This window comes from Thermofilum sp. (assembly GCA_038741495.1).
Taxonomy (GTDB): Archaea; Thermoproteota; Thermoprotei; order Thermofilales; family Thermofilaceae; genus Thermofilum.
The window spans coordinates 198541-313341 of the sequence record JAVYKX010000002.1; the positions used below are offsets into that span (position 1 = coordinate 198541).

A 114801-nucleotide genomic window follows, 5' to 3' on the forward strand; every position below is an offset into this window, starting at 1 on the left:
AGCGCCGCGTAGGGTGCGTGCAGACCGAGCTCGTGCAAGCAGGGGGCACCAAGCCGCCTGGTGGATGGCTCGGCTCGGGCGCCGAGGAAGGCCGTGGCAAGCGGCGATACGCCCCGGGGAGCCGCACGCAGGCTTCGATCCGGGGATCGCCGAATGGGACCTCCTGCCGCGGGCGAATAGCTCGCGGCGCTCGGGAAACCCGAAAGGGGAGTACCGAGCGGGAACCCCCCCAACGGAAACATCTTAGTAGGGGGAGGAGAAGAAACCAAAACGGGATCCCCTGAGTAGGGGCGACCGAAAGGGGGAGAGCCCAAACCGAACCCCCAGGCGACGAGCTTGGGGGGATGTGGGGTTGCAGGGCCCCGCGCCCTCCCGACCCTGGGTAGCCGAAGTGGGCTGGAAAGCCCCGCCGCAGAGGGTGACAGCCCCGTAGGCGAAACCCAGGGGGGAGATGGCGGGTGTCCCTGAGTACCACGGCTTGGTTTTGCCGTGGGAAGCTGGGGGTCACCGACCTCCAAGGCTAAATACGTCCCGAGACCGATAGCGCACTAGTACCGTGAGGGAAAGCTGAAAAGAACCCCGGAAGGGGGGTGAAAAGAGCCTGAAACCAGGCGGCGACAGGTGGCGCGGCTCGAAAGGGGTGATTCTCCCCAAAGGAAATCCGGGCGACCGGAGAGTACGAGGGGAGAGGACCGGGGTCGCGCCTTACGTCTAGAAACACGGGCCGGGGAGTTCACGGGCGTGGCGAGCCTAAGGGGGTTAACCCCGGAGGCGTAGGGAAACCGACAAGCCCGTAGCCGACCTTTCCGGTCGGTGTGGGGCGGGGTCTCAAAGGGCCCGGAGTCACGCCCGTGAGACCAGAAACCGAGCGATCTAGGCCGGGGCAGGGCGAAGCCCGGCGAAAGCCGGGTGGAGGCCCGCAGGGGTTCTGACGTGCAATTCGTTCCCATGACCTCGGCCTAGGGGCAAAAGACCAATCAAGCTCGGTGATAGCTGGTTCCCCCCGAAGCGGGTCGCAGCCCGGCCCGCCCGGAGGAGGCCGATCGGGTAGGGCACCGATTGGGGGCCCCAGGGACCGGAAGGTCCCAGCTCCCCTTCGAACCCCGAACCGATCGGCTCCGTAGATGGGCGGAGACGGGTTCCGGCGGATAAGCCGCTGGGCCGAGAGGGGAACAACCCAGACCGGGGTTAAGGCCCCCAAGTGCCGGCTAAAGTGTCAAGCCGGAAGGGTGTCCCCCGCCTTAGACAGCGGGGCCGTAGGCTTAGAAGCAGCCATCGGCTAAGAAGTGCGTAACAGCTTACCCGCCGAGGCGGGGGGCCCCGAAGATTAGCGGGACTAAGCCGGCCGCCGAGACCCCGGGGCACCCCGCATTGCGGGGTGATCCGGTAGGGGGGCGTCCGGGTGGACTAGAAGCCGGGTCGTGAGATCCGGTGGATCCGCCCGGAACGAAAATCCCGGCGGTAGTAAGAGCGCAAGAGGGGTGAGAATCCCCTCCGCCGAAAGGGCCAGGGTTCCTCAGCAACGGTCGTCGGCTGAGGGTTAGCCGGTCCTAAGGCTGCCCTTAACCTGGTGCAGCCGAAAGGGAAACGGGTTAATATTCCCGTGCCGTGGGGGTACGCTTCGCGGCAACGCAAGGCCCGGCTCCTGACGCCTCGGGATAGGGGGAGCGGGGCTGCCGCCCCGTCCAACCGCTGAAGCCCGGGGAGTGCCGTCATGGCGAGAACCGGGTGAAGGCGGGATGGGCCCGCCATTAGGCGGGTTCCCCTGACTCCTGGGGCCAGTGAAAAGGGAGCCGGGAAGGATCCCCCACGACCGTACCGAGAACCGACACAGGTGCCCCTGGGTGAGAAGCCCAAGGCGTGGCGGGGTAACCCGGGCTAGGGAACTCGGCAAATTAGCCCCGTAACTTCGGGAGAAGGGGTGCCTGCGGTCTTGGGGTTTCCCTGGGACCGCAGGTCGCAGTGGCAAGGGGGACCCGACTGTTTAATAAAAACATAGGTCCCCGCGAGCCCGAAAGGGTGAGTACGGGGGCTGAATCCTGGCCACTGGCGGTACGTGAAACCCGGGTTCAACCGGGCGAAGCGCCGCTGAAGGCCGGGAGTAACTCTGACTCTCTTAAGGTAGCCAAATGCCTTGCCGGGTAAGTTCCGGCGTGCATGAATGGATCAACGAGGTCCCCACTGTCCCAGCCCGGGACCCGCTGAACCCGCAACCAGGTGCACAGTCCTGGGAGTCCCGGTGGGGCGAGAAGACCCCGTGGAGCTTCACAGCAGCCTGGCATTGGGATACGGCTGCGGGTGCATAGCGTAGGCGGGAGCTATGAAACCGGTCCTCCGGGGCCGGTGGATGCGGTCCTGAAACACCGCCCACTTGCGGCTGTATCCCTAACCCTGGGGAGCCTCCCGGGGGACAGTGCCAGGTGGGCTGTTTGGCTGGGGCGGCACACCCCTGAAAAGGTATCAGGGGTGCCCAAAGCTCGGCTCAGGCGGGTCAGAACTCCGCCGTAGAGGGCAAGGCCAAAAGCCGGGCTGACTGCGCCCTTAAACGCAGGGGGCGCAGCCGGGAAACCGGGGCCTAGCGAACGCTCGTGCCCCCTTCGGTGGGGGCCGGGCATGACAGAAAAGTTACCCCGGGAATAACCGGCTCGTCGCGGGCGAGAGTTCACATCGACCCCGCGGTTTGGTACCCAGACGTCGTCTCTTCCCAGCTTGGCCCTGCAGCAGGGGCCAAGAGTGGGGCTGCTCGCCCATTAAAGGGGAACGTGAGATGGGTTTAGACCGTCGCGAGACAGGTCGGACTCTACCTGCCGGGACCGCTGGCCGCCTGAGGGGATGGTCCGCTCAGTACGAGAGGAACGGCGGGCCGCGGCCTCTAGTGTACCGGTTGTCCGGCAGGGCACTGCCGGGCAGCCACGCCGCAAGGGATAACCGCTGAAAGCATCTAAGCGGGAAGCCCACCCCGAGACGAGGCGGCCACTCCCGGCCTTAGGGGCCTCGGCGACGGGGTCCTGGGCCGGGACGAGGGCACCCGTAGAAGACGGGGTTGATGGGGTGGCGGTGTAAGCACCGAGGGTTTATACCCGAGGTGCGAGCCGGCCACTCCCAATAGCCCGAGGCTTCCTGCAGGCACGAGCTCGGGCATTAAGCACCCTGCGCGGCGCATCTATTCTTCAACCCTTTCGCTCCCGTGCGCGTTTATGCTTCAGAGGGTAAGTGCAGAGTCTAAGTGGGTGCTCGTTTTCGACGTTAGACGTGATCTTCTTCAACAGATAACAAATTTTAACCCTCTGAGCACTTCCTTAACCGATGAGTATAGGTGAGCTTGGATTAGGCCGCTACCCACCTTTGCTTGTTCTCAACGAGAATGCTAGCGTTCTAGAGGTTCTAGCGGGGATGGCTGAGAAGCGTGTGCGGCACTGCCCCCTAGTCTCTGATGAGGGGGTTTTAGTGGGTATGGTTTCGGCCAGAGATCTCGTGGATTTTCTAGGTGGGCAGCGCTACAGGAGCATTGTTCAGAATCGCTTCAAAGGAGACATCTACGAGGCGCTTACCAAGGTGAGAGCATCGGAGCTAAGCAGGTACCCTGCTTGGGTGACAGAGGACACGCCCCTGACGGATGTTCTAGCGAGGTTTATAGAGCTGGGTGTGGGAGCGCTGGTTATCGTTGACAGGTCGAAGAGAGTGAGGGGGCTCTTATCGGAGAGGCACGTGATGAGCCTGTTCGCCAACGCGACGACCTACGTTCAGGTTAGAGAGATCATGTCGAGGGAGCTGGTAACCGCGCATCCGCACGAGCCGATCAGCAAGGCTCTCGAGCTGATGAGCAGGCACAGGGTTAGGAGGATTCCACTCCAATCGGGAGGCAAGCTGAGCGGCATCGTCACGGTCAAGGATGTGCTGGGTTTTCTGGGTTCAGAGAGTTCGCTAAAGCGCCTGTCTGCCGGCGAGGGGGAGAGCCTTCTCTCAACTCCTCTCCAATCCGTAGCGAGCTACCCTGTCCTCACGGTCGACGCTGGGGAGGATGTCGGGAAGGCTGTAAGCATTATGAAGAATCACGGTGTGGGGTGCCTCGTCGCTGTTGACGGGACCGGGGCTCCCGTCGGCATAGTTACTGAACGCGACGTTGTAACGCGGCTTCCAAGAGTAAGAGGAGTTGAGCTTTTCACGGACTTAGTCAAAGCTGCTGTCTTCGCATCGAGGGTAAGCTTCTAGGGCTTCTCCGCGAAAAAGCTAAAAGGATCTGGAGCAGTAATACTGCTGAGCCGGGGTCGCCTAGCCTGGTCTAGGGCGCCGGACTCATAATCCGGTTATCCCGGGTTCGAAGCCCGGTGCTCGGCACGCGGGCGAGAGTCCCGGCCCCGGCACCAGCTGCCGTGTTTTCCCCACCGGCTAGAAGAGCTCTCTGCTCGCTGAGAACTTAGCCTCGTGGTGGGGCCGCCGGGATTTGAACCCGGGATTCGGCGGGCGTGCAAGCACCACGCCCTCCACCTGGGCTCCCGTTAGGGATCCCGAGTCCTGCGCCTGCAGGCGTGCCAGGCATCCTACCAGGCTGGACGACGGCCCCTAGAAAGCTTCCTGAGAGAGAAGAATTAATCCTTTACGCTTCAGGGGCTTCGCCGGGGTTACGAGGCCCGGTAAGGTTTATAATGCGTCTAGTAGTGGAGTGCGAGATATGCCTACGTGGCGGTACTCGGTGGAGCTAGATCCTGAGCGCACGGCGAAAGCTTCGCTGAGAGATGTGAGCATGTCGTACAAAGCTACTGTAGAGACCTTGAAGCTTCTAAAGGGTAAGAGCCTCGAGGAAGCTAGAAAGATCCTGGAGAGTATTGCAGCGCTGCGGACGCCGGTACCTTTCCGTCGCTACAGCGGTAAGGTTGCCCATAAGAGAGGCGTGCCGGGTGCTGGAAGATACCCGGTGAAAGTCGCCAGGCACCTTCTGCGCCTACTCGATAACCTTGAAAACAACGCTGAGTTCAAGGGCCTTGATGTGACGAGGCTTCGGATAGTCCACGCGGCAGCCCACAAGGGTCCCAAGGTGAAGAGATACATGCCTAGAGCCTTCGGCCGGGCTACACCTTGGTACGATCAGTTGGTGCACGTGGAGATCTACGCCGAGGAGAGGGGTGAGTGAGGAGTATGTCTACTACGACCGCGAAGCGGGCGGTTTCGCAAGGCATCAAGTACATGATGCTCCATGAGTTTTTAGAGAGAAAGCTAGTTCGCGCTAACTACGTTTACGCTCAGTTCTTCAAAACTCCTATCGGCACTAAAGTCATCATATACGCGGGGATGCCGGGTATCATAATCGGCAGACGTGGGGCTAACATCAAAGCGCTCGCAGAGATCTTAGAGAAGGAATTCGGCCTTGAAAATCCACAGATAGATGTTATCGAGGTGCCGCAGCAGGATCTTAACGCCAAGATAATGGCTTACAGGATAGCTAGGGCTATTGCGAGAGGCGTGAAGTTCCGCCGAGCCGCGATGGCCGCGCTGAACAGGATAATGGCTGCCGGAGCGAGAGGAGCCGAGATAGTTATTAGCGGCAAGCTCACGAGCCAGAGACACAGGACAGAGCGATTTAGCCGAGGCTACCTTCCTAAATCCGGGGAGCCCGGCGAGGAGCTCGTCGACGAGGCCACGGTTCACGTCCTCCTAAAGCTTGGAATGTACGGAGTTAAAGTCAGGATAATGAAGCCAGCTAGGATGCCGGATCTCATCGAGGTGAAGCAAGCAGAGCTTTTAAGTGCTGAAGAGAAGCGGACTACCGCAGGTGGGTGAGCTTGGGGAAGAGCGTCTTAAGCGCTGAAGAAGTGAGGAAAATGACCCCAGAGGAGAGGCAGAAGAAGCTGATTGAGCTGCGAGCCGAGCTCGCTAGGCTCACAGCGCAAGTGGACAGAGGAGCTCTCGAGAAACCGTCGTCGATACGTAAGATCAAGCGCGCTATAGCGATCATACTGACGGTGGAGAGGGAGGAAGCGCTGAAGGGAAGGAGCCGTTGAGGATTACTCCTCGAAATCTTCTGAACCACGAACTTATAGGCCTAGAAGCGGAAGTTGTCGAATCTTCAGACAAAAACCTGGTAGGGGTCAAGGGGCTCATACTCGACGAGACGAAGTATACTCTTCTCATCGGTCAACCTGGGGGCAGGAAGCGGAGAGTCCTCAAGCATGTGGCTGTGTTCAGGATAACGCTCCCGGACGGCACGAAAGTGCGGGTCGACGGCAAGGTTTTGGTGGGCAGGCCTGAGGAGCGCTTAAAGAGAGAATACTATCGTTGGTAGGTGCGGCTACACGGGGAAAGGTTAAATAGGCACCTTTTCTTGGCGGTGCGGGTACTATGCAGAGGGCTAGGAACATCGGCATCCCTGGGGTCAGTCCACCGGACAGGACGTGTGACGACCAGCTCTGCCCGTGGCATGGCACCTTACCAGTAAGAGGACAAATAATGCGTGTAAGAGTGGTTAACGTCAAGATGAGTAGAGTAGCTACTGTTGTTCACGAGTACCTGCATTTCGTCGAGAAGTACAAGCGGTATGAGAGAAGGCGAAAAAAGAAGCATGTGAGAGTACCTCCATGCATCGATGTAAAGCCGGGGGACGAGGTCTTAATCGGCGAGACCAGACCTCTCGCTAAGTCTGTATCGTTCGTCGTTCTGGGGAAGGTTAAAGGGTGATCGATCATGGCGAAGAGAGGTCCAAAGGTAACAGGCGTCTCCTATAGGCTAGGCATAACACCCGGCCTCTTCATGGAGAGCTTAGTCAAGGTTGCCGATAATTCAGGCGCCACTCTGGCTAGGATAATCGGGGTAGTGCACTACAAGCCAGTCTGGAGGAGGATACCCGGAGCGGGCGTCGGCGATATGGTTGTCGTGTCGATAAGAGCGGGAAAGCATGAGCTGCGTAAGCAAGTCATGAGAGCGGTGATCGTAAGGCAGAGAAGACCCTACAGGAGGGCAGATGGTACGTGGATAGCTTTCGAGGACAACGCTGTAGTAATAATGACGCCCGAAGGTGAGCCTAAGGGCACCGAGATACGTGGCCCGGTTGCTAAGGAAGCGATCGAGCGTTGGCCCAGCCTCGCGCCTTTGGCCTCTATCATCGTTTAGGGAACCCTCGTGGGAGCCCGCTTCAGAGCGGAGTACTTGATACTTTCTATCGCCAGGACGCTGTCTGCCAGAGAGAAGATCACCTTGGATGAGTTATCCGAGATTGCTGAAACTCCTAGCGATTTTGCGGAAAGCGTTCTATCTTCGCTAGGCATCGAATCCAGGGAGTTGAAGCGTGAGGACCTACCGGTAATCATAGTCAGAGCTTGGAAAGCCGGTTTCCCCCTTCTCGACATGGCCCTTAGCGCTGGTTGGAGCTCTCTCGAAGAGCTCGTAGGGGTTCTTCTGGAGGAGCACGGGTTCACGTGCAGAAGAAACGTGCGCGTAAAGCTGGCCGGCAGGCGCTACGAGATTGACCTGCTCGCCCTGAAGGGGGATATTCTGCTCTGCGTAGACTGTAAGCGCTGGATAAAGGCTAGAGTCTCTGAGCTGAAACGCGCGGCAATAAACCAAAAGGACAGGTGCGGAGCGGTTGCTAGGCTCATAGAGAGCGGCGAAGTGCCGTGCCTAGGCATCGCAGCTGAGGTCAAAGTGTTCCCTGTAATCGTGCCGCTGCACTCAACCGCGATATCTTCGCACGAAGGTGTTTTGGTGGTTGGCATCTACGACTTGGCGGCCATACTACGCGATATCAGCTCAGTACTGCTAGCAGAGGCCGGCGCCCAGCATTTTAAAGCCAGGTGCGTTGGCTACAGGAAAAAGCAAATATAAGGGGTTAGTCACATTGCGAAGAACAGGGCCGGTAGCTCAGCTAGGTAGAGCGGCGGTCGAGGCGGCCGAGGCTCTTAGGTCCAAGTGATGGGGAAACCCGTAGGTCCCGGGTTCGAATCCCGGCCGGCCCGCCACTTTCTAGCAGGAGGCTAGAGTCCTCCCGAGCCGGTTTTCCGCAGGAGTGCTTAAAGTCGTCGGAAGTGTTTCTTCGGGGCCTGAAGAACTGGAAAAGCACCCTCATAAGCTCGGTGTTAAGTCAGATCTCCGCAAGCGCAGAAAATCTCGTGAAGGATGTCGTAAAGCTGCTCTAGACCTTCTTCTCTGAGTGCAGATACCGTCGGGATACGCATAGCTAGTTTGAAGTTTTCCAGTACGTCTAGTATCTGCTCCGAGAGGTCTCCCATAACGCCGGGCACCTGGTGGAGCCGATTCCGAAGCGTGTCGCTATCCAGGAAGATATCCACCCCCTCCAGTTTATTCTCCAGCAAGTCAGCTTTGTTAATCACCGGGACTACATCTATCCCGAATCGAAGCTGTACGACCAGCGAAAGCAGCTTGAGGACGACGATATCCTGCGGTCTTCGCCCTAGTGTAGGATCTATCACTAGTACTGCCACTACCGCTCCTAGCTTTTTCAGCTTCTCCGTGAAGCTTAAGCCGAACTCCCTGAAGAGGAACAGCTCCATCTGCCCCGGAGTATCCACTAAGATGTACGGTTTAGTGAGTCTCTCAAGTTCCTCCATAAGCTCATCCTCGTAATTCATGAGGAGCTCGATGCTTCTTATCAGCGCGCCGTTGGGACCTAACCCCTCTCGAAGCATCACTTCTTCTGATCTCACATACTTCCTGACGTTCACGTGTGCCTCGTAAGGAGTCACCTCGGCCCCGGGATCAAGGTTTACGATACCTGAAGGTATGAGCTGCTTTCTAAGCAGCCAGCGTGAAAGTGCACCTACGAGTGTCGACTTGCCGCATCCTGCCGGCCCTATAACTAGCAAAAGGTTCCGCATGGCTCCAGAAGAGTTAGTAGGCCTAGGTATTTTTGAGCGCTGCTTTGAAGAATCGAAGGTGCACTCGATCCGCACCAAGGGGCGCGAAACGCTTAAATCAGCAGAAGGAGCTATGTACTTGACCGCACCGGGCCTGAGAATCCACCCCCCGCTACCAGCTAAAGCCACCCCGAAGCGGGGTGGGGAAGCCAGGTATCCCGCCGGGCTCATAACCCGGAGGTCGGTGGTTCAAAAGGCCTGGTGCGGTCTTCCCACCCAGATCATCGAGAGGACTTCGTGCAAAGGCGCTTTACGCCGTTTCTCGCCGGAAGGAGGCGAGTTTCAAATTCCGAATGCTTGTTGGCGCCGGGGCCGGGATTTGAACCCGGGCGCCCAGAGATGGGCAGTGGCTTTCAGTTCTCTCTCCAGGCCACCGCCTTGGTCCGCTCGGCCACCCCGGCGCTCACGTCTGACTACCACCAGCTGCTTATTAACCTTAAGCGTGCTAGCGGCTTCGATCTTCTCCCGGGCCGATGGGGCTGGACAAAGCTCGGGGACCTGCTTTGGGGTATTTAATCTGTATGCCGTCCGTATTAGCTGCATCTGAGAGGTTATGCTTCATAGTTACTAGCATGTAAGCGCAAGTTCCAGTGGAACCGATGGAGTTCGATGTCTATCGAGGAGATTTTCGAGAAATACGTAGAGTCGAGGATCTTCAAAGAGAGGGAAAAGCTGCTGCCAGATTACGTTCCAGAGGAACTCCCCCACAGGGACGAGCAGATAGTCAAGCTCGCAAGCATCCTAGCCCCGGCGTTGAGAGGCTCAAGGCCTTCAAATGTCTTCATCTATGGCTTGACGGGTACTGGGAAAACCGCGGTGACTAAGCTTGTTCTCAGGAAGTTGAAGGAGAGAGCTTCTCAGTCTGTCGACTACGCTTACGTGAACTGCCGGCAGAATAACACAAGCTACCGAGTCCTAGCCGAGCTCGCGAAACATGTTGGGTTGAGAATTCCCTTCACGGGCTTAGCTTTAGGAGAAGTCATGAAGAGGCTTCTCCAGGGACTTGAACGCAGGAAAATGATGCTAATTGTTGTTCTAGACGAGATCGATAACCTCGTCAAGAGGCAGGGTGACGATGTTCTGTATTTCCTCACTAGGGTAAATGAAAACCTTAGCAGCAGCAGGGTCAGCGTGATTGGCATCACCAACGACTTGAAATTCACAGAGTTCCTGGACGCGCGGGTGAAGAGCAGCCTAGGTGAAGAGGAGCTCGTATTTCCGCCCTACACTGCCGTACAGTTAGAAGACATCCTGAGGAGAAGAGCCCAAGAGGCTCTCCACGACGGCGTGGTGAGCGACGAGGTTCTGCGCCGTGTAGCTGCGATCGCCGCGAGGCAGAATAGCGATTGTCGCCTAGCGCTCGACATCCTCTTGAAAGCAGCCGACCTCGCGGATCGCGAGGGGGCAGCTAGGATAACTTTAGAGCACGTTGAGAGAGCGAGGAACGAGATCGAGAAGAATCTTGCTGTCGATGTTATCAAAACCATGCCTCTCCATGTAAAGCTTGTGCTAGCCTCGATATACCTGCTTTCGCGCAGCGGTGGTTCCAAGTTCATAACTACCGGGCTTGTCTACGATAAGTACAGGGAGCTTTCAAGCAAGATCGGCATCGAGCCTGTCACGTCTAGGCGGGTAAGCGACATCTTAAACGAGCTCGATGTCGTGGGGATCATTAACGCGAAGGTGATCAGCCTCGGCAGGTATGGTCGCACTAAGGTAATTTCGCTGGGTGTACCTCCAAGGAACGTAGAAGAGGGGCTTGCCTCCGATGTCATCCTACACTCAGTGCTGGAGTTGCCCAGCGAGCATTGAAGAAACCGCTACTCAAGCTTAAACTCCCAGTTCCACATCTCCTGAGCCAGCTTACCATCGTAGAGGAATTTATCCCTCTTAGCTTCAGCTTCCTTGACCCTCTGCGCGTGCGTAACAAGAAATCTCTCAACTCTCTCGGCCAAGTGGGTTTTGCACTCCCCGCAGAGAAGCTCGCCTCTCTTGCATGCCCAGAAACGCTCCTCAAGCTTCTTGTCGTCGTTCTCGAACAACACGGAGAACCAGTGGAAGACTGGGCAGACTTCGGGGACTCCGCCGAGCCTGCGCTGTTCCTCGGCCGTGGCGCGTCCTCCAGTGTACGCGTTCATAATTTTCCTGCGTGCTTCCCTAGGCGCCTCATTAAGCATGATTGCAGTCTCCGGTTCGGACGCCGACATCTTAGTCTCCGGACCTGTTAAGCCCCACACCAGCTTAGAGAGAAGCTCTGCCGCCTTGTACCTGTTAAGTTTCGGCGCAATGTCTCTCTGTAGCCTAAAGTAGGGATCCTGGTCGATACCGCAGGGGATCAGCGGGCGCTTTTTCTCAAATAACGTGGGAACGATCTGTAGTGCAGGGTAGAATATCAGCCCTATCGACGTCTCTCCGTCGAAGCCGAAAACAGCACGCGCGGTAGAGAAATTTATGTGGCGGGCAATGAGGACTGCAGCCCTGTACATTCTCCCGATGTACTCGGTATCCTTAAAGATGAATGTCCTGTTCTCGTCGAAACCGAGTGCGATTATGTTCAAGATGTCCTTCTCAGCGTAGGGAGCCACTTCATCCAGCGAGTCCGCCTTTTTAGCGAGAAATTTCTCTTCGTCAGGTATCTCTATGTAAACGTTCACCTCAAACTTCTCCTGAAACCACCTGGTGATGATGAAGGGAATTATGTGCCCTATGTGCATCGGTGACTTGCTAGGCGCGCGCCCCGTGTAGAGGAAGAATCCCTTACCAGACTGGTAGTCAGCCAGAACGTGGTCTAGATCCCTGTGTGCGAAGAAGAACCTTCTTCTCAGCAGCGGATGAAGCTCTCCTGCAAGTTCCTGCAAAATCTCGAAATGCCTGTCCTCCAGGCGCTCTACTCCGAACTCTTCGATCAGCTTGTCGTAGTCTATCCTTCCCTTAGCCTCCCAGGGGGTTAGAGTGTAGCCCGATGCCATCGCTAAGCCCGTTCACGAATTTCTCCGGAAAATTATCTTTTTCCTCAAAGTTCTGCGTGTCTGCACAGAAGCCGACATCAAAAAGCTCAGGCGAAGTGGTGCCCCGGCCGGGATTTGAACCCGGGATGTCCGCGCCCCCTCCCGCAGGCTGGAGGCTCCTCGGCTCGAAAGGCCGATATCCTGACGGCCACCGCACGCCTACTTCGCGCAGGCTGACCGGGCTAGACGACCGGGGCTGAAACCCTCTCTACATCTTAAGCCTATAAGATTTTCTTAAATCCTAAGTCCGAGTAGGTGATAAGCACTGGCGCCGGGGCCGGGATTTGAACCCGGGCGCCCAGAGATGGGCAGTGGATCTCGAGTGTGGCGCTTTCTCAGGCGGGTCCACCGCCTTGGTCCGCTCGGCCACCCCGGCGCTCACGTCTGACTACCACCAGCTGCTTATTAACCTTGATCTAAGGAAGTCGTTCACATTCTACCCGGTTCAAAAGCAGGGAGCAGGATGGTTATAACGGCACGTTAAAAAGGTAAGCTTTATCAAAGCCGGGAACTTGCAAGCGCGAGGATAAAATGCCAGAGAGTAAGGCAGAGAGAGTCATTCTCTGGTTCGAAGAGCTCACGAAAGAGGACGTCCCGATCGTCGGTGGAAAGAACGCCAACCTAGGTGAGATGATCAGAGCCGGCATACCTGTGCCGCCGGGCTTCGCCGTGACAGCATACGCTTTCAGGCGCTTTATAGAGGAGATGGGGATAAAGGAGAAGATACAGCAGATCCTCAGGGAGCAGGTAAAGCCCGGTGCTTCTGAGCCCAGAGATTACGAGGAGGCTAGCAAGAGGATAAGGGAGCTCATTGAGAAAACCCCCATGCCCAAGGACATTGAGGAGGCGATAAGGGCTGCGTACAGGGAGCTCTCTAGGCGCGTAGGAAAGCGGGAGGAGTTCGTGGCCGTCAGGAGCAGCGCAACTGCTGAGGATCTTCCCGACGCTAGCTTCGCGGGACAGCAGGAGACTTATCTCAACGTGAAAGGAGAGGATGAAGTTGTAGAGAAGGTTAAGAAGTGCTGGTCTAGCCTTTTCACTCCCAGGGCTATCTTCTACAGGGAGAGTAAAGGTTTCGCTCACGAGAAGGTGCTGATCAGCGTTGCCGTGCAGAAGATGGTTAACTCCAGGTCTGCAGGCGTGATGTTCACTATTCACCCCGTCACCGGCGAGGAGGACAAGATAGTGATAGAGGGTTCCTGGGGCCTCGGCGAGGTTGTCGTGGGCGGTAAAGTGACGCCTGACGAGTGGGTGGTGGACAAGAAAACCCTTACCATTCTCGAAAGGAGGGTATCCGAGAAGAGCATAGAGATCGTGAGGGATCCCAAGACTGGTGGGAACCTTGAAAGGGAGGTGGATCCCGAGAGGAGGAAGGCGCCCTGCCTGTCTGATGAGGAGGTCCGCAGACTGGCTGAACTCGCGGTACTTATTGAGAAGCACTACGGGAGGCCCATGGATATTGAGTGGGCGATCGATAGAGACATGCCTTTCCCGGACAGCGTGTTCATCGTCCAGGCTAGGCCCGAGACCGTGTGGAGCTCTCGGAAAGCTGAGGCTAAACCGGCCGAGGTGAAGGCTGTGCGGCTAACGGAGGCAAAGCCTGTCGTAAAAGGTCTGGCGGCCAGCCCTGGTGTAGCCTTCGGGAAGGCTAAGGTGTGCTTAACGCTCGATGATGCAAAGAAGTTAATGCAGAAGGGCGACATTCTCGTAACCAAGATGACTGACCCAGACTGGGTCCCCTACATGAGGCTCGCATCAGCCATCGTGACTGACGAGGGCGGTATGACCGCTCACGCGGCAATTGTTAGCAGAGAGCTGGGCATTCCGTGCATCGTGGGCACGAGGGAAGCGACGAAAGTTATGCAGACGGGAGTAGAGTACACGGTTGATGCAAGGTCAGGAGTAGTCTACGAGGGGTACGTTGAAGAGCTTGTCGGAAAGAAGGAGGAGAAGCCCGCTGCAGCCGCTGCGGCGCCCATCGAGGTCATTCTGAAGCCGATAACGGCGACGAAGATCTACATGAACCTCGGCGTGCCTGATAAGATCTTCGAGTACAAGGACCTGCCCTTCGACGGCATTGGCCTCATGCGTGTGGAGTTCATAATGGCGAGCTGGGTTAAGGAGCACCCGCTCTACCTGCTGGAGACGGGCAGGGGCGATGTTCTCGTAGATAAGATGGCTGAAGGCATAGCGATGGTTGCCAGAGAGATATACCCGAGGCCAGTAGTCGTCAGGTTTAGCGACTTTAAGACAAACGAGTATAGGCAGCTAGCTGGAGGCGAGAAGTACGAGCCCCACGAGGATAACCCGATGCTTGGCTGGCGAGGTGTTAGCAGGTACATCAGCCCACAGTACGAGAAGGCTTTCCGCCTAGAGGTGCGCGCGATTAAGAAGGTAAGGGATGAAATGGGGCTGGGCAACGTATGGGTCATGGCACCTTTCGTAAGAACGCTTTGGGAGGCTGAGAAGTTCATCAAGCTCCTGGCCGAGGAAGGGTTGGAGAGCAGTAGAGATTTCAAGGTCTGGGCTATGGCGGAGGTACCCAGCATAGTCTTCCTGGCGGAAGAGTTCTCCAGGTACTTCGACGGCTTCAGCATAGGGAGCAACGACCTCACACAGCTGACTCTAGGTACTGACAGAGACTCTGCGATACTACCCAAGATAGACCCGCGGTATTTCGACGAGCGCGATCCCGCCGTCAAGACTGCTATTGCTATGCTCATAGAGAAGGCGCACAACTCACCTTACGGTTACAGGACAGTGTCGATCTGCGGCCAAGCCCCGAGCGTCTACCCAGAGTTCACTGAGTTCCTGGTGAGGTTAGGCATCGACAGTATAAGCGTTAACCCTGACGTCGTTGCCCGCACCAGAGAGTTAGTTGCCTCCATTGAACGCAGAGTACTTATCGAGAAGAGTATAGGCATTGAAAGGTACGATGAAGAGCTTGGCTGGCCGATGAGGAGGCAGCGTAGAGGACTTCCAAACATCTGGGCTCGCAGAGTAGACGATATACTTTAAGAGATACTGTACTTTACAGCTTTTCTGCAATTTATTGTATTTCCTTAAGTATTTTAGCAGAATTGCAAGTGCTGCTCCCGAGAGGGTGTTCAGCTATTCTAGCAGTAGTTTTACCAGAAGTAGGTCAGAGGTACTCCTGTTCATCACAGATCAGCTGCGAATACACATCACACCTTTTTTACTGAGTGTTGCAGGCTCTTAAAAGTAACTATCTAACTGAACTTGGTCCTCGCTCTGCAAACCCTCGCTAAGAGAGTCTTCGAGCAGGTCTCTCCTCTCAGGCTCTAGCTGCGCTTTTATCGATTTGGCCAAGGTGGGGCCTATACCCGGTACTCTGGCGAGATCATCTACGCTGGCATTCAGGAGATCCAGAATAGACCTGTAACCGTGGTTGTATAAGCTTCGGGCCCTGACCCTGCCTACGCCTTTCAGCGAGACAAGCTCAAGGAGCTCCTCTCTAACTCCGTGCTCTAGCCTTTTGCTGAGAACCCCTAGCTTAGCTGCGTGCTCAGCGTAACCGAGTATTTCGGCCACTTGCGACAGCGAGTAGGCTATCCACACAGCAGTTTGCGTTAGGAAGTACAGGTCCCCAGGCCCCACGTCGTACTTCTCAACCAATACCTCTTCTCGAACCTCGTTGATCCAGTCCTCAAGAAGCAACGCCGTCTTGAGGCGGGAAAGGTAGTCGTAGTATTCGAGCTCGTCGTCAGGTGGTCTGGGCAGCTCGTTGCCTCGCTGCTCAAGCACAGTTTCGAGGTAATCGTAGTCCTTCTTCCTAGCGCTGATCACCATCGCGTCTGGTGTAGACGAGAGGAGTAGCAAGTACGTTAGAGGCGTTGAAGCTCTGGTGCTGCTGAAGAAACGCTTACCCATATCGGCCGTTAACGGGTCTATATAGAGCTCAGCCACTCTCCGGCCCAGAGGGGTCGCCCTAATTTCACCGTCACTCTTCTCCACAAAGCCGGAATCGCGGAGCCACTTTAACGTCTTCGAGACGGCTGACTGTACAGCAAGAGGGCCGAACTGGTGTGCATGCAAGGTCTTTACGAACAATTTCTCCACTCCAGACTCGTCGCTTAATTCCTCGCTTGTCGCAACTACAGATAAAACCTGAGATCTCAGAACGGCTTCGGAGCCTAGCTGTGAGTATATTCTCTCTGGAGGTGCCTTCACGTACTCCTCAAGGAGCATTTCCGCTTCGTCAAAGCTGCGAGCAATGAGAACAGCATCACCTTCCTTGTCAAAGCCAGGTCTACCGGCCCGCCCCGCCATCTGCTTATACTCCATCACCGGGATTCTCTCATAGTAACCGAGTTCAACGTCGTAACGACGGTAGTCGACTATGATTACTCGTCTAGCTGGAAGGTTCACTCCCGCAGCTAGAGTGGGTGTCGCTACAACAACCTTGAGCACTCTTTCCCGAAAGAGAGTCTCCACCACATCTCTTGCGTCTAGGGAGAGACCCGCGTGGTGGAAAGCCACCCCTTCTCTTACGAGTTTAGCGAGGGTTTCGGAAATTTTATCGGAGTGATGCTGCACGATTCTACTGGCGCTTTCTTTTAATTTCCGAGAGCTTTCCCCCTCCAGGAATCTCCGGCTCACGCTCGCAAGTTTACGTGCGTCGCTTATAGCTGATTTACGCGTGGGAGAGAACACGAGAACTTGACCCCCCTCCTCCAGAGTATCGACTGCAAGGTCCAGGAGCGGGTCTGAGTGCTTCGCGATGGATCTCGAAGATCCATCCTGGTAGTAGATCACACCATCGTAGTAAACTCCTTCGCGGAGAGGAACAGGCCTCCAATCCACTCTTAGAGGCTTAGCGCCCAACCAATCTGCTAGCTCTTCTACGTTGCGGATGGTTGCACTCAACCCCAGAAACTGAGCTCTCGAAAGTACGGTTTTCGCCCGCGTGAGTAGAACCTCGAGCACAGCCCCCCTCTTCTCCATGCCCAGGGTATGTATCTCATCAGCAATAATCAGCGTCAATTCCTTAAACCAGGGGGCTTTATGCCTTAAAAGACTATCAGCTTTCTCGTTAGTGGCTATTATTACATGATACCTACCTAGATGCGGGTCCGCGGTGTCGTAGTCGCCTGTACTTACGGCTACACGATAGCCGAAAATTCCGAAGAACTCGCTGAACTCCCGGTACTTCTCCGAAGCAAGAGCTCTTAAAGGTGTCAAGTAGAGAACCTTACCCCCAGATAGCAGATGCTTTAAAGCTGCAAGTTCTGCAACCAGAGTTTTTCCCGAGGCTGTGGGTGCCGCGAGAACCAGGTTCTCACCATCCAGGAGGCCGCTCTTTATAGCAGCTTCCTGGGTCGGGTAGAGCGCCTTGATACCGTTTTTCTCTACTAGTAGCCTAGCGACTTGGGGACCGAAGTACCTGCTTAGCAATTCAAAGCATTCGGTCATAGGGAGCACTGCTGAGCTGGTTAAATGGTTGTCACTATATACCCTTGGCGCGGCATCATCAACTCGCCGCTGTCGTAGAGTTTCTCGAGAACTTTTTTCACAAAAGTCTCCTCGAGGCCATGCTTAGAGCACTCTGCAATTACATCTTCAATTTTAACAGGGTTTCCGTTATTTGCACGCACCATATCCTTGATTATATCAAGTACTAAAATTATCTTTTCACGCTGAGATTTAGGTTGACCAGTCATCACGGTGTCTATATCCAGCGTCTTGGTGGTCATATCGATACCCACTGTGCGCAGGAAGTACTCCATCAGCTGTATAGCTACCTCTGCATCTCGCTCTGTAACAACGTTCCTCAGGTGCATTCTAGCGTGTGCTTCTGAGAGCCGTATTAGCGCCTCTAGCTGCCTCGGCGTGATAGCAATTGGCGACTCTGGGCTTTCGCTCGCAGCTCTCATGCTCACGTAGAAGTCTACAATTTTGGCTTTAGCTTCCTCTGAGAGTCTTGGCCTGATGAAGCGTCTAGCATAGGCCACGTACTTCTTGAGGATATGCGGAGGAATTACATTTTCCATGATCTGGGGGTATGCTTCTCGATGGAAGTCTATGACGTACTGCGCAAGCTCACGATCCCTATCGCGGTTGGGAGTATCCCGGAGTACGAAGATCAAGTCGAACCTTGATAGGATGGTCACTGGCAAGTCTATGTTCTCCGAGATGTTTCTCGTCGGCAGATACCGCCCGAAGGCTGGATTAGCTGCTGCGAGTATGGATGCCCTGGCATTTAGCGTCGCCACTATACCTGCTTTCGCTATGCTGACAGTCTGCTGCTCCATAGCTTCGTGAATGCTTACCCTGTCTCTAGCCTCCATCTTGTCGAACTCGTCGATGCACGCTATCCCTCCATCGGCCAGCACGAGCGCCCCAGCCTCCAAGTAAAACTCACCACTATTCTTCTCCTTGACGACGGCCGCTGTGAGACCTGCGGCAGTAGCCCCTTTCCCACTAGTGTAGATACCGCGAGGCGCAATCACGCTGACGTACCGTAGCAGCTGGCTTTTCGCTGTGCCAGGATCACCTACCAGTAGGATGTGGATATCCCCCCTGACCCTTATCCCGTCGGGATAGATCTTGGGAACTCCACCGAAGAGGAGAAGCGCTATTGCGAGTTTAATCTCCCTGTAGCCGTAAATCGAAGGGGCGATCGAGTTAATAATGAGAGTCTCTATATCTTCGCGCCTAGCTAACTCCAGTATCTTTTTCTCGTCATCCGGGGTGATCTCTACATCAAGGCTCTCTTTAGTTGCGATCTCTATGTAGTTCGCCTCAAGATACGAGTGGAAAACTGGAGGTGAGCTCTTCAAGAGCCTCTTGTCCTCCTCAACTTTCAGGAAACCTACAACTGTTGCCCTGTCGCCGGGCCTCACTATGTCGACTAAGTCGTCTCTAACCACAACCTCGATGGATCGCGGAAGCTGACCGGGAGGCAGTTCCTCTGGTTTCTCCTGGAGAACGAACTTTTGAACATCTACAAACTTGCTCTTCTCTGCGATTAGGACAAAGCCTGCTGATTTCCTCTCTTCTTCAGCACACCTGGGGCACTGAGATGGCTTAGCTAGGCCCGCCCCCTCCTCTTGCTTTACAACTTCCTCGTAACCGCACGAGCGGCACTTGAAAACAGCTTCTACAAGTTCCTGCTTTACTGGCGATATTTTAGTCACTATGCCCTCGACGGCGATGAGGCGCCCTAGGTGGCGGGACCTTATGTCGCGAACTTTTACGTGAAGATTCTCGGGAAGCTTCCTAATCCTTACATGGAATGCTCTAGCTTTCTGAGCGTAGTTTGGGTCCTCAACTGCTACAACACGGTTTAAGGCGCGTGAAGCTTCCTCTAGGAAAAGGATGGGATCCTTTACAAGCTCATCCGCGAGTACTTTGTTGTAGTTCAGGAGATCATCGAAATCTACGACTAGAGAGACGCTGTTCTCAGAGATCATTCTTCTTACAGCTTCCCTGTACTTCTCCCTACCGCCCTCCCTGTAATCCTTTATGAAATTCTCAATAAGTTCTTCTAGATTCAAAGTTTCAACAACTGCATGCATAACTACTTCTCACCGAAAATCATCTCACTTAGATCGCTCATCCACGTAGCAATCTGCGAGCAAAGGCTCACGTAGAATATCTGCTCTTCTCGTGTCATGTTCTTCATCTTCTCTCTGAGGGGAGCCGGGTTCCTGAGAGCCAGCTGTGCTATTTTCAGCGTTCTGAGCCTTATCAGGTCTGTTGCTGCTATCCGTATCTTTCGGTAGTTCTCTTCTGCTGTGCCGTCGCCTCTCCTAGCTCTATCTTTCAGATCTCTAACGTAGAGCGCTAGTTTCAGGTAAAAGTCTTCTTCCAGAGGCTGCAGCTCATCGCTCTTCTCCTCAGCCCACGTGCACTTTTTTACAGTTGAGATCGCAGGAAGCTGTTCGCTATCCACTTCGGCCGCACCTTCCCGGATGAGCGTCAAGGCGTAAGAGTATGGAAGTTTTACACGCTGCCCAGCTTTAAATTTTAAAAATTGAAGAGCTGACTTTAACGAAGTATCGCGCTTTATTACCAGCGGGATGTCCGAGTCTGAGTATAGCACTGTGCGGAGGAGGTCCCTGAGCGCCATCATAACCTCTCTGCTCTTTACTCCTGTCAATCTACTTGATAATAGTGTCCGAGATAGTGTGCTGAAAGTGATAGTATTAGGAATTTATCATAGTCGTAGGACGAGGCGGGCACAAGCAGTAGCGCCGATCGGGTGCAGGAATATATTTCCGCTCGGCTAACTGGAGTGGACAGCTTATGGCGGAGTATAAGGTTAGGGATATCTCCCTAGCAGACAAGGGGAAGATTGCGGTAGAGTGGGCCGAGGTCCACATGCCGGTTGTATCTAGGCTTAGAAGGCTTCTATCCTTCAAGAAGCCTTTGCAGGGAGTCAGGATAGCGGCGTGTATGCACGTAACGAAGGAGACGGCCGTTCTGATGCTCACGCTCCGCGATGCGGGAGCTGAAGTTGCTCTGTCAGCATCTAACCCGCTTTCAACGCAGGATCATGTAGCTGCTTTCCTTGCTAGGGAGGGTGTGCACGTGTACGCGTGGCGGGGGATGAACGAGGAAGAGTACTTCAACGCGATAGCGTCTGCCGCGAGTATAGGGCCGCACATCACCATGGATGATGGAGGAGACCTTACGGTCATGCTGCACAAGATCGCTCACGACGTGCGCGAAGGAATCGATTACGCTGTGGGATCGAAGTTTCTCTCTCCGGATACCGCTAGGAGCGTTCGAGGAGGCACTGAAGAGACCACAACAGGTGTGATCAGGCTGAAAGCACTCGAAAGAGAGGGAAAGCTGCTGTACCCGGTGATAGCAGTCAACGACTCCAGGACGAAGTACCTTTTCGACAATCGATTTGGCACTGGACAGTCGACGATCGACGGCATACTTCGCGCGACGAACATCCTGCTCGCGGGCAAAGTTGTTGTCGTGGCCGGTTACGGGTGGGTGGGGCGTGGTATAGCTTGGAGAGCAAGGGGGATGGGTGCCCGCGTGGTGGTCGTGGAAGCTGACCCTATCAAAGCTCTCGAAGCTTACTACGAGGGGTTCGAGGTCACAGACATGTTAAAAGCCGCAAGCCTAGGCGATGTTTTCATCACGGCTACCGGTAACATCAATGTTATCAGGAGGGAGCATTTAGAGAGGATGAAGGATGGAGCGATTCTGGCCAACTCGGGACACTTCAACGTGGAAATTTCTCTGAAGGATCTCGGAGAGCTAGCTGTCTCCAGGAGAAGGATAAGCGACTATGTTGATGAGTTCACACTCCGCGACGGTAGAAGGCTGTACTTGCTAGCCGAGGGAAGGCTCGTGAACTTGGTTGCTGCCGAGGGACACCCGAGCGAGGTTATGGACTTGTCTTTCGGCAACCAAGTCTTAGCAGTGATGCTGCTTCACAGAAGAGGAGGTGCTATGCCGCGTAAGGTGCTCAAGCTACCCCGAAGCCTGGATCGGCGCGTTGCAAGATTAAAGCTAATGTCGCTGGGAGTGATGATTGAGAAGCTGACTCCAGAGCAGGTAAATTACCTATCGTCGTGGAGCATTTAGCTCGTTGCGGGGCTCTCGAAGCTTTCTCGCTGGCTAGAGCGCATGCGTGGAGTTCATACACTGGTGAACGATTTATAGCCTGTGAAGGACTCGCGTTTGGGTGATACCGCTGTCGGAGCGCAAGGAAAAGTGGCTCGTGCTGGCTGCCTGGCCGTACGTGCACGGGGTACCTCACCTAGGTAACTTGATAGGGTCTATTCTTTCCGCTGACGTCGCCGCCCGGTACCTGAGGATGAAGGGAGCTGACGTGGTCTTCGTAAGCGGGTCTGACATGCACGGGACACCTATAGAGGTGGAGGCTCTTAAAAGGGGTGTTAGCCCCAAGGACCTGGCTGAGAGCAATCACAAAACTATTCAAAGCCTGTTTGAAAGATGGAACATAAGTTTCGATAACTACTCTACGACGGAAAGCGACGTGCACAAGCAATTTGTGCACGAGTTTTATGATAAAGTGTACAAAAATGGCTACGTTTTTGAAGAAGTCGTACAGCTCTACTACTGCCCTAACGACGGGCTCTTCCTCCCCGATAGGTTCGTCACGGGCACGTGCCCCTACTGCGGCTACGAGAAAGCTTACGGTGATCAATGCGAGAACTGTGGCAGGCTTCTTGAGCCAACACTACTGCTAAACCCCCGCTGCTCTATTTGCGGAGGCACGCCGGTGCTGAGGACCACTAAGCACTGGTTCTTTGATCTGCCGAAACTGCAGAGCGCCTTAGAGGAGTACATTAAGGGCAACGAGAACCTTCCCTCTAACGCAAAGAACATGAGTCTTCAAATCTTGAAGGACGGGCTGAGGCCTCGGGCTCTTACCCGCGACAACAAGTGGGGGATTCCCGCACCGTTTCCAGGCGCTGAGGATAAAACAATCTACGTTTGGATGGAAGCTGTTCTTGGGTACATCTCGGCCACTATAGAGTACTTCAGGAGGAGAGGGGAGCCCGAACGCTGGAAGGATTTCTGGCTTGACCCCTCGACGAGAAGTGTGTACTTCATAGGTAAGGACAACATCCCGTTCCACACGCTGATACTACCTGCACTTCTCATGGCGAGCGGTGAAGGCTACGTTCTCCCGTGGACCGTCGCCTCAACTGAGTACCTGCTATTTAAGGGGTTAAAGTTCTCCAAGAGTAAGAGAGTAGGCGTGTGGATAGACGAGGCGCTTGAGGTATTCCCAGTAGACTACTGGCGCTTCGCCCTCATCGCCCTCCGTCCCGAAGCTAGGGACACGAACTTCACCTGGGAGGAGTTCCAGCGAGTTATAAACAACGAGCTTATCGACAATATCGGAAACTTTATTCACAGAGTCCTTGTGCTCGCGTACCGCCGGTACGACGGCAAAGTTCCAGCGCCGAGCAGTAGACGAGCGGAACGCTTAACTGAGGAGTTGAGAAAGCGCTTCGACCAGGTAACGCTCAGCATGGATGCTTTCAGATTTAAGGAGGCTTTGTCGAGGATACTGGCTCTCTCGAGCGCCGGTAACGCTTTCTTGAACGAAGAGAAACCCTGGGAGCTCGATCCGAAGGACGCTTCGGGTATCGTTTTCGATCTGCTACAGGTAGTTAAAGCTCTGGCTGTAATGCTTTACCCGATGATACCCTCCAGCGCTGATAGAATCTGGAACCTTCTCGGTTACAATGATAATCTAGCAAACCATCTGTGGATAGAAGCTCTCGAGCCCTTACCACCAGGGCAGGATCTGCTCGAGCCCAAGCCTCTGTTCTCGAAGATCACCGACGAGGACATTAAAGCGGCTGTGCAGAAGATCGAGAGCATCCGGGAGAGAATCTCTAGTCAACAACTTCTCCAATAAGGTGCAGCGCCGTCGCCCCCACTATGCGAGCTTTTACAAACTCTCCCGGCTGCACATGGTAACCTTTCATGATCACCAGCTTGTACTCCGGAGTTCTACCAGCTACATCCCCTCTGAAGGAAGTTCCGTTGATTAACACTTCGACGGTCCTCCCAACGTAGCTCCTATTAACCTCGGCAGCGATTCGCAAAGCTACTGAAGAGGCCTCGCGGCTTCGCGCCTTCTTCACGTGCTCTGGTATGTTGTCGTAGCTAACATACCCCAGCGTGAAGGGTCTAAGAGTGTATCTAGCAACATGCACTTTGTCGAACCTTAATCTCTCGATAAAGCTAAGAGTGTTCCTGAAACTTTCATCGCTTTCTCCCGGGAAACCGACTATGATGTCTGTCGCCAGGCTCAGCGTCCCCACGCTACTGCGTATTTTTGCTACTAATTCTTCGTAAGCGCTCACTGTATATCTTCGCCTCATAAGTCTCAGTACTTGGTCATCGCCAGATTGGGCTGGGAGGTGGAAGTAACGGTAGAGTCTTTCATCCTTAAACAGCGGTAGCAGCTTTTCAGCGATTTTCGCTGTCATAATTGGTTCCATCATGCCGAGCCTAATCCTGTACCTGCCCTGTACTTCTTCAAGCAGCGTCTCTACCAGCTCGGGTAAAGAGCTCCTGCTACCAATCCCATAGCTCGCTACATCCTGGCCTGTGAGATATATCTCCCTAGCCCCTCTCGCCACCGCCTCCTTCACTGCCTTTACGATGCTCTCAACCGGGTAGCTCTTCACCTGCCGCCCCCTAGCCACCCACTCAACGCAGAAACTGCAGGATCCTGTGCAACCGCTCTCTATGGGAACTACGTAGGTAGGCCCACCCCGGTACTCCGGGAGAATCGAAAGGTTCCTCTGGTACTTTCGCACTATGTAGACCGGGTCCCTGGATTCTAGGGCGTCGACAACGTGGTCAAGGGCATCGGGCTCAACTAATGCGGCTTCGGGCGTGATGCTGAGTATGCTCTTCGGTCTAACATTAACTAAACAGCCTGCGACTACGAAGCGTGCGTGAGGAGCTTTCTCGCGCAGCTCTCTCAGCCTCTTAAGCATAGCCACCTCTGTATCTCCGCGAACAGCACAGGTTACAACGACGATGGCATCGGCGTCTCTAGCGTCGCTAGAAACAGTGTAGCCTGCTTTCTCCAGCAGTGATCTGGCGATCTCCCCTTCCGCCTTGCTAAGCCAGCAGCCGTGGACTTCGAGGTAAACTTTCACTGCCGGCACCCGGTGGACATTCAGATCAGAAACTTAGGGAAGGGGGAGTAAAGGATCTCTCACAGTGGCAGCTGTCTGTACACTCTCCCTAAACTCTCAGCGAGCCTGAGCAGCTTCTCCTCCAACTCGTCAACCTTTTGCTTGTACTCGTGCTTTGTAATTCTTCCTCTACGGTACAGTCGCTCGACCTCCAGTAAGCTTTCCACACAGCTGTTAATTTCGCTCTCTATCGTAGCCAGAGTTCCGAGCGCTTTCTCTCCCCGTTGTCCGAGTGTTGTTAAGAAAGCTCGTAGCTCCGAGCTAAAGGCGGAGTCGCGCCTCATGTGACTATTTAGCAGGCTGATCATCTTGGTCGTTCCAGCGCCCCTCGCTCTGTACTCTCTAAGCTGCTTAACCAGCGTAATAATGTCATTTCTCCAGTCTTCAATAAGTTTCCTGACCTTCTCCGCAGAGCCCTCCTCGGCTGCCTTCTCGAGGACCGCCTGCTCCTTAGGTCTCTCCTTGCGGAGTACTAGGTAGCCGGCCGCTCCCACAACAGCTACTGTAATCACAACTCCTATGAGCGGTAGGAAGCCTCCCGAGGTTTGCGCGAAACTGGGCGTTACTCTGACGGGTGAGTACATACCAGGCTGCAGCAGTGGGCCTGCAGGTGGCAGTGAGTAGCATTGCATCGAAGAGCCCACTTTTTCAACTCTAGAAGCGCTTGGGCTAAGGGTAGCTGTTCCTTCGATGCACACGCGCACTGTGTAGTTCTGGATAAAGGGGCCTAAGCCCATGTACGCGTCTACGGTCCCGTTCAGAGGGGACGAGTAGCGTAAAGTGATTATGCTTCTTTGACCTGCACCTTGCAGAGCGGGTAGAAGGCTGATGACGATGAGTGTCTCGTTCTTTGCAGAATACTGACTAATGTACCTCGAAGGATACTTGAAGAGAGATGCCTCGACAGCGTCGAGCGTGAAAGCTGAAGGAAGTGTTAGCCTCAGGCTGGTGGTAGGCATTTCTCCCTCCGATACTAGGTGTAAAGAGTCCACATACTCTACCTTACCGGGTGATAGCAAGATCGTTCTATTGAGGAAAGTGACTCTCACCATCTGCACGCTGCTCAAAGGAGCCCATGCACGTACAACGTCGCAAGCGCTCGGCACAGCGGTTAAATTGTACTTCACCACTCCTTGTGAACTGCTTCCGAGGATGGTCTCTACGGTAAACGCTGTGCCGATGGTGAAGCTACCCGTGACGTTCGTTATCACTCCGAGAGGCGCTAGAGGCACAGGTAAAGCGACTGAAAGCGTGGTCGCGTTAGCAGATAACGCGCTGATAACTAGCGTAACATTTGCCTCAGTAAACTCTCTAGTAAACTCGAAAGTCAGAAGTTCACCTGAAACGCGTCCACTTACCTGTTGGCCATCAACCCTAGCAAACGCGAGAAGAATTCTGTCTCCAAAGTCGCTAATGTTTAGCGAAAAACTGTTCACAGGTCTCGGGAATTTAACGCTAGCAAATAGGAGCGCGTAACCATACTCTATTCGACCTTGAATACTCATGTGCGCTAATTCTGCGGTGCTCTGGCTCGCTTCTTGCGCACTCGCTGTGCGCGCTAACATAAGGACTACTAGGAGCAGGATAGCCAGCCTCTCGACGCGCATCGGAGGCGAAGCGATAGACAGGCTTAAAAAGTTAAGTGATCTGCTTTCCCGAGGTCTAGGGTCCTACGTAGTCCTCTACTCTGGGTAGCTTCTTCGGAAGTCCTTTCCTCTCCCTAATAGCGAGCACAAGTTGTTCAAGCTGGCCTGAAGGTACCGGCGCCCACTTCAGGAACTCGTAGGCAAAGAAGGCCCTACCCTGAGTCGCTTCCCTGAACTCATCCGCGATGTTGAAGCTCTCCGCTACTGGGAGCTCTGCTAGCACACGCATTACAAGGCCCTTCTCCTCCATCGATATTATCTTACCTCTGTGCCTGTTGAGGACGGTTAGTGCTCCGCTTAGCTGCGCTGACGGTACTTTGATGTCCACTTTCAGTATGGGCTCCAGCAAGGTGGGCTTCGCGGACAAGAACGATGCCATGATGCTGTTTTTAGTTGCCGGCATAATCTGCGCGGGACCGCGGTGCGCAGGGTCTTCGTGGAGCACCGCGTCGACAAGCACGACCTTTACTCCACGCACCGGCTCCTGGGCGAGAGGGCCTGCCTCCATCGACCATCTGAAACCTTGAACTATAGTGTCCCGCACTTCCCTGAGGTATTGAACGCCTGTGGTGCGGTTGACGATCACGTTGAAGTTCTCGTCGATATCCCAGATGTTTCGGGCCTCGTCCGTGTCCCAGCCAGCGTACTCGCGGAGGATATTTGCTCTCTCACGCCAGTCCTGGTCCGCGTAAACCTTGCCCTCCTGCATGAGCTTTATAGTCTCCTCGTTGAGAGGCTCGGTGTAGAGGTACAGCTTATTGTGCTTGTTCGGCGATTTACCCTCGAAGACTTCGCCTTTCTCCCTCACGGTCTCTCTGTACCGCACTATCGGCGGAGAGGTCACTATATCCAGCCCGGTCCTCTGCTTCAGATCCCATAGCGTGATCTCGAGGTGCAGAGTTCCCACACCGCTTATCAGGTACTCACCGGTCTCCTGGTTGATGTAAACCTTGAGTGTGGGGTCCTCGATCGCAAGCTTCCTTAGAGCGTCTACCAGCTTGGGTAGATCGCCGCTCCTCTTGGGCTCGATAGCTATAGTGACTACGGGCTCCGCGACGTAGGCAAGGTGCTCGAAAGGCGTCATCACATCCTTGAATCTCGAGTCAACTACGGTCTCCCCGGCACGCGCTTTATCAAGCCCTAGGATAGCGACGATGTTCCCTGCAGGTACCTGCTCTATCTTCTCCCTGTAGGGTCCCATGTAGAGGCCCACTTGCAGAACTTTCCCAGTGTCCTTCGCGTTAACAAGATAGACTTCTTGCCCCTCCACGACAGTACCGCTGAATACCCTACCGGTTGCTACCTGACCAGCGTGAGGGTCTACGGTGATCTTACTCACGGCAACGACTGTTGGCCCCTCCGGGTCGCACTCCAGCATGGCTTTCCCGATTTCGCTGCTTAACTCTCCACGCCATAGCCGAGGCACTCTATACTTCTGAGCTTCGCGAGGGTTGGGGATGTGCTCTACGACCATGTCGAGGAGAGCTACGTAGAGGGGAAAATCTCGTGCCAACTCCTCGTGGTTACCGTGCTCGTACGCGTCGATTATGTAGTCGAACTTCACTCCTTTCTCTACTGCTATGGGTACTGTGAGTCCCCACTTGTGGAGGGCGCTGCCGAAAGCAACCTGGCCCTTCGCGATGTCAACCTTCCACTTATCTCTAAACTCTTTGTCTGCATAAAGCTCTATCAACCCGTTAAACTCCTTCACGATTTCCACGAATCTTTGTTGAATCTCTCGGGGACCTAGCCGAAGCTCCTTGATAAGCCTATCCACCTTGTTTATGTAGAGGAGAGGTTTCACGTACTCTTGTAGTGCTTGGCGCACAACGGTCTCTGTCTGAGTCATCACGCCCTCCACAGCGTCTACGACAACTATGCCGCCATCCATCATTCTCAAACTGCGCGTGACATGGCCCGTAAAGTCAACGTGTCCGGGAGTGTCCACGAGATTTACCACGTAGGGCTTATTCTCCCACTCGTGGTACAGGGATACGTTCGCCGCTTTCACGGTCATCTGCCTTAGCTGCTCAATCTCGACGTAGTCCAGCGCCAAGGCCTGTCCAGCAACCTTAGGGCTAAGGATGCCGGCACCCATCAGGAGAGAATCCGAGGTCGTTGTCTTCCCGTGGTCTACGTGGGCTAAGGTGCCGATGTTCCTGACCTGCTCGACGTTTCTCATGATTTTTGCAATCTCCTCGACTTGCTTGTACCTGGGCACGCAAATTTCACCTCGTTCCCGCGAGGGCAGAATGGCTTTTATTCATTACCTAGCATCGAGCCTTTCCTGCGGCTCGGATACCCACGGAGCGTTCAATGGGGCTTCAAGCGCTTCGATGCCAAGCACGTCGGGGGGGCGAGTCAGGTGCCTGTAGGATCTGGGGCTAGGGAGGTAAACACCAGGCTCCAGCAGGCGCGGCTTCACTGCGGTATTCTTCCTATCGCTAGAGGACCGGTACCCGCACTTTGAGCACTTGAATCCCTTTCCACGACCCGCGGACTTCATCCTCGCTCCACAGCGCGGGCACAACGGGTTATAGATCACTTCGAGGGGTTGAACCTCGATAACCCGGAGTACCTCCGCGTTTACAGCGAGCCCCCGCTGCGGGATTACGCCCCCGCCAACTTCGATTAGGTCGCCTTCTCTAAGCAGTTTGGCAGCTTTCCTCAACCTGCCCGTTTCCCAGAAGAACATAGTGTCGATACAGCCTGTTGAATCGCAGACCGTCAGCTTTACGTGTCCTCCCTGGAGTACTCTCGGGCGTGAAGCAACTCTGCCCTTTACCAGCACAGAGTCGTAAGGGTGAATATCCGCTATACTCTTGAAGCGAAGATGAGCCTGAGTTGCCTGGTTAGTTTTGTAGATAATCCATTCTCGCAGGCCATGCTTCTTTTCGAGAAGAGAGGCCGCTTCTAGAAGCAAGTTCGGGTCTAACCCACGCAGCCCCAGCACAACTGGAGTTTCTCCCCCAGGCGCTGCGAGAAGGCGCCTTTCAGCGTAATCGTAAGTCGAGAAGAGAAGAGGTCTGTGCTTCTTGTCAAGCTCGAGGAGCGTTGGTAGCAGCTCCCGCTTATTCACACCGCTTTTCGTCCTGTAAACAAGGAGCTCGTAGGTGAAGCTTGCCATCTTGAACGCGCCTATAGCGGCGGCAGCGCCCACAATCCCTCTACCCTTATGTGCCGCTGAGAGAATCTTCCCCTCTGATACCAACTTATCGAGCACTCTTTCAGCGAAAGTCCTTGGAATGAACTCGTGCAGAGCACGCTCGTAGAAAGGCCTCAGCTCTGCTAGAGCGTCTCTGGTCGCTACAAGTAATCCGGGAGAAGTTTTCCCATGTTTCTCGGAAAGCGACATCACTGTGCTCTCGCACTCCTCTACAACCTTATCCACATCTCTAGCTTCCACATCGACATGAAGGGAAACCGCACCGTTGCCTCTCGTCTTAACAGGAACATTGGGGTTAAGCCTAACCAGGTAGGGGAGGTCGAGAAATCTCACTCCTCTGAGCTTCAGCTTGAGAGCAATCAAATAACCTAGGTAAGTTGTGCACCCGCTTCTCGGCGAGTCGGTGTCATCTAAGCCGATGTGGAGCTCCATCTCTCAGCGAATGCTCTCTACAGCGTATAAGTAGATGCCGTCCAGTATGCCGGGTCCACTGCCCTCTCTTCCATGCGGGCTTCGGGCTCTATCGCCGGTAAGGTGTGTTGATAGATGAATGTTGGCTGCTGTCTGGGCTACCGCGTCTTTGTCGACGCCCTCGACGATAATTTCTTCTTTCTCGACTTTCACCTTCACTCCGGGTAGTACGGTGGCGTAGCGCTTACCTCTCTCCCCTAAAAAGTTCTCGATTACGACGCGGTTGTTCTCAACTTTCACGTTCATCGGGAAGTGGGCATAAACGATTTTCAGCTTGTACCTGTACCCTTTGGTAACACCCTCAATCATGTTCTCTATGTGAGCAGCCAAAGTGTTTACTAACGCATAATCTTTCTTAGTAGCGTTGAAAGTCTCCACGACAACAGCACCGTCTTCGAGCTTCACTAGGATATTCTTAGCGTGCGAAAAGTCTTTCTCCACACTCCCAAGAGGTCCACTCACCACGACTCTCTTTCCCTCCACCTTCACCGACACGCCTTGAGGTACTTCGATTCTTCTTACCACCCGGTAGACCCTCATAAGGCTCGAAACAGAGGGAGTCGATCGGTATTTAACCTTATAGCAAGACCAGTAGTCCGTTTACCTGCCCTTCGCTCGAGCTGTAATGCCGGCAGAATCGCTAACGAGGGAAGCAAGGGCAGCGCAAAGGATATACCACTGAACCTTTGCTGTCTTCCTGGCGGGGGTGCCCGAGCTAGGTCAAAGGGGGCGGACCCCTCCGGGGCCCACACTCAGGATTGCATAATGGGAGCTCCGCTGGCGCTGGCCTGCCCGGGTTCGAATCCCGGCCCCCGCACCATCCTTTTCCTGAGTGCTTCCCGGAGCCGCGCTTACCTTAGCGCGATTACCGATATTTCTACTAGGGCGTTGCGGGGTATCTCTGCTTGGACGGTTACTCTAGCAGGCTTCGATTCAGAAAAATACTCGGAGTAAACTTCGTTGAATTGGCTGAATAGGCTGAGGTCCTTCAGGTATGCTATCACGTAAACGACTTTACTCAGATCAGAGCCGGCCGCCTCGAGAATTGCTTTCACGTTTTCGAGTACCCTCCGTGTCTGCTCCTTTATATCTCCGGAGACTAGCTGACCCGTAGAGGGGTCTATGGGGATTTGTCCGGAAACGAATACGAAAGGCCCCGCAGCTACTGCCTGGCTGTAGGGGCCAATAGGTTTAGGAGCTTTCTCCGTGAACACTACGCTCTTCTTCTCCATACCCTAGCTCACCAAGGTGAACTCCAAGCCTAGCTCTTTAAGCTTCAGCAGAAGGATCTCTACAGACTCACGCGAGGGTACCTCAAGCCCCAGCGTAACCTGCGCCATGCCGGGGTTAATGAGCGGATTAAGCCTCTCGTGATAGATCTCGATTATGTTGAAGCCGAGCTCCGCTATGGGGTCGACAACTCTCTTCAGCTGGCCGGGCTTATCGGGTAAAATCCCTTGGATTCGGACTTGCCGCCCCTCCAGGAAGAGTACCTGGTTTATGATTCTCGAGAGAAGCGAGGGGTCAATGTTCCCGCCGGAAATCACGCACGCCACTTTCTTTCCCCTCGCATCGTACGCGCCTGACGTTAGTGCAGCTACGGAGAGAGCACCTGCAGGCTCTGCTACCGTTTTAGCCCGCTCTAGAAGTAGAAACACAGCTTTAGCGATCTCTCTATCGTCTACGACAACGATGTCGTCTACAAATTCTTGTACGAGCTCAAAGGTGAGCTTTCCGGGCTTTTTCACGATGACTCCGTCCGCGATGCTGAAGACGCGGGGTGTTTCTACCGGTTGCCCGTGGCGGTAAGAGAGATACATTGAGGGGGCTCCTGTCGGCTGAACGCCGATCACTTTTACTCGGCTGTTGAGCCTCTTGAGAGCGATAGCTATCCCTGAGATTAGCCCCCCGCCTCCCACAGGCACCAGAACGGTCTCAACATTGGGTAGATCCTCGTAGATTTCTACCCCTATGGTGCCCTGCCCCGCGATTATCTCGGGATCGTCGAAGGGGTGCACGAGAGGGATTCTTTCCTTCTCAGCCAGCTCAACCGCGTAAGCGTAAGCTTCATCGTAGGTATCTCCATGGAGAACCACCTGCGCTCCGTAGCTTCTCGTCGCGTTAACCTTGTAGAAGGGTGTATGCTTCGGCATAACGACGATTGCTTTAACTCCGAGGACTGATGCCGAGTAGGCGACGCCCTGAGCGTGGTTTCCGGAACTTGCCGTGACCACTTTTTCTACTCTGCCGGCCTGCAGAAGCTTGGATAGCTTGTAGTAGGCACCTCTAACCTTGAAAGCCCCTGTTTTCTGCAGGTTTTCGAGCTTTAAACTAACCTCAGCCTTCGCGATATCTGATAGCGTTTTGCTGAAAACGATTGGTGTCCGGTGGACCGCCGGCTTGAGAATCTCCCGGGCTTCCTTTATTCTCAGCGTAATTTCCTCTGCTAGCTTTTCTCCAAGCACAAACAACTTACGGTCTTGCGTGATTAAAGTCTTTTACCGGATAAGAAAAACTTGAAGCGTTCTAAACCACCTCTTTAACGTTGGCGAGTACCTGCTCTGCCCTACCCCTAAGTTCCCACCTGTCTCTCAACCCGTTAAAGCCCGGCTTCTCTATGAGGAAGGATACGGCTGCTGCAGCATAGGCCGCAGCCTCCTTCACGTCACCGGAGTTCATGTATTCGATTGCGAACACAGTAGTGAAGACGTCTCCTGCGCCCGTCCTGTCAATAACCTCGGAGGACTTAGCTGCCGGTACGTAGTAAACCCTCTGGGAAGTCGCAACGTAGGCTCCCCCGCTGCCCATAGTGACTAGGGACATTCCCGCCCCATCTTTTACGAGCTTCTCAGCTAGCTTAGGAGGCTCAGCGTCGCCGTAGAGTACTCTAGCTTCGCTGACTTCAGCGTGAGTAATGTCGGATAAAGGTATGATAAGACGTGCTTCGGGTGTGGAGACGAGCTTAACTCTCCTCTTCTCGTCGATTCTCCTAACGTAGCCCTGTAAGTCACTAACTGTGAGGGCGGCTCTCTCCGCTATCTCTTGAACGGCATCTGGAGGGATCTCTCCGATTAGAGCACCGATTATAACAGCACTACCTCTGATCTTCTCTAGCGGGATATCGCCTAGAAGTATATCCTCGCACCTCGTAAGCAGGTAGGAGATCCTTTCATCGCGCTCGTACACGTGCTTAAACTTAGTCGTGGGCATGCTTCTCGAAACCTGTATATGAGAAATGTCCACACCGCTTCTCGAGAGGGACATGAGGTACTCGTCAGGGAAATCCAACCCTATCTTAGACACTATGTGAGGCCTGGCGCGATGCTTCATCGCGGCAAAAGAACCGTAGGCCACGGTTCCACCCATCTTTCTCCTCATGCTCCCCTCCGCCACTATTACGTCGACTACCAGGTGCCCTACCAGAAACACGTCCATCGGCGCCAACCCTACGCTAAGCTGAGCGTGTGCAAAATAACCTTAACTACAACTCTTCGGCTTCAGCCCCTCGTAGGAGAGCTTCTAAGGTCTCCTTCTTAATCCGGTACGAGAAGTATGAAGCTCAGCAGGTAGATGGTAACCAGCGCGATTGCTACGCCATCCAGAGCTGTGAAGCGCAAGCGAATGTAGGACGTAGGTTTCCTCGAAGAACCGAAACCACGTGCTTCTAGGGCTTCGGCAGCCATCAAGCTCCTTCTCACTTCGAATATTATCAGTGGCACCATGAGGTAGACGTAGTTGCGCACCCGCTGGGTAAGGCTGCCTTTCTCCAGCTCAAAACCTCTGCTCTGTAGAGCGTGCATTACTGACTCCACATCTAGTGCCAGGGTTGGAACGAACCTGAAGGACATAGTTATCAGCATGGCGTACTCTCTGGGGAGGTGGGCGCTCTCAAGCATTAATGATACTTCATCCGGGGATGTTGTCATGAAGAATAGCGATAATGAAGTCGAGAGGGTGAGAAATCTTAAAGCCATCAAAGCAGGCCCAACCCATCCGGGCTGAGGAGCTGTAATGTAGTTTAGCACGAATATCAGGAGCGCTAAGGGGGCTGTCGCTCTTAGTATGCTGACGAACCTAGCCCCCCGTCTTGCCACAATAGCTATACAAGCGGCGGTGGCCAGCAGGAGCGACTGCTTTAGGAGCGATTGGCTGTATAGGGATAGGAAGGCGAGCGTGAGCGAGATGAGCGCCCTAGAGCGCGGGTCAGTCTTGTCGATCGGTGTGTTCTCTTTCTTGAATTTGAGTGCTCTGAGCGCCTCGATTTCAACCACCCTGCTTAAGCTTTGAAAGCAGCTGCAAGCTCAGCTCGTCCGGTCTCCAGAGCACCTCTGACCCGTCCATAATCCCGTGCTTCTTCAGAACCGCGTATATGCGTACCATCTGCGGTGGGAGTAGCCTAGCTTCTCTTAGAACCGTCTGCTTGCCGAGTATCGCTTTTGGGGGTCCTTCAGCTATCACTCTACCCCTCGCCATGAGAACTACCCTATCGACATGCTCCGTGACAAACTCTACATCGTGTGTCACCATCACAATGGTCTTACCCATTAGGCGTAGTTGGTGTAGAAGCTCGGAAATTTTCTCTTTCTGCAAGTAGTCCTGCCCGGCAGTCGGCTCATCGAGCACTATGATTTCCGGGTCGTAGGCTAGGACGGAAGCTATCGTGAGGCGCTTTCTCTCACCGACGCTCAGGGAGAACGGGGATCTATCCCTATACTCCCACAAGTTAAGCAGGTTGAGAGCCCACTTTACCCTCTGCTCAACAACTTCCTCCGGGAACTTGAAGTTCCTGAGCGCGAACGCGACTTCGTCGTACACGCTTTCGGTGAAAAGCTGGTGGTCCGGGTTCTGGAAAACTAGCCCCACTACCCGCGAGATCTGCGCAACGCTGGCCGTTCTCGTATCCATACCTTCTACGAGCACTCTTCCCCTTGTCGGCTTCAGTATGCCGTTAAAGTGCTTAATCAGCGTAGTTTTACCGGCGCCGTTCTCACCCATGATAGCTAGAATCTCACCCTTTCTAACCTCAAGGCTTACTCCTCTCAGAGCCTCCACTCCACCCGGGTAGGTGTAGTAAACATCTTCCACCTTAATGGCTACTTCCCCGTCCCCCTCCATACCCCCTCCCTCGGAATAGCTCCACTATCGCTAGGGCGATTTTCTCAGGGGAGACACCGTTAGGCGATATTTCTACACCTCCCTCCTCGAGTAGCTCGAGCAGCTTAAGCGCTGGCGTGAAACCTACGATGTGCCCATACCTCTTTAGGGTGCTGTAAGGACTGCCATCTTCCACGATTTTTCCATCCTGCATCACGATTACTCTTGTGGCGAATGGTAAAGCGACCTCTAGCCTATGCTCTATAACTATAGCTAGGACGCCTTCCTCCGAGACCTTTCTTCTAACGAGCGCTAGCACGTGAAGTGCTGTTAAGGGGTCCAAGTTCGCTGTAGGCTCATCTAAAACAAGTATCCGGGGGTTCATCACCATGACAGATGCGATAGCTACCCTTTGCTGCTGCCCACCGCTGAGCTCGAAGGGGCTCCTGTCCCTCAGCTCCAGTAACTGGTACTCTCTCAGAGACTTCTCTACTCTGCGCACTATCTCGTCTCGCGGAAGCCCGAGGTTCTCGAGACCGAAAGCCAGCTCTCGTTCAACAGTGTTAAAGAAGAGCTGATTCTCAGGGTTCTGAAAAACAAAGCCTACGCACTCGGCAAACTCGTAAGTAGGGTGTTCTCGAGGGTCGAGACCGCAAACGTTGATGCTGCCGTGAATCTCTCCACCGTAGAAATTCGGTATCAAGCCGTTGAGCACGCGTGCTAGAGTGCTTTTCCCGCAGCCGCTGGGTCCCGCCAGGAGTATGAACTCTCCCTCCCTCGCGGAGAGGTTTATCCCTCTTAAAGTCCAGTCCGAAGCACCCGGGTATCTGTAACTGAGGTCTGAAATATCTACGAGCATGGTATTCAAACCTCCAACCCCGACTTACTTCGCGGTAACTATCTTCACCACCATCCGGTGAGTTAGCTTTTCCTGAGCGCTCAGCTTGCGGCCTGTGAGTGCATCCACCGCGAACGCGAATTTCTCCCCTAGCTCCGAGTGGATCTCGAAAGCTAGGTCTCTCGCCGTAGAGTCGCGGTGAATAAGGTACACGTCGGGGAGGACGTTACCCTTGCTGTCGGTTAGCTTTTTCTCGTTCTCGACAGGAAACACGGCTATCATTTCCAGCAGGTCAAATACCGCTCTGTCGAGAGCTTCCTGAACCCCCGTTGAGCCATAGGGCTTGAGGACGTTTTCGCGAATATACTCTAAGGCTTTCAGCTGGCTGGGGGTGGGCTGTCCAACGATATCGAAATCTGGGGAGCCGGGGATATAGTTTACGATTCCAGCCTTTGCAGCCCTCTTGAGGGCGAGCTCCGCCTCAGCTGATGTCGGGACTATAATGTACCTGTCTCCTAGCGCTTCTCTCATCCTCTTGATGTTATCAGCCGCTACAGGTATGTCGATTTTGTTGGCAGCTAGAAGAATCGGCCTAGCTGCGCGGCGTGCAGCCTTCACCAGCTCGTAAAGATCCTCTCGACTCCAGCTTGTCACCCTCTTTCCCTGTAGACCTAACTCTTCCATCACGCGCTGAGTAACTTGAGGCTTGACTCCTAGTCCTGCAAGCCGAGAGTATAATTCTTCGAAGTTCTTGGAATACTCGATGGTTTTCGCCAGCCTATCCCAGTCGCGGGATATCACCTGAAGCATCCACATCTCTATCTCCCTCTCGAGGAAAAGAACGTCTTCGATCGGGTCGCGGGTTCCAGGCTTCACTACTCTGCCCTCTTCATCTGTTGCGCCAGCTGCGTCCACCACGTGTATGAGAACTGGAGCCCTGCGCAGGTGATCAAGGAACATATTTCCGAGGCCGCGTCCTCTCCAAGCATCGGGGACGAGCCCCGCCACATCGATTAACTCTACTGGAACAAAACGCCACCCCTCCACGCAGACAGAGTTCTGAGGGTTATCGATAACGCCCAGCTCCTTGCACACGCACCTGACTTTAACGTACCCGATCCCTCTGTTAGGCTCGACCGTCGTGAAGGGGTACGGTGCCCTCTTTACCTCCAGGAGAGTTGCAGCGGCGAAGAATGTCGATTTCCCAGTATTCGGTTTACCTACTATGCCTACTTGCAGCACATCACCACCTGCGATGGAAAGATGCCCCGAATATTAACACCGGTGTTCAGGCCGTTAAATCTCCGCGCTTTAAAGCGAACCGGGAAGGTTTTAAGCTTTCTTTAATAACTACTCAACTCGTAGGAGCTTAACCTCTCCCCCGCCTCTAGTGCTTTCAGCCACTTTCTCGATCAACGCTGATTGCATTCCTGCAGGAATCTCGAGCTCGAGGTTCAGCGAGCCATCGCTCCCGTAACTCTCCTTTACTATCTTACCCATCTTCGAGGCAAGAGCGCGAACCTTGCTAGCGTACTGCGGGGGAGAGCTGACGAGAACGAGAGCTCTAGCGATCTTTAAAGGTAGTATCATCCGTAGTTTTTTCAGTATCTCAGCTACCTGTGTCTCTACAGGCTGGAAAGGATCGACACCGACTTTTGCTTCCTGGAGAGCTAGCTCGATTCTTTTCGGCGGTATCGGAGTGTTAGTTCTTGGGTCTACGGCGTTTCTCGCTATGAACTCGATTATCTGGCGCCTCTTAGCTTCTATCAGCTCTCTTCTTTGCTCTGAAGTTAGGAGGAGCTCTCCTTTCCTCAGGATCAGCTCTGCCACCTGATATGGGTCTGAAGTGCCGAAGAACTTTTTCAGCTCCCCCTCCGAGGCTTTCAGCCCCTGACGGGCATCGTAGTATATGAACTCGCCTTCGACTATGTCCCGGATGTTAATCTGCTCGCCGCTCTTAAAGAGCCAGGCCTTCTCTACATCAACAAATATCTCAAAACGCTTACCACCCTTCTCGAGCCTTGCTACTGTTAAGCGGCGCTTTGACATCACTAAGGCACCTACAGCTTTGCTAAAAGCTCCGCGACCTTATCGTATGTGAAAACTGTGAAGGACCGGTTTTTCGCATCGATCGTCGCGAGCTCGATGTTCTCCGGTGAAAAGCCTTCCTCCATGGCCTCCCGAAGACCCCGCAGGGCAAGGAGCACTGCCTCTTCCACCTTCATATCGTCCCGGTATTCTTTCACAAAGAGGTCCATAGCTTTCTGGGCGCCTGCGCCTATAGCCTTAGCCTTGCACTTAAGGTAGGTCCCGCCCGGATCCGTCTGAATCAGGTGAACTCCGCGCCTATCAATGCCGGCGAAGAGGAAGGCTACGCCGAAAGGTCTCACGCCTCCGTGCTGGGTGTAAACTTGCTTGATGTCGCAGATTCTCTTTACAAGCATCTCCACAGGTATGGGCTCCCCGTAGACCAGCCTGTGCGTTTGCGCGTAGATCCTAGCCTGGTCGATTAACACTCTCGCATCGCCGAAAAGCCCAGCGAATGCCACACCGATGTGATCGTCAATCTTCTTTATCTTCTCAGCGCTCTCCACGAGGGGCGAGGTGCTCCTCTTCTCTACAGCGAGCACGACACCGTCGACTGCCTTTACACCAAGTGCCGTCATTCCCCGTTTAACAGCTTCGTAAGCGTACTCCACCTGGTACAGTCTGCCTTCAGGGCTGAAGATCGTTATCGCTCTATCATACCCGGCCATAGGGGCAGCAGGGAACATGGACTCTCGAGCTAGTGAGACAATCACTCTTATATCCTTGTTCCTTTTCTCTTGACCGGGAAGAGGCCTCAAGGCTACTCAGGGTTTCTCGAGAAGGGTCACGAAGAAGCCTGGCGTGTCGTTAACCACAGGGTCGAAGAGCAGGCCTGGAATGCCGAGCAAGGGTTTTCTAACGTTGAGGTAATTGGCGGGCTTCACCCTAAAGCCCAGCTCCCTAGCGGCGTAGACGATGTTAAGCTCGTTTTCGAGAGGCGATATAGTGCACGTAGAGTAGAGTAGCAGACCCCCGTGCCTTAACACCTTGTAAGCCTCAGAGAGGAATTGTCTCTGGTAGTTAGCGAGCCTGATGACGTCCGAGTGGGTTCTCGAGTAGCGAAGCTTAGGTCTAACACCGAGGGCGCTGCAGGGAGGGTCGAGGATCACTGCATCGAAGCTGTTCGTACCGACAACCTCCGAGATGTACCTGGAGTCATAGATAAAGGTTTTCAGCGACCTTAACCCCAGCCTTCGCGCGTTCTCCTGTATGGCTTTGACCTTCTCCTCGCTTCTGTCCACAGCAACGATCTCTCCCTCATCGCCCATCATCTGCGCTGCATGGGTTGCTTTGCCGCCAGGGGAAGCGCACATATCGAGAACTGCCCAGCCCGGCTTAGGCGCGAGAACCTTTACGGCTATCATGGAAGGAAGCGACTGGTGATAGATCAACCCATCACTATAAGCGCGATGATCCCTAAGCGACTCAACCTTGAAGACAGACAAGGTTACTTCGACGGCTTTCCCCCTACGCTTCGAGAAAATCTCGTCCGGCTCCATAACAAGCACCCCCTCTGCTACCGGCCGGCTGTCCGGGCTGAGAACGGTCACTTGATCGCCGGGGAGAGCGTTTTCTACCTTTATGACGCCGGGGGCGTAAACGTTAGCACCCACGTAAGCGCTCTCTGCTGTCGGGTAGTCGACGAAGACCTTTCCTCTATGCACTCTAACGGTGTTGGGACCCTTGACCTTTAGGTATACCGCCTCGTGTACTTCCGGGTGGGTAAAAACTTCAAGCCCCTCTTCGCGCAGCGTGTATACGAGCTCCTCCCTTGTGATTTTAAGCGTGTTGACCCTTAAGAAGTAGCGAGATGCTGGAACTGCTATGCCCGCTAGGAGCCTTTCGAGGTACATTCTGCTGTAAAATCTACCCAAATACTCTCGCATGCTCTCGTGCAGGGTGAGGTTAAACGCGGTCACGCTCATCGCCGCTGCTGCTGTTCCTCAATCGCAAAAGTTTAAAAAACGGTTTTTATGCTGCAACTCTGCAGATGAGCGAGAGGTGAGCGAGATGTCCAAGAAGCCGTTTTACGTGAAGTTCGAAGTACCGCCAGAGTTAGCAGAGAAAGCTTACCAGGCTCTCTCAATTGCTCGTGAGAGAGGCGGCAGGATAAGGAAGGGAGTCAACGAAACCACTAAGGCTGTTGAGAGGGGCCAAGCGGTTCTTGTCCTCATAGCTGAGGATGTAGACCCACCCGAGGTCGTAGCGCATCTCCCTCTACTCTGTGAAGAGAAGAAGATCGCTTACGTGTACGTCCCCTCTAAGGAAAGGCTTGGCAAAGCTGCTGGGATAAACGTCGGCGCTTCTTCCGCTGCGATAGTCGAACCGGGCGAGGCGAAGTCCCTGGTGGATGAGATAATAAGGGAGGTCAGCAGTATAAAGATAAAGTCTTCAGCCTAACACTATACTCAAAAATGCTTAAACTACACTGAAGCAAGCTTTCTCTTAAAATGCTTAAACCTCTTTCTTCTTACATGACTTGCCCGCCACTCAAATGCTCACCTCACCTGCTTCTCTCTTTGGCGCCGTTAAAGCGGCTGACAGCCGGGAGAACTGAGGGGTGTTGAAAAGCAGTTTCCGCTCCATATCGTTCCATCGCTTTGCAGGGGTGAGCATCAAGGAAGAGGGTGAAGGGGGTGGCGGTGGAGCGGATCGCGTAGTAATGCTTTTAACCTGTTCGCAAGAAGCGCACAAGGCTAGCATGGCGGACAAGTGGAGTGATGCTGTTCCTGCTGAAGTAGTGCAGATAGTAGGGAGAACAGGGGTAACGGGTGAAGTGACTCAGGTGAGGGTGCGCATCCTAGAGGGCAGAGATAAGGGTAGAATCTTAACGCGTAACGTGCGCGGTCCCGTCAGGGTAGGGGACATAGTGCTACTCCGTGAAACCGAGAGAGAGGCGCGCAGAATAGCAACTCGGTGATAGCGTGAGCCTAGGATTAGAAGAAGAGAAAGTGTACCGGTGCCTGCGCTGCGGGTCTGTCTTCAGTAAGAAAGACCAGATACTTCCAGGTTCCCGCTGCCCTATCTGTGGTTTCAGGATCTATGAGAAGGTTCGCCCCAATGTTCCTAAGCGGCTGAAGGCTGCTTAGCAGTTATCATGGCTAGGAAACTTATTTAAACTCCTGCTGCGCTAGATGTGTCGCTGCCAGCCAGGTATGAGTGCTGAGCTGCTTGAGAGTATACTTAAAGGCGTTTTCAAAGAGCAGCAAGTTGTCAAGATCAGGGTTGAAAAGCGGAAAGGTAACAGAGACGTGACCGTAATCACAGGCCTCGACTTTAAGGATCCGGAGATGAAGAGAATGCTTTCCGAGCTCAAATCGCTCCTTGCCTGCGGAGGAACAATCAAAGATGACCACATGGAGCTCCAAGGTGATCACCGGCACAGGGTTAAAGAGTACTTGATTCAGAGAGGTTACGCGGAGGGCAACATCATAGTCGAGTGAGGGGGCTGCTATCCAGAGTTAGCGTCGCATTTACTTTTCGGAAGGTTTTTCTACCACCTTACCCTTTTCCTCTAGAAACTTCATGTCTGCTGAGAGTAAGATCGCAGAAGAGTCTATCGCGGTGATCGCGAGACTTCGACGAGAGCTAAACGCTGCTACCAAAGAGTTTCTGGTCAAGTTTCACAGCTTATACCCGGATGCGTTCCGCGTTTATGAGCCTCTGGTCGATATCGAGGAGCGTGACAACCACATTCTCGTATACATGGATGTTCCAGGCTTTAGGAAGAACGAAATTAAGATCATGGTCACCGAGGACTTCGTCGAGGTCAGGGCGGAGAAGAGCGAGGATAGGGTGCGGGAAGAGGATGGCCGGAGGTACCTTCAAAGAGAGAGATTCTACAGGAGAGTTCACAAGCGGGTAGAGCTCCCCGTCAAAGTTCGACCCGATAACGCTAGAGCGAGGTTTGAGGACGGTGTTCTCACGATAATACTCCAGAAGAGCGGGGAAAGGCGCGAGGTTGAGGTCAGCGTAGAGTAGACATCTTAGCGGGCCTTTAGGCAAAGTTTTTAAAAAAGCTTGAGTGAGGCTGCTGCGGTGAGAGCTGGGTGAGGGTATTCGAGATAGGGCGTGTCTGCGTTAAGACTATGGGACGTGAAGCCGGCAGAAAGTGCGTCGTAGTAGATATCATAGATGACAAGTTTGTTCTAGTCACGGGCCCGAGGAGTTTAACGGGCGTTAAGCGAAGGCGAGCTAACGTGAAGCATTTAGAGCCGCTGCCTCACAGGATACCAATCGGGAAAGGTGCGAGCGACGAGGCCGTGATGGCTGCTCTGGAGAAGGCCGGGCTCCTCGACTTTATGAGAGAGCCTCTCAGACCATCGCTTCAGACCCTATTTTAGCACGCTGAAGCCACTTCCCTAGACTTGGGAGTGCTTTAATGCTTGGAAATTATCTCCGACCTCCGGTGGAGCGCGAGGTTTTGATAAAGGCAGAGGAAGAAACTGACTACTCCTACGGTTGGCCCCCTCACCAGCGCCCCGCGGAGGTTCATCTCAAGTACTCTGTGGTGAACCTCGACAAGCCAATCGGGCCCTCCAGCCACGAGGTAGTCGCTTGGATACGACGCCTGCTGGGGATCGAGAGGGTCGCTCACGCGGGCACGCTAGACCCGAAAGTTTCAGGTATTCTGCCGATAGTGCTGAACAACTCGCTGCGGGTTCTCCCAATTCTCCTTAAGGAGGATAAGGAGTACGTTTGCGTTATGCGGCTCCACGGAGACGTCGACTATGCTAGGTTAAAGAGCGCAGTTGAGCTCTTCCGCGGACCCGTGTATCAGCGGCCCCCCCTCCGCTCTGCCGTAAAGCGCGTTCTAAGGGTTAGGAGAATATACGATATACGGTTACTCGAGGTGGATGGGAGGAGTGTCCTCCTTCACGTGTGGTGCGAGTCCGGCACTTACATGAGGAAGCTGTGCCACGATATAGGTGAAGTACTCGGGGTAGGTGCTCACATGCAGGAGCTTAGAAGGGTCAGGTCGGGGGACCTTACAGAAGAAACTCACCTTGCTTCTCTTCACGACGTTGTTGATTCCTACGAGATGTGGAAAGAAACGGGGAAGGAAGACTACCTCAGAAGGGTTTTCTTACCAGTAGAGGTAACGGTTCAGAGCCTCCCGAAGGTCTGGATACGCGACACAGCCGTGGATGCGGTTTGCCGCGGTGCCCCTTTAACAGTTCCTGGTGTTGTCAAGCTAGACAGTGGGATTAAGGTGGGATCGACTGTCGCCGTGTTGTCTCTTAAAGGTGAGTTGGTCGCGGTGGGAGAGGCCGTTATGACTAGTGATAAGATCCTGTCTTCATCCTCAGGCGTTGCGGTTAGGCCAAAGTGTGTGGTCATGGACCCCGGTACCTACCCGAAGGGGTGGAGCCGCAAGAAGAGCGTCTCCTGAGCTCTTAGCAGAGTAGCCAGGCAAACTTTTAAACCGCGAACACACGTTCAGGGGCGTGGTTTCCTTGCAGCGCAGGGTTGCGATGTTGAGAAGGTTCATGGGCGTGCTCACGCTTGCTGTAGTCATCGCGGGGGGTTACTTTTCCTACAAGATATACGCTTACATCGTGAACCTGGAGCCCGGGAGCTTAGAGTCGTACCAGAGCTGGATGAGCACACTCATTTACCTTCTCTTCATTCTCTCAGCTGCTTACGTCCTGATTTCAACCTACGAGAGAAGAGCTCGAGAGTCGTGAACGTGATAAGGGAGGATAAGCTCCTTCAAAGTATCCTTCCTCTCTTCGGCATCCCCAACGAGGACGCTGCGCTTCTCGAGCTTTCAGAGCCGGGAGTAGTCGTTAAGGTGGACTCTTTCGAAGCGGAGCTCCACATGTTTCCCTTCATGGATCACAGGCACGCCGGGATCAGAGCTGTTATCGCGCCGGTGAGTGATGTGCTCGTTAAGGGCGCGTACCCGAAAGCAGCCTTAATCTCATTGCGGGTACCGCGAGACATGAGTGAAGAGGCTGTCCAACGCCTTCACAGGGGTGTTCTAGAGGCAGCATCTAGGTACGGGCTACGGGTTCTGGGCGGTGATACCGACGTAGCTCCCGGGGGCTCTCTAAGGCTCGATGTGTTTGTTATTGGCACTCTCAAAGGGAAGTTTCTCAAGAGGGGTGGCGCTAAGGTGGGCGACCTCGTAGCCATAACGGGAAGGGTGGGCTTGTCAGCCGTGATGCACGCATGGGCTTTCTCACCACAGGATATCGAGTGCTCACTGCGACGAGAAGATGTCGAGGGGTTCGTGTGGGGAAATATCCCCGAGCCTGGCAGGTGGCTTTCCTACACGAGTTGCGTAAATTCGGCGATAGACAATAGCGACGGGCTTGCTCTAAGCCTTCACTATCTCGCCGAAGCCTCCGGTGCAAAGATAGTCTTGAGCAACGTTCCTTTACATGCTAGACTAGTCGAGTGCTTCGGCGAGGAGAAAGCAACTACACTAGCGCTCTACTACAGCGGTGAAGAGTATAATTTCATCTTCACAGTGCCTCCCGAGTGTGAAGACACCATCAAGATGCTTGGCGCCACGGTGATCGGGAGGGTCGAGGAAGGCCGGGGGGTGGTCCTCGAGGGAGGTGGTGAAGTGAGCCGCTTCGGCTGGGTGGGAGGAGTAGGCTACGCGGAGAGAGTATGAGGCTTGTCGTCATCGTTGACGGCTACACGGACGAGCCGGCGGGGCTCGGGGTACCGCCCTACATCGACATTTATCCGAGGTACATTGCCGGAGCTGTTTGGCATGCAGATAGAACAGCCAAAGTGCTGTACTTTACCATCGATAGCATTCGAGGCGACTACTTCTCGTTCCTGAAGGCCGCGTCCAAAGCCGACCTTGTAGTCTTCATAGCGGGGGTCGTCGTCCCTGGTCGCTACATAGGCGGAAGACCCGCGACGTATGAAGAACTGGCGAGGCTTCCCCGGTCGCTGAAAGGGCCCGTGAAGATACTCACCGGGCCTGTAGCGCGCTTCGGCTTGGGAACTAGAGGAGGAGTTCGGGCCATTCCCAGAGAGGAGTTTGAAACTCTGTACGACCTCGTTGTGCCGGGGGACGGGTGGCTGGCGGTATACGAGTACGTGAAGACGGGGAGCCTCGAGGGGGTCAACCCTTACTCTACTTCTAAGGATTACAGCCTCGTTGAGGAGTTCGCAGTTAGAGGCGCCAGGATCGTGAACCAGCATCCTAATGCCGGCCTTAACCTTGTTGCGGAGGTGGAGACATACAGAGGCTGTCCGCGGTGGGTTACCGGCGGTTGCTCTTTCTGCATCGAACCGAGGTACGGGCGCGTCATCACGAGGAACCCCAAGGACGTTGCGAGAGAGATAGAGGAGCTCTACCGTCACGGCGTTAGAGCGGTGCGTCTGGGAAGGCAGGCTGACTTCCTCACGTACATGGCTAAGGGCGTTAATGAGAGCGAATTCCCTGAGCCTTCGCCGGAGAAGCTTGAGGAGCTTCTAAGGATGGTTAGGCTGGCTGCTCCAAGCCTTGAGGCGCTTCACATAGACAATGTAAATCCTATGACTATAGCGGTTCACAGAGAGAAATCGGTGAGAGCGCTGAAGGTTCTGCTGAAGTACCATACACCAGGCGATGTGGCTGCCTTCGGTCTAGAGACAGCCGATCCCGTGGTCTCCAAGATGAATAATCTCGGTAACGACTCGGAAAGCGTTCTTGAAGCTATTAGAGTGGTTAATGAAGTTGGGAGGCGCAGAGGCTGGAACGGTCTCCCCGAGCTCTTGCCAGGGGTGAACTTCGTTCTCGGTTTGCCCGGCGAGACTAGGAGTACGTTTGCAAGGAATAAGGAGTTTCTAGAAAGGCTACTTCAAGAAAACCTGCTGGTGAGGCGGGTAAACGTCCGCGAAGTGCTACCACTGCCGGGAACGCCCGTGTGGAGAGTAGGAGATGAGATTGCTCGACGCCATAAAAGGTACATCCTCTCTTTTAAGAGGTGGGTTCGCGAGTATTTTGACGAGGTGATGATAAGGAGGGTTTTCCCGCACGGTACCCTACTCAGAAGGTGCTTCGTGGAGGGAGTTTCGGGGAGAGTGAGTGTAGCCCGGCAGGCGGGTAGCTACCCGGTAACTTGCTTCGTTCACGAGCCTCTCAGGCAAGGCGAAGTTATCAACGCTGTAGTCGTGGGCCACAAGTCCCGTTCGCTGGTTACCGTAAAACACCCAGTTTCCGGGGAGCGGTCTCTAAAGTATCTCTCCAGGTTTTTGAAGCGGGAGGAGCTGGAGGAGGTGCAACGAGGCGAAGTTACCAGCTCTAAGGTCCTCTTCTATCTCGGAGCGAGAGAGATTCACGGGAAAAGGGTTCTCTGAAGCTGTACGAGCTCGATGCCGGTAGTTTCCTCGCCCACCAGCGCTCCTCTATCGTTTGCGATCAGCCCTGCCCGCAAGAAGAACCTACCGCGATTTACTGTCACAACGTTTGCAGGCACCCTGAATAAGCTGCTAAGCTCCTTCATCTCTTCCTCGCTCACGAGCGGGGGAAGCGCGAGGCCATTGTTCGTCACCACCGCCAGTGACCCGACGAGCGGCGATCCGGCTATTAAGCCGCTCTCGCAGTCCAGCCCGAGCACATCTGCAATATCCTCAGCCGCATCTTCCAGAATGCTGCTAACCATACAACCTTTGTCGCTAGTCAGCACGAGGTTACCCAGCCCTGTTTCTCTCACTTCTTTCAAGACTGTGACGTTGAGCCCTGCCTGCCCAGCAATGCTCTTTAAGAGCTCGACCTCCTCATCTCTCGCGACGCGCGGCAGGATAATTCCGCTGTCGTTACCGGCGATGAAAACACCAAGCAGTCTAGAGCCGGCTACGGAGACTCGAAACGTCTCCACGCCGAGAACTTCACGTACCTGTTTTTCCAGCTTTTCCGGAGCATCGGGGGGTAGGAGCGCTATTTTATTGTTAGCGTAAATGTAGACACCGATGTTCGGACTTCCGAAAACTGCTGCAAGCTCAACGCTCATCTAGCTTCCTCTTCAGAGGCTGTTTCCACCGGCCGCAGTTCGACGCTTACTATCTCACCTTCCTCGACGTTCACCTTTACGCTGGCTTTAACACGCCTAGGCGGCTTCTCCACGCTCTTAGCCCAAATAATCTCGTTTAACTCTCTGCTTACTGCTACATCACCAGTGTACCGGAAATGCCGCCTCACGAAGTCCTTGAGCAGCCTAATAGCCACCTTTGCCCTCTTCTTCCTGGGCGCCCTGTAGGCATCCCTCAGGGGGATTGTATACGTGAACACGTGCTCGCCGTCAGGAAGCTTTCTCGGCATATCCACCACCCCTACAGCTGCATTCTGCTCCTCCTCCAGTTCCTCCTGAGCTTTCTGCGCACTCGTCTTCTAGTTTTCGCGATGACCCACAAAGGTACTTGCTCGTTGCTTCTGAGCGCTGCAGCCAGACGCAGCTTCTTGCCTAGAGGTTTGTTGTGTGCCATCCTGCCCCTCCCCCTGCCTTCCCTAAAGGAGCTTTTAAAGGCTTCGGCCCGTTTTCACCTATGTGAAGCTTACTCTTAATTTTATGTCACGCTTCGTCGCTAGCCTCTCTAGAATCTGCCTCAAAGTTTCATCGTCCACAGGCATCCGAATGCTGCCTGATGCCGCGAGCTGGATGAGCTGTGCTTCTAGGGCATCCACAAGCTCCGGCTTAACCAGCCTCAAGTTTGCGAGCCGGAGCCGTGCCTCCGGTGTTAGGATTTTCCTAAGTAACTCCTGCTTTCTAGCCTCCTCTGCTTCACGTAACGCTTCCTGCTTTTTTGCTTCTTCCAGCTTCCTCTGGTACTCTAGCAGCTTGCGGCGCCTAATCTCCTCTAATTCCTCATCCTCCGGAAAGCTCATACCTAGCCTCAGAAGCAGCGGCTTTTACCGGCTTAAATTTCTAGAGTGTAGGAGAGGAGGTTATGTATTTAGCCAGCTCGGGCCTCTCGCGAGCCAACCTCTTAAAGATTGTCAAGGCTAAGTTGTCGAGTAGTGATTTTCCCTTGTTTGTCAGAACTCGCCCCTTGGGTGTCCTCTGAACGAGCCCCGCGGCCTCGAGCTGCTGTAGGGCTTTTCTTATAGCCGAGCCGCCAGCCTTCTTGAAGTGTTTACGCTTCATCGTATTCCGCGTTCGCCCTCCGTAAGCTGTGCGCAAACGCTCTACTCCTACGGGGCCGTAGAGGTACAGTTTCCTCAGAAGCGAGGCGCAGCGCTTGTACCACCAATCGGGGTCGTCGGGCACTCTATCTTTAAAGCACCCTGTTTTCGCGTACAACGACCACTCGGGTGGCTGCACTTCTTTAACGTTCTCCTTTAGGTACTGAGCCAGCTCCTCAACCAGCATTCTAGGTGGGACGAACTTCACCCCTACCATGAGATTCTGCCTTTCACGCGTCTACAACTCTTTTTAAATCTTCACCTCAATACCCCTCGGAGAGCCTCCTCGGTTCTCGCCATGGAGGTATGAATTCTGCTACGTGCACGGGCGAGCCTTAAGCGTAGCGTGTTGAGCTCGACAAGTAAATAACGCAAGAGTTGGAAGAGAACCTGAAATGGAGCAGCTCCGTGAGGGATTGCTGGGCATAGTTAAGCGGATTAGAGGCGCGGCGTACATCGATGAAAGAGAGGTAGAGGCCATTGTACGCGATCTTCAGAGAACTCTCCTGAGAGCGGACGTAGACCCAAAACTTGTTCTCGACCTTTCGCAGAGGATAAGGGAGAGATTTCGAAGCGAGGAGCAGCCTCCAGGCTTCTCGAAAAGAGAGCTGTTGTTGAAGCTCCTTTACGACGAGCTCGTCAAGCTGCTTGGAGGACAGAGCTCGGAGCCCTTCAAACCGGCTAAGCAGCCTTCTATCATCATGCTTGTAGGCATAGAGGGGTCGGGTAAAACCACTACGGCCGCGAAGCTAGCGTACTACTTCCAGTCGAAAGGATACAAAGTGGGGCTTATTTCCGCTGATACCTACCGCCCCGCCGCTTTCGACCAGCTAAAACAGCTTGCGGATAAGGTGGGATGCCTATTCTACGGTGAACCGGAGGGGAAAGACCCTGTAGCGATCGTCGAGCGGGGAGTCAAGACTCTCGCCGCCAGCGGGGCTCAGATTATACTGGTAGACACGGCTGGTAGGCACAAAGACGAGCTCTCTCTAATGGGGGAGGTAAGGCTCCTCGCGGAAAGGGCTAAGCCGGATTCCGTAATCATGGTTGTGGACGCTACTCAGGGTAAATCTGTCGCGAAACAAGCTCAAGCATTCAGGGAGCACGTCCCCCTAGGCTGGGTTGTAGTTAGCAAGATGGATGGCAGCGCGAAGGGTGGAGGTGCGCTTTCGGCGGTAGCGGCAACCGGGGCCCGCATCGCCTTCATAGGGGTGGGGGAGAAAATAGAGGACCTAGAGGTATTCGAACCCAGATCCTTCGTTGCCCGCCTCCTCGGGGTCCCGGATCTCGACAACATAATCCGGAAGTTCGCAGCTTACGAAAAGCTGAAGCACGAGAGGCTCAAGGCCCTTTCCACTGGTAAGTTCACGCTACTTGACTTAAAAGAGCAGCTCATGGAGGCCAGGAAGCTGGGCCCCCTCTCTAAGCTGCTTGAGCTTGCAGGTCTTAATGTACCGTCGGGCGAGGCGCTAGAGCTGGGCGAGAGGAATATCGAGCGCTGGATCGCCATCTTGAACTCCATGACGCCGGAGGAGCTCTTGAAGCCGGAGGTGATAGATAAGTCTAGGATTGCTCGGATAGCGAGAGGGTCGGGCACTACGCCCAAGGATGTGCGCACGCTTCTGGACTCCTACGAGAAAGCTAGGAAGCTACTCAAGCAGGCTGCGAGGTCGCGAAGAGGATTGCCCGGCTTCAAGCTCTAGCTATGCGCGAGTTTATTCTCGTTACTGGAGAAGCAACGCTCGCTGACGAGCCTTTTCTCTCTCGTCTACTCAACGCTGCCTTCTTTCTCTCGCATGGTATTCGAAAGGACGTAATCTTGAGGGTCTTGATCCAGGACTGCGGGGTGCTCATTAGCTTCGTAGGTGACAAGCTAAAGCACCTGCATATCGACGAGCAATCGATGGCTGGAGTGCTGAGAAAAGTCGAGAGAACTGCCTTGCTGCCTCCTCGCAGGCCGGTTAGCGTCCACTACGGTGTAATAGTTGAACCCTCCGCTAGGCTAAACATATGCGGTGGAAGATACTACTTAGTGTCACGTCGGGGGCGGTGGCTACATGATGTTCTTAAGCGTTGTGAGAATCTGCGTTTCGTGATCGGTGAGGAAGCCAGGGTTCGCTGCGGAGGGAGCGCTCAGAACGTGAAGGTAACGGTTTTCCCGAAGCCTGTAGACACCACTCTAGCTATTCTCAACATAGAGCTAGATAGAATCTGCGGGATGCCCAGTGTTAGCTCGAATGCTTTATTCCCACGGCTCTAGTTTCCGCTCGCAGCTAGAAGCGACTTGCCGCTATGAAGCGTAAAGCCTCTGGAAACGCCGCGCTATAGCTTCTGTCCCTGAATGATGTAGCCCGTGTGCTGAACACCGATGGTCTCGGGCCTCAGCTCAGCTGGTTCTGTCTTGTACCTTCTCATCATAAGCTCGATGACCTCCAGCCTTCTGAAACCGGCCCTCCGAAGCGCGTGGAGGGAGCGCTCCACCTGGGGAACCGTGGGCACGAAGACCACTAGCGTGCCGCCGTGAGCTAGCGCCGCGTAAGCCTTGTCCGCGACTAACCACGGGTCGGGAAGATCCAGCACCACGGCGTCGAGCTCCTGCTCGTCGAAACCCTCTTTGATGTCCTTATTCTTTGCGACGATAAAAGGCAGCAGACCCAGCGCTTTAAAGTTCTCGAGAGCTTTCTCGTAGAAGTCTCTACGCACTTCGTAAGTGTAGACCTTACCGTCGGGCCTAACGTAATACGCTAGAGTTGCGGTTAAGAATCCTGTTCCAGTCCCCGCTTCCCCAACTCGAGAGCCCGGCCCGACGCCGGTGGAGAGCAGTATGTAGCCGAGGTCTTTCGGGTATATGACCTGAGTGAACCTCCTCAAGCTTGCTAGCTTATCGATGAAAGAAGCCCTAGAGACGATGAATCTCTCCCCCACGTTAGTCTCAATAACGGAGCCCGGCTCAGCGCCAACAAGATCCCTTAAGTTTACGTAGCCTCTAGTCGTGTGGAATACTTTTTCGGGATCTACGCGTACGGTGTATGTCTCCCCCTCGCTGTAGTACAAAGTTACCCATTCTCCTGCACTTATGCGGCGCATCGGCTGCCGCACGCACAGAGAGGTATATATCCATGCATTCTGACCGAAGCGAAGGTGGTAGCTATGGCGGAGGCGCCGATCCAGATACGCCACGCGCTAGAAATCCTCAAACAGATAGCTGACGATCGTGGCGTGCCGAGGAACATCAGGCGTGTTGCAACAGAGTCGATAGAAGTTCTCCTGGACCCGAAGATGACCCCAGGACTCAAGGCGGCTTCGGTGATTTCCAAGCTAGAGGAAGTCTCGATGGATCCTAACACCCCGCTCTTCGCTAGAACCAAGATATGGCAGGTCGTATCCCTGCTAGAGCAGGTTAGGGATTCGTGAAAATCCGAAAGCTGCCCTCTGGCAGTGCGGTTTACGGGAAGCTGCCCAGAGGGTGCGAGCTCTGCCAGCAAGGGTTAAAAACTGTTGTTTTTCTCACCGGGCTGTGCCCTCAACGCTGCTTTTACTGCCCGCTGAGCAGTGAGCGTAAAGACAAAGATGTGCTGTACGTTAACGAGGTGCTTTCATCACCTGAAAACCTCTTTGAAACAGTGCTGGCCGAGGTTTTGCGCTCCGCCTCTATGGGCGTAAGTATAACTGGCGGCGAACCCTTAGCTAAGCCTAACCTTGTCACCGGCCTCACCCGTTTCTTAAAGGATAAATTATCCAGGGATTTTCACGTGCACTTGTACACTTCTGGGATACCCCTCGGCGGTAAACTGGTAGGAGATCTCGTCGACTCCGGAGTCGACGAGATGAGAATTCACTCGCCGCTGCATCGTCTCGAAAAAGTGCTGGAGACTGTGAAGCAGGAGGGGGATGGTTTGTCTGTAGGTCTGGAGTATCCGGCTTTACCCGGCAAGCTGGATCAGCTGCTACTGTTACTCGACATAGCTGAGAAAAGAGAGCTGGATTTCATTGTGTTGAATGAGCTCGAGTTTACCGAGACGAACGCGCAATCGCTGCTGCTCCGAGGTTACTCGATGCTTCCAGATTACCGAGGAGCCCAGGGTAGCAGAGAAACGGCCCTCGCGCTGCTAGAGGAAGCTGAGAAGCGAGCAGCGACCGTAAACGTACACTTCTGCCCAGTATCCGTGAAGGATAGTGTGCAGACCTCCTTGAGGGTGTACAGGCACGCGAACCTTAACGCTTTGCCTTACCACGTGGTGACCGATGAGGGAACCGTTCTGGAGGTCAACTACACGCTCTTGAGTAAAGTGGAGCCCGTGGCCGCCCTCTACCCTAGGGGTAAATTACCCATGTTTTTCGCCGACTCGGTAACGGAGGGTTTGCTTTCCGAGAAAAGCCTCGTTCTAGGGGGGCTCGCTCTGGAAGAGGTTCCTCTCCGCGGGAGTAATTCCCGAGCCCTACGTGGAGTTGCGTTAAGAAAGGGGGGTGCGGAGCCTTGAGAACGCGGGTCTTATCCTGCTCGAGATGGCTTAGCAAGCGCTTCTTTCCTCTAATCGCGCAGCAACAGCAGGATAAGGTGAGTGCATATGTTTCACCGATTTCTCTAGTCTCGCTGGATAAATTCGTCCTGGTGCCGGGGCCGGGATTTGAACCCGGGACCCTCCGGTCTCCACCTTTCTGGTGGCTTCAGCCGGATGCTCTCTAGCGCTTGCTCTCCCGCTGAGCTACCCCGGCTACGTTGCTAGTAGGCTCCTGGGGCTTTTTAGCTTTTTCTCTAAAGCAGTAGTCGTAGAGTTACCGCGACCGCAACAGTTTTTATGAGAGCGGTCTCGTAGAGGGGGCTAGGTGCGTGATTGGTGAATGGTGATGTAGGCAGCATAGTGGGGTGGCTTGTGGCCATCATAGCTCTTTCTTTCGTCATGCAGGAGCTTCAAGTCTACAGGGCGATAACTGAGGTGGAGAACTACCTTGGGATACTCAGAGCGGCCAGGGATAGAGCTCTCTCTGCTTTGAGGGAGCAGTTCAGGAGGTACAGGGAGTCTGACAGCGAGGCTGATCTGGACAAGAGGATATACAGGCTGGTGGAGGTTAAGTTAATACCGCCGACGGATCTCGACCCCTACGGTATTGTGAAAAAGTTGAAGCATATTCTCATGGTTGGAGAGGAGAGCATAGAGCGTGAAGTTTCACTGGCGGCCCCCAAGGCGGCGGCACACGAAGTAAAGAACCTGGTGGTGATGGCAGAGATCGCGAGAGCGCTTAACGAGGTATACAAGCAGCTGAACCACTACTACCTAATCGCGAGGCGCTTCAAGAGTTTATGGCTCCTCATGCAGCTGAATGCTGTCATGCCGTTCATCATGGAGGAGGTGCGCGCCATCGAGGGGGCTGTTGAGGCCTTCAGAAAAGCGTTGCCTATAGGCGACTCCGCAGGGCCTCTGGTTGCCACCTTCCTTATGCGGAAGTACGGTGTCGAGCACTTTTTCGAGCCGGCAAAGGATACGGTCGTCGCAAAGGTCACCGCAAAGGGAAAGGACCTCTACGTTGTTAAAGCCAAGGGGCCAGGCGGGACTACGGGCCACTACGACGATGCTGTGGAGTGGGTGTTTCAGCGGGCTAAACCCTCTGTCATCGTGACGGTCGATGCTGCTCTGAAGTATGAAGGTGAGCCATCCGGGATAGTTGCCCACGGCTACGGAGTCGCTATAGGCGGAGTGGGTGTTGAGAAGTATGGAATAGAGGAGGTAGCCTCCAGGCACTCGGTTCCGCTGTACGCAGTTCTGATAAAAATGTCTGAGAGCGAAGCGCTCTCAATAATGACGGAGGAGATTTACAGAGGCGTGAGAGAAGCTGTCAGTATAGTTGAGGAAATCATAGAGAAGGCTCCGGAGGGATCCACCATCCTACTTATAGGCGTGGGGAACACAGTGGGTGTTCCGCAATGAGCTCCCTGGAGAGGCCTCAGCCGAGAAGGTGGGTTCCGACTTACGCTGTCCTGCTGCTGAGCCTCGTAGCTATTTCCGCAGCGCTGGTCATCCTTTACCTGCGTACAGGCTCGGAAACTTACCTGAGCGGAGCGCTCCTACTTGCTATAGTGGCTGTCTACACAGGTTGGTCGTTTGCGCGCCTCTTAACGGTGAAGGTCGTTCCTCGCTCCCTCTCCACATATCTCAGGTGCCCCTCCTGCGGTTACGAGAGCATGCGGGAGTACAGGGAGGGGGACAGGCTTTTCGGTGAGGCGGAGCAGTGCCTTAAGTGCGGAGGCAGAATGGTGGTTGAGGGGATTTTTCTGCGCTCAGCTTCGAAAAGCCAGCGAACAGTTTAAATAGAGAGAATCCACGCAGCGGGAGGGGTCTATGGCTTACGTGCCGAAGACGCTGGTGCTTGGAAGGTGCATCAGGTGCGGGAAAAAAATCTACCGTGGAGACGACTACTACTACTGCTCTCACTGCGACGTCCCGATCTGCCCGATATGCGCTAAGAAAACTTTTGGGAAGTGCCCAGCTTGCGGGCGCCCGCTCGCAAGGCGCCCATAGATTACCTAATGCCCCTTTCTCTAATTCGTTGAACGTACTCTGCTAGAGGGCATTTGGAGTTGCAGAGCCCGCATCCCGTGCACTGCCCGCCGACAATTATCCCTCCACGAGGGTCTGGGCTTATCGCCTTACTGGGGCACCAGTTAGCGCACTCCAAGCACTCAACGCAGTTGTACGCGCGAAGCAGCACTCTCTCGAGCTCCGCGAGCTCTTCGTTCCTCAGAGGCCTTGAGGTGATCACCGTTAAGCCGCTTTCTCCCAAGGACAAGCTCGTGACGATTTCCTTCAAGCGCGGGCTAGTTTTAAGCAGGTTTTGAAGCTTGAAAAGACTTACTTCTGTTTTCGCATTCTTCAAAATGATTCGCACCGTGGTGCCGGAAACCGATTCGATACGGCTTGCCGAGTCTCTAGATGCTGGCAGGTTTTTCTGCTCAACAAACCGCAGAATGTCTTTTGGCGGTGAAATCCATCGCCACAACCCGAAGTTGATCCACTCTTCCCCGCTTCCGCTCTTTTCCGCGTAGCTCTCGAGGTAGCGCTTCCACTTCTGGCTGAGCCCAGGCTTCCACCTCTCTAAGATGTCGAGTTCACCCAGCTCGATCGCGGGGCAAAGCCAGCAGCCGAGCCTGTCGAAGCCCATGAAGTAGAGCTTGTTGATTGGGAGCCTTTCGCGGTAAATGTAAAACCATACCGCCAGCGCGCTCCACTCGTGGATGGGGCTTGCCGCCACAACGTTCGGCAACCACACGTTTCTCCAGACTCTCGGCGAAAGCGCCCTTGCTGCTGATTCATATTTCCGCTGCCCGACCAAGCTTAGCACGCCTCCCGGAAACTTCTCTTTCAGCACTCTAGCGATAGGAGCTAGCTTGGTTACCTTGCAGCACCACCTGTAATCTCTCGCCGGCGGCCCAAAGACCTCAACCGCCCGCCAGAAAGAGTCTCCCGCGCTAGCTACTAGCAGCTCTACACCTAACGCGTCTGCCACGCGGTAAACGTACTCGATGGTTTCGGGGAACTCGATACCCGTATCGTTGAAGAGCACGGTAACTTTCTCAGGGCCGAGAGCTTTCACCGCGATGTTCAGCGTGGCTAGGCTGTCCTTTCCCCCTGAGAACGATACCACCACAGGTCTGCGGTACTTGGAGCTTAGCTCCTGCACGAATCTCACAGCTTCTTCCTCGAGATCTCTGAGTGCAGCTTCATTGCGCTCTACGGCTTCCCGAAGGCTCGGATTAGCGTCGTGGAAAGAGTACGGTCTCCTGACCCAGCTTTTAAGAACGAAGATCCTACCGCCCCTAAGCCGTACGCCTACGCCGAGGAACCTCCCGTTAACGGTGCCGAGCGCTATGTACTCGTCACTATCCTCTGGCAGTTTTCTGCTCACTATCACGCCTTCCTTCACTGTGTACCCCCTGCTGAGCTTCGGCAGGTCAACGACCGCGTAGTAACCAGATTTCTCCTCGAGCATCTTGTTTACGAGAGCGTAGAGCGGCCGGAATCGCCAGCGCTTCTCACCTCTTCTCAAGCTGAAAACCAGGTGTCCTACTACCTGGCCGTCGACTATGATCTCCTCAGCGTGGTCGGGGTACGGTACCTTGTTTGAAAGGATTACCTTTCTACGTGGGAGAGTTCTCCAAGCTTCACTCCTTGAGCCGAAGTACTCTTCGATAACACGGCTAAGAAGCTTGTAGTGGTATCCAATGCACGGTATCACGTCGCCGGGAGGGGTTACTCTAACCCTGAGAGCTAGGCTATCCAGGTCGCTTCGAAGGAGAGGTAAGTTCAGTGCTGCGCTCCAGAAAGTTTCAGCGCTCACATGCTTCATCACGTCCGCTTTGCTGCGGGAAGCTGCCTGGCCCACCACCCAGCAAGTCGGCTTGAACTTTTCAACCTCTGCGCTTAAACGTTACCTTAAATTCCACCCCTACCTTCGTATTGCAATGGTAGTATGAATGGTATCATGAGCACTATAGCTGTGAACGTACTGGCTATTGGGACGCTGCTATCGCTCGTCTCGCTGCTCCGGAGGAGGCCGAGGAAGAAAGTTATTATAAACTTGAAGGTTGAGCGGGTAGTAGTTTAAAGTAAATTGCTTGTTCAGCTTGTTATCCTGTAACGTTCTTTACAACAGTTTTATCTAACAAGCGTCCCCGGGAGGTAGAAGGTGTCTCACGCGTGGAGAGGTTCCGTGGGCTATCACCAGCAGAATTCTTTCACAGGAACAGGGAGGTAGCGGGGTTCGCCAACCCAGCTAGAGCTCTCTACCAGACTATAAGGGAGCTTGTAGAAAACTCTCTCGACGCGACTGAGAATCACGGTATACTCCCCGTGATATACGTCGAAGTGCAGCAGGACCCCGAGAATGAGAACAGAGTCACGGTGATCGTCGCGGATAATGGTATAGGTATTCCGCTCCACGAGGTGCCGAATGTTTTCGGGAGAGTGTTCTACGGCTCCAAGTACGTAATCCGCCAGAGCAGAGGCGTTTTCGGCCTCGGCGTCAAGATGGCTGTTCTCTATGCTCAAATGACGACGGGTAAGCCTATATACGTGCGCACAGCACCGCTGAAATCCCCGGTCGAGGGAGAGTACTACCTTCAGATCGATATCAGCAGGAATATCCCGCATGTACTCAGAGCGCGGTTCAGGAGGAAAGATCGCGACTGGCACGGAACAGTCGTCAAGCTTACGCTAGAAGGCTCGTGGTTGCTCGCCAAGAAAAGGATTCTCGAGTATATTAAGAGGACGGCTCTGATAACCCCTTACGCGAGCATCCGCCTCAAAACCCCAGAGGAAGACATCAAGTTCAAAAGAGTTACGAGGAAGCTTCCCGAGCCCCCCTCCACAGGGCTCTACCATCCGCGGGGAGTTGACATCGAGGTTCTGAAGGAAATGCTGAGGTCGCTGAACTCTAACGATATTACTCTCCACGAGTTCCTGGTGAAGAACTTTGAGGGCGTAGGGGAGAAGATTGCCTTAGACTTCCTCAGCTGGGCGGGCTTTGATCCCGGTAAGAAAGTAAAGGATCTGAAGAGCGAGGATTTAGAGCAGCTCGCCACCAAGATGAAGGCCTACGAAGGATGGAGGCGTCCTCGGCCCTACACGCTCTCACCCCTGGGCTCGCAGCTGCTTGAGGAAGGGGTGAAGAGAATCCTGTCCCCAGAGTTCGTGGCCGCTGTCTCGAGGCCCCCCTCATCCTATGGCGGTCATCCCTTCATAGTGGAAGCAGCGATCGCTTACGGCGGTGAGATACCCCCGGGGGATTCTCCGCTACTTCTGCGGTTTGCGAACAGGATGCCTTTGCTCTACGATGAGGGAGTCGACGTTTCGAGGAAAATCGTCGATTCTATCGACTGGTCTATCTACAAGGTGAAGTTCCCCGCGCCTCTAGCGGTCGTGATCCACATATGCTCTACTAAGATCCCCTTCAAGGGGGTAGGCAAGGAGGCTATTGCCGACGTTCCAGAAATCGAGAGGGAGCTCGAGATAGCCGTGAGGGAAATTTCGCGGGAGCTCAGGCTATACCTTTCAAGGCTCGAGAGGCTTCAGGAGGCAAGAAGGAAGGAGGTTATTTTCCGGAAGTACATGAAGGAGGTCGCAGGCGCGCTAAGTTATATAACGTCTATTAGGGAGGAGGAGCTGCTACTCAAACTCGAGGAGCTAGTTAGAGGAGAGCTCGGCAAGGTGAGTTTCGTTGAAGAGGGGAATGGTTCAGGCTCCGAGTGAGGAGGAGGTCATCCGCCGCTTAGAGGAGCTCGGCTCCAGCATCGCTAAACAGATACTGAGCGGTAAAGAGCCCTACCTCGAGATTCCTGTCAGAACTCTAGCTAACACGATATGGGACGAGGCTAGGAAGATACTCGTACTAGGTCCCCGTACGGCTAAGAGGAGCTTTCTGGACGTAGGCGAGTCGAAGAAATTCATGCAGACAGTACTCATGCTTTCTCTGATTCTAAGGGCTCGCAGGGAGGGGGATTACCCGACCATAAGGGACCTTTACTACACGGGTAAGCACACCATATACTACGTGGATGAGAACGGGAGAAGGCGGAGTGAGGAAACCTGGGACGACCAGAGGGAGTCTAATGCCGTCATCCAGGACCTTGAAGTGGCTCTGGGGCTGCTGAGGGAGCACATGGGCATCATGCACGACGCCAAGGGAAAGATCGTAGGCAACCTGGTTGTAAGGTCGAAGGGCTACGAGATTGACCTCTCCAGGATGGGTAGTGGAGCTTACGCGATTCCCCCCAACGTCGACAGGTTGGAGATTCTCAGCGTAGACGCGGAGTACGTCCTTGTGGTTGAGAAAGATGCTATCTTCGAGAGGCTGAACGAAGAGGAGTTCTGGAAGAGAAGCAGGTGCATACTTGTAACAGGTAAGGGTCAGCCGGACCGAAGTACGCGCAGGATGGTTAGGAGACTATGGGAGGAGTTCGACTTGCCGGTTTACGTGCTTACCGACGCTGACAGTTACGGGTTCTATATCTACAGCGTTTACCGGAGCGGGTCTATATCGCTGAGCTACGAGAGTGAACGCCTAGCTACACCGGGAGCGCGGTTCCTCGGTGTGGCGGTCTCGGATATTGATCGCTACAAGATACCGAAGAACTACATCATAAAGGCCACCGAGAGAGACCTCAAGAGGGCGAAAGAGCTTCTTAACTACCCGTGGTTTAAGGAGTCAAAGGGCTGGGTTCAGGAGCTGGAGCTTTTCCTCGAGAAGGGGGAGAAGGTGGAGATCGAGGCTCTCAGCGGCCACGGCTTCAAATTCCTGTCTCAGAAGTATATCCCTGAGAAGATCGAGACGGGAAGCTACCTCTACTAGCTGCCCTGGGATAACAGAGTGGCTGTCTGTTCGATTCCCTTCAAGCTCCTTATAATCTGTATCGTCCTGTCAAACTCCGCAAGAGAGGGGGCTTGAATCTTCACTATTATGTCCCAAAGACCGTAGGTTATATCCACTTCAACAACATACTGTATCTTCTTAAGCTCCATCGCGACATCATACTCTTTTCCAGGCTTCGTGGTCACCAGCATGTATCCAGTAACCATCAGCTTTCCAGACGTAGGAGGCTAAACGGCTTATTTATCCTTCGCTCCGGATTTAGTGGAAGACTTTGAGTTATCCAACTTTTATCTATGAAATCAAAGGTTATTGGATGAGGGGGAGGGGGCTTTGTCGGAGGCTACTGGCTCAACCTCCTCGCCTTCTCTTTAGAGAAGCTCAGCTAAAAGCGGCTATTGAAAAACTTGCGCGAAAGAATAGTGTAAGAATCGAGGGACCTCCTGGCGTGGGAAAAACTACGCTAGCTAGAATGGCTGCGGCTAGCCTTGGAAGGGTCACCTATGTCGCGGGCTTTGCTTGTAGAACCTACAACTGCTTGAGAGCTAGGATCGACTTCAGCGCGCTGAACATCATAGATGATTACGGCTTAATTCTACGCGATAACAGTGTTGTAAAACTCGTAGAGAGCATTCCCTGGAAGGTGGTCGTCACTCACCCTGGGTTGTACGCGAGAGAGCTTGATTCTCTGCCTTCCGTGCACATGCCGCCTTACACTTTTCAAGAAATCAGGCAGATCCTGCTCGAGAGGGTTCAAAGGTTATCACTTACTGTCGACGCGGGCGTTATTGATGAGTGCGCGCGGGAAGCTGCGGAGCACAGCGGAAGCATCAGGCTGGCACTGCTGCTACTGTACGAGAGAGTTACCTAGCTGAAACCTAGCGTTTTCCCCAGCTCTAAACGCTGGGATAGCTCCTCGGCTACTGCTGATCCAAGCTCCGTCAGCTGCCATACCTTGTGTCGGGAAACGATAACATACTTCACGAGCCCGAGCTCCTCTAAGTAGTGAAGCACGCTTCTCGTGTAGCTAGCGTTGGCCAGAGACCCCTTACCTAATACTCTCCTAATATCCTGGGTTAGCGCGCCCTGCACGTTCCTTAGGTAGAGTAGAACTGCTACGGCGTTAAACTTCTCGTTAAGTAGGAGCTCCTGTACCACCTCCTCTGCGCGTTTTCGCTCCACGTTTCGCTTTGCTTCTTGCAAACTAAAAATCTTAAGTTGGAGAAGCCTCCTTCCGAAGAAACTTATTTCAGCTTCTACCAGTTTGCCTCGGTGGAGCGGGATGGAGCAGCTTACTCTCCTACCTGTGGAGCAGCTCCAGCCGAGCAGTGTGAACGTTCGCCTCCACGTGAGCGAGGAGGCCGTGAGGAAGCTGGCTGAGGACATTGCCGCGAGGGGTCTCCTGCACCCGCTGATCGTGCGGCCGGAGGGCGGCGCCTACGGCGTTGTCTGCGGTAGGATGCGCCTAGAAGCTATAAAGCTCCTGCAGCGCGAGAGGCCCGAGGTTTTCAGCCGCCTCTTCGGGAGGGGTGTTCCCTGCCAGGTTCGCGAGCTCGACGACCGGGAAGCGCTCGAGCTCTCGCTAGCGGAGAACATCAGGCAGAACACTCTCACCCCAGAGGAGGTGGGCAGGGGGCTCGCGCGGCTCTACGAGCTCGGCCTACCGGAAGAGGAGATCGCGCGCCGAGTGCTTGTCGAAGTGGATACCATCCGCAGGGCTGTACGGCTTTACTCCAGACTCTCGGCGGTTATGAGCCTAACCGCCGAGTCGAAGCCCGGCAGGCCCCCCCTGCGCGAGCAGAGACGCCGTATTAGCAGGTCGGGGCTCAGCTCTGTGGCGAGGGCTGTGGAGCAGCTTCAAACGCAGGGGGAGGGTGGCATCAAGCCCGATGAGGTGGTGAGAAAAGTGGCTGAGTGGGGCAAGGGGAAGCTTAGCACCGGGGAGCTTCGCCTTCTCGCCGAGAGGTTGAAGCGCGACGCTTCTCTGCTGCGCGACGAAGAGAGGCTCAAAAATTTAATTGAAGAAATTTCTAGAGAGGGCTACGTGGAGAGGGTAGTTCTGCTCAAGCGGTCCCTTATTGGAAAGTTGGAGGAGCTAGCAAAGCGGGAAGGATTAAGTTTCGACGAGGAGCTTAACAGAGTTGTCGAGAAAGCACTCGCTGCCCTTTAAAGGGTAACATGTCCTTTAAAGGGCAGCGAGGTGTAGTTGTCCTCCTAAGCTTTTTCTAGCTGACTAATATCTCTTATCTCACTATAGTTACGGTAGGAAGTGATCGCGACGACTTTCAGCGGGTCTAAGGGGGGTACTGGGAAGACTACGCTCGCCGTCTGCCTGAGCGTGGTAGTGGGGGGTGTAGCGCCGACGTTACTCGTCGATGCGAGCTCTGAGGGGGGCGCGACGGCTTACCTGGTAGGGGACGTTCCTCCCCCGTACCTAAGGGATGATCCTTCACGTAGCCTGAGGCGGGTTGAAAGCGGTTCGCTGAGGTTGACGATTGCGGTGAATCGGGGGCCTCTTGCCGATCTGCAGGTGGTTGCGGATCACGTGCGAGGCTGGTCTAGAGCCTACAGCGTTGTAGTTGTAGATCTGCCCGCCCTCACAGATGTAGATGCTGTGGAGAGGTACATGCCGCTGCTGAAGCTCGCTGACGCTGTCCTAGTAGTCACCGAACCTAGTCCTGCAGCGATGGAAGCGGCCCTCTACAAGTTCAGCGGGAAGAGTGTAGTTGTCGTTCTAAACCAGCCAAGGCCTTACCCGCTGGCTGTGGTAAATCAGTACATCTCTATGATGAGAGTTTTCTGCCGTAACGCGGGCTGCGAGTACGTTGTCGTTCCCTACGAGCCCGCGATGAGCAGGCTGAGCCCCTCCACGCTGCGCGTAATTAACTACACGAGCGAGGAATTCGATGCAGCAATCATGCGGCTTGCCAGGCTTCTGCTGCGTCAGGTATAAATACAATAGAAACGAATGATAGGTGGTGGTCATGCTTAGAAGAGGCAGAGATGAAGGAGGGGGGAAGCCTAAGGATTTCTTTGAAGAGCACGAAAAGCTGAGAGCGGAGAAGTCCCGAGCGACGGGCGGTATCTCAGCTCATGATCCGCAACCCTCGCTTCAGAGCAGCGCTCTTCCTTCAGCTTCCCCTGCTCTTCCGTATGCTTCATCTCCCTTGAGAACAGCCGATCTTCCACTGGATAGACACGTCGATGCTGGTGAACTGGCTTCTGCTAACACAGGCGGTAGCTCTGCAAAGAGTGGTGATCCAAGATACTCCGGCTTGGATGCGCTGATCTCCAGTTTGAGGAGTCTAGGCTACGAGGTAAAGCCTCTAGAAGCATTACGCGAGTATGCAGCTCAGCTAGATGGCGAGGCAGCTAAGCTGTCGCGGGAGATTGAAGAGAAGCGTAAAAGGCTTGAACTTTTACAACAGGCAAGAGAACTTCTACGAAGATTCGGCATCTAGGGAAGGCAGCGGGATGCCGCTCGCAGAAGCTTCCCGGAACTTCTCGAGGGGCAAGCGCTCCGCTACTCCTGGATCCGGGAAGCAGCAGGCCCCGGAAAAGCAAGTTTTCGCTGAATCGATGAGGCTCAGAACCGGGGAGCTGGGACAGGGCGAAGTCGCTCGGAAGAAATCACCGCTCCTCAAGCTTAAGCTGCTCGGATCTAACTTCCTTCGAATCCCCCATTTCTCCGAAACTGCTCGCGCATCCTCCCAGCCTTGCGAACCCGCCTACCCACTCTGCAGGGAGGAGAAGAAAATCATAGTATACGCGTGCCGTGACCGGGGCTCGCTAGAGATGATCGAGGCTCTCCGGAGAATACTCGCGAGCTTACCGAGGGAGGAGAGGCCGAAGGTGAAGCTGAGAGTGCTCAAGCTGCGGGAGCCTTCTCAGCTGCAGACCTACATCGAGCAGCTCGGCGAGCTCTTCGGAGGTGTATACTTGAGAGATTTGAGGAAGCACGGTATCCGCGCACTCCCAGCAATAGTGGTGGACGGCGAGAAAGTCCTAGAGGGTAGGTACCCCTCTGAGGACGAGCTTAGAGCGCTGCTAGCACCCGCTCCGCGGCAAGCGCCAGAACTCCCGCCAGAGCAGCGTGCTGAGCAAGCTCCCAGCGGTGGAGAAGCCGCGCCCCAGCACGGCCGGTACTTCCTCCCGCCACTCGCCACTCCAGAGGGGGCGACGCCGGCTCAGGGGCTTTGCTCCCCATCTTCACCGATGCTTCACCAACAGAGGTTGCCGAAAATTCGCGTGAGGGATAAGAATAGGCTCGAGGGCGCTGAGGTGCCGCTGCCTCCCCTCGCGCACGGGAGGGTCGTTAGGACTCCCAGCGGAACCATATTCATCGGTGACGGTGCCGTGCGAGTGTACGCTGAGCGGGAGGGCGAGTGGGGGCCGCTGCAGCCCCTAGCGGAGTACCCCGGGACGCAGGAGGTCTTTATCCGCGAGCTAGATGGGGAGGTGTACATCACAGCCGGCATCGAGGGGAGGCGCTACGTGGTTGAGCTGCCCAGGCAGCTCCTCGTCGAAAGGCTGGCCCAGAGAATCGCGATCGAGGCAGGGATCCCGCTCAGCGAGCGGAACCCGCAGGACAGCGGCGAGTTCAAGGGGTGGCGTGTGAACCTCGCGCTGCCGCAGCTAGCTGGCGGCTGGCAGCTCTCCGCCGCTAGAGTTGTTAAAGTGGAGCCGTTTAAGGCCGAGCCGCTCCTCCTCGCGAGGCTCGTCGCACTGGCTGCGTCGCCTAACAGTATTACATTCGTCGGCCCCCCGGGCTCCGGCAAGACCACCGCTCTCATAGGTGTTCTCAGCGCGATCGTTAAACTGTGGCCTAAGCTCCGTGTATCTATAGTTGAGGAGGAGCCCGAGGTGGCGACGCAGGTTCGGGGGCCGAACGTCGTCACCTACTTCAGCTTCGGCGATAGGAGCGTGACGGCGAACATCAGGGCTACTAGGCGCTACGACAGGCCCGACCTCCTGGTGGTAGGCGAGCTGAGGGGCGAGGAGGTGCCCAGCTGGTTCGAGGCAGCTGGCAGCGGCATCCCCGTGCTGACCACGGCGCACAGCAGTGGCTTTAGGGATGCACTGAAGCGGTTAGATACGCTGATACAGGCTGCGGGTTTGAGAGCTTCTGTCCTAGATGTCGTGAGGGTCTGGGTAGTGTGCGGGAAAGTGGTGTCATCTGAAGGCGGTGTTCAGCGCGGAGTACAGGCGGTGTACGTTACTACGCCTGAAGGGCTGCAGCCCATCTTCAAGGCGGGGAGGCACCTGCCGGAGAGGGAGTTCCTGATGCTTCTCCCGCCCGAGCTCCAGCTCGGATTGGAAGGCGCATGCGGCGGTGAGGGCGAGAGCAACGCTGAGAAAGTCTACGAGCGGCTGAAACAGGTCTTTGGACCTCCCTCGCCCGCTATATTCGAGAAGATGGAACCTCTGCCGTTGAACCTCGTTGAATATGGTGAAGAAAAATGGGTATAGTGGACATGTTTAAACGCGTTCTCGGCCTCGCAGCGCCGGAAGACCCTCTCGAGCTGGAGGTCAGGGAGATGAGAAAAGCTGCCAGAAAGGCGGTCAAGCTTGCGGAGAACGCTGCAAAGAGGAGCGGGCGATACAGGGAGGGCGAGCCCGAAGGTCTCTTGAAGGCTGCGGAGGAGCTCAGGCAGGAGCACGATAGCGCGTAAGTTGAGCGATATCAGATTTTCAGGTCCCCAGCGTCAGAAATAAATATGAAGGACTGCATCTCTGCAACGATGAAAGGCAAGAATCCTAGCAGAAGAAGTGGAGCCGTACCTCCTATCGTCACCGTAATCATCGTGGTCGCGAGCGTCGTTGCTGCCGCGCTGGCAGCCTACTTCATCTACTCTACAACCGCCAGGGGCGTCAGGCAGGTCTCCCTGACGGTGATAGGGCAGCCCACCCTCTACGCCACCGCGACCGGTGTGGAGCTCAGGGTCACCTTCAAGAACGATGGAACAGCCGACGTGGACCTCACCGATTCAATCGTAATCGTTCAGGACGTGAGCAAGCAGGGCGTCGAGTTCAAGAACCCAACGGCCGTGGCGGGGGCTAGCCTGAAGCTGGCCTCCGGCCAGAGTATCTCCCTCGTCTACACCGCTAGTGCGAGCCTTGACCAGTTTCCCGACGGTGCCCTCGCCACTCTGCAGACGAAGGATGGTTACCAAGTTAGCTTCGCGGTAGCCAAGCCATAGAGCTCGCGAAGGTAAGCTCAAACAATCTCTCTTTTTCTCCCTCTCCTTTCATGCTTCAGCCGGGGCTGCTTGAGGGCCTCTAACATCCTTCTCAGCGGATAGACGTTGTGCTACGCCACGTTCCTCAACTCCTGCGAGCTGCCGGTCCGCGGCTAGCAGCACTCCTACTCTCTCAAGCTGCTGGCGCAGTAAGGAATAAAAATAGGTGTCCTTCTCTTCGTAGCGATGAGGAGGAGGGGCGGAGTACCCCCCATGGTGACTGTGCTTGTCACTATAGCTAGTATCGTCGCGGCAAGCCTCGTTGCTTGGTTCCTGTATGCTGCTACTCAGAGCGCGGTTCAGCAGCCGCTGGTGGAGGTGACAGCTGCTTACGCTATGGGAAGCGGTACTAGCTGGAGAGTCTCAGTGAACTTGAGGAACGTTGGTAGCGTAGACCTTTCCAGCGTCGCTGCCTGGCTCGAAGTGCCCACGAGCTCTAGCTCTTTTCAGCTGACTTGCACTCCCACCACGCTCAACAAGGGTCAGAGCGCGACGTGCGCCGGACCCGTAACAGCGGCGCTGAGCGATGGTATGAGCGCTGTCGTGACAGTGCAGGGAACTGACCCGAGCAACCGCCAGCACCGCATACCCCTCGGAGTTAAGCTTACAGTCCCCTAACCGCAAGCCTTATAATAATATTCTTTTTCTCTTTCTCTGTGGGCAAGGCTGGCGGCAAGAAAAGTGAAAGCAGCTTCTCGCTCCACACATGGTTCCGCAGCGAGAGCGACGCCGTGCCGTTGGCTCTCGTGATGCTGTCATCGCCCCAGCTGCCGCTCACCACGCTGAAGGAGGTGCGCCGGTACGGCTTCGACTACCTTCCGGAGCCGGAGGAGCTGTACTCGGGGGATGCGAAACTGGACGGCTTCTCCGACAAGATGAAGAAGGTGCTGAACGCCGCTGTCGAGACTCAACGCTCCGGCAGCCGCTCAGCGCTGGAGGAAAAGCTTCGAGACGTGCTAGCGGAGCTGAGGACCACGCTAGAGACAGCCGACTACAACATCTCGAACCTTTACTCGCTAGTATCGACTTTCACGAGCACGGTGCCCGCCACGATAGTGGCGACAGTGGCTTTGATTGGGGGTGGGGCGGCTTCAACCGCTTTAACTTTAACCATCGTGGGCTTGATGTTGGCTCTCCTGGCAGGTGTGGTGATCTTCCCTTGGGAGTACGGCGTGCCTTCGCCGCCTTGGCGCACGTACCTGCCCATGCTCGCCGCGCCCCTGCTCTACCTGCTGTTCACCCACCTGGGGCTTGAGGCGCCGTTGACGCTAGCCCTGGCAGCGGGCTCCGCGCCGACAGCTGCTCTACACTTCTATCATTCCCGAGCCGAGCTGAGGAGGCTGGAGAAGGCGAGGGAGATGGTGAGAGTAGCGGCTAGGGCTGTGGGCAACCCCTACCACGCCCTGGTCAGGGAGGGGCTCATTAGGGATCCTGAGGACTTGCTGAGCCCGGAGTGGAGGGGTTTTGCCAGGGCCGCCACGCTGGGCTTGTGGCAGGTTCTGCTGCACGGCGGCTACGAGAACTTGAGGAAGCTGGAGGAGTACATGTCTCAGGTGCTGGGCTTCGTAAGCCGGTTGAGGAGCAAGACGAGAGTCTTCCTGGTTTACGCGCTGGTCGAGGCGGCGATCGTCGGCGCGATATACGCGGTTGTCATCTCTTCGGGAGCCATCCTGGCCGGGGGCAAAGGAGGTGGGGAGTGGCTCGCCAGGACGGGTATCACGGGCGCCGGCGTGCACGAGCTGAGGGAGTGGATCGACCCCATCCTTGCTACCGTCTCGCTGACACTGGCAGCCGCTACTGCTGGAGCTAGGGAGGGTAGGCCCCACCTCCTGCCGCTCTACCTGCCCTTGTGCGCCGGCGCGGTCTGGCTCGCGTGGCTACTGGCAATCACGTACGCGCCCTACCTGTTCGCGGGGTGAGAGCGTGAGGGTTGACGCACTGCTCGCCGTCGCCGCAGCAGTGCTGGCATCGGTACTGCTGCTCCACTTCTACTCGAGGGCTACCCGGGCTTACACGCTCGCGTTCGACTGCTACTCTAAAGCACTGGAGGTAGCGAACCTAGCGGTGCAGAACCTCACTCTGGCGGGCTGGAGCAGCGTGAAGCCCCCCACGGGCTACAGAGTGATCCTGCACTACCCTGACGGCAGGACCCTTGCAACGGGGACTGGAGGAGACCGCTGCTATGCTTACACGCTAACCGGCGTGAACGGGACCCTTCTCCTCCTCGCGGTGAGAAGTTAGCTGTGAAAAGAACGAGTAAGTGGCACGCAATCACACCACGCCCGTCTTTCTGGTAGTCTAGACCGGGAAGTCCAGGCATAAAGTAGTCCATCTTCTCCACTTCTTGACCGCGTGCAAGATAAAAACGCAGAACTACTCGCTCGATCTGGCTCCTATATGGCATGTTGGAGAAGGAGTTGCGGGTCGCCCCACGAGAGGAGTGCCGCCCCAGCGGTGCTGTGCGCACAGGCCCCTAGCCTTCTTACATGTCTCCTCAGCTCCAATCCCTCACCATTCTTTCCTTCGTGCTGACCAGCTTGAACACCGGGGGCAGGAGCTGGAAACTTCTTCGCTTAGGTGATCGCGATGAACACTCCGTCAGTTACCTTTCAAAATGTCATGCTCTGCCCGGGTGTGGTTATACAGCATCGGCTCCCCCACCTAGCCTTCAAAGCTCAGCTCAGTCAGAGAGCCGAAACGCCGTAGGTCGCATTCATTTACAACATGCTTCACAGTTAAAACAAGCCTGATAGCAATACATCCCTTCCGCGCTAGCTGCAAGCGTTTTTCCGAAATGTTCCAGAAACAGAGATGGTTGGTCGCAATACGTTCCTTCCCGAGCACCGGCCCAGGGCACACGTTCGGGCGTCGCATGCCTTTTAGTTGTAACGTAATTACTCATGATGCATCTGCATATCTATGAGTTTTCGCGCAAGATGAGGGCGCGGGCAGCGTTGAAGATAAATAGTATTATAATGCGTCAGAGGGTGGTGGGCGGTGAGCGCAGTGGGTAGGAGGGTTCTGCTTGCTGCTGCGGCGGTAGCGGTCGCGGCGGTGCTGCTCTTCCTGGTGAGCTTCCGGGCGCCTCCGGTCTCCCTTGCGCCTCCTTCTCTCGTGGCGCCTCCGCGGTACCTGCTGGAGCTGGAGGTGGAGGGGCCCGGTGCTCTGCTGGTGAACGGCTCTGCCTGGAGCCTCGTGAGCTCCGCGAAGCCTTTCACCGCCCTGGTTGAGGCTGCCCCGGGCAGGTGCTCCAGGCTGGTAGAGCTGCTCGTGAACGGGACGCCTGTCAGCGGCTCCAGGCTCTCTCTCGAGGTCGGGGGCAACACGACCGTCAAAGCGGTTTTCGCCCGCTACTGCGTGGTTGTGCGCTTCGAGGTTGCGGGCCCCGGGTCTGTGCTGGTGAACGGCTCGGCTGTCGTGAACGGGAGCGAGCTGGAGGTGGAGCCGGGCGCTACGCTGCTCGTAGCGCTGGAGGCGGCGGAGCGCTTCGAGAAAGCGCTCTACGTGAACGGTACCAGGCTGCAGGGCTGCCCCGGCTGCTGGGCGCCCGTGGAAGTCTACCCCGTCGCAATCCGGGGCGATACCGAGCTGAGAGCCGTGTTCGAGCCCCGCAGAGCAGTGCTCCACATCGACACCGGCGGCCTGCCAGCGATCATCAGCTCCGGGGATTGGTGGCAGCAGGTGAACGGCTCCGCGACCATCGGAGTCGAGGCCGGCAGCGTGGTGAACGTGACCACGTTCTGCGCGCCAGAGAGTGGGAAGCTGCTCTGCGCGGTAGCCTGGCACGTCAGCGAGAGCACCCCCCTGGGCTTGGTGAACGCGACGACACCGCCGAACACCACCCTCCTCATCCGCAGCGACACGTGGATGAAAGCAGTAGTCCTCGAAGTGAAGGGCAAGCCGCCGGAGCCCGCGCGCGGCGCCGCCCTCCTAGACGGGAGGGAAGCCCCAGCCACCATGTACCCCGAGCCTTTCTCAGCCGAGGTGCGCCCCTGGACGGCGAGCATCCAGTACCTCGGCGGCGGGGAGTGGCTGATCGACTCGCCCACCCAAACCTCGCTGCTGCTGGAGCTCCCACGCAACTGGTCCACAGTCACTCTGGAGATCTGGGTGGAGTACGGCTACCCAGGCCTCCAGTACCTCTCCGTCTATGTCGTCGTGAGGGAGTACCCAAGGCAGGACTCCAAGGGCTGCAGCTCCTTCGGCCGCCGGTACGAGGCGGGCGCCTACCTCCGCATCGTCTTGACGAGGAGCGGCGACGTGCTCGAAATGCCCGAAGGCTGGGGCGTGACTAAGGGCTACTGGGTTGTGCGCAACCCGCTAGCAAAGGAGGGCTGGCTCTACCTGATGATCGACGCGGTGCTGCTGAAGCTCCGCGTAAGCCTGCAGAGCTAGCGTGGCGCGAAGCTAATAAGGGTCTGTTTTTTATTTCTAGGCGTGGCGGAGCTGAAGCTAGCTCTACTCTTAGTGGTTGCAGCCCTCCTGCTCTCAGCAGCTGCAGCGCTCGCCAGCCCAGACCTCGTCCCAGTCACGTGCAAGAGAAGCGACAACTCCACCTACGGCTCCACACCGCTCGCATTCGGCAGCATCGTCGTCAGAGCTGACCCGAACTGGATGGTGGATGGCACGTTTGTTGTTAACCCGTTCGCGGCTTCTAATAGTTTTTCCTGGAACCCTGGGCTGTGGCACTTCTTCTACAGGTACTACACCGCCGGCGTTAGGTGGGCTTCGGGCTCCCAGAATGCTTCGTTCGCCCTGCACGTGGCTCGGCTGAACTTCTCCTACAACTTGACGCTCCTGAACCCCAGCCCCAGCTACCAGCCGCCCCCGTGGAGCGTGGCGCGGGTCGATGGGGACAAGTCGTTCGCGTGGCCTAACGGGTGGGGTTGGACGGGTACCGGTAGGGAGTACAGCGAGCTGCAGACGCTCATCAAGGCTGAAGGCGCCGCGTGGCAGCTAGCCCTCCGCCAGCTAGTCATCGAAGTGACGGTCTACGGGGGGCAGGGCGGCGCAGCAGTGGAGCCAGGCTACTCGATCTGGCTCAACGTGCAGTGCTACAACGAGACCAGCGGCGGAGGCGGAGGTGGCGGGCAGCCGCCGGGCCAGGGTGTGACGTTGAAGACCAGCGTCTCGGGGTGCGCGGAGATCGACCCTGCTCCCGGCACCTACAGCTACGCGAAGGGCAGCGCGGTGACAGTGAGGGGTAGGCCGCAGAGCGGCGCCACCTGGCAGGGGATGTACATCAGGCCGGCGGGGGGCGGCTCGTGGAGCTGGCTCCCCTGCGAGTGGCAGAGCGGCTGGTGCGTCGCCACCGTGACCATGGATCAGAGCTACGAGGTGGAGGCTTCCGCGCGCTGCCCGCCGCGAGGCGTGAGAGCGGAGCTCAACTTCACCGCACCCTTCATCCTCTTCGCGAACGCGACGATCGTAGACCCGGATGGCAGGGTCACGCGCACGCTCTGGCCCCTCAGCCCCCAGGGCTGGCTCTGGGGCTACGAGCGCAGCATACCCAACCCCAGCGAGCACGGGCAGTGCTACTCCGTGACCTGGAGCGTCACCCTCAAGCCCCTCGACTACAGCAGGGTAAACTACACAGTGTACAGTTACTTGACTAGCGGGTACGAGTACGGCCCCAGAGGCTCCCTGCTCGGCGGCAGCCTCACGGCGACAGTGACCATGGGCAAGTGCATGGCAGCTAACCGCGTTGTCTACGCTTACGCGACCTTCACCTTCAGCAACGGGACCAGCACAGTCTCAACCTGCGCGGACACCACGTGGTGGAGCAGGTGCCGGTGGTACGCCTTCAAGGATAGAGTGCACGTCACCCCGCTACCCTCCAACTACACGCTCACCATCCAGGTGTACAAGGCGACGGCGAGCGGAGCAACACTACTGCCAGCGAACGGGACCAGGGTCAGGGTCGGAAGCGCGGAGTACGCCGCGGATCCGAGCGGGAGGGTGAGCGTTACGCTGCAGCAGGGCAGCTACGAGGTCGAGGTTTTGACGACGTACTACGGGCCGCAGCTCGCCGCCGAGGGCAGCGTGATCGGCTGGCGCCGCTACCGCTTCTGGAGGTGGAGCGACAACGTCGTGAGCAACCCGAGGACAATCAACCTCAACCGCGACACGACCCTCACGGTGTACGTCTGGGACGAGAGGGCGCTGCTGGTGAGGTGGGAGCCTCACTTCGACGGCGACGCTTGGGGTGTGGTGAACGCGACGAGCGGCGCGCGCTTCAGGCACGGCGAGCTGGTCTGGCTCCCCGTGGGGGGCGAGGCCCGCCTGCTGCCGGTTGAGGGCGGCGGGGCGCTCTTCACCTACTGGCTCCTCGGCTCCGAGTGCATTAGGGGCAGCGTGGTGGTCAGCGACCCCTACCTGAAGCTGACCGTCAACCAGACGGGGATCTCGGCCACGGCGGTCTTCAGGCTCGCAGCCACGAACCAGACCGTGGTGCCCCCGGGAGCGGCCGTGGCGAACCCCATCACCTACGTGCCCGGGACAACCCCCGGAGGGGAGGAGCGGATGGGCAGGAAAGGCTGGTGGCTAGTCACCGTCACCCATGTTGTAACGAACAAGACCTCGCCTGCTGAAGCGGGGATCGACGAGAAGACCTGGATCTACGCTCTGCTCGCGCACGCGAACGGGAGCAGCAGGTGGGCCCCCGTTGCGGGCACGTGGAAGCTGCACCTGGCCCAGGACTGGGACCCCTCGAAGCACGTGAGGGATCTGCCGGGCGGGGTGAAGATCATCGAGTGGGATCAGAGCACGGTCAGCGACTTCCCCAAGGTGCAGGAGCCGCAGGAGTGGAGGGACTGGTACTTCGTCACTCTAGCAGCCTGGAGGACAGTTTTCGAGGAGGCGGGCGGCACCTACAACACCGCGGGGCTCTGGCTGGAGAACGGCACCACCCTCGCTTTGTACAATATCTCGTTCACCTACATGGGTGTGAACGGTAGCCAGGTGGAGTACGCTTTCTGGCAGCCCCTCACCGTCTCCACCCTGACCTTCAGGGCTGAAGCTGTTTACACTCTGACCAGCCATGTGGCCGCTCCGCCAGGGAGGCGCAGCATTTACATGTACATCTACGTGAACGCCACGTGGAAGTACGTTCCGCCGCAGCGGTGGCAGCTCCTCGGCTTCAAAGTGCACGCTCCGCAGCTCGGCTTCCTCGCAGTTCTAGACGCGCCGGGCTGCGGTAAAGTTGACTGCGTAGGGTACTGGGCCCCGCCATCGCAGACCGGGGCGACCTGGAGGCTCTACGTCATCAGCTTGGGAGACACGGAGGACTTCTACGCGAAGCCGTACCCGAGCGGCCTCTTCGGCGACGGCTACAGCAGCGTGAGGGAGTTTAGGCTATCCATGAGGTGGCTCGGGGCCGGCGGCAGGCCCTCAACCCTGATCTGGGGCAGCGACAAGGTCACCTTCAGGCTGGCGCCAGCCTCGGTGTACAGGCTGGACTGGGCTGATCCTAGAGGCCCGTTCACCGCGACGTGGGGCTGCTTCGCCCAAGGGCCCTCAGGCTTGACGCCCATCTCGTCCTACAAGGCGGACATCACGTTCGACTGGGGCGCCACGGGCAGCACGCACCCGCTTAAAGGCAGCCAGGTCTTCAAGGGGGTGAGCCCGCCGGCAACCCTGCACGTGCAAGTCCCGGCTGACGACTGGATCGCCTTCTACCCGATCCCGGAGGGAGGGAGGTACGCGATCGCGCAGGGCGCTTTGGTGCCGGTGCCGCTCGTAGCCAAGTACCCGCCGAGAGCGGGAGGCTAGCTCAGAGCAAGTAATAAATTAGACTTCTTTCTCTCTCACCCGGTGGATTATGGTTCCCTTAAGGTACCTGCTGGTGGCGTTAGCCGTGGTGGCTGCCACCGGCCTGGTTGCGGCCTGGCTGCAGGGGATCTTCGCGAGGAGCGGGCCCCTGATGGGCTGGGAGGACGCGCTAGAGCTCCGCAGAGCGCTGAGCGCGGGCAGGGCTTCGCTCACGTTCTCGGTTTACGCTAGGGAGCTCCCCCTTGCGGTGAACGTGACGCTCGACGGCAGGCCCTACAGGCTTCCCCTGAGGAGGGTGGTGGTCTACTTCAGGGCTAGGGACGCCCCCGTGTTCGAGGAGCCGCTGCTGCAGCTCTGGCGTGCGTGGGGCAACGGCTCGCACGCCGGCGCAGCCTCAGCCCTAGACGTGAGCGACGACGGTTCAACCATCTACATCAAGTACCTTGCTCTGAGCCCTAGAATCCAGGGTGGGGGCAGCAGCTTCTGCCTGGGGCAGGGCGCTGAAGACCCTACCTACAACCTCTCCTCCCTGAGCGGCGGCAGGGTGGATGTGCTGGGCGCTAGCTACGAGTGGAGCGGTAGGCGCGTAGTGAAGGTCATTAGGGTGGAGGTGGGGCCTTGTGGCGGCTGACGAGGCCCTCATCCTGCTGGCGGAGGCGGTGCTACTCGCGGGCCTGCTAGCGCTCTCGGCGAGGCTCTGGAGCGCTAGGTTCGACCCTTACCCTCAGCTCGTCGCGCAGCTGGTGAACAGCAGCCCGGTGGACGCGGAGCTGTACGCCGCGCTGCCGAAGCCCGTGAGAGTGGAGGCCTCGAGGGTCTGCCGCGCCGGCGAGTGCTACAGCATCACCCCGCTCGGAGCTGTCCACGGCTCAGCCTGGGACTGGCTACTCATCTACAAGCGCAGGGTCGCGGTCGCGGGCGGGTCACCCTAGCGCATCATCAAGAATAAATACTGAAGCCCCTCCTACCTCCTCGATGAGGCACCTGGAGGCTGCCGCTATCGGGCTGGTTTTCGCCGTGGCTGCTGCCCACATCGTCTCTCTAACTGCCCACCAGGTCGCGCCGGTGCACCACGCCTCAGCGCAGAGGGCACTGGCGTGGGCCCTTCTCAACGCGAGGGACACAGACGAGCTCGCGATCCTCACCCAGCAGGCTCTGGGGGAGCACGTAGCCGCGATCTACATCGACGGAGAGCTGAAGGCAGGTAAGGGGGGCGTGGGCGGCTCAGCGATCTGCTACGCGGCAGTCTTCTTCGAGCCCGCGGGCTACAGGGTCGTTAGGGTGTGCGCCTCGCCCTAGGTGGTGTGAGGGTGGGGAGGAGGAGGGGTCAGCTCGCCTTGATTGGCGTCATCGTGCTCGCAGCCACGCTGATCGCTCTCGTCGCGATGAGGACCCCGAACCCCTACGTGGCGTACGAGCGCGGCCACCTGCAGGCAGCCCAGCTCATCCACCTCGCGAGAACCTGCTTCTCCGGGACGTGCGACTACAGCAGGCTGCAGAGCCTCCTCGCCGTCACCGCTAGCGTCAACCGGAGCGAGCCGCTCCGCATGTACCCCACGAGCGCGGGCAGCCCCTTGAACAGCACTGCGCGGAGCGGGAGGGGCTGGGTGACCGAGTATAAGCTTACTTTCACGCTCGCTACGCCCGCTGGTGCTGAGCCCGTAGTGTACTACGCGAGGGTGGAGGGCCTGGGGGAGGAGGGCACCTACACGAAGACCGTCATGGTCAGCGGCACCCTGAAGACCGTAACGATGGTGAGGGTGCGCTTGAGGTACAGCAACAGCTACACCACGCCTTTCTTCAACGCGAGCCTACTCTGCCCCAGGCTGGGAGACCCGCAGGGGTACGCGGACTTCCTAACATTCGATCCTTCGAGCTGCGAGTGGCTGGTCGCCGTGCCGAGGGATTTCTCCACTCAGATCCCCCCGCCGCCGGGGCCTCCGCCTGCTCCGGCAGCCTTCTACGTCTACAAGCTGAGGGACGAGTGGGGCGTGCTCGTGCCAGTGTACCACAGGGGTGGTTAGAGTGGGGGAGGGGTACGCGCGCCTGCGCCTCGAGGTGGGTTTCGAATCCAGGCCGAAGAGGACTTGGGTGAAGATCTGGTTCCTCGAGCCTGTCGAGGGGACGCCGGAGGAGGTGAGGAGGAAGTGGGAGGAGGTGGTGAAGAAGCTCGAGGAGGAGTTCCCGGAGTACGATGACTGGGAGATACCCGCCTGGCTCGCCTACACCGGTCGCGTGAGGCGGGGCCGGGGGGAGAGGTGCTGCCGGCTCGAGGTGGTGCTGCCGAAGGGCTTCTACTACGCCGAGGTCTACGCGAGGGACTACGCTCCTGCGGGCTTTAAGTTCCGCCTCACCGGCGACGTGGAGGTGTCCATCGAGCTCCTCAAGAGGGAGGGGAGGGACGACTTCTACTACATGGGCACCTACTACCCCAGGCGGAGCGAGAAAGAGGCGCCGAGGGGTGGTTGAGGTGGAGAGGCTCCTCCTCTACTTGGTGGTTGCGGCCGCGGTCCTCGCGGCGCTATCGGCGGCGAGGCTGAGGCAGCAGCCGGACTACTGCAGCGAAGCAGAGAGGCTCGCAGCCGCGGTGCTCGCAGTGTACCAGTCGAGGGGGTGGGTGGTGGACACCTTCACCCTCGACCGGGTGGTGGTGAACAGCACCGGCCTCTACCACCCGGGCTGCAAAGTAGCGGCCAAGCTTCCCATGGCGAACTCGACGATACTCATGGGGAAAAATCGTCTTATGCTGAGCGCTTCAGGTGGTAAGGTTTATATATTTAACCCTTAATCTTCAGGAAAAAATCTTTCTTTTTACTTCTTTTATTGCACTTTTTTCCTTCATGCTGGCTTCCGGTCACGGAAGAACTCTCCGGTAAAAGCTATATCGCTACTGCTTCCTTTCAGGTTAGCGCGGAGAATGCCGGCCAATCTACCCCCCGAAGCTAGAGCTAAGTGGAGAAGGGTGATGGAGGCTAGAAGTCCGGAGGAGAAGCTGATAGCCTTGCAGGAGTTTCTCTCAGCAGTTCCCAAGCATAAGGGTACAGAGCGCCTGCGGATGCAAGTGACGAGGCAGATAGCATCCCTTAGGCGTGAGATTGAAGAGCGTAAGAAGAGGAAGGGGGGAGGGGAGCATTTCTTCCTCGAAAAAGAAGGAGATATTCAAGTCGTCCTCCTTGGGCTACCTGGCAGCGGTAAGACAGAGGTCTTTAACTGCTTAGCGGGCTTATCCGTGCTGGACGAGCCCAGAAAACCAGTGCCAGGCGTTCGCATCTGGGAGGGAGTGTACTTTCAGCTCGTAAACACGCCACCCCTCATCGAAGGAGCTGACGTGACTTCTCGCGTACTAGCCCTAGCCAGGAACGCTGATGCACTTATCGTGGTTATCAACACCAGGATGGATGTCTATTACCAGCTGAGTGTTCTTTCTAAGCTTCTCGAAGAGGGGAAAATTGCTGTGAAGAAACCCCGCTGTACAGTCACCATTGAGAGGAAGGCCACAGGCGGTATAGTGCTTGTAGGCAGGCTTGTGGGAGCTACCTTGCAGGAGCTAGCAGCGCTTCTAAGGGATTACGGAGTGCACCACGCTATCGTGAGGATAGAGGGTGAAGCGACGCTTGATGACGTGGAAGAAGCTTTGTTCGGGTCAACCCTATACAAGCCCACGCTCCTGGTCTCCTGGGGAGGTCGCCTGGCGGACTCAGCTTCTCTCAGCGGCGTGCCCGTGGTGAGCGCAAGCAGTTGCGAAAGCTTAGACTTCAGCAGCATGGCCCACTACTTTCTTCGATCGCTAGACCTTATCCGCGTCTACACGAGGAACCCGAAGACCGGAGTGGTAGAAACCCGCCCAGTGCTCGTGAAGCGGGGTACGCGCGTGGTGGAGGTCGCTAAGATAATTCACAGCGATCTCTACGAGAACTTCAAGTTCGCGAAAGTGTGGAGCACCAGGTTCGAGTTCAACCCCAGGAGGGTGGGCAGGGACTACGTTCCCGAGGACGGCGATGTTGTTGAAATCGTCGCCTAGCTGATGAAAGCTTAATTACCGAGCCGGGCAAAGGCACCCTGGGGTTATGTCCGAGAAGCAGGAAGTTGAGCTTCGTGTCGCGGAGGCGCGCTCTAGAGATGTCGGCAGAGGCATTGTACGCCTGGATCGCAGCATAATGAGCAGGCTCGGTTTAGAGCCGGGTGACATCGTCGAGATTGAGGGGAAGAAGCTGACCGCAGCGGTCGTGTGGCCTCAAGCGCTCGAGGACGAAGGCTCAGGAATCGTCAGGATGGACGGGTACATCAGGCGCAATGCCGGCGTGAGCGTAGGCGATACCGTTAAAGTGAGGAAGGCTAAGTCTGCCCCGGCCCGCAGGGTAGTTCTCGCCCCCGCGTCCCAGTTTTTCATCGAGACGAGCCCGGACCTAGCAGAGTACGTTAAGAGCAAGCTTCTGGGGAGGCCCCTGGTGCGGGGCAATGTCGTCGAGATACCTCTCTTCAGCTCAGCTCTGCCTTTCACAGTGGTATCCACGTTGCCAGCGCAGGTCGTGCAGGTTACCGAGTCTACGGAGATTGTGATAAAGAGCGAGCCTGGCGCTGCAGAGGTTTCGATTCCTCGAGTAACCTACGAGGACATCGGTGACCTGGAAGAAGCGAAGCAAAAAGTCCGGGAGATGGTCGAGCTGCCTCTGCGGCACCCAGAGCTCTTCAAGCATCTGGGCATCGACCCACCCAAGGGAGTGCTCTTCTACGGTCCACCGGGCACGGGTAAGACCCTCCTGGCTAAAGCCGTGGCGAATGAGACGGGTGCGTACTTCATCTCGATAAATGGCCCCGAGATTATGAGCAAGTTCTACGGTGAGAGTGAGCAGCGGCTTAGAGAAATTTTCGAGGAAGCCCAGAAGAACGCGCCTGCGATTATCTTTATCGACGAGATTGATGCTATAGCGCCGAAACGTGAAGAAGTAACTGGTGAAGTTGAGAAAAGAGTCGTTGCACAGCTCCTAGCACTCATGGACGGGCTGAAGGAGCGCGGCCAGGTCGTAGTGATTGCCGCGACGAACCGTCCAGACGACATTGACCCAGCCTTAAGGAGGCCCGGGAGGTTTGACCGAGAGATAGCTTTCCCGGTGCCCGATAGGAGGGCGCGGAGAGAGATCCTGCAGGTTCATACGAGAAACATGCCGCTGGCCGAGGATGTGAACCTGGATGAGTTGGCCGAGATGACGCACGGCTTCACGGGTGCGGACCTGGCGGCTTTGTGCCGAGAAGCTGCGATGAGAGCTCTGAGAAGGTACCTTCCGAGGATAAACATCGAGAGCGAGAAGATACCGGCGGAGGTCCTCAAGGAGATGAAGGTGACCAGGTCGGACTTCTTCGAGGCACTAAAGGATGTTCAGCCGAGCGCGCTCAGGGAAGTTTACATCGAGGTTCCTGAAGTTCGCTGGGATGATATCGGTGGGCTTGAGGATGTGAAGCAGCAGCTTAGAGAAGCGGTCGAGTGGCCGCTCAAACACCCCGAGTTCTTTAGAGAGATGGGCATCGACCCGCCTAAGGGTATTCTGCTCTATGGTCCACCGGGCACGGGTAAGACCCTCCTGGCTAAAGCCGTAGCCACGGAGAGCGAAGCAAACTTCATTGGCGTAAGGGGACCTGAGGTCCTCAGCAAGTGGGTCGGCGAGAGTGAGAAGGCAGTTAGGGAGATATTCCGCAAAGCCAGGCAAGCAGCGCCATGCGTGGTCTTCTTCGACGAGATCGACTCGATAGCCCCTAGGAGAGGGCAGAGGTTCGACTCCGGAGTTACTGATCGCATAGTCAACCAGTTGTTGACGGAGATGGATGGTTTGGAGAGGCTTGAGGGTGTGGTGGTGATTGGTGCGACGAATCGTCCGGATATTTTGGATCCTGCTTTGCTCCGCCCCGGCCGTTTCGACCGCTTAATTTACGTGCCGCCGCCCGACGAGAAAGCTCGCTTCGAGATTTTGAAAGTTCACACGAGGAGAATGCCTCTCGCAGAAGACGTTAACCTCGCAGAACTAGCAAAACGCACAGAAGGCTACACAGGCGCGGACCTTGCGGCTGTGTGCAAGGAGGCTGCCCTAGCTGCCCTGCGCGAGGCGGGTAGACCGACTAAAGTTACCATGAGCCACTTCCTCAAAGCTCTCGACGCGATAAAGCCGAGCATCACGAAGGAGGATTTGATACGTTTCCAGAGGCTCGCCGAGGAGTTCAAGCGCATGGTAGGCTAGGCGGTTGCGCAGCGCGGGTCAGCCGAGAATTCGTGAGCTCACCCCTCGCCTTTGGTACCCGTCATCATCCTCGCGCAATACATTGAAGCGCGAGCCGCTGTTATAGGCTTACTGGTGCCGCGGCGTGGCAAAGGCGAGAGGGTACTTCGCGGGGTTTTCGCTGAAAAGCGACGTAGGGCTAAGCAGCGACGATGTCGTGCTCTTCAAAACTGTTTCGCAGCAGCCGGAGCTCTTCGAGAGCGTAGGCATGATTGCCTTGCCGACGGTTTCGGACTACCGCGCAGGCAAAGCTAGGAAGGCGAGGATCCACGTGGTCTACTACAAGTCGCAGTCGGACTACTTGCTCCTCACGCGCCCCCTCTCCGCGAACCTCGAGGAGGTGGTGAGCTTCGCTAGCAGCTTGCGGGGCAGCTCCAGCGATTTAAAGATCTTCGCTTCCCTAGCCTCTGATCGCATCACCGGGTTTGAGCGGTTAATCCGAGCTTTCGGCGGCTCCGTGGATGGCTATGAGATCGACCTGGGGTTAATGTTCCACCTCTACGGGATGCGGAGAGGGTTCGAATCCTTCGCGATCGATCTTCTCGAGGAGCTAGTAAGGAGAGCGGACCGCCCCCTTCTCGCGAAAGTCTCCCCCGGCATCCCGATGAGCGAAGACTTCCTCAAGCTTGTGGTCGAAACCGGGATCAGCGGCCTAGTCTTCTCCCCCCATGTAGCCTACAGCATAGGCAGCGAACTTTTCCGCGCTCATTCACCCCTTCTCTCCCGAGTGTTCTCGCACGCGTGGGCTCGCCTCTCAGCCAGCCTTAGCCTATCAACAGCTTACATAACGGATGTGCCTCCCGCGCTGCTCGACGAGTTGGACCCCGCGAGAGCGTTCGACGTTCTCCTCCTCGACGTCGCAGCACTGCTCGGCTACGTGAAGATTCGAGAAGGGGCCGGGGCTCCTATGCCGCTCCGCTGGATTGAGGCTGCAGAGGGTGCTTACCCTACTCTCGATTGGGAGGATAGGGAGTGCGCCTACGCGTGTCCCTTCGCCGCATTTGCTGGTGCGGGGAAGGGGGGACTTCTCGCCGCTAGGGAGGAGAGATGCGACTTCTGCGGGCTTTGCCTCTCAGCGTGTAAAACCGCGAAGCTGACGCGTGTGCTAACTCCCGAGTGATAGCGGGTCGCTTGAAGGGTCGTGAAGCCTCAGGAACTATCGCTCGGGCGAGCTCACCCGAGCTGGAGAAGCTCGAGGCTATGCTACTGGCCTCCCTGGGCGTAGAAGGAAGAGTCTGCCTGCAAAGCGGTTAAAGTGAGGTAGAAGTACTTCTCAGCTTCCTTCTCCGATCGAACACCCAGGTAGACCTCCGAGAAGGCTTTCGCGATGTTTTTCAGCTCGCTGGTCGCTTCCTGAAGGCTCATTCCCAGCTCGGAGCATACCATGTGCCAGCTCTTCGCCTGCAGGACTTTCGCCACCAGCAAAAGCTTCTGCCTACGCGTGAGCTCGGGGCGGATCTTCGCCCTAAAGTAGTGTTTTGCTAGCTCTACGAGCACATCCATGCAGTTCTCGGCAGTCATGTCGCTCCACGCGTACATCAGGAACCTAGCTACCTGGAGTAGCCTGAGCTGGAGAACCGCATCTTCGCTGGGCAGCGACTCCAGCAGCAGGAGAGCGCTCCCCGTCTCGAGATCGAAGTATGGTGTCGCTAGGCTGCCGAGAATCTTCTCCCTAAACTCTCTAGCGAAAACGCTCACCAGTCTCTTAGCACGCTCGGATAAGGGTTTGATCACCAGCACGCTGTACTCCCCGCTGACGGGGTTCTTCTCGGGGCTCATGTGAACCGGGATGTACCCGTTCCTAACCCAGAACCTCAGCAGTTCTTCGGTGACGCCGAAGCCGGCGCCCACCCAGTCTAGCCCCCTGCTCTCAGCTTCCTTCTCAAGCATCTGCAGCGCTAGACTGCCCAGGCCACGCCGCATCACAGCCGGATGGGTGGCGATCCTCACTACCCTGATCCCCCTCAGTTCGCCGAAGTCGAGAACCTTGTAGTGCTTGATGAGTCTGTCAGGTATTATGTTACCCATAATCCAGGCACCCCTCGCCGAAGCTTTCACTGTTTCATCGTCCATACCGCCCTCCACGGCTAGCTCCATCGAGACGACAACCTTACCGCTCGGCGTTTTCAGCATGCGGGCGAAGTGGTGAGGCGCGTTCATTATCATCCCGAGGTCGTTCGGGTTATTCCTGTAGTGCGACAGCACGTAGATCCCGAAAAACTGGCGAAGCTCATCCTCCCGGTCGAGGAAGAAGTCCTCACCGGGCGAGTAGTAAGTCACCTTCATCGCCTCGATATCCTTGAAGTCCTCCTCCGTCAGCGCCGCCGGCTCTGCATCCAAGAGAAGCGTGTCAAAGACCCACTTCTCGATCGGGTCGCCCTGAGCGTAGCGGATGGGCTCGCTCATCTCGTACTCGAGCACCTCCACGTCCGGCTCGCTGCGCAGCCGCCTGAGGAACCTCACGGAGAATCCTCTGCCCGCCCCCTCGTACCCGTGGATCGTGGAGGAGAACACGATCTTGTCGAATCGCTCAAGCATCTTGAAGAGTAGGGGGACGCTGATCGAGGCCGCCTCATCCACAAGGAGGATATCTCCTCTCGCTTTCGCGGCTTCCACCGGAGGAAGGTACTCCAGCTCAATACCTTTACTGTGCAGCGCAACGACGTTTTCCCCCTTCTCCTCAATTTCTAGGGGGTGCTTGTACATCTCTAAAACTCTCCGGGAGAATCTGAACACTTCCTGCACGTTCAGCTCGGAGGGAGCGGTCAGTATGACCCTGCACCTTCCCTTAGCCCTCCTAAGGCGGTGGGCAAGCCACCCTACACCTATACCTACAACGGAGGACTTGCCTCTCCCTCTATCTGCGGTGAGCACGAGGACAAGCTTTCTCCCCTCCCGCTTCTCGTAGAATCTCTCCAGAAGCTTCAAGACCTCTACTTGATCCTGCGTTAAAGCCATCTTATAGACCCGCGCCGGGATCCTGCTCTTTTCGGGAAACAGGAGAGTTCTCTTCCCGGGCTCGACATACGTGGTCGGCGAGTACTTTCTCAGGAACATTTTTGCGTCTGCATCGTATATCGCTATCCCCTCGTGCTGCAACAGCTTCTGAAGGAACCTCTTCTCGAACAGCTTCCTCACATCTCTCACGGTGTAGCCTGGAGTGACGAGGTTGAGCTGGAACCTCGTAACGACCTCTGGAATCTTCTTGAAAGGTGGAATTAGAAGGATGTAGAGCCCTCCACCTCTCACCACACCCATTATCCTGCCCAAGTCGTTGGGCTCGAGGTTGTTCACGAGGTCGGCCACGCAGGCGGAGTACGTGCGGCCGAGAATCCTGTCGAGCTCGTGGTACGACACGTACTCTACTTCAACCTCCTTAGGCGCGCCTCGGCTGAAGAGCTCCTTCCTCATAGCTCCGTCGGAGTAAAAAGCGTGGTAGGTGTAGAGTACTGGGTCACGCGCCACTAGGTCCCTGACCTCGTAGAGGAAGTCCAGAGCCGCCGTCACTAGCTTTGAATCATCCTCGCTGGTGATGACTAGCATTCTCCTGTGCCCGAGCTTAGCTGCGCTTACAAGCTCCTCCCTGACTTCAGCGAGGTGTTCCTCCGGGATTAACGGCACCGCGACACCCCAGTTAAATGCAAAGTTACGCGCCTCGCCTTTTAATGCTTCCACGCTAAGCTAGCTCCACGCGGAGCCAGCTCAGAACCCCTGCGCGGGAGGGTCTTCAGGCTTCACTATATCGCGCAGAAGAGTTGTGGCGTACATGCCCTTCCTGAGGGTGAAGACGAGCCTAACCGTGGAGCCCTCAGCCGCGTAGCTCACCTCCAGGGGTTTAAGCGCCGCTAAGCGGTAAGTGCCGCCGGAGGAGGCCTCAGGCATGCTTTTCAACCGAAAAGCCGCCAGATCCAAACCTTCCTCGCGTAGAAGCTCCCTGGCAAGCTCGCCCGGCTTGCCCGAAGGAAGTTGAGAGTTGTACCCGAAGATAGGTAGGAGCAGGGCAGCGTGCCCCTCGCTTATCCACCTATTCACCTTATCAACTACAGCGCTGTTCACAAGCAGAACTCCCGAGGGCTCGTGGGTCTTCCTGTCGGAGAAGAAACCCACGATATCTCCCGGCACAGCGTAGACGAAGGAAAGCCCCTCCTCTATCCTCCTGCTGAGCAGCCGGTTGAAGAGGTAGGCCTGGTAAGCTCCTATGAAGAGCTTCCTCACGTACGTCGACAGCGCGCGGAAAGCACCTACGTAGTCGCCGGGGTGCTCAGCCAGGTAAGCTATTACAGCCTTCTCGTTGTGCATAGTCCTCGGGAACATCGAGAGAGTGCCCTTGTAGTCGCCTGTCTCCGCGAGGTAGCGGCGCACCCTCTTGGCTCTCTCCGACTCTTTCTCGTACACCGTTAGCAGAAGTTTCTCCACCGCTAGCTCGTACTCTCCCAGGAGGATGTGCTTGCCGACGATATGCGTGATAGGCCTCACACTCCCGAACCTCTGGTAGCCGTAATAGTTGGGTAAACCACCCACCTGTTTGAGGTGCTGGACAGCCTCCGCCACTGCGTCGACATTCCTCACGTCACGAATAACCACCTCGAAGCGGTTCCCGAACAATAGGCCGGGTCTAAGCCGGAAAGGCCTCCGGAAAAAGCAGTGAAGCTTAACTCTCGAGTGCTTGGAGTTGAACTCCTCTACCTTAACGGGGTCCAGCTCCAAGGGCACTGAGACGAACTGGTAGGTGATAGCGGTTGTGTCCTTGAGCCCAGCCACGCCGACGCTCCCCTTGGGCAACCCGAAGAACTTCTCGATAGCGCGGACTGCTGTAAGCGTATCCACCTTCCTCTTCTCCATCACAAGCCACGTGTACTCCCCCGACCCCCCCTCGTCCCCGCAGCGAGGCGAAGCGACCGCTCCATCAACACTGACCTCGAACACGAGGAAGTCTCCAAGCTCTCTTCGGAGAAAACCCCCGCTACCGGGTGTTTCAAGCCCGTAATACTCCATACCGAGAGCGATATCCAGTGGGACGCTGCAGCGCAACGGCACCGCTAGCACCTAGAGCAATTTTAGCTTACCTGTAACGCGGTCAACCAGCTCGGAGGGGGCGGGGCCTATACCCGCCGCAGTTACCGTGCCCGGCGGAAGCTGCGTGAGTCCCCGATCCCTCACCACCGCTACTGGGAGGCCCAGCGCTCGGGCTTCCCTGCACACCGACCTAAGCTCTTCGAGGCTGCTAACTTTGACAACTACCTTCTTCTGGCCGCTGCGGAGCCATTCCACAGCCCACTCGCGGCGCTTTCTCCACGCTTTGAGGAAAGCGCTCAGAGATGCGTGCGCGCCCTGAGCCACCATCTTCCCCTTTCCCATCTCGACATCCTTCCTTATTACGATGACTTGCTTCATCTCGCTCACTACAGCCACCCACGACGCCCGGCAAGCGCTTCTGCCGTCTCTGCCAGCTTGAGTGCAGCTCGCCGAGCCGCTTCCTCACTCGTGGAGGCGCTACCCCTTATATTCACGCATGAGGAGAGCTTCGCACCACCCCGCGCTCTTCGGTGTGAATTTTAAAGAAAACCCTCAACCCACCTAGCCTCTACTAGCTTCTCTTGTACCCTATCTTCCTGAGGAAGTCTACTCTCTTCTTCTTATCGGCTTCCCCTTCTACCCCGACAACCGTGAAGCCGTCTATCACGCCGAGCACACCCCTACCCTGGTCTGTCTCGGCGACTATCACTTGGACCGGATTAGCGCTTGCGCAGTAGATGTGTGCAACCTCTTGAACCATCTTCAGCTGATTCAAGAGGTTGATGGGCCATGCATCCCTTACGAGTAGCACGAAAACGTGTCCCGCCCCGATCCTCTGCGCGTTCTCTATAGCGGCCTTGACGAGCTCCTCGTCATTTCCATCGTATCTGACTAGCCTGTCCCCGGAAGCCTCGTTGAACGCTAAGCCGAATTTCGCGCCCGGAACACTAGTAACCACAACCTCCGCTATATCCTCGACCGACTTGATGAAGTGTGTCTGCCCAATGATGATGTTGGCCTTCTCGGGAATCAACATTCTGACGATTTCAAGCCTTACGCTCACATGATGTCTACCACCTTCGGCGAAAAATAAGCTTTGCCAGACCTCGAGAGAAAAGTCTATTTAAGCGAGAGTACTCGAAGCTGCTCGTGATCAACGACGCGCTAACGTGCATGTGGGAGAATTGCCAGCGCCAGCCAGAGATCATTCTCGAGACCGGGAAGCTGAGCCTAGCTCTCTGCCGCGAGCACTTCACCAACGTTGTGAAGAGGCTCGCGAAAGCCGCGGAAACGAGGGGCAGCATCACCCCCGGAGCGCTGAAAGTTGAAAAGCTTCCAGGCGGGAAGGTGAGGCTAACCGTGCGGAGGAAGAGACTTAAGCGCGGCTAGCTGCCTCGCGATGATTTCTCTCAATTTCTCGTAAGTCTCCTTGTCTATTACAGACCCGTGGAAGCACTCTTCAAGCTCACGGGCCTTAGCCTCGATATCCTCTTCCCTCACTTCGGCGGGCACGCCCATCCTCCGCGAGTGCAGAATCGTCATCTCGGTAAGCTCCTCTAGAAGTATCCACAGCTCGCCGAGCTCCTTGACGAGCGCTGGTGTCTCCGCGCTCAGCACTTCGAGTCTCCGTTTCGCCTTAGCCTCGCTGACTAACCCAAGCTCCACTTTCAAGCTTAGCTCCCGCACTTCCTCCAGGTTCACTCTAATCATGGCCTTGAGCACGCTGATTCTCTCGTAGAGCAGAGGTCTTAGCCGCTCCCATTCTCTAATAGCTGTTCTCGCACCCTCAACATAGTTCTGCCACAGGTTCTCTGCTCTTTCGAATAATCGGGCAACCTCACCCGCGCTATCAGCCAGGCTCATAGCTCCTCAACCTCCTCCCGTATCTTTTCAAGCCTCCTTATCTTCTCCTCTATCTCGCTCTTTAACCGCTCGTACACGTCTCTCGGTATCTCGCCGCTCTTGAACTTCTGCTCCAATTTTGAGAGAGCGATTCTCATTTTAGCGATCTCGGGTTTAACCTCAGTGGCTTTCACCCGCTTAAAGTGAGGAATAACAGCCCTATCCAGGTCTGCGAGCTTTCTCTCGAGCAGCTCCTTGGAGCTCAGCCTCTGTGCGAGCTCTGCGTCGAGCCTACTCCTCACCTCCTCGTACTCTTTCTCACTCAACACGCCCAGCTTGAGCCTGGCCTCCAGCCTCTCAATCTCCGCTTCGTACGCCTCGATGGCTTTCTCAAGGCCGAGGATGTCCTTCCTGAGCTTTTCGCGCACCTCCTCCCAGCTATCCACAATTGCCCGCGCCTCCCGCTCGTACTCCTCCCACATTTTCCCGAGGTCAACTGCCCTCCTCACCAGCTCCTCTACCTCGTCTGCAGCCGCCACGGGCTGCGGTGGGGGAGGGGGCCGGAGCTCTGTGGTCACGCGGGGCTCTTCGCGGATCTCCACCGCAGCAACTGCTTGCTGCGGCACCTGAGGGGGCTGCGGGGCCCTCCTTTTCTCCTCCTGCTTCTTGTAAAACTCACAGCTCCAGTAGTCGGCCACGCAGGGTAGGAAGGCGGGATCCACCTCTGCACCGCCGGCAAACTTGCAGTAGAACTTGTTGCCTGTGCGGTAAAGCCCTGGGCACACGCCACGCGATGACATGTACGTGCCACTCACTGATTGTGAACTACACCGATATATGAGGGTAATTCCTAAACCTGCAGCAGCTAGCGAAACGATGCCGGGTTTGGTGAGCACCACGTGAAAGCCAGGGGGAGGGGTGGGTCGCGTGTCGGCTGAGGGTAAGGAGTGCATCTTCTACCAGCTCACCGCTTCTGGTTACAGATGCGTGCTTATGGGGCCGGAGGAGTGGAGGGGGGCAAGCGACAGGCTCCTAAGCTACTGCAAGTCGGGTGGAAGCGGTTGCCCGAAGAGGCGTGCCCTGGAGGGCAAGAAGATGTCGAACAGCTGCGGTTTCAAGAAGGGCGCTGCCGATGAGCTGCTTCACTAGAGGAGAAAAGCTACTAGTGCTGGGGACCTCCCTCGCTGTGACGGGAGCACTAGCCATTGCCGCCACTCGCTCGTCGGCGGCCGGCGCGTGGCTCCCCCTAACCCTCGTAGTAGCCCCCCTCGTCACCGCTCTATCGGCGCTCGCTAAGCGTAGGCGAATGAGTGAGCTCGCGGTAGCTTTTGCGGCGCCGGTATCGGCGCTCGCCGCGTCGCCGGCTGTGGTTATCGCGGCGTCAGGCATCGTGGAGGCTGTAAAGTCTGGAGGTTTCTCCTACGTGGTCGCAAGGAACTTGTTCGAGAGCCTGGGGGCATCGTTCTGGTACGTAGCGCTAGCAGTTTCCGCGTCAATGTTCCTGGCATCGCTCCTAGTGCTATCGACAGCTATCGGAGCCGTCGCGGTCAACGATGTGGATGCCAGGCTGCTCGCTGAGCGGGCTTCGCGGGCACTGGGAGGGGAACCCCGCTGGGCTTTTCTCGGCTTTCTTCTCGGCCTCCTCATCCCCCTCTTTTCCGCGTGGCATACTCGAAGCTCTAACGAGGCGCAGCTCTACCTGTACTTTGCGCTGCCGGCAGCTCTCCTCACTTCACCGCTACCCGTGTCTCTCTCCTTTCTCCTGTACGCCGCTCTCCCGCTACCCCGGAACGGGCTCCTGCTGGGTGCCACGCTCGGCTGCGCTTTTCACGCTGCAGCTTCCCGAGCGTTGTACGGGAGGCGTGCCGCCGCGGAGGGCTACTGGGGCTTATTCCAGCTCGCTCTAGCGGCTCTAATCCTTTCTCTCGCGTTCTTCACCCTCGTGGGGCCCACCTTCCCAGCGTACATGCTCTCATTCCTGCTCCTCTCATTGGCAGCGGGGGCTGCCGCCACCTCCCTCGAGAGCACGGGGTTCAGCCTCAGCGTGGCTCTCCTCGTATTACTATCGCAGCGGTTAGCTGCAGAGGCAGAGGCGCTTCCCGGCGTGGAGGTCGCTGCAAGCTGGCTTTTCCCACTTATACTCTCAGCTTCCCTCGCTGCGCTTGTGCAGCTGCATCTGCGATGGTTCTCGCGCGAGGTCGAGTACTGTGAACCGGGATTACTGCTCGCAGCAGCTCCCGTGGCTGCAGGCCTCCTCGCGATTCCTTACTACGCGGCCGCATTCTCCTGGCCGCCTCCAGCCCTCAGGAGATACGAGGTGAGTGCTCCGGCCGTGCTGCTACCCTTGCTCGTCTCCGCGGGGGGTTTGGCGGCTCAGGCTCTGGCTAGGAGCGCGACCGGCAGCTTCCTTTCCCTCGCTGCAGCTGCCGCCCCCTTTCACCCGTCAGGCATGCTTTTAGCGGCGCTTCTCGGGGATCAGCTCCGCGACCCCTCCTCCCTAATGTTCATCGCTGGCCTTACAGCGCTGAAGATCCTCCTCACCGTAGTTAAGCCTGGAGCCGTGCGGAGCATCTCCGGAGGAGCTAGCGCGGGCGCCGGCCTAGGACTGGTGGCTCTGGCCCTTCTCCGCTTCGCTTAAATAGCTCGCGAGTGCTCAGGCTGCGGTGCTTTCGCCTTATGCACGTAAAAAGGGAGGAGGCCGTTAGGCGGGCAAGCTCGCTGCTTTCCAAAGCTCTCTACTTCAACCTAGCGGTCGTGCTGGTGCCGCCGCTCTACATCTTGCTTGCGAAGAGTATCGATGCCGGAACTTACGCTGCGCTGGCTTTTCTCGCGCTCTCGCTAGCGTCACTATTCGTAACCTGGCACGCTAGGAGGGCTGTAGAAGACTACGACTTCGACTCAGCACTTTCGACGCTAAACTTCGGAGTTGCTCTCGGCTTACTGGGCGGGGCAGTAGTCGTCGGCGTACTCGCGCTGAAGGCACGTAACATTTTAAAGACGATCTAGCCGAAGGCAGGGTCGGCGGTGGTTAGCGTGAGCAGCCAGCCGGAACCGCCCAGGCCCGTGGTTACCAGCCCGGTGCTCAGAGTACACGCTAGGCTACCCCCCAGGCCGGTGAGGGAGGGTAAGGGGTTTAGCGAAGGTGAGGTGCGGGAGCTCGGGCTCACGGTGGCTGAAGCCAGGCTTCTGGGAATCTTCGTGGACAAGAGGAGGAAGAGCGTGCATCCCGAGAACGTGGAGAGGTTGCGCCAGTACCTCCTCGAGCTGAAGAGAGCCTTGGAGCAGGGCGCTGAGCCGCCGAGACCGGCTCTACCCGAGAAAGTTGTTGTGAAAGCGGATCCCACTAAAGTTTTCAAGGGGAAGACTGCGGCTGGGAGGCGCGGGAGGGGGCTTCTCTCGCTGAAGCTCCGCTACACTCACCACTACAAGTGGAAGAGGAAGCAGAGGGAGAGGCTGCTGAAGAAGAGGCATGAAGCGGCCCGCCACAAGGGCGGGGATTAAGCAGCCTTCTCGAGGTACTTCTTCTTCAAGTACTCCAGCAGCCTCTTCGAGTTTTCCCTCAGGAGCTTGGCTCCGCACTCGCGGCAGTAGTACTTGCCCTCGATTTTAGCCGCTACTTCGGGGCTACCGCACACGCTGCAGCGAACCTCCCCCACGCGTACCCCGCTCTTTCAGCGCCCTACTTCACATATGCTTTTCTAGCTGGCGCTGCGCGAAGGAAAGCAATATAAAGCGAGGCTAGTACCCTATCGCGTGAGCGCATCCTCCCTGAAGCTGGGTTCAACGCTTAGAGGGAACCCCCTCGACTACATACGCCGGGCGAATGGCAAGAACATCCTGGTGAAGCTAAAAGACGGGACAGAGTACATCGGAAGACTAAGGTTCCTCGACCGCTCTATGAATCTACTTCTCGACGAAGCGAAGGAGGTTAGCGATACCAACAAGCTCCTCGCCAACCTCGGCACGGTCTTCATCCGCGGGAGCAACCTGCTTTACGTTTCGCTCGATCTCAGCAAAGTCACCTTCTTCGAGCCCACCGAAGCCCAGAAGCGAGAGGAGCCCCAGCAGGGCAGCGAGGAGGATCAGGAGGATTAGCCTCGGGATGGGTCGGGCACTCCGGCAGGCTTGGGTGCCGATATTACTGCCGGTAATCTCCCAAAAACCATAAAAGTTGAAGCGGCTTCTGAAGCCTTTCGATGCCGAGAGAGATTAACGTCGAAAGAGTGGGCTACGCCCCGCCTGAGCGCCTTCCCGTCGAGATCGTTGAGAGGAAGGGCGTCGGGCACCCTGACTACATAGCCGACTCGGTCGCCGAGGCGGCGAGCCGCGAGCTATGCCGGTACTACCTAGAGCACTTCGGCAGGATTCTCCACCACAACCTGGACAAGGTCTTGGTTGTCGGCGGGCAGTCGGCTCCGAGGTACGGCGGCGGAGAGCTTCTGCAGCCGATCTACATCCTGGTTTCGGGGAGGGCTACAACCGAGGTTGTTCAGAGCGACGGCTCGAAGGTGAGCGTGCCTGTAGGCCCTCTAATCCTGAGAGCTGTGCGGAAGTGGCTCTCGAGCAGCTTCCGCTACCTTAACCCCGAGGAGCACACGATCATCGACTACAGGGTTGGCAAGGGCTCTGTAGACCTCGTCGACATATACTCCAGAGCCAGCGCCTATCCAGGAGCGAACGACACGTCGATGGGTGTCGGCTACGCCCCCCTGTCCACGACCGAGAGGCTCGTTCTGGAGGCGGAGAGGCTGCTGAACTCAGAGCGCGTGAAGCACGACTACCCGGCGATAGGGGAGGATGTGAAGGTGATGGGGGTTAGGAAGGGTGACAAGATATACCTGACGGTTGCAGCCGCCATAGTCTCGAGGCACGTGAGAAGCACTGCGGAGTACCTGGAAGTCAAGGAAGCGATAAGGAAGCTCGTCCTGGAGAAAGCTCACGAGATCACCGACAAAGAAGTTGAGGTCTACGTGAACACCGGCGACGACCCCTCTAAGGGGGACAAGGGAGGAGTCTACCTCGTCGTTACGGGCACGTCCGCGGAGCACGGCGACGACGGGGCGACGGGGCGCGGGAACAGGGCGAACGGCTTAATCACGCCTTTCAGGCCGATGTCGCTCGAAGCTACTGCGGGCAAGAACCCGGTGAGCCACGTAGGGAAGCTTTACAACATCGTCGCTTTCAACGCGGCGCAGGACATCGCCCAGCTGGACCGCGTCGAGGAAGTCTACGTCAAGCTGATCAGCCAGATCGGCAGGCCCATAAACGAGCCACTGCTCTCCTACATCGGCATCAACGCCCCCGAGGAGGTTGTCGCGAGGGTCCGGCACAAGGCTGAAGAGGTGCTCGCCGACCACCTCGACAGGATCAACAGGCTCTGGGAGAAGGTTCTGAGAGAGGAGGTCATGCTCTTCTGAAGAGTTCGGAAGCCCTCCGCCTCCTGTAATCCTCTAGCGCTTTTCTCAGCTTATCCGCCACGCTCCTCGCTCCCAGCTGCTCAACTGCTGCCTGCAGCTCGCTCCTGTCCACAGCCAGGAAGAGCTCGACCTCGCGTGCGGAGGGCAGCGCGCTGAGAGGGACGGCTACAACGCCGAGAGGCAGGCTCTCACAGAGGTCCCCCGGGGGCGATGCCCTCACTACAGCTACCAGCGGCCTCGAGGGATCCTTCACGCGGATCAGCGCCTCCCGGAGCTGGTCGCGGGGCCACTCCTTGTCCACGAAGATGACGGGGTCTAGCAGCGATGCCGGGTTAAACTCACCCCTCTCGAGCAGCTCGAGCGCGGCCGACAGCTTAAGTGCCGCGCACTTGCTACCGAGTACGATCTCGCGGAGCATTACCGCCAGGGAGGAAGCTCTCCGCTCAAGCTCAGCCTGCTTCTCCCTCGCTTCCTGCAGCTCCCTGCTCATCATGTCGATCCTCGCCTCGAGCTTGACGAGTGCCCCATCCCTGGCGCCTAGAGAGCTGCGAGCGCTGAGAAGCCTCTCCAGCGCTGCTGCCTTCTCCTCAAGCTCCTCCCTAACCTCTCTCAGCTCCCTTCTGAGGGCGTGGTTGTCCGCGGCCAGCTGCTCGACAAGCGCCTTGTAGAACTCCAAAGCGTGCTCCGCGCTCTCAGCGGGAAGCCGCTCGACCTCGGCTCTAGGCTCTAAGCCGAGGTACTTTCCAGCCGCTTTCACCACCGCGCTCGCTACAGGCTCCCCGCGCAAGACGAGGAGCTTAGCCTCGTCGAGGGGCACTGGGAGGGCCCTCCTCTCCGCCTCCCTCTCCACCTCCTCGAACTTCTCCCTGTACGAGAGAAACGCCTTGTAGGCTGCGGCGAGAGCGTCCCTCTGGTGGCTGTCCCTCACCTTCACCCCGGAGAGGCTGCTAGCCTCCCCGGCGAGGCGGCGCTTTTCATCCAAGCTGAGCGGCCTCGGCGGGGCGAAGAGCACGGCACCTAAGCTCGAAGCGAGCTTCCTCACGTAGGAGGGAGGCGGCTGCACATCCGTCGCCACGACGGCGGGACGGCCCAGCTCGCTGAGCGCCCTGGTCAGCTGGCTTCTGCCGAGCAGCCTCTTCGAGAACAAGGCGACCACGCTCCCCTTCAAGTCTAGCGCAGCAACCCCCGTAGTCGTGCCCGGGTCCACCCCCACGATGAGGACTCTCTCGGAGCGCCAAGCCCTCCTGGCAGACTTAGAGGTGAGGGGTCTGTACTCGACTCTCTCCCTCTTCACGGGCTCGATCTCGACGAATAGGTCGTGCCCGCTCTCACGGCGCACAACCCCGGCGAGCGCTTCCCGAGGCGCGTACACCACGAAGGTCGCTCCCGTGAGCCCCTCGCCAGACTTCCTGGCGAACAGGTCGTAGTCGAGCCCAGCCCTCTCGAGCGCTTCCCGTATCTCGCTCACCTTCCTCTTCACGAGGAGCTCGATGCCACGCTTGAAGCGCTCCCTGCTCATCCCCCCGGGACCGGGGACCCTGCCCCTCCCCACCTTTATGAGTGTCTCCTCCTCGAAGAGGAGGACCTCGGAGCCCACGCCGTGGTACGCGAGGAGCGCAGCCACCTCCGCGGTCTCGAGAGGGGAAAGCTTCCCCCCGCGGAGCCCGGTGAGCGCGCAGAGCGCCTCTACGCTCAGCCGCTCGCCCGCTACCCGCGTGACTTCCACGAGCTTTAGGCTTGCCGGAAGAACCTTCAGCAGCTTCGCGATCTCCTCCTCGCTCCCCAGCTCGCCGAGGTTGTCTACCGCGATCGCCTCCGCGCCCTGCTGGGCCGCTAGGGCCAGCGCCTCCCCGCGCGAGAGCCCCTCCCACCTGCCCACCACCCTGCCCTCGCTGACGAGAACGCAGGCGAAAGCCGGCTCCCCCTTCTCCGGAGAGCTCCCGGGCAGGATGTCGAGGCCGAGAACCTTCCTGAAAGCCACGCTGAGCTTTCCCCTAGCTAGCCAGCTACTCTGGTTAAAAACTCTTCCGCGAGCGCTGCAGCGTTCAGCTTGAGCCCGTACTTTCTCGCGAAGAAGGCGGCGAGGTTCTCCACGTCCCTCTTAAGGAGGGTGAGAGCCTGAGGGTGGGACGAAGAGACCCACTGGGGCCAGTCGATGAGCACTACTTTCTCCCCCTCCACCACGAGAACGTTGTACTCGCTGAGGTCGCCGTGAACCACGCCGGCGCGGTACGCTTTCTCCACTTCCGCTAGCGCGCGCTCCAGAACGCTTCCAGGGTCCTCGAGCTCGGGCCCCTCCGAGAGCTCTACCCCCTCCACGTACCCCGTCACCACCACGTGGCGGTTCCAGTCGATAGGCTCGGGGACCGAGACGCCAGCCTTCCAGAGCAGCCGCAGAGCCTCGTACTCGCTCCTCGCCGCGAGCCTCGACTGGTAGAGCCAGGAGGTGTGCCGCTTACCAGCAGCGTAGAGCCTAACCTTCTTCACGCTGCGGAAGCTCGTCCGCCCAACCCTGTGCACCTTCACCGCAACCAGCCTCCCACCCGGCGTGAGGCCGAGGTAAACCTCCGACTCCTTCCCCTCCCCCACGGGGCTCTGGCTGATAGCCTCCAGCACCCCCCGCTTCGCGAGCACGCGGAAGGCGAGGCAGTCGTACCCCCGGCTAGTCAGCACGTAGCCCGTGTACGCGGCTTTCACCCGCTGCACCAGCCCCAGCGCGTGCAGCCTCCTCATCCTCCTCTCGGCCAGCTCCCCGCCCACCCCCGCTAGCGACGCGATCAGCTCCAGCGAAACGTACTCGTGGTTGATCATCCCCCTCTCCACCGCTACCAGCAGCCTGTAGTCCACGTTGCTGAGCAAGCGCAGCGCTTCAACCGAGAACCTCGCGCTCACAACCGCGTCGGTAAGCGGCAATCACGGCAGGCTTAAAACCTTCATCCCGCCGCGCGGCTGGCGCGCCCGCCTCCCGCTCGAGAGCCGCGTAAAGCTCTTTTGCCGGTTCTGCAGGTACCTGGGCGAGGATGAGGTAGCTCGCGCCTGAGCGGTGATGAGGAACCTCGATTGCTGAACCTAGAGGAAGGCTGAGAGCCCCCTCCTCCTCAGCTCCAGCACCACCGCTCCGCCGACCGCGGGCAGGGAAACGTTGAACACCGGAGTCGAGCCGATAAAGTCCCTGTGAACCCTGCTCTCGTGCAGGTGCCCGTGGACCACAGCGTCCGGCTGAGCGCGCTCCACAACCTCCCTCATCCCCCGCGAGGACATCTCGGGCCAGAACCGCTCATCCTCCCCCTCCAGCGTCCTGCACCTCGGCGGGTAGTGCGTGAGCAGCACGACGACACCCTGGCCCGCGCTCTTCAGCAGAGCCTCCACGCGCTCCAGCCTCGCCCGGTACAGCTCCCTCACTCTCGGCACGTTCCTCTCCTGCCACCTCGTCGGCCTGTCGAGAGAGCCCGTCGTCCCCACAACCACGACCCTCCCCGACGGCAGGTCGAGCGGCAGTGCAGCGTCCTCCAGCCAGCGGAAGCCCGGGCACTCCTCCCTCATCTTCTCCCGAACCTCCTCGTAGTCCTCGTTCCCGAACACCGCCACCACCGGCACCCCCGGCGCGCGCCTCTCGAGAAGCTTCTCCACGCTGCTGCACACCCTCCACTCCCCCTTCTCCACCACATCCCCAGCGACGAGGACGAGCTCCACGCCCCCCACCTCCAGCTTTTGGAGAGACCGGTTCAGCAGCGGCAAGAAGCGCGGCGCGTGAACGTCGGCGAAAGCCAGAGCCCTCAACCCCGCCACCGGCAAGGAGGCGCTGGGCGCGCTTAAAAGGACAACCCAAGGGAAGGCTTCGTCAGAAACCTAAAAACAGAACGTCTAGAGACGATTTCTAATTAACCGAGCAACTTACCCATAAATACCCTCCAGCCTCCCGGAGACGCGACCCCGAAAAGGGGGCGTGAAACAGTATGAGTAGGAAATACACCCTATTAGCTGTAGCCCTAGTGGCCGCGCTGCTGGCACTCGCCAGCACCGCAGCTGCGCAGCCAACCAAGTTCCCCGCAGAGAGCGTGTACTTCAAGCTCGAAATGCCCGACGGCACGGCTTTCGCAAACCAGCCTGTCATCATCGTGGTGTTCAACGAGACAGGTAACTGCATTCTCGCGCACGCTATTGGAACTACCAACAAGACTGGCTACATATGGGCGGTCATTGACCAGCCGGGGGGAGTAATCCCCCAACCTCAGTACGGAACTTACAACATCTCAGTCTTCTGGCAGGCTTACGGCAGGACGTTCCTCGCTTACACTCTGAGGAACCAGCCCAACCTTAACTTCCTTAACTCCACTCTACCCATGAATCTCCTGTGGAACCTGACCTTCAAAGCGATAACGAACATTGGTGGCACTGATGTAAACTTATACTTCCAGGATCCCGAGTCTGGTAGGGAGGATATAGCGTACTTCGAAGTCTGGCTCTACAAGAAGGCTGGTGCCCCAGTGTTCGCCAGCGAAGGCAACAGGTATGCCATTTCGAAGAAGTGGTTCATCGCTCCCACGGTGGAGGTTGACATTAAGCCTACTCTCGGGCCTACGTGCTACCACATCGAGAAGGCTTGGAACGTGACGCTGTACAAGGAGGTAAGCTGGCTGATCAGCACCGGCCCCGGGAGCTACAACAAGATCCTCGTAGGCAGGGAGAACGTCACCCTGTACACAACCAACTACCTCAACCCCACAACATGGTACATTAACATCACGGAGCTCATCCCCGGTAAGCCGAAGACGAGTACGCAGATAACCGGCGACCCCTTGACGACCCACAAGTATACTGTTGTAGACCGCGCTTACACGTTCCTGGCGAGAGTCACGGTGCAGGACCCGTGCGGCAACACGCTGACAGGCTGGGAGTGGCCTCCGATCAACGTAGAGTTCTCTTCGCCAACTTTCGGCAAGGTCAGAGTAGGTAAAGTAAGCCCAGGGACGGGCGTAGCGCCAGAAGAGGGATACAACGGTTACTTCTGGCTGCCCAACATCTCCTTGTTCTACAACGAGAAGCTGACTATCGCCGCGGAGATTAACGGCATACAGGTCTTCAGCACCGCGTTCAACACCACTAGTATACCGTCGAGCCTGAGCGCGACGCTGCCAAACGGGCAGTCCTGGACGTACTTCACGGGCACCGTTAGCAATGGGGTTGCTGATATTGCGATCAGGGTTGGCGTGGTCCGCGCGCAGGTTAGAGTGAAGGATAGCGGTATCACGGCGGTTCAGCCTCTCGAGGGCGCGATCGTCATCATAGAGGCTCCGGGCTACGACCCGATCAACACCTACACTGATGGCGCTGGCTACGTGGCGCTGCCACCGTATGAGATCCTCGGCGGTGGCTCTGTTAAGGACGGCACGCCTATAATCGTGAGGAAGGGCAGCAGCCCCGGCTACCTGCCCGTGCCCTTCGACTTCATCATCAGCAACAGGACCTACACGTACACCTTCAAGGTGTTCTACGCGCTACCCGGCACCGAGTACTTCGTCGACGTGACGCCGGACAACAACAAGGTTGAGCTCATCCCCGCTCTCGGCCTGCCCGCCGACTGCACCCTGCAGAGCTTTGACTTGATTGCTAAGGTCTTCAACGTCAACATCCTCGTCTTAGACCTCTGCAACAGGCCGATCACCAGCCTCGACGACCGCAACGCTTCGCTCATCCTCACCTACACTCCGCCCGGCGGCGGGGTGACCGTCACCTTCAGCGCGGGCCTCGGCAGGAACGGCACAACTTTCCTCGGCAAGGTGCCTGGAGGCACCTTCACCGTTAAGCTGGCGTTCAAAGGCGTCTTGATGGACCCCGTTTCCGGCCCGAGCCCGCTGGTCGTCACAGGCAACATCGCTAACGTGAGCCAAGCCACCTACGTGTTCCCGGTCGGCGACATCGTCTTCCGCGTCACGCAGTGGGACGTTAAAGAGCCGCTCGTCAACATCAGCGCGACGCTGACCTACTATAAGGGCGACGCGCGGATGTATGTTGACGGCCCCAAGCTCACCGACTGCAGCGGGCTTGTCAGCTTCACTAAGGTGCCGATGATCGTCACCGGCAACACGAAAGTGATCCTCGAGCTCAGAACAACTAGTAGCACGCACTACATCAGACCGCAGGATGCTGGACTGCTCGTAGGCAAGTGGGATCTCACCTCCCTAATCGCCGGCATCAAGCCCGCCTGCTCCGTCGGCCCGATCGACGTGCCAGCCTGGATCTTCAGCTTCACGCTCGAAGCTGTAGACCACGCTGGCAACATCCTGAAGGAGCTGCCCACCAGTAACGGAACCGCGCCTGTGATCGTCGCGCTCAACGACACTGCCTACGGCACAGACTACAACGTGACTCTCCTCTGCGTCGGAGGACCTGGCTGCCTCTGCTGGCCCGAGATCCTTGTCGACTACCGGATCTTCAACGCGACCGGCTTCGCCGACAAGCCGTGGGGCAACGGGATCAGCGAAGCGAGGTTCAAGTTCACGAGCAGCCAGTTCATGAACAGCCACTACCCGCACCTCTTCATCGCCGGCGCTAACTACAGCTTCATCGTCTGGTACGGCGGCGTCATGGTCTACAACTACACGTTCACCATGCCCGCGCCCAGCGAAGCGCTCGACTACACTAAGGTGATCCCAGCCCAGGTCATCCTCTTCAACGAGACCGCGAAGACCACGAAGCTTGCTAAGACCGATAGCCTCGACTACACCTGGATCCTCGACAAGGATGGGAGGATCGAGCACCCGATCGTCAGGTTCTACAGCGCGCCCGCCTGGGCCGGCAGGTACAGCATCAAGGTGCAGCTCGTCACCTGGGTGATCAACCTTGACATCTACACCCTCAGCAAGGAGAATGCAGGCCTCATCCCAGGCCTCAACGTCACCCTCGTTAGGAGCGACGTCGTTTACTGGAAGACCCAGCTCAAGGGCGACATCTTCCTGAACGTGACGAGGTTCAGCGAGTACAGTAAGAGCGGCCCCGTCAGCATCGCCTGGAGCGCGGTCGACGGCAACGGCGACGGCGTCGTGACGATACCCGTAGCGGTCTGGGCGCCCACCAGCAGCGGCATCTCTGCAGTTAAGTTCGGCGCAAGCATAACCAACGTGTACGTGCTCGCCGGCAAGAAGTACGGCACCCCCGGCGTCCCCGACACGCCGTACCACAGCACTATTACCAACATCGGCACGCTTTACGGCTACCTCGTCGGACCCTACAACGTAACTCTGGACGGCATCTTCACTGATACGAGCCAGAGCCTCGACTGGTACAAGTTCTACACTGGGAAGTGGGTCGGCCCGTTCCGCGGGCCGAAGGCCTGGATCGGCGGGGCGTGGAACTTAACGCTGTGGAGCGGTGCAGCCAAGGTAGTCCCCACGGCGGCGATGGAGGGCTTCTGCGTCCTTGTGGGCGGCCCCGACCTCCGCGGCAAGACTGTCCCGATGGCTAACCAGCCCGTGACCGCCACCGCTATCGGCGTGACTCCTGGAGCTACTGCAGCGATAGCTACGGGTGCCACGGGAGCTGACGGCACAGCGCCCTTCTACCCCGACAAGGGCGCGACGGTGAGCACTCCGATCGGCGGCAAGCCCGTTTTCACGGGCAAGCTCGCGTTCCTCGGCATCACAGGCCTTAAGTATAGGCTGTCCACGAGGCTGAACTTCGACCCGATCCTCGCGCCCTACGGTTTGAAGACCGAGGACGTGATGGACCCCGACACGCTATCCAGAGTGGTCAGCTTCACTCTCGATAACAACATGCCTGGCGGCAAGTGCATCGAGCTCACGTGGAGCGGGATCCTCGTAACCGTGTTCGACTGGCAGGGCAAGCCGCTGCAGAACATGATGGTTGCTGCAGTGCTCAGGGAGCCCACGGCGAAGGCGCTGCCCAGCGTGATCGGCTTCACTGATGCTGACGGGCACGTGATCCTCTACGTGCCGCCCGGCGGGCAGAGGTACCAGCTGCTCGTCTACTGGCGTGACAGCTACCTGCTGAGGAAGAAGGGTGTCATACCGAGGGAGATCGTGATCTTCGACACCGTGACCGACTACGATACCCCGAGGCTCTACGCGCCCGGCAGCGGGACCACGCTCGAGACCTTCGTCTACGCTGCGCTCATCTACTTGAGGAACGCTGAGGGAGCCCCGCTATCCCCCGAGACGCTTGGGAAGATCACCGTGACTATCAAGTGGCCTGACCAGGTCATCACCGTGCACACACCTGAGAGCGACGGCAGAGTGCCCATCATCCTGAACAAGGCTACCGCGAAGAGCTGGCCGCTGGACGCCAGCGCTGCAAGGAGCCCCGAGACCGACCCGAAGGACATCAGCCAGGCACCGCACGGCGCCTACCTCGTGACTGTCGAGTACGCCGGCGTGGGTAAGATCGCGGAGCAGAGCATCACGATCATCAAGGGCAGGTTCGAGACACCGTTCCAGACCTTCGAGGTGCGCCTCGACATCCGCGACATCAAGATCAGCTTCTCGTCACCCTTCGGCACGCCGCTCGCCGGCGCGACCGTCGAGATAACTAAGCCCGGCGCCATCAAGGAGACGTACACACTCGGCCCCGACGGCGCTGTAACCCTGAGGGAGGTGCTGCCCGGCACCATCAGCTTCACTGTTAAGGACTGGAAGGGCATCCCCGTCGCTTTCAGCGGTAGTGCGGCTCGCGCTCCCGCGATCGCAGTCACCGTACCCAAGATCGGCAAGCTGACGGTTAAGGTCACTGGCGCCAGGGGCCAGGGCGTCGACGGAGCCACCGTGAACGTCGACAAGGTTGGCACCTTCACCACCGACGCTAGCGGCGTCGTCAGCCTCGAGCTGCCCAGCGGCAGCTACTCCGTAAAGGCGAGCAAGGGCGGCAGAGAGGCGAGCGCCACCGCGACGGTAGCTGACGGCAAGGAGACCATCACCGAGCTCAAGCTCGACATCTTCCTCACGATCGCCGGCTGGGAGATGAGCAGCGGCGAGTTCCTCGGACTGCTGCTGCTCCTCATCCTGCTCGTCCTCGTCATCTTCATCGTCGCCCACGAGTACGCCGCCTGGAGGCGCCGCCGCCTCGCTCGCGTCATCGCTCCTGCAGGAGAGCAGAAGTAAAGCGCGGCCGTAGGGCACGGTAAAAACCCTTTTTTACCTTTTCTCTTCTCTTCCTTTTGTGGTCGCTAGTTGCGAAAACGTGCTAGGTTTTCTACTCGGCTTTAGACCCCTACTTGCTCCTTCTCTCGAGCCTCTAGCGGCTGAAGAAGGGTTGCGCGTCTCTACTGGTGTGAGGAGTTTGGATGAGCTGCTTGAGGGTGGTGTGGAGGTGGGGAGTTTGACGGAGTTTATTGGGGAGTTTGGTGCTGGGAAGACTCAGCTCTGCCACCAGCTTGCGGTGATGGTCCAGCTCCCCAGGGAGAAGGGGGGCCTCTCCGCCAGGGCGCTCTACATCGACACCGAAGGCACCTTCCGGCCCGAGAGAATCATCCAGATCGCAAGGTACCGCAACCTCGACCCCGAAAAAACCCTCGAAAACATCCTCTACGCAAGAGCATACAACAGCGACCACTTGCTCCACCTTCTCGAGAAGAGCGCCGAAGCGATCGTCGGGGGGGATGTTGGGCTGCTGGTGCTAGACGAGGCGACAGGCCTTTTCAGAGCGGAGCTGGAAGCCAGCGAGAGGGTTGAAGCTTTCGCGAAGCTGGCCTCCCTGCTGGAGGTTGCTGCTAGAGCTGGAGCTGCTGTAGTGTTCACGAGGCATGTGGTCGCCGCCGACGAAGAGCTCCCAGCGGGCGGGGCAGCTGTGGATGGACTAGCTACAGTGAGCGTGAGGGTGGCGAGGCGAGGCGAGGTGAGAGAAGCTGAAGTGATCTCGAGCCCGTGGAGGAGGCGGGTAGCCTACTTCCTAGTGGGTGACAAGGGTGCTGTCGACGTCTAGGCTCCTCGGAAAGCTGGGGCGGGGCTTTCTCCTCGAGCTCGCCGGTGCTCCGGGCTCCGGCAGGAGGGAGGTCTTGTTCTCCATCCTGCGGAAGCTCCTCGAGGAGGGCTGCGGAGCTTATGTGGACCTCTCCGGGTCTGTGAAAAGAGCTCTAGTTTCCGGCAGGGTTGACCCCTCGGTGGAACCTTGGAGCAGGCTCAAGCTGCTCCGCGAAGCGGATCCCCCTGCTCTCATTTCTCTAGCTCTCTCGGGGAGCTGCAGGGTAATCGTGCTGGACAGCCTCCCCCGCTTTTTCTACTCTCTAAGAGCTGAGCGCGGGAGGAGGTGGGGCTGCACCGCTGCTGTGCTTTCCGCTCTCCTGGCGGCGGCTGAGAGAGGTACAGCAGCCCTGGTGGTGAACTACGCCTCGCGGGGAAGGAGCTTCGGCGAAGCCGCGTTCGCTCACTACTTCACGCACCGCACGCTCGTTGAAAGGAAGGCTGAGAAAGGCCTCTCAGTGAGGCTCATCTACCCGGCTGAAGAGTCCTGGCCCGCGTAGCACTTGTTCAACAGCTCCAGCATCTGGACCGGCTCCCGAGGAGCCTGCTAACGGTGCGAAGGTATCTGCCGAAGGTCGCCTAACTGGCGCGATCACCGTATAGTTAAACGAAAAATAATTAATTTCAGCTGTTTTTAGTAAGCATAATACCTATCCATCAACCGCGCCTGTAGCTGCAGCACACGCATACACCGCAAAACTAATTGTAGAACCTGTAATAGTCGTAGAGGTGGTGCAGCTGTCGCTTGAGGAGGTAAGGCTCCTCTGCAGGCGGGCTGAGGGCTTCTTGCGGAACGCCGAGCACCTTATTAGCGTCGGGGAGTGGGATCTTGCCGCCTTCAGCTTGCTCTCAAGTGCAAGCTGCTCCTGGAGGCGGGCTCCTGCCCGAGGGCGCGCTCCTTGAGGAGGTTGGTGAGGGAGTTGGGCAGGCTAGCTCCTGGGCCTCTCACGTTGTTGGAGGACGGGGTGAGCCTGCACTACGTGGCCAGGCTTGAGGAGGCTTACGTGGCAGCTAGGTACATGCCCTACAGCTACGAGGAGAGGGAGGTTAAGAGTCTCTACCGTTTCGTAGTCGAGAAGTTTAAGCCGCTGATGGAGAAGGTGGTATAGACGAGCCGGGTGCCCGAAGACGTCCTGCTACTAGCTAGGAGAGTTAAAGTGCTGGCTGCTACTAGCTAGGAGAGTTAAAGTGCTGGCGAGAACCTTCGACCCTGAGGCGAGGGTCTACGTCTTCGGTTCCGCGGCTCGAGGGGAACTGACCGCGGCGAGCGACATCGACGTGCTGGTTTTAACCGAGAGAGTGGACTTGAAGTACGAAATCATGGTCAAAGTCTACAGGGACGTTGAAGAGCCGGTGGAGCTCCACGTAGTCAACGAGAAGCAGCTGAGGGAATGGTACCGGAGGTTCATCCCACCGGAGGAGCTCGTGGAAGTTTAACGCAGGTCGGTGCGCCCGCCCTAAAGCGGCCAGCTCGCCCTAGCCGGTCTCTAGACCGCTGGTTGCGGAACCTGAAAGCCTCTTCGAGGGTGAGCGATAAATACCGCGGAGCCGGGTTTCGCCGGCGTGGAGCTCGATAGAAGGGTGAGCGTGCTGGACTTGTACAAGGTCTGGCCCCTGCTCCGCCGCCTGGAGGGAGAAAGGCTGGAGAGGATTTACTCCTGCGGAGAGGTTGTCGCCGCTACCACCAGGTCTGCCGTCTTCATTTTCAGCCCCCGCCGCGGTCCAGCCGTCCTCCGGGAAGGCGCGGAGCTACCGCCGGGGACTCAGCGCTTGAAGCAGCTCTCCCAGCTTGAGGGTAAGCGTGTGACCTCTGTCGAGCAGGTGAACGGAGACCGCGTGCTTTCGCTCCAGCTGGGCTCCTTCGAGCTCGTGCTGGAGTGGGTTAGAGACGGCAACGTGGTTCTCTTAGACTCCTCCGGTAGAATCGCCTACGCAATGAAGCATCAGAAGATGAGGGATAGATCCCTCGTGCGGGGCGAGCACTACAAGCCTCCGCCGAAGCCCGGCGACGCGTTCTCGGATCCCCCCAGCCAGCTTTTCAGCCTCTTCCGCTCCAGCGGCAGGAGGAGCGCAGTCACCGCAATGAGCCTTGCCGCATCTCTGCCGGCTGAAGTAGTCTACGAGGCTTTCTATCGGCGCGGTGTCGACCCGGGTTTGCGCGCAGACTCGGTTGACGAGAGCACTTTCAGGAGCCTCCTCTCCGAGGCCCGCGACATCTTCCTGGAAGGCCTCGCGGACTACACCGGAGGCTACTGGCGCCCGGGAGGCGGGGCGGAGATCTACGCTTTCCCCGCGAGGCACCGTAGCGCTGTGGAGAGGTTCGAGGGGTTTGCCGAGAAGCTGAGCGAGCTGATAGTCAAGCTGGCGGTGAGCGATGCAGCTCCCAGCGAGGCTGCACCCCCTGTGGATGAAGTCGAGGAAGCTCTCCGCGAAGCGGAGGAGGCGGCGAGGCTGCTGCAGGAGCATGCGTGGCGAGTGGACCAGGTACTGGAGAGGTACAGGGAGCTGAGAAGCGAGAAGCTAGCGTGGGCAGCGCTGGAGGAGAAGCTGAGAGCCGAGTTTCCGGAAGTGGTTTCCGTGGATCCCTCGAAAAACACCTTGACCTTGAGGCTCGGAGAGGCGGAGGTATCCGTCCTGGCGGCGGAGAGTGCGGCCGCTAACGCGGGGAGGTACTTCGAGAGGGTTAAAGCTTTGAGGAGGAGGCTTGAGGAGCTGAAGTCCGCTGCCCCCCGCGTGCGCCCCTCGGTGGTTATATCCCCTAGGCCGAAGCGCAGGGAAGCTTGGTACAGCCAGTTCCGCTTCTTCTGGACGAGCGGCGGTTTTCTCGTCGTCGCCGGCAGGACAGCTGGGCAGAACGAGCTGCTGGTGAGGAGGTACATGGACCCCAGCGATATCTTTCTCCACGCGGATATCCACGGCGCACCAGCGACAGTGATCAAGACTGGGGGGCGCCAGCCGAGCGAGCAGGATATCAGCGAGGCCGCTCAGTTCGCAGCCTGCTACTCCAGCGCGTGGAAAGCCGGGATGTACACCGTCGACGTGTTCTGGGTCCCGGGAGCTCAAGTATCCAAGTCCCCTCCCAGCGGCGAGTACCTGGGGAAAGGGAGCTTCATGGTGTACGGCAAGAGGAACTACGTCAAGGGCATCAAGCTCGAGCTCCTGGTGGGTTACAGCAGCTCGCTGGGCCTAGTGGCGCTCCCCGCGATCGCAGCTCCGCGCGAAGGCTGCTTCCTGAAGCTTGCTCCGGGTAGGCTATCCCGCGACCTAGCGGCGCGCAAGGTGGTGGAGTTCCTCAGAAGGGAGTGTGGCGCGAGGGGCTTCAGGGACGAAGATGTCCTGAGGCTTCTCCCTGAGGGGGGCTTTCACGTGGAGAGGTGGAGGCCGCTGTGAAGTACTACGAGCCAGTCCTAGAAGCTGAGAGTGTTTCAGGATTGCTGAGCACTCTCGCTGAAGCCGACCCACCGCCTCTCATCGTGAAGCTTGGCGAGCGGTATTACCCTCTGCACCAGCTGCTGCTGACTCTCGACGGGAAGTCTGCGAGAGGGGTGCGCGTGCTCTCCTCGAGCCCTGGCCTCCGCTCGGCGCTAAAGCTCCTCTCCCAGGGCCATTACCTGGTCGTGCGGAGTAGAGCTGTGACGCCGCGTTCGGTAATTCGCTACCTTCTCGAGGAGGAGTTTCTGGCTGACGAGGCCGTGCTGGAGAGAGTGACCAGGTACGCGGTTCCCTGCTTGAAGAGCAATGCCACGGTGAAGACCGTCGTCCGATTCCTCGAGGCTAGAGGGGCTGTGGCGGCCCCCCTCTGCTGGCAGTCGAGGATTAAGCGAGTAGTCACCATCGTGGATGCGCTCTCCTACGCGGTCTCCTCGGGTCTCTCGAGGAGGAGCCTTCTCCTGGACCGGAGCTCTGCTGCGCGCATAGGCGGATCCCGGCCGAGAGCACACTCGGAGCCGCTTCAACCTCTTCTCAACGGGCTCTACGCAGTCACTCCAACCGGTTTGCTTCTCGACGTCAGCTCGTTGAGGATGATGCTGGGTGAGCTGAGCGTTGAAGTATAGGCTGGTGATCGTCGACGGGATGCTCGGGAAGCTGGCACGGTGGCTTAGAATGCTAGGCGTACCAGCTCTCTACAAGGGGGTCTGGGGCGATGAGGAGCTGCTGGAGCTAGCGCAAGGGGAGGGGGTTTTGCTCTTGACGCGGGATAAGGAGCTCGCGCGCAAGGCAAGAAGCGCAGGCTTGAGCGCGCTCCTCTTACCCCAGGCGGAGGTCGAAGATCTTCTCGCAGTAGTCTTGCCGGCGCTCGGCAGGGAGCCTGTTTTCGACCAGAGGAGCGCGCTCTGCCCACTGTGCGGGTCGGCGCTGAGCCCTGCGGGCAGGGATGAGGTCGCGAGGAGGGTTCCCCAAAGGATTCTCGCCGTTTATAGCGAGTTCTACATGTGCACGAAGTGCGGACAAGTTTATTGGGCTGGATCGCACATGAGGCAGATCGAGGCCACTCTCGAGAGGGTGAGGCGGATTGCTTACGGGAAAATTGTCTGCTGAAGAAGGAGCGTTCCTCGTAAGGCTTGCAAGAAGGGCTGTAGAGACTTACCTGAAGAACGCGGTGATCATCGACCCTCCGCCCGAAACTCCTCCTAGTCTCATGCAGGAGAGCGGAGCGTTCGTGACAATCGAGGCTTTACGGCTGGACAGGTTCACTGGCAGAGTTAGGAGGGAGCTGAGGGGCTGCATCGGCTACCCTGAACCCCTGCTCCCCCTCGCCGAGGCGGTAATCAGGGCGGCGATAGCAGCCGCTACAGAGGATCCCAGGTTCCCTCCGCTCACCCCTCGCGAGCTCGACAACGTGATCTTCGAAGTGAGCGTGCTCACACCTCCTCAGCTGGTCCACTACCGGGAGCCCGCCGAGCTCCTCGAGAAAGTGAAAGTTGGCCGGGACGGGCTGATGGTCGAGCTCGGCGGAGCTCGGGGTCTCCTGCTGCCGCAGGTCCCCGTCGAGGAAGGGTGGAGTGTCGAGAAGTTTCTCAGCTACGCTTGCCTGAAGGCCGGGCTGCCGGAGGATGCTTGGAAGACTAGCCGCTTGAGGGTCTACACTTTCCAGGCCCAGATCTTCGTCGAAGCGACGCCGGGCGGCGACGTTGTTGAAAGAGTGCTGGAGCCTCTTCACGAGTGAATGCTTCGAGCAATAGCTTAATTACGGCGTTTCTCGCAGTAGAGCGTGGAAGGGCTCTAGTGGTGAAGCCGCGTTGGTGAAGGAGATAAGGCTCTACCTGTGCCGCGACGAGAAGTCGGGCGAGATGCTCGAAGCTTTCCGCAGGGAGCTGAACCTCCTGCCCCGGGAGAGCCGCCCGAAGCTCAAAGCGAAGGTACTCAAGCTTCGGAACCCTTCAGGGTTCGAGCAGTACGTGAGAGAGCTGGAGGAGCTTTTCGGCGGCCTTTACGTTGAGGAGTTCAAAAAGTACGGAATTCGCGCCGTGCCTGCTGTCGTAGTAGACGGCGAGAAGCTGTTTGAAGGAAAGTACCTCACCAGGGACGAGATCAGGTCCCTCCTGGGTCTTCAGCCCGCGCAACCCCAGCCTGCCCAGCCCCCTCCAGCATCTCGGCCACCGCAACCTGCAGCGCAGCCACCCGCGAAGCCCTTCGAGCTAACTCCAGTAGAGCTTGTTCCACCGGAGGAAGAGCAGCTTCCCGAACTGAAGCCCGAGCCGAGACCCACGCCGCCTATCCTCCAGCCTGCGAGAGCGACACCTGAGAGGGCTACTCCCGGAGAAGCGCGGAAAGTTGCGCCTCAGCCTCCCACCCGGGTAGAGCCGAGGAGAGAAGAGCTGCCTGAGGAACCGTTCGTCATAGAGCCAATCAAGGTTGAACCGGTAAAGGCTCCTCAGCCGGGCAAGCCTGCACAGCAGCAAGCAGCTCCGCCCCCCCTAGCCCCCGAGCCCAGGAGGGCTGCAGCCCCCCAGCAACCTCCCGCGCCGCGACCTGCCGCTGAAGCGCCGCAAGCTCCGGCGGCGAAGTTCTCTTGCTATACTTGCATCCACTTCAACCCCGAGCGTTCCCGCTGTAGGCTTCTCCACATACCTGTCCCCGACCCGAACTCACCGCCATGCGGTAGAGGTAGGCGCTAAGCGCTATCCTTATTTCCTACTTCCGTGCCTCCCCTAAGGGGAGAAGGTGGCTAGCGATCTCCCGTACAGCGTTCTAGTAGATTTCTACGAGAAGATCGAGGAGACCACTAGCAGGATAGCTATGACCGACTACCTTGTCGCGCTCTTCAAAAAGACTCCAACCGAAATGCTTGACAAGGTCATTTACCTCACGCAGGGGCAGCTGAGGCCTGACTTCGAGGGAGTTGAGCTGGGGGTAGCGGAGAAGCTGTGCCTCCGCGCGATCGCGAAAGCCGGAGGAATACCGCTCTCGACTGTTGAGGAGCTTTACAAGAAGCTTGGAGACGCCGGCCTCGTGGCTGAGACTCTGCTTTCGAAGCCGAAGCAGAGCGCAAGCCTCCTAGGCTTCCTGGGTGTTGAGGAGCAGCGAGCGGAGCTCACAGTATCTCAGGTCTACAACGCGCTGATGCGTATAGCCCTAGCGAGCGGAGAGGGTGCTCAGGAGGTCAAGGTGGGGACGCTTTCCTCCCTCTTATCGAGCGCGAAGCCGAAGGAAGCTAAGTATATCGTCAGGACGGTGACCGGCAAGCTAAGGCTCGGCATCGCCGACATGACGATCCTGGACGCCCTCGCGGTTGCTTTCACCGGCAGCAAAGCGGCGCGCGACGTGGTCGAGAAGGCTTACACGAAGCACCCAGACCTCGGCCACATTGCCCGTTTGCTAGCTGAGAAAGGGCTTGACGCTGTGAGAAACATCAAGGTTACCGTAGGCATACCAGTTTTACCCATGCTTGCCGAGAGGCTCGCGGACCCCAGAGAGATTCTCGCCAAGCTCGGCGGAACCTGCCTGGCGGAGTACAAGTACGACGGGGAGAGAGTCCAGGTTCACAAGAAAGGCGATAAGGTGCTTCTCTTCAGCAGAAGGCTCGAGAACATTACCCACCACTACCCGGATGTTGTCGAAAGCATGCAGAGGTTGAAGGCGGGCGAGTGCATCGTAGAGGGGGAGATCGTCGCCTACAGTCCTGATACCGGGGACCTCCTCCCCTTCCAGGAGCTCATGCACAGGAGGAGGAAGTACGACGTTGAAAGAGCTATGAAAGAGTACCCGGTAAAGGTCTACTTGTTCGACGCAATCTACGTCGACGGGGAGGAGCTGATCGATAGGCCTCTCTCCGAGAGAAGGAAGATCCTCGAGAGCATCGTGCCCGAGGGGGACGAGAACCTCCTTCTCTCGAAATCTAAGGTGGTCTCGGACCCTAGGGAGCTAGTCCTCTTCTTCGAAGAAGCCGTCAGCGATGGCTGCGAAGGTATCATGTGCAAGTCTCTCGCTCAGCAGAGCGTCTACCAGATGGGGGCTCGAGGCTGGCTCTGGATCAAGTTCAAGCGCGATTACCGCATGGAGATGACTGATACTGTCGACCTAGTCGTCGTGGGCGCTTTCCACGGCCGCGGTAAGAGAGCTGGCGCGTACGGCGCTCTCCTCATGGCGGCTTATGACCCCAAAAACGATGTCTTCAAGACTGTCTGCAAAGTTGGAAGCGGTTTCACCGACGAAGACTTAGCAAAGCTACCTAGCCTGCTTGAGCCCTACCGGATACCCCACAGGCACCCGAGAGTGTTCTCGAAAATGGACGCTGACGTCTGGTTTGTACCGGCCGTTGTTCTCGAGGTTATAGGAGCCGAGATCACTTTGAGCCCTCTTCACACATGCGCTTTGGGGGCCCTCGAGGAGGGAGCAGGCCTTGCAATTCGTTTTCCCAGGTTCACGGGCAGGTACAGGCTCGACAAAAAACCCGAGCAGGCGACGACAGAGGACGAGCTCGTGGAGATGTACAAAGCTCAGAGGAAAACTGCCCTACCAAGCTAGGTTCTCGCGAGCATCCTGTTCAGCGTCCACCGCAGCGTGCTCTTTATCTCCTCCGCAACTTTCCTATCACCGTAGTTCGTAATCACTATCCTCTTCAAGTTCCCGTTCTCTTCCTCGATCACGTAATCAAACCCCTCTTCAGGTCTCTTCTCCCCTCTGAGGATGAGATCCTCATCCCTCTTCTTGTACCCCTCGAGAACCTTCCTCACGAAGAAGCTCTCGAAGGGCGGCGTAGAGGCTGAGAAGCTTCTGAGGAAAGTGACCTCGATGCGTGTCGGGTAAACGTTAACTTTCGCCAGCTTCTCCCCGGTTGTCATAGCTGTAACTACCATCTCGCTGAGAGGTGCTTCCTGCCTCTGGGGCGGAGCTTCAGCCTGCCTAGGTGGTGCAGCCGGCTGTGCCTGCCGAGCGGCAAGCTCTGAAGCTCTTACGAAGCTCGCAGAAGACAGAGCGGCGTCAACAAGCTTCACAGTGGCCTCCAGCAGCTCTAGCTCCCTCTTCAGGTCCTCTATTCTACGCTCAAGGTACCTTTTCAGCTCTGCAAGCTTCTGAGCATCTTCGCCCACAGCCCCCGCCACTTGGTTTAATCGCGACGTAAAAATACTTTGGTTACGTCACGACGTTAAGGTGCCCGTTTTGAGGGGCTACCTCCGCTTCGCGGTAGCGGGAAACCTGAACCTCGACCTCTACTTCATCGTGGGCAGGATACCTCAGCCTGACGAAGCGGTGGAAGCCCAGCAGCACTTCTCTAGACCGGGTGGTGCTGCGTGCAACGTTTCCGCCGCGCTTGCGAAGCTGGGGGCTCGGGTGCGTCTCTTCGGCTTCGTGGGAAGCGATGAGGCCGGCAGGAGTGTTCTCGAAGGGCTTAGAGGCATGGGTGTAGACGTGAGTGGTGTTAAAGCCGTAGACAAACCCACGGGAACAGTGGTAGTCTTACTGGACAAGTTGGGCAGGCGAGCCATGGTAGCTCTGCGTGGAGCTAACTTAGAGCTGAAACCCGGATCCCTGAGTATCGAAGAGTTATCTGGCTTCGACCACCTCCACCTGAGCAGCACCAAGCCCGACTTCTCGGCTTGGGTTCTCAGCGAGGCGAAGAGGCTGGGCTTAACTACCAGCTACGACCCAGGGTTAACCGTCGCTGAGCAGGGGCTCGGGGCTTTACGGGGAGTGCTCGCTTCGACCGATGTTCTTTTCCTGAACGAGAGAGAGTTCACCGCGCTGGGCGGCGACCTGCTTGTAGAGCGTTTTGCCGGGTTGATTATCCTAAAAAGAGGGGAGAGGGGGTCCGAGGCGCCGCAAGCAGGTCTGCGCGCGGAAGCCTTCCGGGTCGAGGCCGTCGACACGACGGGAGCTGGGGACTCGTTCGATGCAGCTTTCCTGTTGTGCTGGAAGCTGGGGCTACCTCTCGAAGAGTGCCTACTTGTAGCCAACGCTGCAGGTGCCTTGAAAGCCACTCGAGTTGGGGCTTACTCCTCACCTACGCTGAGCGAGCTTCTCGCCTTCCTGAGGGAGCGCGGCTTAGGAGACCTGGCGCAGCGCCTAGAGACGAGGCATAAAGCAAATAATCAAGTGAGTGGTCTGCTTCAGGGCAGTGGGCGCACATGCTAGCTTCCGATAGTCAGTGCTCGCCGATCTGCCCCTTTAGGGCGTTCACCTGCTACAAGGAGGCTATAATCTACCGCAGACGTGGTGGTAGAGTCGAGGCTTTCTGCTCCTGGACCGGCGACGCCTGCATAGGCTTCAAGTGCCAGTTTGCAGGCTGCTCGAGGCACGCGCTCCTCCCGGACGGCACGTGCAGGCTTAAGGTGGAAGCGCTAGCGCCAGCTGCGAGCGAGGATGATGCCTCGATAGAGGAGGAGGCGAAGGTTCTGGAAAAACAGATCGAGAGCAAGATCCGGGACAAGATCAAGAAGTTCGGGTCACGAGCGAGAGATCTCTGGTAGAGTAGAGATCCTAGCAGGAGGTTGAGCTTTGTTTGAATTCGATGCTAGCTGCTGGTAGATGCTTCTGCAGCGGGAGAGCTGGGAGAAGACAGCTAGCCTGCGGCTAGGCAGCTGCGATGATTACTCCTACCTGCTCCGCAAGCGCTGGAACACGCTTTCTAGAGCTACCGCTAGGTGCCAGGAGCTGGTCTGCATGGTGGTTGTAAAGCTCTAGCATCCGGTACGGTATTTAACCCCCTGTTTTCAAAGGGGCTAGGGTGCTTAAGTCTTGAAGCTGCTGCTAATTCACGCTCAGAGTTTTGAGTACGAGGCAAGGCAGCGCGCGCTCCAGGAGGCAGACCCGCTCGACGGGAACAGGCACGGCGCCGCCGAGAACGTTCTAGTAGTTTTCGTGAGCGTGGAGCAGGGCGATTTGAGTGACAGCTCTACTGTCGAGAAGGCTGCGGGCGAGATTCTCGACGTCTTTAAGAGGGTTGGCGCCGGCAGCGTTGTCATCTACCCTTATGCTCACCTTTCAGATAAGCTTGCACCGCCGAGTGAGGCTAAACAGATCCTTCAGCGTTTAGAGGAGCTTGTTTCGAAGAGTGGAGTAAAGGTTTCCCGCGCGCCTTTCGGCTGGTACAAGCGCTTCAAGCTCGAGTGCTATGGACACCCTCTTGCAGAGCTGTCGAGAACGATAGTCCCGGGGGAGAAGCCCAAGCCAGGCTACCCCGACTACGCTGTTCTCCTTCCAGACGGGAGGCTGGTTCCCATCGAGGAGCTTGACGCGAAGGGGCTTCCCCAGGAGTTCTTGCAGCTGCTCGAAGCAGAGGTTTTCAAAGCTAAGCGGGAGGGGGGCGAGCCCCTCTACCTAGATTTCTGCAAGAAGTTCGGGTTCGAGTGGGAGCCCATGAGCGACCTCGGGCACATGCGCTACGGTCCCGAGGCGACGATCATGGTGGAGGCTGTAGCCGAATACGCGTGGCGGTGCGCGCAAAGCCTCGGTATACCTGTCTACAGAGTAAGAGGCACCAACACCTTCAACTTAGACTACAAGCCTGTGCGAACGCACGCGGAGCTTTTCGGAGATAGACTGTACCAGATGGAGGTTGACGGGAAGGATCTGATCCTCCGCTACGCGGCCTGCCACCAGCAGTTTGCCATGGTGAAGGACTGGAGCATTAGCTACCGGAACCTACCTTTCGGTGTGCTGGAGCTAGCTGATAGCTACAGGCTCGAGCAGCCAGGGGAGCTTCTTCTCTGTTTCAGGCTGAGAAAGTTCCTAATGCCCGACCTGCATATTTTCTGCCGTGACTTGGAAGAGGCTAAGCGAGTCTCGCTCAGAGTTCACGAGAAGATATACGAGGAGATACGTAAACTAGGTAGGGACTACGTTTCGATATACAACTTGACCAGGAGTTTCCTCGAAAGGGAGAGGGAGTTTCTGGGGGAGCTGGTTCGTAGGGAGGGGAAGCCTGTACTGCTGCACTTCGTTCCCGAGGGAAAGTACTACTGGGTTCTCAACATCGAGTATAACATTATCGACGAGCTGGGTCGGCCCAGAGAGATAGGGACTTTCCAGATAGACGTGGGTAACGCGGAGAGGTTCGGCATACTCTACACTGACGAGGACAACCAGGAGAAGCACCCGGTCATCATCCACACGGCGATACTGGGGTCTGTGGAGCGGTACATTTTCGCCGTGTTCGACACAGCGGCTCGGGAGGTGCGCGCTGGTAGGCAGCCTCGCTTGCCCCTGTGGCTGGCACCGGTTCAGGTGAGGCTCATACCTTACTCTGGCGAGTTTCTGTCGCACGCTGAGCGCGTTGCAGATGAACTTGAGAAGGTTGGCGTGCGAGTAGACATCGACGACAGGGAGGAGAGCGTGGCGAAAAGAGTTCGGGAAGCCGAGACCAGGTGGATCCCCTACATAGTCGTAATCGGCAAAAAGGAGGTTGAAAGCGGCAAGCTGAGCATCAGAGTCAGGGGGGCTGGACAACAGGAGATGACGCTAGAGGAGCTTAAAGCCGCTTTAGCTAAGGAGCTTGAGGGGTATCCTAGAGTAAGCTGCTCCCTACCTAGGAGAGTCAGCCTGAGGCCCAAGTACAGGTAGTGCGCACGTACAACTTTTTTATTTCAGCAGAGCTTTACCGCGGAGCATGGCTACGCTAAGGCTGTCGCTAGCCGAGCTGCTATACAGGCGCGAGTTTCTCAAGCTCGAGCTCGAAGCAAAGTTGCCGGAGGAGAGCGCCACGCGTGCGCGCAACGACTATCACGCTAGAAAGCCGCCAAGGCCCTGCGGGTTTACGGTTCACTCCGTTCTAGGCTGTACTTTCGCCTGCAACTACTGCTACCTGCCGGACATGGGGATCAGTTTCTCGTCAGCTAGCCCCTATGGGCTTAGGGGTGAAGAAATCACATACGCGCTGCTGTCTAACAGCTACTTTTTACCGGGTAGGCTCGGATCCCTGATCGCAGTTGGGAGCGTAGGTGAGCCCTTTGTCGACGAGAGAGGGTCGAGGAAGACTCTAGAGTACCTGGCAGCGTTCTCGAAGTACTTGGGGAACCCCGTTCAGTTCTCGACCAAGGCGTTGCTGAGCGAGGAGCACGTGAGAGCGCTAGCAGCCATGAAACTGCCGCTCAGCCCGCTCGTCACCGTCATTTCTCTTCAGAACCATAAGGTTCTCGAGCCACACGCGCCCAGCCCCGAGGAGAGATTTCTCACCATCAAGAGGCTCAGGCAGAGCGGCCTCAAGCCGATTCTCTTCCTGCGCCCCCTGATACCCGGAGTGAACCTGGACGACGTGGAGGATATCATCGTCGAGGCTAAAAATAGCGGAGCTGTAGGCGTTGTTGTCGGAGGTTTTCGAGCCACGGCCACAAACCTGACGCGGCTCAAAAAGCTGGGAGTCAACCTGAGTGAGGTGGAGGCTAGGATAAAGAAGCCCCCGCAGAGGGGTGAGCAGGTTCCTCTCTCGATGGAGGATCTAAAGAGAAAAGTCCTAAACGTCGCTAGGGAGAAGGGGCTGGTGCCCTTCTTAA

The 114801-nt window shown here is 57.1% G+C and carries 115 protein-coding genes, 8 tRNA genes and 1 rRNA gene (1 of these 124 only partly in view); 79 read left to right on the forward strand and 45 right to left on the reverse strand.

Annotated features, from left to right (window positions below; translation table 11 throughout):
- Window positions 1-36: 36 nt before the first annotated feature.
- From QXU72_05800 to QXU72_05810, 3 genes are all read left to right on the forward strand, one after another.
- Window positions 37-3126, forward strand: a 23S ribosomal RNA gene (locus QXU72_05800).
- Window positions 3127-3306: 180 nt separating this feature from the next.
- Window positions 3307-4212 carry a CBS domain-containing protein gene (locus QXU72_05805; GenBank protein MEM0494759.1) on the forward strand — a complete coding sequence of 302 codons (906 nt, stop codon included), beginning with the start codon at window positions 3307-3309 and terminating at the stop codon, window positions 4210-4212.
- Between the two features lie 49 nt (window positions 4213-4261).
- A tRNA-Met gene (locus tag QXU72_05810) sits at window positions 4262-4367 on the forward strand.
- A 59-nt stretch (window positions 4368-4426) separates the two neighbouring features.
- Here QXU72_05810 and QXU72_05815 read toward each other — a convergent pair.
- Window positions 4427-4564: transfer RNA gene (locus tag QXU72_05815), tRNA-Pro, on the reverse strand.
- A gap of 108 nt (window positions 4565-4672) precedes the next feature.
- On the opposite strand from QXU72_05815, the gene QXU72_05820 reads away from it, so the two are divergent.
- The 8 genes from QXU72_05820 (at window position 4673) to QXU72_05855 (ending at window position 7949) form a co-directional block, all read left to right on the forward strand.
- Complete coding sequence (locus QXU72_05820; protein MEM0494760.1) at window positions 4673-5131, forward strand: 50S ribosomal protein L22; 459 nt, start codon at window positions 4673-4675, stop codon at window positions 5129-5131.
- Window positions 5132-5136: 5 nt separating this feature from the next.
- Window positions 5137-5778, forward strand: a complete 642-nt coding sequence (locus QXU72_05825; GenBank protein MEM0494761.1) for a 30S ribosomal protein S3 — start codon at window positions 5137-5139, stop codon at window positions 5776-5778.
- Window positions 5775-5999, forward strand: coding sequence for a 50S ribosomal protein L29 (rpmC, locus tag QXU72_05830; protein MEM0494762.1), 225 nt, complete (start codon window positions 5775-5777; stop codon window positions 5997-5999). Before QXU72_05825 ends, rpmC begins: the two co-directional genes overlap by 4 nt.
- Window positions 5996-6280: a ribonuclease P protein component 1 gene (locus QXU72_05835; GenBank protein ID MEM0494763.1), complete on the forward strand. Its 285-nt coding sequence runs from the start codon at window positions 5996-5998 to the stop codon at window positions 6278-6280. The genes rpmC and QXU72_05835 overlap by 4 nt, the downstream gene beginning before the upstream one ends.
- A 56-nt stretch (window positions 6281-6336) precedes the next feature.
- Window positions 6337-6672 (forward strand): 30S ribosomal protein S17, encoded by a 336-nt coding sequence (locus tag QXU72_05840; GenBank protein ID MEM0494764.1) that lies wholly within the window; start codon window positions 6337-6339, stop codon window positions 6670-6672.
- Between the two features lie 6 nt (window positions 6673-6678).
- Entirely contained in the window at window positions 6679-7104 is a 426-nt protein-coding gene (gene rpl14p / locus QXU72_05845) for a 50S ribosomal protein L14 (protein MEM0494765.1), read from the forward strand.
- Between the two features lie 9 nt (window positions 7105-7113).
- The gene (locus QXU72_05850) at window positions 7114-7815 is read left to right on the forward strand and encodes a restriction endonuclease (protein MEM0494766.1); all 702 of its coding nucleotides are present in this window, start codon (window positions 7114-7116) and stop codon (window positions 7813-7815) included.
- A gap of 25 nt (window positions 7816-7840) precedes the next feature.
- A tRNA-Lys gene (locus tag QXU72_05855) sits at window positions 7841-7949 on the forward strand.
- A gap of 117 nt (window positions 7950-8066) precedes the next feature.
- Here QXU72_05855 and QXU72_05860 read toward each other — a convergent pair.
- Window positions 8067-8825, reverse strand: a complete 759-nt coding sequence (locus QXU72_05860) for an ATP/GTP-binding protein (GenBank protein MEM0494767.1) — start codon at window positions 8823-8825, stop codon at window positions 8067-8069.
- Between the two features lie 340 nt (window positions 8826-9165).
- Window positions 9166-9265: transfer RNA gene (locus QXU72_05865), tRNA-Ser, on the reverse strand.
- A gap of 208 nt (window positions 9266-9473) precedes the next feature.
- Here QXU72_05865 and QXU72_05870 point away from each other — a divergent pair.
- Complete coding sequence (locus QXU72_05870; GenBank protein ID MEM0494768.1) at window positions 9474-10676, forward strand: ORC1-type DNA replication protein; 1203 nt, start codon at window positions 9474-9476, stop codon at window positions 10674-10676.
- An 8-nt stretch (window positions 10677-10684) separates the two neighbouring features.
- On the opposite strand, the gene QXU72_05875 is transcribed toward QXU72_05870, so the two are convergent.
- The 3 genes from QXU72_05875 to QXU72_05885 all read right to left on the reverse strand — a co-directional run bounded on the left by QXU72_05875 (window position 10685) and on the right by QXU72_05885 (window position 12248).
- Window positions 10685-11833: a tryptophan--tRNA ligase gene (locus QXU72_05875; protein MEM0494769.1), complete on the reverse strand. Its 1149-nt coding sequence runs from the start codon at window positions 11831-11833 to the stop codon at window positions 10685-10687.
- A 96-nt stretch (window positions 11834-11929) separates the two neighbouring features.
- Window positions 11930-12069 (reverse strand) — tRNA-Glu (locus QXU72_05880).
- 69 nt (window positions 12070-12138) lie between these two features.
- Window positions 12139-12248 (reverse strand) — tRNA-Ser (locus QXU72_05885).
- A gap of 155 nt (window positions 12249-12403) precedes the next feature.
- Here QXU72_05885 and ppsA point away from each other — a divergent pair.
- Window positions 12404-14890, forward strand: a complete 2487-nt coding sequence (gene ppsA, locus QXU72_05890; GenBank protein ID MEM0494770.1) for a phosphoenolpyruvate synthase — start codon at window positions 12404-12406, stop codon at window positions 14888-14890.
- Between the two features lie 198 nt (window positions 14891-15088).
- Here ppsA and QXU72_05895 read toward each other — a convergent pair whose 3' ends face one another.
- From QXU72_05895 to QXU72_05905, 3 genes are read right to left on the reverse strand one after another with little or no spacing between them, the layout of a single operon-like run.
- A complete protein-coding gene (locus QXU72_05895; protein MEM0494771.1) occupies window positions 15089-17305 on the reverse strand; it encodes a DEAD/DEAH box helicase in 2217 nt (738 codons plus the stop codon).
- A gap of 20 nt (window positions 17306-17325) precedes the next feature.
- Window positions 17326-19410, reverse strand: a complete 2085-nt coding sequence (locus QXU72_05900; GenBank protein MEM0494772.1) for a minichromosome maintenance protein MCM — start codon at window positions 19408-19410, stop codon at window positions 17326-17328.
- Window positions 19411-19412: 2 nt separating this feature from the next.
- Complete coding sequence (locus tag QXU72_05905; protein MEM0494773.1) at window positions 19413-19787, reverse strand: hypothetical protein; 375 nt, start codon at window positions 19785-19787, stop codon at window positions 19413-19415.
- Window positions 19788-20140: 353 nt separating this feature from the next.
- Between QXU72_05905 and ahcY the strand changes: the two genes are divergently transcribed.
- Together ahcY and metG are read left to right on the forward strand one after the other, a co-directional pair.
- Complete coding sequence (ahcY, locus tag QXU72_05910; protein ID MEM0494774.1) at window positions 20141-21442, forward strand: adenosylhomocysteinase; 1302 nt, start codon at window positions 20141-20143, stop codon at window positions 21440-21442.
- A gap of 100 nt (window positions 21443-21542) precedes the next feature.
- The gene (gene metG, locus QXU72_05915) at window positions 21543-23255 is read left to right on the forward strand and encodes a methionine--tRNA ligase (GenBank protein ID MEM0494775.1); all 1713 of its coding nucleotides are present in this window, start codon (window positions 21543-21545) and stop codon (window positions 23253-23255) included.
- On the opposite strand, the gene QXU72_05920 is transcribed toward metG, so the two are convergent.
- From QXU72_05920 to QXU72_05940, 5 genes are read right to left on the reverse strand one after another with little or no spacing between them, the layout of a single operon-like run.
- A complete protein-coding gene (locus QXU72_05920; protein ID MEM0494776.1) occupies window positions 23233-24522 on the reverse strand; it encodes a tRNA (N(6)-L-threonylcarbamoyladenosine(37)-C(2))-methylthiotransferase in 1290 nt (429 codons plus the stop codon). The genes metG and QXU72_05920 overlap by 23 nt on opposite strands.
- A 50-nt stretch (window positions 24523-24572) precedes the next feature.
- On the reverse strand, window positions 24573-26159 hold the full coding sequence (locus QXU72_05925) for a hypothetical protein (GenBank protein MEM0494777.1): 1587 nt from the start codon (window positions 26157-26159) through the stop codon (window positions 24573-24575).
- A 55-nt stretch (window positions 26160-26214) separates the two neighbouring features.
- Complete coding sequence (locus QXU72_05930; protein MEM0494778.1) at window positions 26215-28419, reverse strand: elongation factor EF-2; 2205 nt, start codon at window positions 28417-28419, stop codon at window positions 26215-26217.
- A 45-nt stretch (window positions 28420-28464) separates the two neighbouring features.
- A complete protein-coding gene (locus tag QXU72_05935) occupies window positions 28465-29796 on the reverse strand; it encodes a tRNA(Ile)(2)-agmatinylcytidine synthase (protein ID MEM0494779.1) in 1332 nt (443 codons plus the stop codon).
- A 3-nt stretch (window positions 29797-29799) separates the two neighbouring features.
- Window positions 29800-30375, reverse strand: a complete 576-nt coding sequence (locus QXU72_05940; protein MEM0494780.1) for a 50S ribosomal protein L6 — start codon at window positions 30373-30375, stop codon at window positions 29800-29802.
- 160 nt (window positions 30376-30535) lie between these two features.
- Here QXU72_05940 and QXU72_05945 point away from each other — a divergent pair.
- A tRNA-Leu gene (locus tag QXU72_05945) sits at window positions 30536-30655 on the forward strand.
- 31 nt (window positions 30656-30686) lie between these two features.
- Here QXU72_05945 and QXU72_05950 read toward each other — a convergent pair.
- The 10 genes from QXU72_05950 to QXU72_05995 all read right to left on the reverse strand — a co-directional run bounded on the left by QXU72_05950 (window position 30687) and on the right by QXU72_05995 (window position 39780).
- Window positions 30687-31067: a RidA family protein gene (locus tag QXU72_05950; GenBank protein MEM0494781.1), complete on the reverse strand. Its 381-nt coding sequence runs from the start codon at window positions 31065-31067 to the stop codon at window positions 30687-30689.
- Between the two features lie 3 nt (window positions 31068-31070).
- On the reverse strand, window positions 31071-32300 hold the full coding sequence (ilvA, locus tag QXU72_05955; GenBank protein MEM0494782.1) for a threonine ammonia-lyase: 1230 nt from the start codon (window positions 32298-32300) through the stop codon (window positions 31071-31073).
- Between the two features lie 61 nt (window positions 32301-32361).
- Entirely contained in the window at window positions 32362-33279 is a 918-nt protein-coding gene (locus tag QXU72_05960) for a PfkB family carbohydrate kinase (protein MEM0494783.1), read from the reverse strand.
- 89 nt (window positions 33280-33368) lie between these two features.
- A complete protein-coding gene (locus QXU72_05965) occupies window positions 33369-34106 on the reverse strand; it encodes an energy-coupling factor transporter transmembrane component T (protein MEM0494784.1) in 738 nt (245 codons plus the stop codon).
- A complete protein-coding gene (locus QXU72_05970) occupies window positions 34099-34950 on the reverse strand; it encodes an ABC transporter ATP-binding protein (GenBank protein MEM0494785.1) in 852 nt (283 codons plus the stop codon). Before QXU72_05970 ends, QXU72_05965 begins: the two co-directional genes overlap by 8 nt.
- On the reverse strand, window positions 34922-35788 hold the full coding sequence (locus tag QXU72_05975; GenBank protein MEM0494786.1) for an ABC transporter ATP-binding protein: 867 nt from the start codon (window positions 35786-35788) through the stop codon (window positions 34922-34924). Before QXU72_05975 ends, QXU72_05970 begins: the two co-directional genes overlap by 29 nt.
- A 24-nt stretch (window positions 35789-35812) precedes the next feature.
- Window positions 35813-37009: a redox-regulated ATPase YchF gene (locus QXU72_05980; protein MEM0494787.1), complete on the reverse strand. Its 1197-nt coding sequence runs from the start codon at window positions 37007-37009 to the stop codon at window positions 35813-35815.
- A 108-nt stretch (window positions 37010-37117) separates the two neighbouring features.
- Window positions 37118-37816 (reverse strand): ribosome assembly factor SBDS, encoded by a 699-nt coding sequence (locus QXU72_05985; GenBank protein ID MEM0494788.1) that lies wholly within the window; start codon window positions 37814-37816, stop codon window positions 37118-37120.
- A gap of 11 nt (window positions 37817-37827) precedes the next feature.
- Window positions 37828-38541 carry an archaeal proteasome endopeptidase complex subunit alpha gene (gene psmA / locus QXU72_05990; GenBank protein MEM0494789.1) on the reverse strand — a complete coding sequence of 238 codons (714 nt, stop codon included), beginning with the start codon at window positions 38539-38541 and terminating at the stop codon, window positions 37828-37830.
- A gap of 78 nt (window positions 38542-38619) precedes the next feature.
- The gene (locus QXU72_05995; protein ID MEM0494790.1) at window positions 38620-39780 is read right to left on the reverse strand and encodes a methyltransferase domain-containing protein; all 1161 of its coding nucleotides are present in this window, start codon (window positions 39778-39780) and stop codon (window positions 38620-38622) included.
- A gap of 85 nt (window positions 39781-39865) precedes the next feature.
- On the opposite strand from QXU72_05995, the gene rpl7ae reads away from it, so the two are divergent.
- From rpl7ae to QXU72_06040, 9 genes are all read left to right on the forward strand, one after another.
- Complete coding sequence (rpl7ae, locus tag QXU72_06000) at window positions 39866-40255, forward strand: 50S ribosomal protein L7Ae (protein MEM0494791.1); 390 nt, start codon at window positions 39866-39868, stop codon at window positions 40253-40255.
- 301 nt (window positions 40256-40556) lie between these two features.
- The gene (locus tag QXU72_06005; GenBank protein MEM0494792.1) at window positions 40557-40775 is read left to right on the forward strand and encodes a 30S ribosomal protein S28e; all 219 of its coding nucleotides are present in this window, start codon (window positions 40557-40559) and stop codon (window positions 40773-40775) included.
- Between the two features lie 235 nt (window positions 40776-41010).
- Window positions 41011-41298 (forward strand): stress response translation initiation inhibitor YciH, encoded by a 288-nt coding sequence (gene yciH / locus QXU72_06010; GenBank protein ID MEM0494793.1) that lies wholly within the window; start codon window positions 41011-41013, stop codon window positions 41296-41298.
- Window positions 41299-41380: 82 nt separating this feature from the next.
- Complete coding sequence (locus tag QXU72_06015) at window positions 41381-41836, forward strand: Hsp20/alpha crystallin family protein (protein MEM0494794.1); 456 nt, start codon at window positions 41381-41383, stop codon at window positions 41834-41836.
- 68 nt (window positions 41837-41904) lie between these two features.
- On the forward strand, window positions 41905-42198 hold the full coding sequence (locus QXU72_06020; GenBank protein ID MEM0494795.1) for a 50S ribosomal protein L14e: 294 nt from the start codon (window positions 41905-41907) through the stop codon (window positions 42196-42198).
- A 65-nt stretch (window positions 42199-42263) separates the two neighbouring features.
- Window positions 42264-43247, forward strand: coding sequence for an RNA-guided pseudouridylation complex pseudouridine synthase subunit Cbf5 (locus QXU72_06025; protein ID MEM0494796.1), 984 nt, complete (start codon window positions 42264-42266; stop codon window positions 43245-43247).
- Between the two features lie 55 nt (window positions 43248-43302).
- Complete coding sequence (locus QXU72_06030) at window positions 43303-43542, forward strand: hypothetical protein (protein ID MEM0494797.1); 240 nt, start codon at window positions 43303-43305, stop codon at window positions 43540-43542.
- Complete coding sequence (locus tag QXU72_06035; protein MEM0494798.1) at window positions 43539-44480, forward strand: thiamine-phosphate kinase; 942 nt, start codon at window positions 43539-43541, stop codon at window positions 44478-44480. Before QXU72_06030 ends, QXU72_06035 begins: the two co-directional genes overlap by 4 nt.
- The gene (locus tag QXU72_06040) at window positions 44477-46162 is read left to right on the forward strand and encodes a radical SAM protein (GenBank protein ID MEM0494799.1); all 1686 of its coding nucleotides are present in this window, start codon (window positions 44477-44479) and stop codon (window positions 46160-46162) included. The genes QXU72_06035 and QXU72_06040 overlap by 4 nt, the downstream gene beginning before the upstream one ends.
- On the opposite strand, the gene QXU72_06045 is transcribed toward QXU72_06040, so the two are convergent.
- From QXU72_06045 to QXU72_06065, 5 genes are read right to left on the reverse strand one after another with little or no spacing between them, the layout of a single operon-like run.
- Window positions 46141-46815 (reverse strand): translation initiation factor IF-6, encoded by a 675-nt coding sequence (locus tag QXU72_06045; protein MEM0494800.1) that lies wholly within the window; start codon window positions 46813-46815, stop codon window positions 46141-46143. The genes QXU72_06040 and QXU72_06045 overlap by 22 nt on opposite strands.
- Window positions 46812-47123 carry a 50S ribosomal protein L31e gene (locus QXU72_06050; protein ID MEM0494801.1) on the reverse strand — a complete coding sequence of 104 codons (312 nt, stop codon included), beginning with the start codon at window positions 47121-47123 and terminating at the stop codon, window positions 46812-46814. The genes QXU72_06045 and QXU72_06050 overlap by 4 nt, the downstream gene beginning before the upstream one ends.
- Window positions 47124-47134: 11 nt before the next feature.
- Window positions 47135-47287: a 50S ribosomal protein L39e gene (locus QXU72_06055; GenBank protein ID MEM0494802.1), complete on the reverse strand. Its 153-nt coding sequence runs from the start codon at window positions 47285-47287 to the stop codon at window positions 47135-47137.
- A 58-nt stretch (window positions 47288-47345) separates the two neighbouring features.
- The gene (locus QXU72_06060) at window positions 47346-47687 is read right to left on the reverse strand and encodes a DNA-binding protein (GenBank protein ID MEM0494803.1); all 342 of its coding nucleotides are present in this window, start codon (window positions 47685-47687) and stop codon (window positions 47346-47348) included.
- 40 nt (window positions 47688-47727) lie between these two features.
- Window positions 47728-48201: a 30S ribosomal protein S19e gene (locus QXU72_06065; protein ID MEM0494804.1), complete on the reverse strand. Its 474-nt coding sequence runs from the start codon at window positions 48199-48201 to the stop codon at window positions 47728-47730.
- Window positions 48202-48379: 178 nt separating this feature from the next.
- Here QXU72_06065 and QXU72_06070 point away from each other — a divergent pair, with 178 nt between their 5' ends.
- Together QXU72_06070 and QXU72_06075 are read left to right on the forward strand one after the other, a co-directional pair.
- Window positions 48380-49687 (forward strand): signal recognition particle receptor subunit alpha, encoded by a 1308-nt coding sequence (locus tag QXU72_06070; GenBank protein ID MEM0494805.1) that lies wholly within the window; start codon window positions 48380-48382, stop codon window positions 49685-49687.
- Between the two features lie 2 nt (window positions 49688-49689).
- Window positions 49690-50244, forward strand: coding sequence for a hypothetical protein (locus tag QXU72_06075; GenBank protein ID MEM0494806.1), 555 nt, complete (start codon window positions 49690-49692; stop codon window positions 50242-50244).
- 62 nt (window positions 50245-50306) lie between these two features.
- On the opposite strand, the gene QXU72_06080 is transcribed toward QXU72_06075, so the two are convergent.
- Window positions 50307-51071 (reverse strand): tRNA (adenine-N1)-methyltransferase, encoded by a 765-nt coding sequence (locus QXU72_06080; GenBank protein MEM0494807.1) that lies wholly within the window; start codon window positions 51069-51071, stop codon window positions 50307-50309.
- A gap of 63 nt (window positions 51072-51134) precedes the next feature.
- Between QXU72_06080 and QXU72_06085 the strand changes: the two genes are divergently transcribed.
- On the forward strand, window positions 51135-51398 hold the full coding sequence (locus tag QXU72_06085) for a UPF0147 family protein (GenBank protein MEM0494808.1): 264 nt from the start codon (window positions 51135-51137) through the stop codon (window positions 51396-51398).
- A complete protein-coding gene (locus QXU72_06090) occupies window positions 51395-52465 on the forward strand; it encodes a 4Fe-4S cluster-binding domain-containing protein (GenBank protein MEM0494809.1) in 1071 nt (356 codons plus the stop codon). Before QXU72_06085 ends, QXU72_06090 begins: the two co-directional genes overlap by 4 nt.
- 129 nt (window positions 52466-52594) lie before the next feature.
- Here QXU72_06090 and QXU72_06095 read toward each other — a convergent pair.
- Window positions 52595-52700: transfer RNA gene (locus tag QXU72_06095), tRNA-Phe, on the reverse strand.
- Between the two features lie 122 nt (window positions 52701-52822).
- On the opposite strand from QXU72_06095, the gene QXU72_06100 reads away from it, so the two are divergent.
- The 3 genes from QXU72_06100 to QXU72_06110 are packed head-to-tail and all read left to right on the forward strand — an operon-like array spanning window position 52823 to window position 54502.
- The gene (locus QXU72_06100; protein MEM0494810.1) at window positions 52823-53911 is read left to right on the forward strand and encodes a DUF1512 domain-containing protein; all 1089 of its coding nucleotides are present in this window, start codon (window positions 52823-52825) and stop codon (window positions 53909-53911) included.
- Complete coding sequence (locus QXU72_06105; protein ID MEM0494811.1) at window positions 53908-54291, forward strand: hypothetical protein; 384 nt, start codon at window positions 53908-53910, stop codon at window positions 54289-54291. Before QXU72_06100 ends, QXU72_06105 begins: the two co-directional genes overlap by 4 nt.
- 31 nt (window positions 54292-54322) lie before the next feature.
- Window positions 54323-54502 carry a hypothetical protein gene (locus QXU72_06110; protein ID MEM0494812.1) on the forward strand — a complete coding sequence of 60 codons (180 nt, stop codon included), beginning with the start codon at window positions 54323-54325 and terminating at the stop codon, window positions 54500-54502.
- A 1-nt stretch (window position 54503) separates the two neighbouring features.
- Here QXU72_06110 and QXU72_06115 read toward each other — a convergent pair whose 3' ends face one another.
- The gene (locus QXU72_06115) at window positions 54504-56363 is read right to left on the reverse strand and encodes a phosphoadenosine phosphosulfate reductase family protein (GenBank protein MEM0494813.1); all 1860 of its coding nucleotides are present in this window, start codon (window positions 56361-56363) and stop codon (window positions 54504-54506) included.
- Window positions 56364-56450: 87 nt separating this feature from the next.
- Here QXU72_06115 and QXU72_06120 point away from each other — a divergent pair, with 87 nt between their 5' ends.
- The 3 genes from QXU72_06120 to QXU72_06130 all read left to right on the forward strand — a co-directional run bounded on the left by QXU72_06120 (window position 56451) and on the right by QXU72_06130 (window position 59327).
- Entirely contained in the window at window positions 56451-56585 is a 135-nt protein-coding gene (locus tag QXU72_06120) for a hypothetical protein (protein MEM0494814.1), read from the forward strand.
- A 92-nt stretch (window positions 56586-56677) separates the two neighbouring features.
- Entirely contained in the window at window positions 56678-58228 is a 1551-nt protein-coding gene (locus QXU72_06125; protein MEM0494815.1) for a DNA topoisomerase VI subunit B, read from the forward strand.
- Entirely contained in the window at window positions 58197-59327 is a 1131-nt protein-coding gene (locus QXU72_06130) for a DNA topoisomerase IV subunit A (protein MEM0494816.1), read from the forward strand. The genes QXU72_06125 and QXU72_06130 overlap by 32 nt, the downstream gene beginning before the upstream one ends.
- Here QXU72_06130 and QXU72_06135 read toward each other — a convergent pair.
- Window positions 59324-59554 (reverse strand): Lrp/AsnC ligand binding domain-containing protein, encoded by a 231-nt coding sequence (locus tag QXU72_06135; GenBank protein ID MEM0494817.1) that lies wholly within the window; start codon window positions 59552-59554, stop codon window positions 59324-59326. The two genes, QXU72_06130 and QXU72_06135, sit on opposite strands and share 4 nt — an antisense overlap.
- 107 nt (window positions 59555-59661) lie before the next feature.
- On the opposite strand from QXU72_06135, the gene QXU72_06140 reads away from it, so the two are divergent.
- On the forward strand, window positions 59662-60216 hold the full coding sequence (locus tag QXU72_06140; GenBank protein MEM0494818.1) for a nucleoside-triphosphatase: 555 nt from the start codon (window positions 59662-59664) through the stop codon (window positions 60214-60216).
- Here the strand turns inward: QXU72_06140 and QXU72_06145 are convergent.
- Complete coding sequence (locus QXU72_06145) at window positions 60213-60527, reverse strand: hypothetical protein (GenBank protein ID MEM0494819.1); 315 nt, start codon at window positions 60525-60527, stop codon at window positions 60213-60215. The two genes, QXU72_06140 and QXU72_06145, sit on opposite strands and share 4 nt — an antisense overlap.
- Window positions 60528-60627: 100 nt before the next feature.
- Here QXU72_06145 and QXU72_06150 point away from each other — a divergent pair, with 100 nt between their 5' ends.
- The 20 genes from QXU72_06150 (at window position 60628) to QXU72_06245 (ending at window position 80743) form a co-directional block, all read left to right on the forward strand.
- Window positions 60628-61515: a ParB N-terminal domain-containing protein gene (locus QXU72_06150; GenBank protein MEM0494820.1), complete on the forward strand. Its 888-nt coding sequence runs from the start codon at window positions 60628-60630 to the stop codon at window positions 61513-61515.
- A 99-nt stretch (window positions 61516-61614) separates the two neighbouring features.
- Window positions 61615-62298 (forward strand): hypothetical protein, encoded by a 684-nt coding sequence (locus tag QXU72_06155; GenBank protein MEM0494821.1) that lies wholly within the window; start codon window positions 61615-61617, stop codon window positions 62296-62298.
- A gap of 25 nt (window positions 62299-62323) precedes the next feature.
- Entirely contained in the window at window positions 62324-62806 is a 483-nt protein-coding gene (locus QXU72_06160) for a hypothetical protein (protein ID MEM0494822.1), read from the forward strand.
- Between the two features lie 118 nt (window positions 62807-62924).
- On the forward strand, window positions 62925-64814 hold the full coding sequence (locus QXU72_06165) for an ATPase, T2SS/T4P/T4SS family (protein MEM0494823.1): 1890 nt from the start codon (window positions 62925-62927) through the stop codon (window positions 64812-64814).
- Window positions 64805-65017, forward strand: a complete 213-nt coding sequence (locus tag QXU72_06170; GenBank protein MEM0494824.1) for a hypothetical protein — start codon at window positions 64805-64807, stop codon at window positions 65015-65017. The genes QXU72_06165 and QXU72_06170 overlap by 10 nt, the downstream gene beginning before the upstream one ends.
- 45 nt (window positions 65018-65062) lie before the next feature.
- Window positions 65063-65545 carry a hypothetical protein gene (locus QXU72_06175; protein MEM0494825.1) on the forward strand — a complete coding sequence of 161 codons (483 nt, stop codon included), beginning with the start codon at window positions 65063-65065 and terminating at the stop codon, window positions 65543-65545.
- A 225-nt stretch (window positions 65546-65770) separates the two neighbouring features.
- Window positions 65771-66202: a hypothetical protein gene (locus tag QXU72_06180; GenBank protein MEM0494826.1), complete on the forward strand. Its 432-nt coding sequence runs from the start codon at window positions 65771-65773 to the stop codon at window positions 66200-66202.
- A gap of 38 nt (window positions 66203-66240) precedes the next feature.
- A complete protein-coding gene (locus QXU72_06185; GenBank protein MEM0494827.1) occupies window positions 66241-67503 on the forward strand; it encodes a hypothetical protein in 1263 nt (420 codons plus the stop codon).
- Window positions 67504-67507: 4 nt separating this feature from the next.
- Window positions 67508-67825, forward strand: a complete 318-nt coding sequence (locus QXU72_06190; GenBank protein ID MEM0494828.1) for a hypothetical protein — start codon at window positions 67508-67510, stop codon at window positions 67823-67825.
- Between the two features lie 756 nt (window positions 67826-68581).
- Window positions 68582-69979, forward strand: a complete 1398-nt coding sequence (locus QXU72_06195) for a hypothetical protein (protein MEM0494829.1) — start codon at window positions 68582-68584, stop codon at window positions 69977-69979.
- A 42-nt stretch (window positions 69980-70021) separates the two neighbouring features.
- Entirely contained in the window at window positions 70022-73354 is a 3333-nt protein-coding gene (locus tag QXU72_06200) for a hypothetical protein (GenBank protein ID MEM0494830.1), read from the forward strand.
- A gap of 49 nt (window positions 73355-73403) precedes the next feature.
- Window positions 73404-73985, forward strand: a complete 582-nt coding sequence (locus QXU72_06205; protein ID MEM0494831.1) for a hypothetical protein — start codon at window positions 73404-73406, stop codon at window positions 73983-73985.
- Window positions 73975-74286 (forward strand): hypothetical protein, encoded by a 312-nt coding sequence (locus QXU72_06210; GenBank protein ID MEM0494832.1) that lies wholly within the window; start codon window positions 73975-73977, stop codon window positions 74284-74286. The genes QXU72_06205 and QXU72_06210 overlap by 11 nt, the downstream gene beginning before the upstream one ends.
- A 43-nt stretch (window positions 74287-74329) precedes the next feature.
- Window positions 74330-74653 (forward strand): hypothetical protein, encoded by a 324-nt coding sequence (locus QXU72_06215; GenBank protein MEM0494833.1) that lies wholly within the window; start codon window positions 74330-74332, stop codon window positions 74651-74653.
- A gap of 11 nt (window positions 74654-74664) precedes the next feature.
- Window positions 74665-75378, forward strand: coding sequence for a hypothetical protein (locus QXU72_06220; GenBank protein ID MEM0494834.1), 714 nt, complete (start codon window positions 74665-74667; stop codon window positions 75376-75378).
- A gap of 1 nt (window position 75379) precedes the next feature.
- Window positions 75380-75823 carry a hypothetical protein gene (locus QXU72_06225; protein ID MEM0494835.1) on the forward strand — a complete coding sequence of 148 codons (444 nt, stop codon included), beginning with the start codon at window positions 75380-75382 and terminating at the stop codon, window positions 75821-75823.
- A 1-nt stretch (window position 75824) separates the two neighbouring features.
- Window positions 75825-76142 (forward strand): hypothetical protein, encoded by a 318-nt coding sequence (locus QXU72_06230; GenBank protein ID MEM0494836.1) that lies wholly within the window; start codon window positions 75825-75827, stop codon window positions 76140-76142.
- A 129-nt stretch (window positions 76143-76271) separates the two neighbouring features.
- Entirely contained in the window at window positions 76272-77375 is a 1104-nt protein-coding gene (locus QXU72_06235) for a TGS domain-containing protein (GenBank protein MEM0494837.1), read from the forward strand.
- A 46-nt stretch (window positions 77376-77421) separates the two neighbouring features.
- Complete coding sequence (locus QXU72_06240; GenBank protein ID MEM0494838.1) at window positions 77422-79584, forward strand: CDC48 family AAA ATPase; 2163 nt, start codon at window positions 77422-77424, stop codon at window positions 79582-79584.
- A gap of 124 nt (window positions 79585-79708) precedes the next feature.
- On the forward strand, window positions 79709-80743 hold the full coding sequence (locus tag QXU72_06245) for a 4Fe-4S dicluster domain-containing protein (GenBank protein ID MEM0494839.1): 1035 nt from the start codon (window positions 79709-79711) through the stop codon (window positions 80741-80743).
- Between the two features lie 83 nt (window positions 80744-80826).
- On the opposite strand, the gene QXU72_06250 is transcribed toward QXU72_06245, so the two are convergent.
- The 4 genes from QXU72_06250 to QXU72_06265 form a co-directional block, all read right to left on the reverse strand.
- A complete protein-coding gene (locus QXU72_06250; protein ID MEM0494840.1) occupies window positions 80827-83244 on the reverse strand; it encodes a GNAT family N-acetyltransferase in 2418 nt (805 codons plus the stop codon).
- An 81-nt stretch (window positions 83245-83325) separates the two neighbouring features.
- Complete coding sequence (gene truD / locus QXU72_06255) at window positions 83326-84660, reverse strand: tRNA pseudouridine(13) synthase TruD (protein ID MEM0494841.1); 1335 nt, start codon at window positions 84658-84660, stop codon at window positions 83326-83328.
- A gap of 9 nt (window positions 84661-84669) precedes the next feature.
- The gene (pth2, locus tag QXU72_06260; protein ID MEM0494842.1) at window positions 84670-85017 is read right to left on the reverse strand and encodes a peptidyl-tRNA hydrolase Pth2; all 348 of its coding nucleotides are present in this window, start codon (window positions 85015-85017) and stop codon (window positions 84670-84672) included.
- 193 nt (window positions 85018-85210) lie between these two features.
- On the reverse strand, window positions 85211-85702 hold the full coding sequence (locus tag QXU72_06265; protein MEM0494843.1) for an adenosine-specific kinase: 492 nt from the start codon (window positions 85700-85702) through the stop codon (window positions 85211-85213).
- Between the two features lie 86 nt (window positions 85703-85788).
- Between QXU72_06265 and QXU72_06270 the strand changes: the two genes are divergently transcribed.
- Window positions 85789-86028 carry a hypothetical protein gene (locus QXU72_06270; protein ID MEM0494844.1) on the forward strand — a complete coding sequence of 80 codons (240 nt, stop codon included), beginning with the start codon at window positions 85789-85791 and terminating at the stop codon, window positions 86026-86028.
- Here QXU72_06270 and QXU72_06275 read toward each other — a convergent pair.
- Complete coding sequence (locus QXU72_06275) at window positions 85993-86502, reverse strand: hypothetical protein (GenBank protein ID MEM0494845.1); 510 nt, start codon at window positions 86500-86502, stop codon at window positions 85993-85995. The genes QXU72_06270 and QXU72_06275 overlap by 36 nt on opposite strands.
- Window positions 86499-87281, reverse strand: coding sequence for a hypothetical protein (locus QXU72_06280; GenBank protein MEM0494846.1), 783 nt, complete (start codon window positions 87279-87281; stop codon window positions 86499-86501). Before QXU72_06280 ends, QXU72_06275 begins: the two co-directional genes overlap by 4 nt.
- A 127-nt stretch (window positions 87282-87408) precedes the next feature.
- Here QXU72_06280 and QXU72_06285 point away from each other — a divergent pair, with 127 nt between their 5' ends.
- Genes QXU72_06285 through QXU72_06300 form a run of 4 tightly spaced genes read left to right on the forward strand, consistent with a single transcriptional unit; the run spans window position 87409 to window position 89982 of the window.
- Window positions 87409-87630 (forward strand): hypothetical protein, encoded by a 222-nt coding sequence (locus QXU72_06285; GenBank protein ID MEM0494847.1) that lies wholly within the window; start codon window positions 87409-87411, stop codon window positions 87628-87630.
- The gene (locus QXU72_06290; GenBank protein ID MEM0494848.1) at window positions 87614-89119 is read left to right on the forward strand and encodes a hypothetical protein; all 1506 of its coding nucleotides are present in this window, start codon (window positions 87614-87616) and stop codon (window positions 89117-89119) included. The genes QXU72_06285 and QXU72_06290 overlap by 17 nt, the downstream gene beginning before the upstream one ends.
- A gap of 38 nt (window positions 89120-89157) precedes the next feature.
- Entirely contained in the window at window positions 89158-89487 is a 330-nt protein-coding gene (locus QXU72_06295; protein ID MEM0494849.1) for a hypothetical protein, read from the forward strand.
- Between the two features lie 18 nt (window positions 89488-89505).
- Window positions 89506-89982, forward strand: a complete 477-nt coding sequence (locus QXU72_06300) for a ribosomal protein L13e (protein MEM0494850.1) — start codon at window positions 89506-89508, stop codon at window positions 89980-89982.
- Here QXU72_06300 and QXU72_06305 read toward each other — a convergent pair.
- Window positions 89979-90137 carry a TFIIB-type zinc finger domain-containing protein gene (locus tag QXU72_06305; protein MEM0494851.1) on the reverse strand — a complete coding sequence of 53 codons (159 nt, stop codon included), beginning with the start codon at window positions 90135-90137 and terminating at the stop codon, window positions 89979-89981. The two genes, QXU72_06300 and QXU72_06305, sit on opposite strands and share 4 nt — an antisense overlap.
- Before the next feature lie 97 nt (window positions 90138-90234).
- Between QXU72_06305 and QXU72_06310 the strand changes: the two genes are divergently transcribed.
- Window positions 90235-90576: a U6 snRNA-associated Sm-like protein LSm6 gene (locus QXU72_06310; protein ID MEM0494852.1), complete on the forward strand. Its 342-nt coding sequence runs from the start codon at window positions 90235-90237 to the stop codon at window positions 90574-90576.
- Window positions 90577-90677: 101 nt separating this feature from the next.
- Window positions 90678-91898 (forward strand): methionine adenosyltransferase, encoded by a 1221-nt coding sequence (locus QXU72_06315; GenBank protein MEM0494853.1) that lies wholly within the window; start codon window positions 90678-90680, stop codon window positions 91896-91898.
- Here the strand turns inward: QXU72_06315 and QXU72_06320 are convergent.
- The 3 genes from QXU72_06320 to QXU72_06330 all read right to left on the reverse strand — a co-directional run bounded on the left by QXU72_06320 (window position 91885) and on the right by QXU72_06330 (window position 95687).
- The gene (locus QXU72_06320) at window positions 91885-93879 is read right to left on the reverse strand and encodes a DUF460 domain-containing protein (GenBank protein MEM0494854.1); all 1995 of its coding nucleotides are present in this window, start codon (window positions 93877-93879) and stop codon (window positions 91885-91887) included. The genes QXU72_06315 and QXU72_06320 overlap by 14 nt on opposite strands.
- A gap of 17 nt (window positions 93880-93896) precedes the next feature.
- Window positions 93897-94811 carry an RIO1 family regulatory kinase/ATPase gene (locus QXU72_06325; GenBank protein MEM0494855.1) on the reverse strand — a complete coding sequence of 305 codons (915 nt, stop codon included), beginning with the start codon at window positions 94809-94811 and terminating at the stop codon, window positions 93897-93899.
- 156 nt (window positions 94812-94967) lie between these two features.
- Complete coding sequence (locus QXU72_06330) at window positions 94968-95687, reverse strand: metallophosphoesterase (GenBank protein MEM0494856.1); 720 nt, start codon at window positions 95685-95687, stop codon at window positions 94968-94970.
- 167 nt (window positions 95688-95854) lie between these two features.
- Between QXU72_06330 and QXU72_06335 the strand changes: the two genes are divergently transcribed.
- The 11 genes from QXU72_06335 (at window position 95855) to QXU72_06385 (ending at window position 109837) form a co-directional block, all read left to right on the forward strand.
- The gene (locus QXU72_06335) at window positions 95855-101011 is read left to right on the forward strand and encodes a carboxypeptidase-like regulatory domain-containing protein (protein MEM0494857.1); all 5157 of its coding nucleotides are present in this window, start codon (window positions 95855-95857) and stop codon (window positions 101009-101011) included.
- A gap of 58 nt (window positions 101012-101069) precedes the next feature.
- Complete coding sequence (locus QXU72_06340) at window positions 101070-101831, forward strand: AAA family ATPase (protein ID MEM0494858.1); 762 nt, start codon at window positions 101070-101072, stop codon at window positions 101829-101831.
- A complete protein-coding gene (locus tag QXU72_06345; GenBank protein MEM0494859.1) occupies window positions 101815-102369 on the forward strand; it encodes a hypothetical protein in 555 nt (184 codons plus the stop codon). Before QXU72_06340 ends, QXU72_06345 begins: the two co-directional genes overlap by 17 nt.
- Window positions 102370-102768: 399 nt before the next feature.
- Window positions 102769-102978: a hypothetical protein gene (locus tag QXU72_06350; GenBank protein ID MEM0494860.1), complete on the forward strand. Its 210-nt coding sequence runs from the start codon at window positions 102769-102771 to the stop codon at window positions 102976-102978.
- Between the two features lie 79 nt (window positions 102979-103057).
- A complete protein-coding gene (locus tag QXU72_06355; GenBank protein ID MEM0494861.1) occupies window positions 103058-103306 on the forward strand; it encodes a nucleotidyltransferase domain-containing protein in 249 nt (82 codons plus the stop codon).
- 126 nt (window positions 103307-103432) lie between these two features.
- Window positions 103433-105259, forward strand: a complete 1827-nt coding sequence (gene rqcH, locus QXU72_06360; GenBank protein MEM0494862.1) for a ribosome rescue protein RqcH — start codon at window positions 103433-103435, stop codon at window positions 105257-105259.
- Window positions 105256-105924 carry a hypothetical protein gene (locus tag QXU72_06365; protein MEM0494863.1) on the forward strand — a complete coding sequence of 223 codons (669 nt, stop codon included), beginning with the start codon at window positions 105256-105258 and terminating at the stop codon, window positions 105922-105924. The genes rqcH and QXU72_06365 overlap by 4 nt, the downstream gene beginning before the upstream one ends.
- Complete coding sequence (locus tag QXU72_06370) at window positions 105914-106408, forward strand: Mut7-C RNAse domain-containing protein (protein ID MEM0494864.1); 495 nt, start codon at window positions 105914-105916, stop codon at window positions 106406-106408. The genes QXU72_06365 and QXU72_06370 overlap by 11 nt, the downstream gene beginning before the upstream one ends.
- Entirely contained in the window at window positions 106383-107036 is a 654-nt protein-coding gene (locus tag QXU72_06375) for a TIGR00296 family protein (GenBank protein ID MEM0494865.1), read from the forward strand. Before QXU72_06370 ends, QXU72_06375 begins: the two co-directional genes overlap by 26 nt.
- 76 nt (window positions 107037-107112) lie before the next feature.
- Window positions 107113-107988 (forward strand): thioredoxin family protein, encoded by an 876-nt coding sequence (locus QXU72_06380; protein ID MEM0494866.1) that lies wholly within the window; start codon window positions 107113-107115, stop codon window positions 107986-107988.
- Window positions 107989-108034: 46 nt separating this feature from the next.
- Window positions 108035-109837 (forward strand): ATP-dependent DNA ligase, encoded by a 1803-nt coding sequence (locus QXU72_06385; GenBank protein MEM0494867.1) that lies wholly within the window; start codon window positions 108035-108037, stop codon window positions 109835-109837.
- Here QXU72_06385 and QXU72_06390 read toward each other — a convergent pair.
- Entirely contained in the window at window positions 109834-110403 is a 570-nt protein-coding gene (locus QXU72_06390) for a hypothetical protein (GenBank protein MEM0494868.1), read from the reverse strand. The two genes, QXU72_06385 and QXU72_06390, sit on opposite strands and share 4 nt — an antisense overlap.
- Window positions 110404-110464: 61 nt before the next feature.
- Here QXU72_06390 and QXU72_06395 point away from each other — a divergent pair, with 61 nt between their 5' ends.
- The 5 genes in view from QXU72_06395 to QXU72_06415 are tightly spaced (at most 58 nt apart) and all read left to right on the forward strand, a layout consistent with a single transcriptional unit that may run on beyond the window.
- On the forward strand, window positions 110465-111445 hold the full coding sequence (locus tag QXU72_06395; protein MEM0494869.1) for a carbohydrate kinase family protein: 981 nt from the start codon (window positions 110465-110467) through the stop codon (window positions 111443-111445).
- A complete protein-coding gene (locus QXU72_06400) occupies window positions 111439-111780 on the forward strand; it encodes a hypothetical protein (GenBank protein MEM0494870.1) in 342 nt (113 codons plus the stop codon). The genes QXU72_06395 and QXU72_06400 overlap by 7 nt, the downstream gene beginning before the upstream one ends.
- 58 nt (window positions 111781-111838) lie before the next feature.
- Entirely contained in the window at window positions 111839-111994 is a 156-nt protein-coding gene (locus tag QXU72_06405; GenBank protein MEM0494871.1) for a hypothetical protein, read from the forward strand.
- Window positions 111995-112048: 54 nt separating this feature from the next.
- A complete protein-coding gene (locus QXU72_06410; GenBank protein MEM0494872.1) occupies window positions 112049-113872 on the forward strand; it encodes a threonine--tRNA ligase in 1824 nt (607 codons plus the stop codon).
- 46 nt (window positions 113873-113918) lie between these two features.
- A protein-coding gene (locus QXU72_06415) for a radical SAM protein (GenBank protein ID MEM0494873.1) crosses the window boundary here: on the forward strand, window positions 113919-114801 show its 5' portion. 305 nt of this gene lie beyond the right edge of the window; 883 of the gene's 1188 nt are visible here — the first part of the coding sequence; its start codon is at window positions 113919-113921; its stop codon lies off the right edge, out of view.

Bases quoted from the DNA above. Each gene is read 5' to 3' on its own strand.
- QXU72_05805 (MEM0494759.1), top strand. From the start codon at position 3,307: ATGAGTATAGGTGAGCTTGGATTAGGCCGCTACCCACCTTTGCTTGTT.
- QXU72_05820 (MEM0494760.1), top strand. From the start codon at position 4,673: ATGCCTACGTGGCGGTACTCGGTGGAGCTAGATCCTGAGCGCACGGCG.
- QXU72_05825 (MEM0494761.1), top strand. From the start codon at position 5,137: ATGTCTACTACGACCGCGAAGCGGGCGGTTTCGCAAGGCATCAAGTAC.
- QXU72_05840 (MEM0494764.1), top strand. From the start codon at position 6,337: ATGCAGAGGGCTAGGAACATCGGCATCCCTGGGGTCAGTCCACCGGAC.
- rpl14p (MEM0494765.1), top strand. From the start codon at position 6,679: ATGGCGAAGAGAGGTCCAAAGGTAACAGGCGTCTCCTATAGGCTAGGC.
- QXU72_05860 (MEM0494767.1), bottom strand. From the start codon at position 8,825: ATGCGGAACCTTTTGCTAGTTATAGGGCCGGCAGGATGCGGCAAGTCG.
- QXU72_05870 (MEM0494768.1), top strand. From the start codon at position 9,474: ATGTCTATCGAGGAGATTTTCGAGAAATACGTAGAGTCGAGGATCTTC.
- QXU72_05875 (MEM0494769.1), bottom strand. From the start codon at position 11,833: ATGGCATCGGGCTACACTCTAACCCCCTGGGAGGCTAAGGGAAGGATA.
- ppsA (MEM0494770.1), top strand. From the start codon at position 12,404: ATGCCAGAGAGTAAGGCAGAGAGAGTCATTCTCTGGTTCGAAGAGCTC.
- QXU72_05895 (MEM0494771.1), bottom strand. From the start codon at position 17,305: ATGACCGAATGCTTTGAATTGCTAAGCAGGTACTTCGGTCCCCAAGTC.
- QXU72_05900 (MEM0494772.1), bottom strand. From the start codon at position 19,410: ATGCATGCAGTTGTTGAAACTTTGAATCTAGAAGAACTTATTGAGAAT.
- ahcY (MEM0494774.1), top strand. From the start codon at position 20,141: ATGGCGGAGTATAAGGTTAGGGATATCTCCCTAGCAGACAAGGGGAAG.
- QXU72_05925 (MEM0494777.1), bottom strand. From the start codon at position 26,159: ATGCGCGTCGAGAGGCTGGCTATCCTGCTCCTAGTAGTCCTTATGTTA.
- QXU72_05935 (MEM0494779.1), bottom strand. From the start codon at position 29,796: ATGGAGCTCCACATCGGCTTAGATGACACCGACTCGCCGAGAAGCGGG.
- QXU72_05940 (MEM0494780.1), bottom strand. From the start codon at position 30,375: ATGAGGGTCTACCGGGTGGTAAGAAGAATCGAAGTACCTCAAGGCGTG.
- QXU72_05950 (MEM0494781.1), bottom strand. From the start codon at position 31,067: ATGGAGAAGAAGAGCGTAGTGTTCACGGAGAAAGCTCCTAAACCTATT.
- QXU72_05970 (MEM0494785.1), bottom strand. From the start codon at position 34,950: ATGGAGGGGGACGGGGAAGTAGCCATTAAGGTGGAAGATGTTTACTAC.
- QXU72_05975 (MEM0494786.1), bottom strand. From the start codon at position 35,788: ATGCTCGTAGATATTTCAGACCTCAGTTACAGATACCCGGGTGCTTCG.
- QXU72_05985 (MEM0494788.1), bottom strand. From the start codon at position 37,816: ATGTCAAAGCGCCGCTTAACAGTAGCAAGGCTCGAGAAGGGTGGTAAG.
- psmA (MEM0494789.1), bottom strand. From the start codon at position 38,541: ATGTTCCCTGCTGCCCCTATGGCCGGGTATGATAGAGCGATAACGATC.
- QXU72_05995 (MEM0494790.1), bottom strand. From the start codon at position 39,780: ATGAGCGTGACCGCGTTTAACCTCACCCTGCACGAGAGCATGCGAGAG.
- rpl7ae (MEM0494791.1), top strand. From the start codon at position 39,866: ATGTCCAAGAAGCCGTTTTACGTGAAGTTCGAAGTACCGCCAGAGTTA.
- QXU72_06005 (MEM0494792.1), top strand. From the start codon at position 40,557: ATGGCGGACAAGTGGAGTGATGCTGTTCCTGCTGAAGTAGTGCAGATA.
- yciH (MEM0494793.1), top strand. From the start codon at position 41,011: ATGAGTGCTGAGCTGCTTGAGAGTATACTTAAAGGCGTTTTCAAAGAG.
- QXU72_06015 (MEM0494794.1), top strand. From the start codon at position 41,381: ATGTCTGCTGAGAGTAAGATCGCAGAAGAGTCTATCGCGGTGATCGCG.
- QXU72_06040 (MEM0494799.1), top strand. From the start codon at position 44,477: ATGAGGCTTGTCGTCATCGTTGACGGCTACACGGACGAGCCGGCGGGG.
- QXU72_06045 (MEM0494800.1), bottom strand. From the start codon at position 46,815: ATGAGCGTTGAGCTTGCAGCAGTTTTCGGAAGTCCGAACATCGGTGTC.
- QXU72_06050 (MEM0494801.1), bottom strand. From the start codon at position 47,123: ATGCCGAGAAAGCTTCCTGACGGCGAGCACGTGTTCACGTATACAATC.
- QXU72_06055 (MEM0494802.1), bottom strand. From the start codon at position 47,287: ATGGCACACAACAAACCTCTAGGCAAGAAGCTGCGTCTGGCTGCAGCG.
- QXU72_06060 (MEM0494803.1), bottom strand. From the start codon at position 47,687: ATGAGCTTTCCGGAGGATGAGGAATTAGAGGAGATTAGGCGCCGCAAG.
- QXU72_06065 (MEM0494804.1), bottom strand. From the start codon at position 48,201: ATGGTAGGGGTGAAGTTCGTCCCACCTAGAATGCTGGTTGAGGAGCTG.
- QXU72_06070 (MEM0494805.1), top strand. From the start codon at position 48,380: ATGGAGCAGCTCCGTGAGGGATTGCTGGGCATAGTTAAGCGGATTAGA.
- QXU72_06075 (MEM0494806.1), top strand. From the start codon at position 49,690: ATGCGCGAGTTTATTCTCGTTACTGGAGAAGCAACGCTCGCTGACGAG.
- QXU72_06080 (MEM0494807.1), bottom strand. From the start codon at position 51,071: ATGCGCCGCATAAGTGCAGGAGAATGGGTAACTTTGTACTACAGCGAG.
- QXU72_06085 (MEM0494808.1), top strand. From the start codon at position 51,135: ATGGCGGAGGCGCCGATCCAGATACGCCACGCGCTAGAAATCCTCAAA.
- QXU72_06105 (MEM0494811.1), top strand. From the start codon at position 53,908: ATGAGCTCCCTGGAGAGGCCTCAGCCGAGAAGGTGGGTTCCGACTTAC.
- QXU72_06110 (MEM0494812.1), top strand. From the start codon at position 54,323: ATGGCTTACGTGCCGAAGACGCTGGTGCTTGGAAGGTGCATCAGGTGC.
- QXU72_06120 (MEM0494814.1), top strand. From the start codon at position 56,451: ATGAATGGTATCATGAGCACTATAGCTGTGAACGTACTGGCTATTGGG.
- QXU72_06135 (MEM0494817.1), bottom strand. From the start codon at position 59,554: ATGGTTACTGGATACATGCTGGTGACCACGAAGCCTGGAAAAGAGTAT.
- QXU72_06140 (MEM0494818.1), top strand. From the start codon at position 59,662: ATGAGGGGGAGGGGGCTTTGTCGGAGGCTACTGGCTCAACCTCCTCGC.
- QXU72_06150 (MEM0494820.1), top strand. From the start codon at position 60,628: ATGGAGCAGCTTACTCTCCTACCTGTGGAGCAGCTCCAGCCGAGCAGT.
- QXU72_06165 (MEM0494823.1), top strand. From the start codon at position 62,925: ATGAGGCTCAGAACCGGGGAGCTGGGACAGGGCGAAGTCGCTCGGAAG.
- QXU72_06170 (MEM0494824.1), top strand. From the start codon at position 64,805: ATGGGTATAGTGGACATGTTTAAACGCGTTCTCGGCCTCGCAGCGCCG.
- QXU72_06175 (MEM0494825.1), top strand. From the start codon at position 65,063: ATGAAGGACTGCATCTCTGCAACGATGAAAGGCAAGAATCCTAGCAGA.
- QXU72_06180 (MEM0494826.1), top strand. From the start codon at position 65,771: ATGAGGAGGAGGGGCGGAGTACCCCCCATGGTGACTGTGCTTGTCACT.
- QXU72_06205 (MEM0494831.1), top strand. From the start codon at position 73,404: ATGGTTCCCTTAAGGTACCTGCTGGTGGCGTTAGCCGTGGTGGCTGCC.
- QXU72_06215 (MEM0494833.1), top strand. From the start codon at position 74,330: ATGAGGCACCTGGAGGCTGCCGCTATCGGGCTGGTTTTCGCCGTGGCT.
- QXU72_06235 (MEM0494837.1), top strand. From the start codon at position 76,272: ATGCCGGCCAATCTACCCCCCGAAGCTAGAGCTAAGTGGAGAAGGGTG.
- QXU72_06240 (MEM0494838.1), top strand. From the start codon at position 77,422: ATGTCCGAGAAGCAGGAAGTTGAGCTTCGTGTCGCGGAGGCGCGCTCT.
- pth2 (MEM0494842.1), bottom strand. From the start codon at position 85,017: ATGAAGCAAGTCATCGTAATAAGGAAGGATGTCGAGATGGGAAAGGGG.
- QXU72_06275 (MEM0494845.1), bottom strand. From the start codon at position 86,502: ATGAGCCTGGCTGATAGCGCGGGTGAGGTTGCCCGATTATTCGAAAGA.
- QXU72_06280 (MEM0494846.1), bottom strand. From the start codon at position 87,281: ATGTCATCGCGTGGCGTGTGCCCAGGGCTTTACCGCACAGGCAACAAG.
- QXU72_06290 (MEM0494848.1), top strand. From the start codon at position 87,614: ATGAGCTGCTTCACTAGAGGAGAAAAGCTACTAGTGCTGGGGACCTCC.
- QXU72_06295 (MEM0494849.1), top strand. From the start codon at position 89,158: ATGCACGTAAAAAGGGAGGAGGCCGTTAGGCGGGCAAGCTCGCTGCTT.
- QXU72_06315 (MEM0494853.1), top strand. From the start codon at position 90,678: ATGCCGAGAGAGATTAACGTCGAAAGAGTGGGCTACGCCCCGCCTGAG.
- QXU72_06335 (MEM0494857.1), top strand. From the start codon at position 95,855: ATGAGTAGGAAATACACCCTATTAGCTGTAGCCCTAGTGGCCGCGCTG.
- QXU72_06400 (MEM0494870.1), top strand. From the start codon at position 111,439: ATGCTAGCTTCCGATAGTCAGTGCTCGCCGATCTGCCCCTTTAGGGCG.
- QXU72_06405 (MEM0494871.1), top strand. From the start codon at position 111,839: ATGCTTCTGCAGCGGGAGAGCTGGGAGAAGACAGCTAGCCTGCGGCTA.